The organism is Jejubacter calystegiae (assembly GCF_005671395.1).
Taxonomy (GTDB): domain Bacteria; phylum Pseudomonadota; class Gammaproteobacteria; order Enterobacterales; family Enterobacteriaceae; genus Jejubacter; species Jejubacter calystegiae.
On the sequence record NZ_CP040428.1, the window covers coordinates 2232401 to 2347123 of the forward strand.

The following is a 114723-nucleotide window of genomic DNA, read 5'->3' on the forward strand; positions in this document are numbered from 1 at the left end:
TATAACGGTCCTAAGGTAGCGAAATTCCTTGTCGGGTAAGTTCCGACCTGCACGAATGGCGTAATGATGGCCAGGCTGTCTCCACCCGGGACTCAGTGAAATTGAACTCGCTGTGAAGATGCAGTGTACCCGCGGCAAGACGGAAAGACCCCGTGAACCTTTACTATAGCTTGACACTGAACATTGAGCCTTGATGTGTAGGATAGGTGGGAGGCTTTGAAGCGTGGACGCAAGTCTGCGTGGAGCCAACCTTGAAATACCACCCTTTAATGTTTGATGTTCTAACCTGGCGCCATTATCTGGCGTGGGGACAGTGTCTGGTGGGTAGTTTGACTGGGGCGGTCTCCTCCCAAAGAGTAACGGAGGAGCACGAAGGTTGGCTAATCCTGGTCGGACATCAGGAGGTTAGTGCAATGGCATAAGCCAGCTTGACTGCGAGCGTGACGGCGCGAGCAGGTGCGAAAGCAGGTCATAGTGATCCGGTGGTTCTGAATGGAAGGGCCATCGCTCAACGGATAAAAGGTACTCCGGGGATAACAGGCTGATACCGCCCAAGAGTTCATATCGACGGCGGTGTTTGGCACCTCGATGTCGGCTCATCACATCCTGGGGCTGAAGTAGGTCCCAAGGGTATGGCTGTTCGCCATTTAAAGTGGTACGCGAGCTGGGTTTAGAACGTCGTGAGACAGTTCGGTCCCTATCTGCCGTGGGCGCTGGAAGACTGAGGGGGGCTGCTCCTAGTACGAGAGGACCGGAGTGGACGCACCACTGGTGTTCGGGTTGTGATGCCAATTGCATTGCCCGGTAGCTAAGTGCGGAAAAGATAAGTGCTGAAAGCATCTAAGCACGAAACTTGCCCCGAGATGAGTCTTCCCTGAGACCCTGAGTCTCCTGAAGGGACGTTGAAGACGACGACGTTGATAGGCCGGGTGTGTAAGCGCAGCGATGCGTTGAGCTAACCGGTACTAATGACCCGAGAGGCTTAACCTTACAACGCCAAAGATGTTTTGGTGTGATGTTGAGAGACAGAATCAAATCAGCTTGTGACGGATAAACGTTTATGGCCGTGTGTGGCGGTAAGCGGAACAGAATTTGCCTGGCGGCGAGAGCGCGGTGGTCCCACCTGACCCCATGCCGAACTCAGAAGTGAAACGCCGTAGCGCCGATGGTAGTGTGGGGTCTCCCCATGCGAGAGTAGGGAACTGCCAGGCATCAAATTAAGAAGTACCGGGTGATATCCGGTGGCAGTATGGCCCGCCCCATGCGGGACCAGGGAACTGCCAGGCATCAAATTAGAAAGTACCGGGGTAATGCCCGGTGGCAGTAGAAAGTAGAAAAATTCGGTGGAGCGGTAGTTCAGTTGGTTAGAATACCTGCCTGTCACGCAGGGGGTCGCGGGTTCGAGTCCCGTCCGTTCCGCCACTTATAGATAGGCCCTGAGCATTTGCTCAGGGCTTTTTCTTATGCGTAATCGCCACACTGTTCCAAAAAGCCGGGATCGCCAGGGCGATTTTGTCGTCATTTAGCGTGGCGTCGGCTGAGGCTGAGTCGTATGTTCGCTTAGAAAATCGATAAAGGCCCGGATACGGCTACTGACGGCTTGATCGCTGTAATAAACCGCGCTGAAGGGCATTTCGACCGGTAGCACGGCGTCCCGCAGTAGCTCTACCAGCTGTCCATCAGCTATCTCATTATCCACCATAAAGTCGGACAGGCAGGCGATACCATTGCCCTGCAGACATAGCTGTTTGATGGTTTCCCCACTGCTGGATAACAGGGTGGGCGTCACTTCATAGAGTTGTCCGTCATCCTGGGACAGCGGCCAGTGGTTTAACATGGCAGGACTGCTAAAGCCGATACAGACATGATCGGCCAGCTCCTGCACGCTCTGGGGCGTTCCGTGCTGCGCCAGATACTCCGGCGAAGCCAGAACCCGTCGGTAGCTGGTAAACAGTGGCCGGGCACGCAGGCTGGAGTCGCTCAGCACTCCGGCGCGTATGGCGACATCGACCTTGCGCTCAATCAGATTGATAAAAGTTTCCGACGACTCCAGACTCAGGGTGACTTCGGGATAACGTTCACGAAAGGGCTTCACCAGCGGCGCCAGCAGGTGCAGAACCACAGGGGTGGCGGCATCCACCCGCAGCAGCCCCCTGGGGCGCAGGCGCGATTCCAGAAGTTCGTTTTCGGCCGCCGCCATCTCCTGCAAAATATGCTGAGCGCGCCGGAAGTAGCGGCTTCCCTCTTCGGTCAGGCTGAGGTGACGCGTGGTGCGGTTCAGCAGACTCACACCCAGCTTGGCTTCCAGCTTTTTAACCGAGCGGCTGACGGCGGAGTTGGCCTGGCCTAATTGTTGTGCCGCGCGGCTGAAGCTACCGCTCTCCACCACGGAAACAAAAGTGCACAGCTCTTCAGAGGTCGTTTTCATTATCACTTTCCGGACAGGTGGTTACGGAGGAAAATACCAGTCACGGTATTTAATCACGGTGAATTCATACTGTCATCCCACGGGCTTTGTGTTTCGCTTTCGCCCTTAGAGCGATTGAAAGTGGCCGCTAAAACCCCTATAACAGAAGAAATACCCGTTGTTAAAGCGGGGTAAAGGTTACAGAGGTTATCAACATAACGTGCGAAGAAAAACCTACGCCATGCGCTATGTCGCCGGTCAGCCTGCGGAACGTATTCTGCCGCCGGGCTCCTTCGCGAGCATAGGTCAGGCGCTTCCTCCCGGCGAGCCGCTTCCCGGCGGCGAACGCTTTCGCGTGCTGGTATGGAATATCTACAAACAGCAGCGGGCCGACTGGCTCTCCGTGCTGCAGAACTTCGGTAAAGAGGCGCAACTGGTGTTGTTGCAGGAGGCCCAGACCACGCCTGAACTGGTGCGTTTCGCTACCAGCAACTATCTGGCCGCGGACCAGGTCCCCGCCTTTGTATTACCTCAGCATCCCTCTGGTGTGATGACGCTGTCAGCGGCTCACCCGGTCTACTGCTGTCCGCTGCGCGAGCGAGAGCCGATTCTGCGGCTGGCGAAATCGGCGCTGGTTACGGTCTATCCGCTACCTGATGGGCGTCTGCTGATGGTCGTCAATATTCATGCCGTTAACTTCAGCCTGGGGGTGGATGTCTACAGCAAACAGCTGGGACCCATTGGCGACCAGATTGCTCATCATCAGGGACCCGTGATTATGGGCGGCGATTTTAATGCCTGGAGTCGTCCACGCATGGCGGCCCTGTATCGCTTTGCTCGTGAAATGATGCTGCGAGAAGTACGTTTTACTGATGACCAGCGGCGCCGGGCTTTCGGACGCCCGCTCGACTTCGTCTTTTACCGCGGTCTGAATGTCCATGAAGCCTCTGTGCTGGTAACTCGCGCATCCGATCACAATCCGCTACTCGTCGAATTCACACCCGGCAAACCTGAAAAGCGTTAAGGTTGGTCAGGTCTGCCATGGGGGCAGACCAGTGCTGTCCCGTTTTTTACTTAACGATAAGGACAACAATATGACAACCGACACTCATCACGATCGTGTGGATCAGCAGTTTGGTTCACAGGCCAGCGCCTACCTGAACAGCAGCGTACATGCCAGCGGGGGAGATCTCGAACGGTTGGGGAACGTGCTGGCTCGCTTTTCTGATGCCCGCCTGCTGGATATGGGCTGTGGTGCTGGCCATGCCAGCTTCGTGGCTGCACAGCATGTCCGGGAGACGGTCGCTTATGACCTGTCGGCACAGATGCTGGAAGTGGTTGCCAGTGCGGCTAGCGAACGCCAACTGGATAGTCTGACCACATGCCAGGGATACGCTGAACGGCTCCCTTTCGATGATGCCAGCTTTGATATTGTGATTAGCCGCTATTCGGCGCATCACTGGCACGATGTGGGTCAGGCGTTAAGAGAGGTGCGCCGGGTTCTGAAACCGGGTGGCAGGGTGATTATTATGGATGTGGCAGCGCCGGGCCATCCGGTGCTGGATATCTGGCTGCAAACGGTTGAGGCGCTGCGAGATACTTCCCACGTGCGTGACTATCCTGCCGCTGAGTGGCTGGGCTTTGTCGGCGAAGCGGGGTTGAACGTCGTCAATCTGTCCGCTGATAAACTGGTGCTGGAGTTTTCCTCCTGGATTGCCCGTATGCGTACACCGGCCCCGCTGGCGGAGGCGATTCGGCTGTATCAGCGGAGTGCCTCTACTGATGTTCAGCGCTACTTCAGGTTGCAGGACGATGGCAGCTTTACCAGTGATATCATCTGGATAGAAGCATTGAAGGCCGAATAACAAGTATAAAAAAGCACCCTGAGACGGGTGCTTTTTTGTCTGGCCGGATATCAGGTATCCGGCGTATCGTCGTTCTTAACAAACAGCGTCAGTTGATCGCCGGGCCGCAGGTTATCGGTATCGTCATTCCAGCGCTCCAGATCTTTGATCTGCACGCCGTGACGCTTCGCGATACTGGAGAGGGAATCTCCTTTGCGTACGCGATAGGTAACACCACTGTTACTACTGCGGTTGCTGGCCAGCTGCGAAGCGTCGCTGGCGTCACCCAGGCTCAGTTTCTGACCCGGGCGAATCTGCGCACCGCGCAGGTTGTTCCAGCGCTGCAGATCGCGGGTGCTGACGTTCATCCGCGATGCGATGGTAGAAAGCGTATCGCCTTTACGCACCGTGTAGCTGTCGCCAGCGTTCCCTTGCGCGCCGCTGCTGCGATTTTCCGCCAGCAGACCAGACTGTACTGATTCGAAGTCACTGGCCGCCAGCGACGTTCTCAACTGGCCTGCATGCTTGCGCGGTACCATGACGTACTGCGGGCCACTGCTGCCCAGTCGGGCATTTTTATAGCCCGCGTTGTAAGTCTTCATCTGGCTAACGGAGATCCCGGCCATATCGGCCACTTTGCTCAGCGTCATCGGATTATTGACCTCAACGCGTGCCAGTGCGCGGCTTTCGTCTGCCGACGGCAAACTTACCCCGTACTGTTTGCTGTTTTTGAAAATTTCACTCAAAGCCAGCATTTTGGGGATATACAGCCTGGTTTCCTGCGGCAGTGGCAGTGACCAGAAGTCAGTCGGCTTACCGCGACGCTTGTTCGCCTTCATTGCATTCAGCACCCGACCTTCACCGCTGTTGTAGGCGGCGACGGTCAGCAGCCAGTCACCGTCAAACATGCGGTTCAGGCGCTGCATCATGTTCAGCGCGGCGGTGGTAGAGGCCACCACGTCACGACGACCGTCGTAGGCGCTGGTCTGCTTCAGACCGTAATTACGCCCCGTGCTCGGTATAATCTGCCAGAGGCCTGCGGCGCTTCGGGAAGACGTTGCATGGGGATCAAAAGCACTCTCCACTATGGGCAGTAGTACCAGCTCCATGGGCATATTTCGTTCTTTAATCTGCCCGGCTATCCAGTACATATAGGGCTCGGCCCTGAATGTTACATCGTGGAGATAGCTCTTATTTTTTAAGTATTTTTGTTTCTGCGCGCGAATCCGGCTGTTCTCCGGAATCCCCATCTTTAGCTCGTTACTTATAAAGGCCCACAGATCTTGATCCTGCGCGAGGAAAGACTGTTCGTCAGCCCATCGCGCGGAGGTCGCTCGACCTGTCAACTTCCCTGCTTCACCTTGACCAGCTGCAGAAAGGCTCTGAGCATGCTGTTGAACGTTGCCGTCGTGCTTTGTACCCTGGCAACCCACCAGCAGAACAGAGGCGAGTAGTATCGCTTTTGCCTTCATGTGTGTGTGTGTCAACTGTTGCTTAAAAGACGAGCAATCATACAGTCGATAGTAGGGTAGTGCAACCAGGAATAGTCAGAAGTTGTCTTTAGCAGCCCTTAACCATGCAAAAAGTTGCTTTGGTTGTTGCAAGTTTGTTTTATTTTTGATTTGTTTAATAAAATCAGAATCTTCTGTTCTAAGGAAAATATTAATTCTGCGCTCAGTTTTCAGAGTTGAGGGGAGTGTTTTTTGCTTTGTTACACGTAACTCTTTAACTTTTCTGTAATAGCTGTTCAAATCCACATCTTCAGGAAGGACACTCAACGCGAAGGCCAGATTGCTCTCAGTGTACTCGTGAGCGCAACAAATTAACGTTTGTTCTGGCAACTGATTAATGCGTTGAAAAGACAGGAACATCTGTTCGGGCGTGCCTTCAAAAAGGCGTCCGCAACCGCCGGAGAATAGGGTGTCGCCACAGAAAAGCCAGGGGGCTGCATACCAGCAGATGTGACCCAGAGTGTGGCCTGGTGTCGCGAAAACGGAAAATTCGAGGCCCAAAATAGCAACGCGATCGCCGTCGGCGACTATCCTGTTAGCCCCTTTATCCTGGGTTTCCTGTGGTCCCCAGACTGGCAGGTCCGGATAATTTTCCAGCAGTTTTTTTACGCCGCCAACGTGGTCCTGGTGGTGATGGGTCAGCAAAATCCCTTCGGGATGCCAGTCGTTTTCCTCGATCGCTTTCTGTACCGGCGCGGCATCACCGGGATCCACAATCAGACATTTTCCCGTTTCGTCGTGAAGAACCCAGATGTAGTTGTCCTGGAAAGCGGGAATACTGGTAAGATTCATAAAATACCTCTCACTGCGTTACGGAAGGTTGTGATGAAACCGGCAAGGATACCTGACACGATCGCTGCGCCTGACCGCTGGGCTGAGCTCCCCTGGGGGGAATATTATCGCGATGCACTGGAGCAGCGCCTTCAGCCATGGCTGGCGAAGATGTTTGGCTTTCATCTTATTAAGGTAGGCAATTTGAGCACTGAGATTGCCACCGATGCCTGCGCCATTTCACACCAGGTTAACCTGGCGTTACAAGGGGAAAACTTGCAGGTGGTGGCCGATCCGTTACATCTGCCGTTTGCGTCGGATTCGGTCGATGCCTGCCTGCTGGCCCATACCCTGTCGTGGTGCCAGGATCCGCACCGGCTGCTGCGGGAGGTGGATCGAATTCTGATCGATGACGGCTGGCTTATCCTTAGCAGCTTTAATCCCATCAGTCTGGTGGGGCTGCGTAAGCTGGTGCCCTTCCAGCGCCGCCGCGTGGCTCCCTGGAACAGCCGAATGTTTCCACTGGCGCGTCAGCTCGACTGGTTGTCGCTGTTAAACTTCGAGGTGTTGCACCAGGGCTGTTTTCAGGTTCTTCCCTGGTCGCGTCAGGGAGGGAAAATGCTCAGTACCCACCTGCCGGCCTTGGGTTGCTTGCAGCTGATCGTGGCGCGTAAGCGCACCATTCCACTGACGTTTAACCCCATGAAACAACGGCGGGAGAAGACCCAGCTCCGTCCGGCCGTTGGCGCCACCCGACAGTGCCGGGTAACGGTCAGCTCCCGGAACTCTCAGCAAGATAGCCGCCATCCTCGCTCGCGGGATTAGTGGCCGCGTTGCGTGCCAGTTCGTCGCAGCGTTCGTTTTCCGGATGCCCTGCATGGCCTTTTACCCACTCCCAGCGCACCTGATGCGGTTTGAGTGCCAGATCCAGCCGTTGCCAGAGATCGACATTTTTCACCGGCTGCTTACTGGCGGTCTTCCAGCCGCGCTTCTTCCAGTTGTGGATCCATGAAGTGATGCCCTGTCGTACGTACTGGCTGTCGGTGCTTAGCACCACTTCGCAGGGTTCACGCAGCGCCTCCAGTGCCACAATGGCCGCCATCAACTCCATACGGTTGTTGGTGGTCAGGTGATAACCCGCGCTAAAGGTTTTTTCATGCTGCTTATAGCGTAGAATGGCGCCATAACCGCCGGGGCCGGGGTTGCCCAGGCAGGAGCCGTCGGTGAAAATTTCTACCTGTTTACCCATCTCTGGTAGACTTCCTGTGTTGAAAACGCCAAGTCTGACATAAATGAGCGCCATGAGCACGAATACCGGTATAGCAAGACAGATCGTACTCGATACCGAAACCACGGGTATGAACCAGATCGGTGCCCATTATGAGGGGCACTGCATTATTGAGATCGGGGCCGTTGAGGTTATCAACCGCCGCCTGACGGGCAATAATTTCCACGTTTACATTAAGCCGGACCGGCTGGTGGATCCTGAAGCCTTTATGGTTCACGGTATCGCTGATGAGTTTCTGATGAGCCAGCCGACTTTTGCCGAGGTGGCGGACGACTTTATCGACTATATTCGTGGCGCCGAGCTTATCATCCATAACGCATCGTTTGATATCGGCTTTATGGACTACGAGTTTGGGAAGCTCAAGCGCGGAATCCCTAAAACCAATACCTTCTGCGAGGTGACCGACAGCCTGGCGCTGGCGCGTAAGATGTTTCCCGGCAAGCGTAATAGCCTGGATGCGCTCTGTTCCCGCTACGAAATAGATAACACCAAACGTACCCTGCACGGGGCATTGCTCGACTCCCAAATTCTGGCCGATGTCTGGCTGGCGATGACCGGTGGGCAAACGTCAATGACCTTCGCTATGGAAGGGGAGTCTCAACAGGAACAGGGGAGCGAAACTGTTCAGCGTGTTGTACGACGCGCTCAGGCTCTACGAGTGATTGCCGCCAGCGATGAGGAGCTGATGAACCACGAATCGCGTCTCGATCTGGTGGAAAAGAAGGGCGGAAGCTGCCTCTGGCGCGCCTGATTTTGCACGAAAAAAAGGCGCTCAGGCGATTTTTGCGCCAACCGATTCAAAAGTTGAAAAAAAGCCGTTGACGCCCCCAGCCGCAATCCGTAATATTCGCCTCGCTCCCCGGTGAGGGAGCAATGCGGAGCGGTAGTTCAGTTGGTTAGAATACCTGCCTGTCACGCAGGGGGTCGCGGGTTCGAGTCCCGTCCGTTCCGCCACGAATTCGAATGCCCTGAATCAGCAATGATTCAGGGTTTTTTCGTTTTGGCTATTCAGCCGGAAAATGGGCTGTGCCGTCTTTGCTGTAGCGGGAGGGGCAACCTCCCGCATAGCGATTCGCGCTAAATTGAAGCGCAGTCAGGAAATGGTCTGTTGTTCTGGCGCAGAGACTTTTTCTTTCAGTAGCCGGTTCGCCAGCACGCCAGAGATCATCGAACCATTCACGTTTAGCGCGGTTCTCGCCATATCGACCACGGGTTCAATTGCGATAAATACGCCCACCAGCGCCACGGGAAAATTCAGGGTCGACAGCACGATCAGCGCGGCAAAGGTACCACCACCTCCCACGCCTGCCACGCCGATTGAGCCCAGCGCAATCGCCGGGAGCAATGCAGCCAGAAAGTGCAAAGAGAGTGGGTCGATACCGATGGTAGGCGCGATCATGGCGACCATCACTGCCGGATAAATTCCCGCACAGCCGTTCTGTCCCATACTGGAGCCAAACGAGGCGCTGATATTCGCGATAGCGCCCGGTATGCCTAACTTTTCCTGAACGCTAATCGCCAGAGGAATAGAGGCAGCGCTACTACGGGATACAAAGGCAAACGTCAGGGCGGGCCAGACGGTTTTAAAATAGTGGACCGGATTATTGCCCGTCAAGGCTACAATCAACGCATGGATCACAAACATCATCAGCACGGCCAGATAACAGGCGCCGATAAATCCTAACAGACTGGTAAACTGCTCTATGCGGTAAGTCGAAAAGACTTTGGCCATTAGCGCCATCACGCCATAAGGCGTTAGCGCAATGACTATTCTGACCATTTTCATCACCCAGACCTGAAGCGCATTAATACCAGCGCTCAGTTTCACTCCTTCTTCCGGCGCTTCTTTTTTAACGGCTAATAGCGCAACTCCTGCCAGAAGCGTAAAAATAACGATCCCAATGACCGAAACATTTCTTGCGCCGCTAAGATCGAGAAACAGGTTAGTTGGAATCAGAGACGTGATAAGTTCGGGTAGTGAAATTGCAGTGGTTTTTGCCACATCGTTTTGGGTAAGTGAAGTCTGAATATCGTTAAAGGATTCGGCGTTAAGACCCAGAGTATGGGCGGTAAGCAGACCTGTTAAACCGGCGACCATCACCAAAAGCAGCATGCAGCCAACGATTGTTAACGAGATGCGCCCGAGCCCGATGCCGCTTTCCAGTTTATTAATTGCCGAGAGGACTGAAATGAAAATTAATGGAACAGCGACTAATTTTAACAGATTAATGTAGCCATTCCCGACCACCGAATACCATTCAATGACCGTTTTACTGGTATCTCCGGCGATAAAGTGAAGTGATAAACCGATAAGCGAGCCGAGAAATAGTGCGATAAAAACGCTTTTTGATAATGATGTGCTTTTTCTGTCTACTTTAAAAATAACAACGCAGAAAATAAAGAAAACAATTAAATAAAGGAATGCTAACATACTTAAAACCTCTTGCCTCATTCAGCACCTGAAATGCCGGAAAGAGTGTCTGTAAACAAAGCTATCCTGAAATATGCCGATAGCGCCGCGGCGATTATATACCTCAAATAAAAGACTGGCTAAGAGTGTGGTTGTTTTTTTCGTCTTCAGATAACGCGATATGATGTCGAATATCATATTCTGATAAAGCTGGCCATGCCGACGCCCGCCTGATCCATTAGTCCAACCGGAAATCATCGGCGTCCCGCCATGCCGGAAACGCCTCCCGGTAATTATCCAGCGCTTCCAGAGATAGTCGGGCTTCCAGGCAACAGGCCTGATGGGGGTCGGCGCTGGCCAGAAGTTCGCCCTGGGGGTCGATAATGCGGCTGTCGCCCCGGTAGTGCAGGCCGTTACCGTCGGTGCCGACCCGATTGCAGCCCGCCACATAGGCCTGGTTTTCAATAGCGCGGGCCGTCAGCAGCGCCTGCCAGTGGTGCGAGCGCGGCGCCGGCCAGTTAGCGACAAACAGCGCCAGATCATAATCATTGCGATTGCGCGACCAGACCGGGAAACGCAGGTCGTAGCAAATCTGAGGCAGAATTCTCCAACCGCGCCACTCGACAACCTTACGTTCGCTACCTGACTGATAGTGATGGTGCTCCTGCGCCATGCGAAACAGATGGCGCTTATCGTAACGGTGGACGATACCGTCAGGCTGCACCAGCAGAAAGCGGTTTACGGCGCCTGCCTCGCTGCGGATAGCGGCGCTGCCTGCGACCAGCGCGTTGCACTGGCGGGCTTTGTCTTGCAACCACGCAATAACCTCTTCTTCCGGCATCGATTGCTGCGCCGCTTCCATGGCGAACCCCGTGGTAAACATTTCGGGTAACAGGATCAAGTCACTGTCCGTTATCTGCTCCAGCAGTGGATCGAAATGGCGCAGATTGGCAGCACCATCCATCCAGGCCAGAGGCTGCTGTAACAGAGAAATTTTCAAAAAAGACACGGTCGGACTCTCCAGAAACGGTTTACGTTCACTGTAGCATGGGCGTAATAAAATAAGACAACATCATTATTGGGGTTACTGTGTTAGCGGCAGGGCACGGGAAATTTGCATTACCGCCCCCTCTGGACCACCATTAAACCCGCAGCGGCAGTGACGCCGCGTTCTGACAGGGGGAATAGCATTCCCGGGAGAAAAGCATGTTAAAGAAAACACTCGCAGTAGCACTCTTTCTGGCAACGGGTAGCGCCATGGCGGCTGAAAGCGACCTGACGGTGAGTCAACTTGCCACTTCTCAGAGCACCAAAGCCGAATTTTCAAAGATGGTGGAAGGGCATACGTTGCCGGCATGGGTCACGAAAGGGGGAACCAGTACCGGAACCAAAGAGGTTCAACTGGGGGATAATCGTTACCTGGTGCTGGAATCCTGTAAACCACACGACTGCGGCAGCGAGCGCATTGCCGTGCTCTATTCGCCAAAGCTTAAGCGTATGATGGGGCTCTATTCCAGCGTTGATGAGGCGAAGGCGAGCGAACAGCTGGCGTGGCTGAATGTGGGCGATGCTGAATCCATTGACGGTAAAACCGTGCTTTATGCCGCGCTGACCGGCAGTCTGGAAAATCACCCCGACGCTTTTAACTTTAAATAATCAAAAAAGCGGAGCCCGGCTCCGCTTTTTTGACCTGCGCCTTCTTCAGGCCGCTTCTGAACTACGGTCGCTCCCTTCCCGGGCGGGAGGCTGCGTTGCCAGCGCCTCTGGCTCAAATTCATCCACGTTAATAGTACGCAGACGGCAGGCTTCGGCATGACGTAGCGTGGTGGCCTCATCCTGATTGATCCAGCCCTGACTCAGCGCCTGTTCTGCCAGTTTATCCAGCGCGGTAAAAGAGAGATGCTTACCCTGAGTTTTGCATAACCGCTGGTGGATTGGCTCTGCGGCCATGACTGCCTGCAGGGCTTCTTCCAACTGGCCGGCAGGATGATGTTCGCTGGGGGTCAGGTACTGGCCGCGGCCAATGCGCGAGCGGGTGGCGGACGGCGTCTGGAGGATCTGCGCCAGTTTGCTATCCAACGCATCCGACGGCGCGTGACAGCGGCGGCCCAGCGGCAGGGTGAGCAGCCGCAGCGAGGCTCCCACCAGGCGCTGTGGGAAGTTGCGCAACAGGGAATCAATAGCCTGTTCGGCCTGGAACAGCGCATCCTGTACGCCCCAGTGTACCAGCGGCAGATCGGCCTGCTGGCGTCCTTCGTCGTCGTAGCGTTTCAGTATCGCGCTGGCAAAATAGAGCTGGCTTAGCACGTCGCCCAGGCGGGCGGAGATCCGCTCGCGCCGTTTCAGGCTGCCGCCCAGCAGCGCCATGGATACGTCCGACAGCAGCGCCAGTGCGGCGCTCAGTCGGTTGATCTGCTGGTAGTAGCGACGAGTGGCGTCCCGGGTTGGGGTGGCGCTGGTGCGGCCATTGGTCAACCCCAGCCAGAAGCTGCGCACCTTATTGCTGCCTACGTGGCCGATATGACGGAACAGCAGGCGATCGAAAGTATTTACATCATTACTTTCGGCCGCCGCCATCTCTTCCAGCAGGAAGGGGTGACAGCGGATAGCGCCCTGGCCGAAGATCATCATGCTGCGGGTCAGAATATTGGCGCCCTCGACGGTAATGGCGATGGGCGCTCCCTGATAGCCCCGGGCCACAAAGTTGCTCTCGCCCAGCATAATGCCCTTGCCGCCGGTGATATCCATGGCGTCAATAATGGCGCGCTGTCCGCGATGGGTGCAGTGATACTTGACGATGGCCGAGAGAACGGCGGGTTTTTCGCCCAGCATAATGCCGCAGGTCACCAGCGAGGCGGCGGCGTCCATTGCGTAAGCGTTACCGGCAATGCGCGCCAGCGGCTCCTCGATCCCCTCCATTTTGCCAATGGCAATTTTAAACTGGCGCCGGATATGGGCATAGGCGCCGGTGGCCAGCGCCACATTCTTCACACCACCGGTGGAGTTGGAAGGCAGGGTAATACCGCGTCCGACCGACAGACATTCCACCAGCATACGCCACCCCTGGCCCGCCATCTTAGGTCCGCCGATGATGTAGTCGATGGGCACAAAAATATCCTGGCCGCGGGTTGGACCGTTCTGGAACGGGACGTTCAGCGGAAAGTGACGCTTACCGATCTCCACGCCCGGCGTGCTGGTGGGGATCAGCGCGCAGGTGATCCCCAGTTCATCGCGATCGCCCAGCAGATGTTCGGGATCGTCAAGCTTAAAGGCCAGACCCAACACCGTGGCGATGGGCGCCAGGGTAATGTAGCGCTTATTCCAGGTCAGGCGCATCCCCAGCACCTGTTCACCCTGCCAGTCGCCCATACAGACTATGCCGCGATCCGGAATGGCGCCAGCGTCCGATCCCGCTTCCGGGCTGGTCAGGGCGAAGCAGGGGATCTCTTCACCCCGCGCCAGGCGTGGCAGATAGTGATCCTTCTGCTCATCGGTGCCATAGTGCTGTAACAGTTCTCCCGGCCCCAGGGAGTTGGGCACGCCGACGGTGATGGCCAGAATGCCGGAAACCCCGGCCAGTTTTTGCAGCACCCGGGACTGGGCGTAAGCGGAAAACGCCAGTCCGCCGTACTCCTTCTGAATGATCATCGCGAAAAAGCGATGCTTTTTCAGGTATGCCCACAGCTCTGGCGGCAGATCGGCCATTTCATGGGTGATCTGGAAGTCATTAGCCATACGACAGGCTTCCTCCACCGGGCCATCCAGAAATGCCTGTTCTTCTTCGGTCAGTCGCGGCTGCGGATAGTTATGTAGCCGGTTCCAGTCCGGGCGGCCGCGAAACAGTTCGCCTTCCCACCAGGTCGTTCCGGCATCGATAGCCTCTTTTTCGGTACGCGACATCGGAGGCATGACCTTGCGAAAGGCTCGCAGTACCGATGCTGAGATTAGCCTCTGGCGCATGGGCGCCAGATTAAAGGGCAGCAGAATAATCGCCAGCGGCACCAGCAGCCACGGCGTCCAGATGCCAACGGCGCCGAGCAAAGCCGTCCATGCCAGAAGTATGATGCTACTCAGCGCCAGATTAATGCGGTGATAAAAGAGTGCGCTGAGCAGTACGAGGGTTGCAACGATACTCAACATCATCATAGAAGAGGCTCCCGTCTTTTTAAGAGGTCAGACCAGTCATTACTATGGTTGTAGTCGAGGTGGTTGCTTTTATCAATTTATTCACAAAACAATTACAACGATGCTCACAGAATGACCGCACAGAACCACAAAACATTGGGCTGAACCTCGCGGTTACGCTTCTCGCTTCTGATGCTATCCGGTACACTTCACTATGTGATTAGATCAGGCTGAAGGATATCCTCATGTACCAGGACATGATTCGTAGTGAACTGAACGAGGCCGCGGAAACGCTGGCTAACTTCCTGAAAGATGATGCAAATATTCACGCTATCCAGCGGGCGGCGGTAATGCTGGCGGACAGCTTTAAAGCGGGCGGTAAGGTGCTGTCCTGCGGTAACGGTGGTTCCCACTGTGATGCCATGCACTTCGCTGAAGAACTGACCGGGCGCTACCGTGAAAACCGCCCGGGATATCCGGCCATTGCGATTTCGGACGTCAGCCATCTCTCCTGCGTCAGTAACGACTTTGGCTACGACTATGTTTTTTCCCGCTACGTTGAGGCTGTCGGTCGCGAAGGCGATGTGCTGCTGGGGCTGTCCACTTCCGGTAATTCGGCCAATATCATCAAGGCCATTGAAGCCGCGCGCGCTAAAGGAATGAAAGTGATCGCGCTGACCGGTAAAGACGGCGGTAAGATTGCAGGTACCGCGGATATTGAAATTCGCGTGCCGCATTTTGGCTATGCCGATCGTATTCAGGAGATCCATATTAAAGTGATCCATATCCTGATGATGTTGATCGAAAAAGAGATGGTGAAGGCGTAAGTCTGTGGCGCCCCCGACGGGAGCGCGGGGGCTGGCAGGGGAGGTTGTCATGTGTGAACTGCTCGGGATGAGCGCGAACGTACCGACCGATATCTGCTTTAGCTTTACCGGTCTGGTGCAGCGCGGTGGTGGTACCGGGCCTCATAAAGACGGCTGGGGTATCACCTTTTATGAAGGCAAAGGGTGTCGCACCTTTAAAGACCCGCAGCCTGGTTATAACTCGCCCGTCGCAAAGCTGGTGAAGGAATACCCGATCAAATCCTGCTCGGTGATAGCCCATATTCGTCAGGCCAACCGCGGCAAAGTAGCGCTGGAAAATACCCATCCCTTTACCCGTGAACTCTGGGGCCGTAACTGGACCTATGCCCATAATGGGCAGCTCAAGGGGTGGCGGGAACTGGAGACAGGGAATTTCCGCCCTGTGGGTGAAACCGACAGCGAGCACGCATTCTGCTGGCTGCTCAATCAGATGGCGCAGCGCTATCCACGAACGCCTGGCAACATGCCTGCAGTGTTCCGCTTCATTGCCGGACTGGCGGCTGAACTACGTGAGAAAGGGGTCTTCAATATGCTGCTCAGCGATGGGCGCTACGTGATGGCCTGGTGTTCCTCCAACCTGTTCTGGATCACCCGGCGCGCGCCGTTTGGCGTAGCGACGCTGTTGGATCAGGATGTGGAGATCGACTTTCAGCGGGAAACCACACCGGATGATGTGGTGACGGTGATTGCGACCCAGCCCCTGACCGGTAATGAAACCTGGAGCCGGATCGCACCGGGAGAGTGGATCCTATTTTGCCTCGGCGAGCGCGTTGTTTGAGGCAAACAGCGACTGAGAAGTCGTCGCGCTCGGCGGCTGCTCATTCACCACATACCGGCCGTTGTTGACGGAAACCACCGGTGGCATATGGTATTTATTGAAGTAGTCATAGCCCGGTTTTAGCTGTTTCCAGAAACCCGCGTAGTAGGAGTGCTTATGGCGCTCCATATTTGCGTCGGTCATGCGGAACGGATAGATACTGACCTGGACCCGCGACTGACCGAACAGCAGGGCGCCGGTCACAAACTGGAAGATCTCATCGATTCCGGTATCCGTCATGGCGTAACAGCCTACAGAAACACAGGCGCCATGGATCATCAGGTATTTCCCGTCATAGCCGTTCTGACGATCGAATTCATTGGGGAAGCCGATATTGATGGCCTTATAGAAGCGGCTGTCTGGCTTAAGCTGGCTGCGATCGACGCTGTAAAATCCCTCCGGGCTCTTAAAGTCGCCCATACGGCGCTTCGGCCCTAAACCGCCGGAGTAGTTGCAGATGTTATAACTGCTGAGAAGCTGGTACTTTTCCCCGTTTTTGACATAGAGCTCAAGGATGCGCTCCTGCTTGAAGATCTGAATATAGACCGGGGAGCCCATATATTGCTGTTTGCCGGGAAGAGGGGTGCTCCCCTGACCGCTGAGCAGGCCAGCGAATGACAGGCACGGCATTAAAAGTATCGCAATGAAGAGTGCGATTTTACGCATACTGCTGGTTCCTTGATAAACCTGATGAAGCAAACAGGCCCGGGAGGCCTTAAAGCGGTAATAAAGACGGAAAACCCGATTTTATGCGCTCACATTATCACCGCCGGGGAATTTAGCAAGCGCTTGCTTACCGCTTTTACAATTTCGCGATTCCCGGTACGCTAACGCAGATTAAACCGGTTTCTGAAAGTTTGCGTGTCTGTTCGCAAATACGACCCTATAACCTCAGTAGTTCTGCTGGTTGTAGAGTAATTAATGCTAAAATCGGCCGCGATGATGATGTGCGGAATAGAACGGACGCTTTTCCAGTGTTCATGCTCGGTGAACCTCTGTGGTCATGATGCCACCTTCCTTCTTTTCCGTATGGCGGACACGATTAATTTATTCGCTCGGGCGCCTCCCTGATTGCGGCGGCGCGATAACGATCAACCATACGTGATGACTTTATGATCAAAATTAAAAAAGGGCTTGATTTGCCAATCGCTGGCCAGCCGGAACAGCGAATTGACGAAGGGCCAATGCCTGACCGCGTGGCCGTGTTCGGAGAGGAATATGTGGGCATGCGTCCCTCTATGCTGATCCGCGAAGGGGATCGGGTACGTAAAGGGCAAGCGCTCTTTGAAGATAAAAAGAACCCTGGGGTTATGTTTACCGCGCCGGCCAGCGGTACCATTGAAGCCATTAACCGCGGTGAACGCCGGATATTGCAGTCGGTGGTGATTGCCGTTGAGGGCGATGAGCGGGTTACTTTTGATAAGTATGAACCGGCACAGCTGGCGTCGCTGTCCCGCGAAACCGTGACTCAGCAACTGCTGGTTTCCGGGCTATGGGCCGCGTTGCGTACCCGCCCGTTTAGCAAGTCACCGGTGCCGGGTAGCGTTCCGGCAGCTATTTTCGTGACCGCCATGGATACCAACCCGCTGGCCGCCGACCCTCAGCCGATTATCCAGGCGCAGCGCGCCATGTTTGACGCTGGCCTCAGCGTGCTGACAAGCCTGACGGACGGTAAAGTTCACGTCTGCCAGGCAGGCGGCGGCAAACTGGGGGGGCATCCTGCCGCGCAGGTCACCTTCAATGAATTTGCCGGTCCGCATCCCGCCGGGCTGCCGGGCACCCATATTCACTTCCTGGAGCCGGTGAGCCTGCAGAAATGCGTCTGGCACCTGAACTATCAGGACGCGATCGCCATCGGCAAGCTGTTCGTCGAAGGCGAACTGTGGACCGAGCGGGTGGTTGCACTGGGGGGGCCGCAGGTGGCGCGTCCGCGCCTGTTGCGCACTCAGCTCGGCGCGTCTCTGGAGCAGCTTACCGCGAATGAACTGCTGGAAGGGGAGAACCGGATTATCTCCGGCTCGGTGCTGAGTGGTCGTCAGGCCAGCGGTCCCCACGCTTTTTTGGGGCGTTTCCACCTGCAGGTAACGGCGCTGAAAGAAGGGCGTGAAAAAGAGTTGTTCGGCTGGGTTGCGCCGGGGAGCGACAAGTTTTCCATCACCCGCACCACAGTAGGCCATTTCCTTAAGCATAAATTGTTTAACTTCTCCACCGATACCAACGGCGGCGAGCGTTCCATGGTGCCCATCGGCAACTATGAACGGGTGATGCCGCTCGATATCCTGCCCACCATGTTGCTGCGCGATCTGCTGGCTGGGGATGGCGATAGCGCCCAGTCGCTGGGCTGTCTGGAGCTGGACGAAGAGGATCTGGCGCTCTGTACCTATGTCTGCCCGGGAAAATATGAGTACGGCCCGGTGCTGCGCGAGGTCTTAACCCGCATCGAGCAGGAAGGATAACGATGGGCTTAAAGCATCTGATTGAAAAACTGGAACCGCACTTTACCGGCAGCGGCAAACTGGTTAAGTATTATCCGCTCTACGAAGCGGCGGCCACCATCTTCTATACGCCAGGCACGGCGACGCGCGGGGCATCCCACGTGCGTGACGCTATCGACCTGAAGCGCATGATGATTCTGGTCTGGTTCTCGGTCTTCCCGGCTATGTTCTGGGGCATGTACAACGTTGGGCATCAGACCCTCCAGGCGCTGGGCAAGCTTCATGGGTCGGAGCAGCTACAGCAGGTTATCGCAGGAGACTGGCACTATCAGCTGGCGCATTTCCTGGGCGCCAGTTTTGCCCCGGATGCCGGCTGGATAAGCATGATGGTCATCGGCGCCGCCTTCTTCCTGCCCATCTACATGACGGTATTTGTGGTCGGGGGCTTCTGGGAGGTGCTGTTCTCTATCATCCGCAAGCATGAAATTAACGAAGGCTTCTTCGTTACCTCGATTCTGTTTGCGCTGATCGTTCCGCCGACGCTGCCGCTGTGGCAGGCGGCGCTGGGCATCTCCTTCGGTGTGGTGATTGGTAAAGAGATCTTCGGCGGCACCGGGCGTAACTTCCTGAACCCGGCGCTGGCGGGGCGCGCTTTCCTGTTCTTTGCCTATCCGGCGCAGATCTCCGGCGACCTGGTCTGGACCGCGGCGGATGGTTTTTCCGGCGCTACGCCGCTTTCCCAGTGGGCTAGCGGCGGCGGTGAGGCGCTGGTCAACGTTGCGACCGGTCAACCAGTTAGCTGGATGGACGCCTTCCTGGGCAACATTCCGGGCTCTATTGGCGAAGTCTCTACGCTGATGATTCTGATTGGCGGCGCGATCATTCTGTTCGCCCGTATCGCCTCCTGGCGTATCGTCGCTGGCGTGATGCTGGGGATGATCGCGACTGCCGCGCTGTTTAACGCGATTGGCTCCGACACCAACCCGCTGTTCGCCATGCCGTGGTACTGGCATCTGGTGTTGGGCGGTTTCGCCTTCGGCATGATGTTTATGGCGACAGACCCGGTCTCCGCCTCCTTTACCGATAGAGGCAAGTGGAGTTACGGCATTCTGATCGGCGTGATGTGCGTGCTGATTAGGGTGGTCAACCCGGCCTATCCTGAAGGAATGATGCTGGCGATTCTGTTCGCCAACCTGTTCGCGCCGCTGTTTGACTATCTGGTGGTGCAGGCCAACATCAAGCGGAGGAAGTCGCGTGGCTAATAAAGGAAACGATACCATTGGTAAAACCCTGCTGGTGGTGCTGGTTCTCTGCCTGGTCTGTTCGGTGGTGGTGGCTGGCTCCGCGGTAGGACTTAAGTCGCGTCAGCAGGAGCAGAAACAGCTCGATAAGCAGCGCAACATTCTGGACGTGGCGGGCTTAATGCAGCCGGGCATGACCGGCGATGATGTGAAAAGCGTCTATAGCGAGCGTATTTCTCCGCGCCTGCTCGATTTGGCCAGCGGTGAGCTGCTGGATAAAGACCCAACCAGCTTTGATCCCGCGAAGGCGCTGCGCGATCCGCAGCAGAGCATGACCCTGAGCGCCAGCCAGGATCCGGCAGGCATCAAGCGCCGTAGCAATATCGTCGAAATCTATCTGGTGCGCGACGAGCAGAAAAACGTGCAAGAGCTGGTGCTACCGATTTACGGCAACGGACTATGGTCGATGATGTACGCCTTTGTGGCGCTGGATACCGACGGCCGCACCGTGAAAGGCATTACTTACTACGATCAGGGGGAAACCCCGGGCCTGGGTGGGGAAGTGGAAAACCCGAGCTGGCGCAGTCAGTGGATTGGCAAAAAGGTGCTGGATGACCAGGGCAAGCCTGCGATTCGCGTGATGAAAGGCAGCGCTCGTCCGGGAGACGAGTACGCGGTGGACGGTCTGTCCGGCGCGACGCTGACCTCTAACGGCGTACAGCACAGTTTTGATTTCTGGATGGGGGAAAACGGCTTTGGTCCCTTCCTGAAACAGGTTCGTGAAGGAGTGCTCAACAATGGCTGAAATGGGCGATATGAAAGAGGTTAAGCGGGTTCTTGTCAGCCCGCTGGTGGAAAATAACCCCATCACCCTGCAGATTCTTGGGATCTGCTCGGCGCTGGCGGTAACCACCAAACTGGAGACCGCCTTCGTGATGGCGATTGCCGTGACCCTGGTCACGGCTTTCTCCAGTATGTTTATTTCGATGATCCGTAAGCAGATCCCCAGTAGCGTACGTATTATCGTGCAGATGGCGATCATCGCTTCGCTGGTTATCGTGGTGGATCAGATTCTGCGGGCCTTTGCGTATGAGATCTCCAAGCAGCTGTCGGTGTTCGTTGGCCTGATTATTACCAACTGCATCGTAATGGGCCGCGCCGAGGCTTATGCCATGAAGTCGCCGCCGCTGGCGAGCTTTATGGATGGTATCGGTAATGGCCTGGGTTACGGGGCGATTCTGCTGGTCGTCGGCTTTGTGCGTGAGCTGTTTGGCAGCGGTAAGCTGTTCGGCGTCACCGTGCTGGATACGGTACAGAACGGCGGCTGGTATCTGCCGAACGGCCTGTTCCTGCTGGCCCCCAGCGCCTTCTTCCTGATCGGTCTGCTGATCTGGGCGCTACGAACCCTGAAGCCGCAACAGCAGGAGAAGGAGTAAGTGATGGCTCACTATATTAGTCTGTTCGTACGTGCGGTGTTCGTCGAGAACATGGCGCTGGCCTTCTTCCTGGGGATGTGTACCTTCCTGGCGGTATCGAAGAAGGTCTCTACTGCCTTTGGTCTGGGCGTGGCGGTGACCGTGGTTCTGGCGATTTCGGTGCCGGTCAACAACCTGATCTATAACCTGGTGCTGCGCGACGGCGCGCTGGTGGAAGGGGTGGATCTCAGCTTCCTGAACTTCATCACCTTTATCGGCGTTATCGCAGCCCTGGTGCAGATTCTGGAGATGATCCTCGATCGCTTCTTCCCGTCGCTCTATAACGCGCTGGGGATCTTCCTGCCGTTGATTGCGGTGAACTGCGCCATCTTTGGCGGCGTCTCCTTTATGGTTCAGCGCGATTACAACTTCCCGGAATCCATCGTCTACGGTCTGGGCTCCGGCATTGGCTGGATGCTGGCTATCGTCGCGCTGGCGGGTATTCGCGAAAAGATGAAATACTCCAGCGTGCCGGCAGGGCTGCGCGGGCTTGGGATCACCTTTATTACCACCGGATTGATGGCGCTGGGCTTTATGTCATTCTCCGGTGTGCAGCTATAAGGGGCGTAACTGATGGAAATTATTCTTGGCGTAGTCATGTTTACGCTGATCGTACTGGCGCTGGCGCTGCTGATTATCTTTGCCCGCTCAAAGCTGGTGAACTCCGGCGACGTGCTGATTGAGATCAACAATGAAGCGGACAAGCAGTTCCATTCGCCGGCTGGCGGTAAGCTGCTTAACACGCTGGCCGATCAGGGGATCTTTATCTCCTCAGCCTGTGGCGGCGGCGGCTCCTGCGGTCAGTGCCGGGTCACAATCAAAGAAGGCGGTGGCGATATCCTGCCGACCGAGCTTTCGCATATCACTAAACGCGAAGCCAAAGAGGGCTGTCGTCTGGCCTGTCAGGTCGCGGTAAAACACGATATGAAGCTCGAACTGCCGGAAGAGATCTTCGGGGTGAAGAAGTGGGAGTGCGAAGTTATCTCTAACGATAACAAAGCTACCTTCATCAAAGAGCTGAAACTGAAGATCCCGGAAGGGGAAGTGGTGCCATTCCGTGCCGGAGGGTACATTCAGATCGAATGCCCGCCCCATAAAGTCGCCTATGCCGACTTCGATGTGCCGGATGAATATCGTGAAGACTGGGACAAGTTCAACCTGTTCCGCTACGTATCTGAAAGCAATGAGCAGGTGGTGCGTGCCTACTCCATGGCGAACTACCCGGAAGAGAAGGGCATTATTATGCTCAACGTGCGTATCGCCACGCCGCCGCCGCGCCTGCCTGATGTCACGCCGGGGATTATGTCTTCCTATATCTGGTCGCTGAAACCGGGCGATAAGGTGACGATTTCCGGGCCGTTTGGCGAATTCTTCGCGAAAGAGACCGAAGCCGAGATGGTCTTTATCGGCGGTGGCGCCGGTATGGCGCCAATGCGCTCCCATATCTTCGACCAGCTTAAGCGTCTGAGTAGCAAGCGTAAGATCAGCTTCTGGTACGGCGCCCGTTCGCTGCGCGAAATGTTTTATCAGGACGAGTTCGAACAGCTGGCGCGTGAAAATCCGAACTTCACCTTCCACGTTGCGCTCTCTGAGCCGCTGGAAGAGGATAACTGGACGGGTCATACCGGCTTCATCCACAATGTTCTGTATGAGAACTATCTGCGCGATCATCCGGCACCGGAAGATTGTGAGTTCTATATGTGTGGGCCGCCGGTAATGAACGCGGCGGTGATTAAGATGCTGAAGGATCTCGGCGTGGAGGATGAAAACATCATGCTCGACGACTTCGGCGGCTGATGGAGGCCGAAATGCTAACGGTATTTCTGGCGAGCTTCGCCATCTTCGCTCTGGTGATTCTGGGTATGTCGCTGGGCTACATCGTGAAACGCAAGTCGTTGCAGGGTAGCTGTGGCGGTATCGGTTCACTGGGCCTGGAAAAGGTGTGCGACTGTCCGGAGCCCTGTGATGCCCGTAAAGCGCGCACCGCAGCGGCGGAGCGACGGCAGAAGCTGGAGCAGGATCGGATTCTGTAACCCGATATCTGAAGGCCCGGAACATTTCCGGGCCTTGTTATTTTTTTGCCTTCTTCCTCCCTGTCACTCGATCTAATCTTCTGACTTTTTACCTCTTTTTCCCTCCATGCACTGGAGAAGGCGCATTTTTGCCACCGATAGTGGCGGGAAAGCGTTGCAGTCCGGCGTATCTTTTTCTATCCTGTATGCATATACAGTTGTGGTGGTGAACTATGCGCAAGATCATTCATGTCGATATGGACTGCTTTTTTGCGGCCGTCGAGATGCGGGATAACCCGGCGCTGCGTGATATTCCGCTGGCCATTGGCGGTAGCCGGGAGCGGCGCGGTGTTATCAGCACTGCCAACTATCCGGCGCGTAAATATGGTGTACGTAGCGCCATGCCCACCGCCATGGCGCTTAAGCTCTGCCCACACCTGACCCTGTTGCCGGGGCGTTTCGACGCTTATAAAGAGGCTTCTGCCCATATTCGGGAAATCTTTAGCCGTTATACCGCGCGTATTGAACCGCTGTCGCTGGATGAAGCCTATCTGGATGTCACTGACAGTACGCACTGCCACGGCTCCGCCACGTTAATGGCCCGGGAAATTCGCGCCACCATCGCCCGGGAGCTGAATCTGACCGCCTCGGCCGGTATTGCACCCATTAAGTTTCTTGCCAAAATCGCTTCCGATCTCAATAAGCCGGACGGCCAGTATGTGATTACGCCGGAATCGATGGGGGATTTTCTGGCGGACCTGAAACTTGCCAAAATTCCCGGGGTGGGAAAGGTCACGGCGGCGCGCCTGGAGGAGATGGGATTGCGCACCTGCGCCGACGTACAGCGCAGTGACCTTGCGCTATTGCTTAAGCGCTTTGGTAAATTTGGTCGGGTGCTGTGGGAGCGCAGCCACGGTATTGATCAACGCGAAGTGAATACTGACCGACTGCGTAAGTCGGTTGGCGTGGAGCGCACACTGGCTCAGGATATTCACGAATGGCACGAGTGTGTCGCGATCATTGAACGGCTCTACCCTGAACTGGAGCGGCGTCTGGCGAAGGTGAAACCCGATCTACTCATCGCTCGTCAGGGCATTAAGCTAAAATTCGACGACTTCCAGTTAACCACCCAGGAGCATGTCTGGCCGCGGCTGAATAAAGAGGATCTGCTGGCGACGGCGCGTAAAACCTGGGATGAACGGCGCGGCGGACGCGGTGTCCGGCTGGTGGGGCTGCACGTGACGCTTCTGGCTCCAGAACTGGAGCGCCAGTTGGTGCTGGGATTATAGGGAAGACCGGCTCCCGGGGGAGCCGGTTGGTAACGACTTACTTCGCTGGAATGGACTTCAACAGTTCAGTCAGCAACTGCCAGTACAGGCCCACGCTTTCGATGTGTACCTGCTCGTCCGGCGAGTGCGGACCGGTAATGGTCGGACCGATAGAAACCATATCCATCTCCGGATAAGGTTTCTTAAACAGACCACACTCCAGACCGGCGTGGATGACCATAATGTTCGGCGTCTTGTTAAACAGACGCTGATAGGTTTCACGCACCAGCTGCATGACTGGCGACTTGTCGTCCGGCTGCCAGCCAGGATAGCTGCCTTTCGCCTCAAGTGTGGCGCCCGCCAGGACATTGAGGGAAGAGAGCATGCTCACCACATACTCTTTACCGCTGTCGATCAGCGAACGGATCAGGCAGATAATCTGAGCCTGATCGCCTTCAGTGGTCACTACGCCCACGTTCAGAGAGGTTTCCACTACGCCTTTCACCACGTCGGAGTTACGAATTACGCCGTTCGGCGTGGCGTTTAGCAGATTCAGGAAAGCGTCGCGGCTGCGAGCGTCCAGCGGTTGACTCTCTGCCTGAACCGGTTCGAGCAGCAGGGTCAGGTTTTTCTCAACCTGAGAAAGCTCATTTTGCAGCACCGCCAGATAAGCCTCAACTCGCTGTTTCAGCTCGCCCGCCTGGGTTTTACTGACTGCCAGGGTGGCAAAGGCTTCACGCGGAATGGCGTTGCGCAGCGTACCGCCGGTGAAATCGATAAGACGCAAATCCAACTGCGGCGCCTGCTCGTTCAGGAAGCGGGCCAGCAGTTTATTGGCATTGCCCAGTCCCAGATGGATTTCGGCGCCGGAGTGGCCGCCTTTCAGCCCCTTCAGGGTCAGTTTAACGGTCTCGAAACCATCGGGCAGCGCTTCGCGGGTCAGGGGCAGGGTTGAGATGGCGTCGACGCCGCCTGCGCAACCCATGTAGATTTCGCCCTCTTCTTCGGAATCGGTATTGATCAAAATATCCGCCTGCAGCCAGTTGGGCTGTAGCGCAAAGGCGCCGTCCATACCCGCTTCTTCGGTCATGGTCAGCAGCACTTCCAGCGGACCGTGCTCAACGCGATCATCTGCCAGTACCGCCAGCGCGGACGCCATACCGATACCGTTATCAGCTCCCAGCGTCGTGCCGCGTGCTTTGACCCACTCGCCGTCGATGTACGGGCGGATGGGATCTTTAGCGAAGTCATGTTCGGTATCGTTATTTTTCTGGGGAACCATATCCAGGTGCGCCTGGAGCGCGACCGGCTTGCGGTTTTCCATGCCCGGCGTCGCCGCTTTGCGGATCAGGATATTGCCAGCCCGATCGCGTTCCGCGTGCAGGCTCTTCTCTTTCGCCCAGTCGAGAATATGCTGCGCCAGTTGCTCTTCGTGGTAAGAGGGGTGAGGAATGGAACAGATTTTGGCGAAAATATCCCACAGCGGCTGCGGGGAGAGTTGAGACAGTTCAGACACAATGCGTCTCCTTGACGTTGACCGGCGATAAAAGTAGTGCCAGGTCGCGGGGTTACCGGATAAAAATGTACCGCGGGCCTCATCCCGCGCGATTACCTGAGGATACCACTTTCTCTGGCTTTCCGGGGGAGTGAAAGCCTAAAAACCGCGCCGTTGCGCAACTGAGGCTGGTGTTTGGTGTCTCAGGTCACTATAATTTCGCGCAACCTGATTCCATTAGAATACTTTTTGAGCCGTTATTGATAGGCCGGGATACATCACATGAGCGAAAAATACGTCGTCACCTGGGACATGTTGCAGATTCACGCCCGCAAGCTGGCCAGCCGTCTGCTGCCAGCTGAGCAGTGGACAGGCATTATCGCGGTCAGCCGCGGTGGCCTGGTACCGGCTGCGCTGCTGGCGCGCGAACTGGGTATTCGCCATGTCGATACCGTATGTATCTCCAGCTACGACCACGATAACCAGCGCGAAATGAAAGTCCTGAAGCGTGCCGAAGGCGACGGTGAAGGCTTTATCGTTATCGACGATCTGGTGGATACCGGCGGTACCGCAGTCGCAATTCGTGAAATGTATCCGAAGGCGCATTTTGTCACCATCTTCGCTAAGCCAGCCGGTAAGCCGCTGGTGGATGATTACGAAATCGATATTCCGCAGAACACCTGGATTGAGCAGCCCTGGGATATGGGCGTTGCATTCGTGCCGCCGCTGGCTGGCCGTTAATCCCTAAAATAAATGTGCAACAGACGCCCGGCTTTACCGGGCGTCTGTTTTTTAACACGGCGACAGCGAGTACAATAGGCCTGCTTATCCGTTTTAGGGAGAAAGGGTCGCCATGTCGAAGCGCAACCTCAGCGAAGATCTCTTCAAACCCCGCTTTAAACACCCGGAAACCTCGACTCTGGTGCGACGCGCTCGCCATCACAAGAGAGAGGAGGTTCAGTCGCCGCTGGACGGCCGTACCGAACCCCACTGGTATCGCCTGATTAACCGCCTGCTTTGGATCTGGCGCGGCGTGGATCCGCTGGAGATCATGGACGTTCAGAGCCGCATTGCCACAAGCCAGGCCGAACATACCAATGACGACTATTACGATACCGTCGTTGGTTATCGCAGCGGCAACTGGATCTACGAGTGGTCGAAACAGGCCATGCTATGGCAGCAGCGCGCGGGTCAGCAGCAGGATCCCGAATTGTGCGGCAAGCAGTGGCTGATGGCCGCTAATCTCTACAGCATTGCCGCCTATCCCCACCTGAAAGGTGACGACCTGGCCGAGCAGGCCCAGGTGCTGGCCAACAACGCGTATGAAGAGGCGGCGCCACGTCTGTCCGGCGGGCTGCGGGAGCTGACCTTTTCGATGCCCGGCGGTAGCGATATCACGGGCTTCCTGCATATGCCGAAAGGGCAGGAGGGGCCGTTTCCGACCGTGCTGCTGTGCGGCGGTCTGGATGCTCTGCAGAGCGACTACTATCGCCTGTTTGAACACTATCTGGCGCCTGCGGGCATTGCCATGCTGACTATCGACATGCCCTCGGTGGGCTTCTCTTCCAAATGGAAACTGACTCAGGATTCCAGCCTGTTGCATCAGCAGGTGCTGCGTGCGCTACCGGAGGTGCCCTGGGTTGATCACACCCGGGTGGCGGCTTTCGGCTTCCGCTTTGGCGCCAACGTGGCGGTACGTCTGGGCTATCTGGAATCGCCACGCCTGCGTGCGGTGGCCTGTCTGGGGCCGGTGGTGCACTCTCTGCTAAGCGAATTTGAACGCCAGCAGCGGGTGCCGGAAATGTATATTGACGTACTGGCCAGCCGCCTGGGCATGATCGATGCTTCTGATGAAGCGCTACGGGTGGAGCTGAATCGCTACTCGCTGAAGACCCAGGGACTGCTGGGGCGCCGTTGCCCTACGCCGATGCTGTCCGGTTTCTGGGAGCGCGATCCCTTCAGCCCGGAACAGGATTCTCGGTTAATCGCTTCGTCCTCGGCCGACGGTAAGGTGCTTAACATTCCGTTCAGTCCACTTTTTCTGAATTTTGATAAAGCGCTGAGTGAGATTACCGACTGGCTGGCGAAGCGCCTGAAGTAGCGTTCTGGCGCGGTTTTTAGCGATTTTCATACTGGTTGTGTGGGGATTGGAAATGTGCCGAATTGTGGGTCCCGTTGTTGCGAAATTTCTTATGTTTGATAAAACTGGGGGTTCACAAAAGGAGATCGCAATGACGTTACCGAGTGGATACCCGAAGAGTCGACTGATCAAAAAATTCACCGCGCTTGGCCCCTATATCCGGGAGGAGAAGTGCGAAGATAACCGCTTTTTCTTCGACTGCCTTGCTGTCTGCGTTAACGTAAAACCCGCCCCCGAGCTGCGTGAATTCTGGGGATGGTGGATGGAGCTGACCGCTGTCGACAAACAGTTCCACTACACCTGGAAGTTTGGCCTGTTCGATAAAGAGGGAGTCTGGGTACCGGTCACCATCAAAGATAAAGAGGTCGAGCAGAAGGTCGCGCAGGCGTTGCGCAGTTTTCACGGGCGCCTGGAGGCGCTACTGACCGAGCTTTCATTCGAACTGGTTCCGGCGCAGGGCTTTATTGAAGAGCCGGTAAAGATCCGCGCCTGACCGCGTAAAACGCCAGCACTGACTGGCGTTTTTCATATCTTTCAATCTGATAGTTACAGGAGGCCTGTCATCTTATATTGCGACGTAAGCCGCTACTCCCGCGTATTCACTTCCTTTTCTCCCCCCGCCTGTTGGCAAGGTGCGCGACACCTGATAAAACAACATGCACAGCTCTTCCCTTTTTCCCTGATCAAAATGGCAAAACACTATGAGCGATAGCCAGACTCTGGTAGTTAAGCTTGGCACAAGCGTACTCACCGGCGGCTCACGCCGTCTGAATCGTGCCCATATTGTGGAGCTGGTGCGCCAGTGCGCCCATCTGCACGCAGCAGGACACCGCATCATTATCGTCACCTCCGGGGGCGTTGCCGCCGGCCGTGAGCACCTGGGATTCCCTGAGTTGCCACAGACTATCGCCTCCCGCCAGTTGCTGGCGGCGGTGGGTCAGATCCGCCTGATCCAGCTTTGGGAACAGTTCTTTTCCATCTACGGTATTCACGTTGGTCAGATGTTGTTGACCCGTGCCGATATGGACGATCGCGAACGCTTCCTGAACGCGCGCGATATGCTGCGCTCCCTGCTGGATAACAATATCGTCCCGATTATTAATGAAAACGACGCAGTGGCGACGGCAGAGAGCAAGGTAGGTGACAACGATAACCTTTCCGCGCTGGCAGCCATTCTGGGCGGCGCCGACCGATTGCTGTTGCTGACCGACCAGCAGGGGTTGTTCACTGCCGATCCGCGTACCGATCCCACCGCTGAACTGATTAAAGAGGTGCAGGGTGTGGATGACGCGCTGCGCGCTATTGCCGGAGACAGCGTTTCCGGGCTGGGTACCGGCGGTATGGGTACCAAACTGCAGGCGGCGGATGTGGCCTGCCGCGCCGGTATCGAGGTGGTTATTGCTTCCGGCAGCCTGCCGGACGTGATTGAGGACGTTGCGAAAGGCGTATCGGTCGGTACCCGCTTCCTGGCTGAGGAATCGCCGCTGGAAAGCCGCAAGCGCTGGCTGTTTGGCGCGCCAGCGGTGGGGGATATCACCATCGATGACGGCGCCCTGAACGCCATTCTTAGCCGCGGCAGTTCGCTACTGCCTTCCGGTATTCGCACCATCGACGGCGATTTTTCCCGCGGTGAGGTTATTCGTATTCTCAGTCTTGACGGACGCGATATCGCTCATGGCGTTACCCGCTATAACAGCGACGCTCTGCGCCGCATCGCCGGCCACCATTCCCAGGAGATCGACGCGATTCTGGGCTATGAATATGGCCCGGTTGCCATGCACCGGGACGATATGATCGTTATTTAAGGAGAGGCTAATGCTGGAACAAATGGGTAAAGCGGCAAAAGAGGCCTCTTATCAACTGGCTCAGCTATCGGGCCCGGAAAAAAATCGCGTGCTGGTGCGTATTGCTGACCAGCTGGAAGCCCAGGCCGATGAGATTCTGGCGGCTAATGAGCAGGATCTGGCTCTGGCGCGTGAGAACGGCCTGAGTGAGGCGATGCTCGATCGCCTGGCGTTAACGCCGCAGCGGCTGAAGGGGATAGCCGACGACGTGCGTAAGGTCTGCCAGTTGGCCGATCCGGTGGGGCAGCTTATCGACGGCGGTCCGCTGGACAGCGGCCTGCGTCTGGAACGGCGCCGGGTGCCGCTTGGCGTGGTGGGAGTTATCTACGAGGCGCGTCCTAACGTCACCATCGATGTCGCCTCTCTGTGCCTGAAGACCGGTAATGCCGTGATTCTGCGCGGCGGTAAAGAGACTTACCGCACCAATGCCGCCACTGTAAAAGTGATTCAGAGCGCGCTGGAAGCCTGTGGCCTGCCTGCCGGTGCGGTGCAGGCGATCGAAAGCCCGGATCGCGCGCTGGTGGCCGAAATGCTGAAGATGGACCGCTATATCGACATGCTGATCCCACGCGGCGGTGCCGGGCTGCACAAGCTGTGCCGCGAACAGTCCACTATCCCGGTGATTACCGGCGGTATTGGCGTCTGTCATATCTTTATGGATCGGAGCATGGAGTTTGAACCGGCGCTGGATATCATCACCAATGCCAAGACCCAGCGTCCGAGCACCTGCAACACTGTAGAGACCCTGCTGGTGCACCGCGCGATTGCCAAAGAATTTCTGCCAGCTTTAAGCCAGCGTATGGCGGAAAAGGGCGTGACCCTGCATGCCGACCGCGCAGCGCTGGCGGAACTGGAAGAGGGACCGGCGCAGGTGGTGCCCCAGAAACCGGAAGAACTGGATGACGAGTTCCTGTCTCTGGACCTTAATGTCTGCCTGGTGGATGACCTGGACGGCGCTATTGACCATATCCGTCTGCACGGTACCCAGCATTCGGATGCGATTCTGACCCGCGATATGCGCAGTGCTGAACGTTTCGTTAACGCGGTAGACTCTTCGGCGGTCTATGTGAACGCCTCTACCCGCTTTACCGACGGCGGCCAGTTTGGCCTGGGAGCGGAAGTCGCGGTCAGCACCCAGAAGCTGCACGCGCGTGGCCCCATGGGGTTGGAAGCGCTGACCACCTATAAGTGGATTGGCTACGGCGACGACACCATCCGCGGTTAATATCCCTGTTCAGTCAGGCACAGGCGTCCTTCGGGACGCCTTTTTTATCGCGGCGCGATATCCAGTAGCGTTGGAATCTGCGACAGCAGCCAGAGGATCAACCCAATGGCGCCCCCCACCAGGGTACCGTTTATGCGGATAAATTGCAGATCCTTACCGACATTCAGCTCGATCTGCTCGGACATTTCGCGGGCATCCCAACTGCGGACCGTATCACTAATGTGGCGGGTCAGGAAGGTCGCGAAGTCGGGGGCGACTTGAGCGGCGGCCTGCTCCAGATGCTCATTCAGTGAGGCACGCAGCGCGTTATCCTCGATCAGCGCTTCCCCGAACCACTGCCCGGCCCTGGCAATACGCTGACCGGTTACCGGGTCATCCGACTGCATATCCCGCTTTAGCCAGCCGCGCAGATCGCCCCACAGCTCGCCGATATAGCGGTTAAAGGCGGCGTCTTCTTTCAGCCAGGTCTTGATGTTATCGGCCCTGGTAGCCATTTCAGGGTCATGCTTCAGTTTATCGATAAGCTTTTGAGTGGCGCTGTCGAAGGCGTGGCGAATCTGATGCCCGCTGTCGTGGCTGATGTCGTCCAGCAGCGCATTGGCGATACTGGCTGCCAACTCGGCGCTGTGTTCCCCCAGCCATTCGGTGGGCAGCACCCGGGCCTTACGTGGGTGTTCGGTTTCCAGCCAGCGCACGATCTGGCGCGCCAGGAATTCCCGGGTGCCATCGCGATTCACCAGGTTAATTAACTGGCCTATCAGGGCATCGAGCAGCGCCTGATGGCGGTTATCCTTCGTCATACTTTCCAGCACCATCGCGCTGGATTGAGTCAGATCCACATTATCGATGGCGCGATGCACGGCGCGCCGCAGCAGGCGCTGAATACGGGCATCGTCGGCCAGATCGAGAAAGCCGCCCATCACCTGTAGCAGATGGCCGCCCAGCCGCCGTGCATTGGCCGGTCGGCTCAGCCAGCTACCAATGGCTCGTATCGGATCGTAGTGGCGAATCAGTTGCACCAGCGACCGGGTATCCAGAAACTTTTCGCGAATAAACTGTCCCAGATTATCGCCGATGCGATCCTTCTTGCGGGGGATAATAGCGGTATGGCGGGAGATAAAGGGAATCGGCACCCGGCGGAACAGCGCCACTACGGCAAACCAGTCGGCCAGCGCCCCTACCATGGCGGCTTCCGCCGTGGCCTTCACGGCGCTGACCCAGCGTGCCGGTGGCAAAAACAGCGTGGTGACAAACACGGCCACGGCAATCAACAGCAGGGCCAGCGCCAGGCGACGAGCCCGCTTCAGTTCAGTTAGCTTTTCCATACCCAAAGCATAACCCGATGCGCGGCGTAGCGGTAGCAGGGCAGGGGGAAAGCGCAAACTCAGAATTCAGCGGAGGATGCTGTAAAAAGCAGCAGCCGACACGGCTGACAGTTGACGCCTTCCTCGCTTTTCCTTACTCTTTAGCCCGTGCTCAGGTTCCTGCGCACGTTTCCCAGGCCGGTATAGCTCAGTTGGTAGAGCAGCGCATTCGTAATGCGAAGGTCGTAGGTTCGACTCCTATTACCGGCACCATCTCAACTTCCCCAAACGTCTGTATTTATCCATAAATACCCTGATTTATAACGATTTTACCGCTTTTTAGTCCATCATCGTCCGCAGCCATCCAGTAGAATCCGATAAGAAATGTGTATAGGATTGTGTATATGTTTCTGTTCGGTCCTGGATTCCTATACACATGCCTTTAAACGATATGCAGATTCGCCGCGCTAAGCCTGAAGATAAACCCTATACGCTTGGGGATGGGCAAGGCTTGTCATTGCTTATTGAACCTAATGGAAGCAAGAGCTGGCGGTTCCGCTATCGCTATGCTGGTAAACCCAAGATGATCTCGCTTGGTGTTTACCCAACGATAACCCTTGCCGATGCTCGTTCCCGTCGTGATGAAGCTCGAAAACTTGTGGCAGAAGGAAAGAATCCTAGTGAGGTTCGAAAAGAGCAAAAGCTGGCTCTGCAAACAGAGTCAGAGAACGCCTTCGAAAAGATAGCCAGAGAGTGGCATCAACTTAAGTCTGCTAAATGGTCGGCGGGATATGCATCAGACATCATGGAAGCGTTTAAGAACGACATTTTTCCTTATGTCGGAACAAGGCCAGTGGGAGAGATTAAACCGTTAGAGCTGCTGAACGTACTGCGTAAAATTGAGAAACGTGGTGCGTTGGAGAAAATGCGCAAAGTGCGGCAGCGATGTTCAGAGGTTTTTCGCTATGCAATTGCTACAGGAAGGGCTGAGTTTAACCCAGCAGCGGATCTCTCAAGCGCCCTCGAAGTACATCAATCCAATCACTTCCCGTTCCTAAAAGCTGATGAGATACCGGATTTTCTACGTGCCTTAGACAGTTACACAGGTAGTCGGCTTGTCCAGATTGCTACGAAATGACTCATGATTACGGGTGTTAGAACTATCGAACTACGTGCGGCCTTATGGTCAGAATTTGATCTGGATAACGCTATTTGGGAAATTCCCGCAGAAAGGATGAAAATGCGTAGGTCACATCTTGTGCCATTGTCTACTCAGGCGTTAGATTTACTCAATGAACTCAAGATCATGTCAGGGAATTATCGTTATGTTTTTCCGGGGCGGAATGATCCTAACAAGCCTATGAGTGAGGCGAGTATTAACCAAGTTATCAAGCGTATTGGTTATGGTGGAAAACTTACTGGCCATGGATTTCGACATTCCTTATCTACTATCCTCCACGAAAAAGGATATGATTCGGCTTGGATAGAAATACAGCTTGCTCATATAGATAAGAATAATATTAGAGGTACGTATAATCATGCTCAATATATTTATAAACGCCGTGATATGATGCAGTGGTATTCAGATTATATTTTGATTAAGGAGATTGTGAATGAGTAACGAATTTGATAGTAGTAAACTAGAAAATTGCTTTGAGCTTGCATTGGAAAATATTATAAAGCACGGCGATACAGATATCTTCCCTTACCCATTTGAAAGTCGGTTATTTGAAGATGATAAGGAGAAAGTAAAAACTGCATTAATGCAAACATTTAATGATTTTGAAAATAAAAGGATCGAGATTCCACCAAACATAATTAATAGCTTTTCAAGTATTGGTTATTATGGTTACAGGTGGGCAACCCAAATTGATCCATTCTGGAATGCTTTTTTCCTTGGATTAGTTTTAAAAATCGCTGATGATATTGAAAGGAATAGATCTACTAAAACGCAGGTTTATTCATATCGCTTTAAACCAAACCTTGCTGAGGGTTCTCTTTTTGATAAAGATATCTCTTGGAGAAAATATCAAGAAGACAGTATCTCTGAATGTTCTAACGATGAAATAAAGTATGTACTTACATGCGATATAGCAGATTTCTATCCGCGTATTTATCACCACCGTTTAGAAAATGCGTTAGATAGAGTAGACCCCAATAAAGATTACTCTGGAAAAATCAAGAAATTACTACAGACATTTAGTGAAACAAAATCATATGGAGTACCAGTTGGATGTCCTGCCTCTAGAATATTAGCAGAACTAGCTCTAGATTCTATTGATAAATTATTGTCTATGAATAGAATTAACTATAAGCGTTATGTCGACGACTTTGTTATTTTTTGTAACTCTAGAGAGGATGCTCATAAGATTTTAACTTTGCTCAGTAAAAAACTGATGGAAAATGAAGGGCTAACTTTACAGAAACAAAAAACCAATATTGTTACTAAAGAAGAGTTCCTTTCAGTAACTAAAGCTAAATTGCATGGTAATGATGAAGATGAAGAATCTCCTATGAAGGCTAAATTTATGAGTCTTCCTATAAGATTCGATCCTTACTCAGCAAATGCGATAGAGGAATATGAAGAGATAAAGGAATCTTTAAAAGATTTTGACTTGTTAGCTATGCTGAGTAGTGAGTTACAAAAATCAAAAATTAACCAATCTTTTAGCAAGCATTTGATAAAGGCATTCTCAGCAACATCAGATGAAATAATAAGTAGTGCTTTCAAAGTAATGTTTAATAACGTGCATGAGTTATATCCAATATTTACAACTATAATTCAAGTGGCTAACTCCAACTGGCAAAAATTAAGCGCAGAAACCAAAGATATTATTCTTGATAAAATAACTACACTAATTAAACGAGATTCATATATTTTGAGTACTGAGCTCAACTTAGCCTATGTAGCCCGAATGCTCTCAAAAGAAAATTCAGAAAAATCCACCCTAATCCTTAGTGAAATATACAATAACAATCCAGAAAGCATCTTAGTCAAGAACATAGTTACACAGTCAATGGCAAAAATTAATTCTTACGCATGGCTTTCTGATATCAAAAAAAATTTCTCTGCAATGCATCCGTTACAGAGAAGACTATTGATCGTTTCCAGTTACATCTTAGGTGATGAAGGACGGCACTGGAGAGAGCATAATAAGAAAACATTCAACTTTGTAGAGGTGATTTACAGGGATTGGGCAAGTAAAAGGCATACTGCAAGAAATCTTGAGGATGCGCTATGATATCTGAATTAACGTTTTCTCGAAAATTCACTTCATTTTGGAATCAATTGCTTCCAAATGCTAATAATTTCATACGCATCATTAACGGCAGTCTCATCGAGGACGTTTATCCTCCTCTAGATGACAGCGCTAATAGGTCAAATAACGTCTTTGTCAATGAGTGCGCATTTAATTTATATACGGCAATACAGAATGATTCGTTAGACAGAAATATTCTTTCAGCACATGATATCTTTCATCATGCTGATTTTCAGGCTGTTTTTGAAAAAACAAAAGAATATCTACAGCGGTTCGCTTACGGTTCTAACTTCAAGCTACCCTTAAGCATGATTGAGTACAATACCATAAGGGAAATAGCAAGAAACATTTTGTCTCGATATGGAATGGAAAACCAAATTGAAGTGTCTCCACAATTCGATGGATGCGGAGTAATAAATAATTCATATGGCGATATTTATTATTCAAATGTTCTTGTGGAAATAAAATCAGGAGATAGGAAGTTTAGTGTTTACGATCTTAGACAGGTGCTAATATATTTCACCTTAAACTTTTACTCAAAAAACAAAAGAAACATCAAGAGGTTTGAGCTTTTTAATCCTCGGATGGGTATCACTTATAGTGATACCATTGTCAACCTTTGCAAAGAGTTGGCGTTTATTCAACCTGAAGAATTGTACTTTGAGATAATGAATTCTATTACAGAGGAAAATTTCATAGTAACTGAAATGCAACGCTAGATATCATGCAGACCGCTACAATCCATTGTAGTGGTCTGTTTCTAAATGTTCCTTCTGACGAATAAAGCCAAAATACCAAATAGAATTAAAGAAAATTATAATATCAGCCTTAGCGCGCAATGCTCTCCCCGCCACGCCTGCCCGCTTAATGGGCCGCTTTTAATGCAGGTGCAAAGGTAGATTCAGGCCGCGCCACGACTGGCGCTGGTCTGGCATGCCGGAGCGAGAAAACGCATGCAAAACCATGCACCTTATGGATGCATGGCTTATTTCGTTAAAAATAGCGGGATTTACGGGGATTTTTTGACAGGCTACTGCGCGGCCAGTTCGGCGCGTCGACAGGTGTAAATCATGTTCTGTACAGGGGTGAATTTTTCACGATTATCATCCCGCGAAGGCGCGTCAGGCCTGTATCCGATGGCCGTTAAAATATCTTTATCCTGTGCAGAATAATTAATGTCATTTCCAGCGGTCAGCCAGACGGAAAGAGCTTCTCTCAGGAAAGAGACTGAACGGCCAAGCGCGCGATTTTTTATCATCGCGGGCTGGTTTTTAATCCCCATCAGCTCCGGTGCCAGTGCGGCGGTCAGCTCTGCGCCGTTCTGCTGCATAAAATCATGTAGTCGGTTACGGATGCTGATGCGCTGCACCTCCTCATGCGAGAAGATGTAGCGACCGGCGGCGTGATTGACCTCCCATTTTTTGACGTCAATCAGGTCAAGCAGCGTCTGTAATCTGCGGGAGCCTGATGCGTTGTCATCCAGCAATAATTCCTGATATTCCTGCTCTGCGGCGGCCAGTTCGGTTTTACGGTTCAGCCACGCGGTTTTGTTCGTCTGACAGGCTTCATAGGCCTGCTTTAAGGTCAGGGTGGTCACGGGTTGTCTCTCCTGATTAATGGCGGAACGGCGAGCTGTAGCAGCTTTTTACCCGACGGGGTGCCACGGGGGCTGTCGGCACCGGCGCGGGTTTCTCATCGACGACCGGCGAACGTATCACTTCAAAGATGGACTCATGCGTTTTAAATGTCGCCGAGCAGTGCACATTCTGGCACTGCAGGTAACTCTCTTTGACGCTGTCAGACATATAGCGGCTGGTGCGAACGTGGGCCGCAGTGCGGCAGAAAGGACAGCGCATCATGACAGTAACCCCCGTGCTTTCAGGTCAGCTTCACGTTCCCGCATTTTTTCCTGCCAGACTTTCCGCTGACCGGGCGTGGTCGCAACGTCATGTTCCATATGCGGCAGAGTGGAAGCCGACAGCCCTGTTTTAAACAGCACCGGTTCATCGGTCAGACGGATATTGCAGCCCTTTACGGCCTGTTCAAGCCACGCTTTCACCTGCTGCATTACAACTTTTTCCGGTTCGATATATCCCTGATGCCCGGTCGTATTAGCAAGCGGATTATTCAGAACCAGTATGTTGAGTTTCATTGCTCTGATGAGGGCACCGCAGCTTTCACGCAGGGCAGCATCGAGTTCATGCTCTGCATACTGACTGAGGACGCCGTGATGTGCCTGACGGTATGCTCTGGCCGTGCGGTCACAGGCTCCTTTGAGCCTGTCCAGCTCGAAAGACAGAACCTCAGCCATATTGTCACATTCCTGCGCCAGCTCCCGCCGTGCTACGCGCGCCAGATGGCGTTGTTTCAGCTCGTCGGTAATGACAGCACCACCGGCACGAAAGGCGGCGCGCCATGCGCCGGAACCATTGCCGTTTTCCTGCTCCAGTTCATTTTTTTGCGTTTGCACCTGGCTGATGGCCGTCGTGGTTTCATCCATACGGCTGGCATTGGCGAGATGCGCCGAGCGGGCAGTCTCAAGGCGTTCCATTGCAGGTTTAAGGTAGTCGGGAATAACAGCAGTCTGAGTCATGTCGGGTCTCCTCTTCGTTTCAATCTGAGGAGATTCTGCCGCGCCAGACACAACAACACGATTCATTGCCGTTGTGGCAAAAATGGCACAAACAGACCTTAAAACCCGGCTGGCCAGAGAAAGGTCTCAGGAAAACCTTACTCACTGTTTGTTTTTTTACTTATAACTATTCACTACTGTTCACTGAAAAGAAAAAGATAAGTAATACAGCAAGATAAAGGGTGAACAGTTGAGGGTCTGACTGTTCACCGTCTGTTCACCACTGTTCACCCTTCACCGTATATTCACCCTGTATCACCATGAAATTATTGATAAAAAACCAGAGGTGAACAGTGTGAACAGTAAAACCTAAAAAAACTTTTTTATCATCCTCTACAGCCTGCTCACTGTCATATAATTCTGTACCGTGTTCACGGTATTCTGTTGAAAGTAATTTTTAAAATATTAAGGGCGGTCAAATCGTCCGCATTCAATGAGGTTAACAATGGCGCAGGATGCTTGGATTGTGCAATTGCAGATGCTATTAGCTCATATACCTGTTAAGGATATTATGATTAATGCAGTCGGAAGTTTTGTTGGTGGTGTAGCACTCATTTGGCTTGCAATGAGTAAGCATGGCGTTCGTTTTTTAAGGGCAAAGTTAGCAAGACCTAATGTTCGTATCGAACGACGTAGAACACCTGAAAATATATTCACAGGTATAGAGCTTGGTGCTCCATCTCGCTGGGTTGAACAGCAATTAGGTGTTCCTAACCGCATAGGCGATAAATGGTGGGGATATAGGTTTTCAGACTCACTGGTTTCTCTGACATTCGACTCAAATGATTCTATCGAAACCATCGCAGTGGCATTGATTGACCATGATACAACTTTCGAATTTCCTTCTTGGCACCTTTGCTGCCCACCGTTGGGAAAATTAACCCTAAAAGATCTTATGGAAGAGGAACACTTAACTTTGGAGTATAGGGAATCCTTAAGGCATCAAGAACTTGTCGTTTCGGGAAGAGAAGGACCGCCAGGAGCATGGAGTTATGTTGCCTTTGGGGCATTGTCGCCTCATGCCCCTGGGCAGTTGTTACCGAGTGATTTCGAATGGGATAGTGATCGTGAAACTCTTCTGAGCAGCTCACAAGATGTAAAAATCAACTGGGCTGCAGTTTCAAGCACCTCATACATCAATGTTTTTCCATGGGATTTAGGTTTAACGCTTCGACCTTGATAGCATCGATTTGGCGTAACAGCTTATGTTGATAAGTGGGGTTGATCATTGTGGAAGTGAGTAGAACTCGTGTCCAGATTTTGGCCTGAAGAGGGTGTATGAAAAACGAACGCATTCGCCAATGTGTATAGGTGTGTGTATAGGTTTATTCTTCGATATTAATTTATTCAATAAAATCAATTTATTGATCTTGTTTGTCGGCTCCTGTTACCGCCCTATCTGGCACTCTCGATAGTATTCTGACGTCCACTGATATTTCCCAAAATACGCGCATGATTGGGGGAATATCCTGAAGTATCGCTTTCCGATGCCAGAGCAAGGCGGGACGAAGCTAAACGGGGTATCGCTGGGGGGAGCGACCCAGGTAAAGCGAAGCAGGAAGAAAAGCTGGCGCAGGAAGCTCAGGTAAAATTTCTTCGTTTATATCATGCTTTTTTCGTGTAACTGCATGTGTAAGTCGTTTTCGTCAACATATATCTACAATAGCGATATTACTCATATCCGTTTTTCAGTACGAAATGAAAGATTGATATGGTTCACTGAATCAAAAAAGCCAGCCCCGCAGCAAAGAGGATGGAAAGCAGTACCGATGCCAGGCCAGGCAGTAAGAAAGGATGGTCGATAATATGTCTGCCCAGTTTGGTTGACCCTGTATCATCCAGATCTACCGCCGCCAGTAGCGTCGGATAGTTTGGCAGAATAAAAAGAGAGGCCGTTGCCGGGAAGCAGGCGACTAAAACCCCGGGAGCAATACCCATACTCAGCGCGACAGGGAACAGAATTTTCGTTGAGGCCGCCTGGGAATACAGGAAGCACGAGACTGTCATAATGATGAGGGCTAACACAACGGGCGAATCCAGTAAGTGTGAAGAGACTGTACTTTGCAACCACTGATGATTGCTGTCCATAAACGTCGAGCCCAGCCAGGCTACGCCGAGAATACAAATACAGGATGTCATCCCGGTTTTAAATACCGAGCCGGATGGGATTTTTTGTACGTTAACCCGGCAGTACACCAGAATCAGCAGCGCAACGCCCATCATTACTCCTACTCGCGCCTGTCCGCTGCTCATGACCGGATTGGCTATCAGCCCTAATTTGGGACTGGTGACAATCGCATAGACCAGAACCATAACCAGCCCAACGATAAAGATCAGCACAGAACGACCGGCATAAGGCGGTATTGTCCGCTCACTCCTTGTCTTAACCTGAACAGGATTGTCATATAGCCGATCCTGCTGGCGGATTCTGTCCCAGAACAGGTAAAAAAGAGACGTGACCAGCAGCGCAAGGAAGGTGGATGGTATTGATACTGCGATTAGCTCAATATAACTCCAGCCATAATGACCTTTTTCCAGTATCCCCGAGAAAAAAATCACCGCCGCAGAAATGGGCGACGCAACAATACCAAGCAAAGATGCGCTAACGGAGAGAGCAAGAGCCCGGGTGGGTTTTATATTGTTCTCTTTCGCGACACCAACAATAACTGGCATACAGGCAAATGAGACTTGCCCAGTGCTGGCCATCATGGTTAATAGCCACGTGGAAAGCGGCGCGGTTATTACTAACAATCGCGGATAGCGACGCAGCAGGCGCTCTGTGAGATCAACAAGATACTCAATACCGCCGGCCTCCTGCATAGCAGCAATCGCCACGATCACGACCATGATAAACACTATAACCAGCATCGGCATATCACCCGGCGTGGCGCCGAGCACGCTGAGGACAATCACGCCAGCTCCGCCGGCAAACCCCACACCGATACCCCCAACCCGCATGCCGATGTACAGAAACAGCAGCACCACCAGAAACTGAACCAATACCATAAATCGCCTCCACGGCTCCCTGTCCGGTATTAACCCTATAAATGATTAACTGGCCTGCAAGTCCTGGCCGCCGGGCAAACGCGCTTTCACAATGTCTCTGGATATAAACAGCCTGTGAACGACAACTTATCGCGATACAGCGGCATCACTGTACACGGTGTTAATCAGGCATCCGATTTGCTCAATCTCGACTTCAACCCTATCCCCGGGGCGCATAAAAAGCGGCGGCGTACGTTTTTTCCCGATGCCACCGGGGGTGCCGGTCAGGATCACATCTCCCGGAGAGAGCGCGCTGAACGTGCTGATATACGCAATTAGCTCTGCAATTGAGTGCACCATACAGTTCGTATTATCCTGCTGCACCGTTTGGCCATTAAGCCGGGTGGTGATATTTAAATTTTGCGGATCGGGGATGTCATCCGCAGTCACCAGCCAGGGGCCGAAACCACCGGTTGCTGGCCAGTTTTTCCCGCCGGTAAAGCAGGCATGCTGCCAGTCGCGCACGGAGCCATCCATATAGCAGCTATAGCCGGCAACATACTGTAGCGCCTCCTGCTGAGGGATATTGCGTCCCCGACGGCCTATCACCAGAGCCATTTCGCCTTCATAGTCAAACTCATTGCTGCACTCCGGCTTGAGTAACGGCGCCAGATGCCCGGTCTGTGAATCAGCAAAACGGATGAATAGCACAGGATTAGAGGGCCTCTCATTACACGTAACGTCTTTATCGCGATAATTCACGCCAGCGCAGATTATTTTTTTCGGGTCAGTAATGACTGGCAGGAAAACTATCTCGTCGAAGGAATAATTCGCTTTTTTAGCAGACGGCGGCAGAGTATCAAGAAGATAAAGGTGCGGTATAAATTCAAGCAGGCTGTCATATTGAGGGAACAGCGTCTGCAGGTCAGTGACGCCGTCAGTGGTCACCAGTCCATATTTATTTTTATTATTAACGCGAAAGCTCAATAGTTTCATAAATCACCTTGGGAATATACAGAGGTGAAAGCCCCAGCGTTAAGATGAAGAGTATTAAAAGATACCGGGGCGAGGTATATATTATCCGCAATGCAGTAACACATATTTCTGTATTGCGGATTAACAGCAGAATCAGACTAAATTAACGGACACGACCCAGCTCAGCGGCGCGCATTGCGTCGTGGATCTCTTTCTCAGCCCCGTTTTCGAGCGGCAGAAGAGGAGAGCGAACGGTAGCATGTTCAAGGATCCCGCGCGCAACCAGGGCATGTTTAAGGGCAACGGTACCTTCCATGTGAGAACCGCGATGATACACGCTTCTGGTAACCGGCAGCAGACGATCGTGCAGCTGACGCGCTTTAACGTAGTCGCCCGCTTTACCCGCCTTAATCATTTCAATTAACGGTTCAGGCGCGATATTACCGTAGCCGACCAGGAAGCCATCAACATCAAAGGCGGTATGCAGTAGATATTCATCGTGGCAGCTTAAGATTTGCAGATCCGGACGCTCGCGACGAATAACCGGAATTTCAGTATCCCAGCGGCGCATATTACGCACGCCATTCTTCATGGCAAATACGCCCGGCTGCGCGGAGATATCCAGCAGCGTTTGCAGATTGTAGGTGGCTTTAGTGACATCCGGATACTGGAAAAGAATCAGCGGTAGGCCACTTTCTTCATAAACAACGCGGTAGCGATCCTGAGGAGCGCCATCCTGATAGCCAAAACGCAGCCAACCGTGTGAAGGATAGAGTAAACCGGCGGAGGCACCAGCGGCAACAGCACGCTTAGCCTCCAGCGCAGCGACTTCCGTCCCTTCACCGGTGATACCGGCGATAATAGGAAGCTTATCATCCACGGACTTCACAAATGCGCGGATCACATTCGCTTGCTCTTCCTGGGTAAGAAAAGTCCCTTCCCCTGCGTGTCCCAGAACCACCAGACCTTTCACACCGTCGATGCTGCCGAGCCAGTTGCCGAGGCGCTGAATGGCATCATAGTCTACGCGACCATCGAGAGTGAATGGTGTTACTGGAGCCGGAGTTAAACCTCTCAGATCGATGTTAATCATAGTTATCCCCTTGATGAGTAAGCATATATTTTGCAGTTGAACGATTTTTTGAAACGAAAATGAAATCGTTTCTGCAATCGTTTTCACGTCATATTGACATTGAACCTCAAAAATAAATCCGTCAACGCCACGTTGGTTAAAAATGCAACTCAGGTCACAAACTAAACAGCAATTTGCATCCGGGATGAGATCCGCCGTACAAAATTCACCCCCTCCCTGCTTTCCGGGAAAAGCCAGGGAGGGTCTCAGGCGGATTATTTACGCGGAGACGAGGTGGATTTACGGGGAATAAGGGAAGGCGTGGTAATCCGCATATTATTATTTATCTCAGGATTCAATAACATATCAACCGCATTGCTGGCGATATGCTCCAGCGGCGTTCTGACCGAAGTTAGCGCCACGGGCAGTCTGCTCACCAGGGGAATATCATTGTATCCCACCAGGGAGAGATCTTCGCCAATCACCAGCCCCTGCTGGTGCGCGGCTGCAAGGACGCCAATCGCCAGCTCGTCATTAACGGCAAACAGCGCGCTCGGGCGATGAGGCTGACTGAGCATTTTTATTCCCTGCTGCTCTCCCGATGCGATATTAAAATCAGAATGACAGCACCATTCCGCTTCGATCCTGAGCCCGGCTTCCTGCATCGCCCGCTCAAAGCCCTTACGCCGGTTACGCGCGTTGGAGGCAAAATCAGGACCGCCAATCAGGCCAATATCACGGTGGCCTAAATCAATCAGGTGTCGGGTTGCCAGATAGCCGCCAAGCTCATCGTCCCCGACCGATGAGGGGCTAAAACCGTCGGTACGCAGCGCCAGAACGTGGGGAACATCCCGTTCACGCAGGGTTTGCGGTAAAGGATCGTCCAGCCGACAGGTGGACATGATTAACCCATCCACGCGGCGATCCAGCAGCGATTCAACGGCGTTTTTCTCCTGCTCCTTGCTATCACCGCAGGTGGCTACAATCGCGAAATATCCTCTTCTGGCCGCAGCCCTGGCTATCTCTTCGAAAAGCATCGCCGTGACGGCATCGGTCAGTCTCGGCACCAGGACGCCAAGCGTTCCGGTATCGCCACGACGCAGGCTGGAAGCAACATAGTCCCGACGGTAGCCCAGCTCTCGGGCCACCTGGCGAATTTTATCCGCCGAGGCGCTGCGCGAGGTAGGTAATCTTTCGTCGAGTACCCGCGAAACGGTCGAGACGCTAACGCCCACCGCGCGAGCAACATCCCGCATTGTCGCCGGCTTTTTTTCCGGCAAATCGTTCTGTTCACTTTCTTGATCCATCTGCTGCTCCAACTCATCAATGCGGGTAAAAATCCGTGTTGCCCGTTCAACGGATACCATCGTGCAAACCGTGGGATTAAAAGATCTTACGTCAAACCTCGTCCGGACAAAAGGAATGGTGCTTTACTTTGCCCGGGAACGCTCGTCCGATCATTAATTCACTCTTTTTATTTACTTTACTCTGCGTTTACAGCTTAGCCTTTTTACTCGTTAGTTTTTTCAGATTGTGAACTGTTCGACATTTATACAACTGGCGTAATTGACTTAGCGGCGAATCCAGCAAAGGATTAACTGAAAATGAAATCGATTGCAATAACGTTATCACAAGCGAATTCAGACAGCATTCTATGCAGCACGTCTTTGGATAAGGGATCGTGCCCTGTGGTTATTCAGAAATTTACGTGTATGCCCCAGACAACGTTTAACAGGGTAATACTATGTCAACTCAGGTTATTGATTCAGATTACGTAGTTGCCAGCGGAACTGAGACAACCCCAGACGCGCTGCTGGCAAGGCTGGAACGTCTTCCTGTCACCCGACGGCTGAAGGCGATCCGCGTTATCGTCGGCTTATCGACTTTTTTCGATGCCTATACCATTATTGCTATCGCCTTTGCTCTCCCTCAGCTCACCCAGGAGTGGGGGCTTACGCCGACATTTGTCGGTCTTATTATTGCGGCCAGCTACGTGGGCCAACTGTGCGGCGCACTATTTTTTGGCTCGCTGGCGGAAAAAATAGGCCGTATCGGCGTATTACGTATCACCATCATCATGTTCGTTCTGATGGATGCAGCCTGCCTTTTTGCCTGGAACGGCTGGTCAATTCTTATCATTCGCTTTTTGCAGGGAGTGGGTATCGGTGCGGAGGTTCCCGTTGCCAGCGCCTATATCAATGAATTTGTCGGAGCCAAAAAGCGCGGGCGTTTCTTTTTGTTGTATGAAGTGATTTTCCCAATCGGAATGATGTTTGCCGGGTTGGTGGGATATTTTCTTGTGCCCATCTATGGATGGAAAGTTATGTTTTTAATTGGCTTAGTTCCCTCCGCACTGACCGTTCCTCTGCGATGGCTAATGCCAGAATCACCGCGCTGGCTGGCCTCAAAGGGGAGATTGAAGGAAGCGGAGAGCGTCGTATCAACGCTGGAATCGGAGGTCATCAGGCGTGGGATGACGTTACCCGAACCTGAAATTAAAGCCTCCACGGTTCAAAAAGCGGCACCTGAAGGGGTAAAAGCCCTCTTTAGCGGTATCTATAAATCCCGAACCTTTATGCTGTGGGGGCTGTGGCTGACGGTTTACAGCGTCAACAACGGAATGATCACCTGGTTTCCGACTCTCTACAAAACCTGGTTTAACCTCTCCCTCGATACCAGTCTGGCCTACGGCTGGATTACCTCCTCCTGTGGCGTCGTTGCGTCGGTGATCTGTGCCCTGATGATCGACCGGGTCGGGCGCAAGCGCTGGTACACATGGGCCTTTTTACTGGCCATCTTTCCTCTGATTACCCTTTCTGTTCTGGGGGCAAAATCTGCCGTTGAAATTCTGGTTCTTGGAAGCCTGACTTACGCCATTCTTCAGACCATCGCCTTCTCGCTTTATCTGTATGCGGCTGAGCTTTATCCCACCCGACTGCGCGCCATTGGCACCGCGTATTCCAGCGCATGGCTACGTGCGGGTTCATCCATTGGCCCACTGATGGTGGGTTTTATCGTAAGCGGCTTCGGGATTCGCTTTGTGTTTGTCACTTTTGCCGTCATTGCGCTGATTGGCGGCTTAATTACCTGGCTTGTTGCCATTGAAACCAAAGGAAAATCGTTAGAAGAGTTGTCGCCATAGACGGCTTATGGCTCCGGGAATCATGGAGCCATATCTGACAGGAGGTCGGCGTACCCGGCTGATTCAACTACATCTTACCGGGAATAATTCATAGACCTGGACCATAAACAGGCGGTGAAAAACATGAAAAAACTCATCAAAAGCGGCACGATGCTGCTGGTTTTACTACATCCTTTGCTGGCAATGGCCAACGATACGCTTTTTTCTCCAACAGCAAAAAATATGACCGGAGAGTGGGGAGGTGTACGTACGGATCTACGTCATCATGGCTATGATTTTACGCTGGAATATAACTTTATGACAGCTACGAATTTTTCCGGCGGTTACGATCGCGATAAAACCCTACGCTATAGCGACCAATATATTCTTGGCGTAGATATGGATCTGGAAAAGATTTTTGGCATTCATAACAGTGAATTTAAAGCGTCGGTGAATAATCGTAATGGCAGAGATTTGACCCAGGATCGTCTTCAGGACCCGCGCGCGCCGGTAATGGGCTCTGGTGTACAGAGTAACTACGGCCGGGGAGAAACATGGCATGCGACGCAGTTTTGGTTCAAAAAAAACTGGTGGGATAAAAAGCTGGATCTCAAGGTGGGCCTGATGCCACCAGGGGAAGATTTTGATAACAACGGCTGCTTTTTTCAAAACCTGTCGCTGTGTGGTTCTTTAGCCGGACACGGCAGCGGCGTCTGGTATAACACCCCCATAGGCCAGTGGGGCGGTCGCATTAAATACAGTCCAACCCCGATGCTTTATCTCCAGGCGGGTGCGTTTCAGTACAATCCTAACTACGCCACCCGCCATGGAAGCTTCGAGCTGGATGGAACCGGGCATCTGGGATACATGTACCTTTTTGAAGTGGGATACTTACCCGTTTTCGGCGCAGCAAAACTTCCTGGCGTATGGAAAATCGGGGGATGGTATAACACGGCAGATGCGAATGATGTCCTGGATGACGGCAATGGCGATCCCTATGTTCTTACTCACCAGGCCGCCCGACGACACGGAGGTCGCTACGGCGGTTATCTCTATGTCGTCCAGCAGATGACCCACTCGATCCGTCATCGACAAAATGGCCTGAGCCTTTTCGGGCATCTGGCAATGAATGATAAAGAGACGGCGACAATGGACTATCAAATACAGGTCGGTGCCATTTATAAAGGGCCTTTCGCCAGCCGTCCGCAGGACTTTATCAGCTTTGGCGTCAGTAAAATGCATGCCAACGACAGAGTTGCCCGTCGGGCGCAGCTCCTGAACCAGATGTGGGGAATCGATGATTATGATAATCCCCTGTATGTCCCGGTTCGCAAAGCCGAATATGTCGCAGAGTTGCATTATAGTTTTCGCCTTACTCCCTGGATGACTGTGCGCCCTAATCTTCAATTACTCGCTCATCCGGGAGGAAGTGAGGAGATTAAAGACGCGTGGGTTTTCGGAAATCAGGTGGTTGTCAAATTCTAATAAAGCAGGCCGCCACCGTCTGGCCGCCCGTATAGCGTCTAAAAAAACAGGGAGCCAGATGAGAAATCCTCTGACTTCTTTTTCTTTAAATGCAATTGGGGTCAGGTAAGAATTTGCTTTCCAGCTCTCTTCATCTTGCTGTCAGCGACTTCGGATAGTGCCGTGCGATGATGGCCTTCAGCTTATCGACTGGATCAGGCTGCCGGGAAGAGATATGAGCGGTTCCCTTCTGAAAGTATTTGAGCGTAAACATCGCGTCCTCGTAACGATTGCTGTACCGGTTGCTGAAGCAGGGCAGAACCGTTTACCACTGGCAGAGTCGGCGTGACGATCGGGCGATAACCTGGCGTATCCGGGAGATAGCGGAAACCCGGATACGCTACGGCTGTCTGCGTATTCATATTCAGCTATGACGGGAAGGTTGGCTAATTAACATACTCAAAACATTTTGGTACTATGCCGCCTTTATGGTGGTGATTGAAATGAATAATGAACCTGTTTAACACAATAAAAAGATCCTTCATGCTTTCTCTAAACTACAGTGAGCAAGATTCAAAGTGGGATTATTTTGTTCTGCTGGTCTTTCAAATTCTGTGGTTTGCCATCTATTTCTTCTGGCTGTCAGGGGATTCGTTTTCTTTTCTGCTGTTGATTTTTTTTATCCTGCCGATTGTTTCGGCCAGTCTGCGCTGTCTTAATTACCTGAACAGAACCAAAGCTATTGGGCTTTTGTGGCTGATATCCCCTTATTTGATGGTGATATTGCCTTTGCTGTTAACGAAGAAGCATCAGGAATAGCCTGGCCAGGCTATTCATTTCCCCACTGTCTCTTATTGCCATATTTAATTTTATCCTTGCCTGTCTCGCCACTATCCTGTCATGGGGCGTTATCATTAAGTTTGCGGGGAGGCGTAATGGTCACAAAACGGTTATCCATAGGATTAGGGGGGGTCATTGCGCTCTTTGCTTCAATGACCGCTATGGCTGAAGGTGGTGCGGCGGAGCGCCTGTTGTGGGAAGCGGCGCAGCAGGGGAGCGCCGCTCAGGTGCGCAAAGCGCTTGAGCATGGCGCCGATGTGGAAGCCAGGGATAATACCGGCGCCACGCCGCTGTTGATCGCCACCCGTCACAATCATGTGAATGCGGCGAAGGTACTGATCGACGCGGGGGCCGACGTGAATGCAAAGGACAGGATTCATGATAGCCCTTACCTCTATGCCGGGGCCCGGGGCTATAACGCGATCCTGCGAATGACGCTGGCACACGGCGCCGATCTGACCAGTACCAATCGCTATGGCGGCACGGCGTTGATTCCTGCCGCGGAGCGGGGTCATGTGGAAACCGTTAATCTGCTGATTGCGGCCGGTGTCGATGTTAACCACGTGAATAATCTGCACTGGACCGCGCTGCTTGAGGCCATTCTGTTAGGAAACGACGGCGTCAGTCACACTGCTATTGTTCGGGCATTGATTCAGGGAGGTGCGGATGTGAACCTGGCGGATGGCGATGGCGTTACGCCGCTTAGTCATGCCCGGCAGCGTGGCTATAAGGATATCGAGGCGCTACTGGTGCGCGCCGGTGCCCGGGAGTGAGTCGCGGTTACCTGATAAAGTGATAGCGCCAGATCCTGGCGCCATAATCGTTCACGCATTTTTGAACGTAGAGTTTTCTGGCTTTACGATCGATTTGGTCTTTCTCCGCGCACAGCTCTACATAGCGCTGAAGGTCACGATCGTAGTAGCCGATTCCGACGGGACAGTTTCCTGCTTTACCTTTGGATGGCCCAGGATAAAAGAGAGTGAATTCCACCCGGTCATTGATTTCCCGGCTCGCTGTCAGATATATCCAGACCTGGGGCACCGGCCATAGCGTCAGATTACACAGGAGAAAGGTCCAAAAAAAGGTTTTGAACAGCGCCATGCTGCTCTCTGTAAATCCCGGTCCTCGTAAGAAATGCAGCGAGGTGAGCCCCAGCGCCAGCAGGCTGGAGAACGTCAGGATATATAACCACAGCCATGAATTTTTCTTCAGGAAGACCTCATTGCTGATGCTGTTCGATGAGACGAACCATGCAGACCAGAAAGCAATAACAATAAAAAGTAGCAGGTTATATGTTTTATAGTGCTGGTATCGGTTGAATTTCATCCATTCTGCCAGAGAGTTATCTCATTTGTTACAGGTTATATCGAAGATAGCTTATGGTATCAATCCCGGGAAAGAGGCAGTGTTGAAGCCGTTTCGCTGCCCGGTTTTCCTTGCTGCGTCACGAACCGATAATGCAAAAATAATACTTTCCCCTTTCAACACTCTGTGGTAATTAAATGAATGTTGGTTTTTTCTTAATTATTGCCTGCCTGGTTTTTGAAAAGAATTACCTCTGTAAATAACAAAAATATTTCATTTTTAACCAAAAATTAAAATATCGGCAGGAAAATAATTATTTTACTGACATTTTTTTTCGGAACCGTTTCTGGTGCCGGTAGTATTTATTTCCCTTTGCTGAAGGGGCTTAATTGGTGAAGTTCAGACATGACAACCCAAATTGACGTTGCAACCCCCCCTGATACTCGCGCTTCGTGGACGTTAAAAGACGCTATCTGGATTCTTGGACTGTACGGCACCACGGTAGGCGCCGGTACGCTTTTTCTGCCGGTAGAGGTCGGCACCCGGGGGCCGCTGGTCCTTATTCTGATGCTGGTGCTGGGGTTACCACTGGCCCTGATTCCCCACGTGCTGTTGTGCCGGGTCTATATGCGTGAATCGCAGGTGGATAACGGCACCCTGCCGATCTTCGGTTCCTTCTTTAGTGGCCGCGGCGAACGGGCCATTATGCTGTTTTACTGCGTGACCTTTTTCCCGGTGACGCTGGTGTATGGTATTTCGCTGGTGAATGCCCTGAACGATTATTTCAGCACCCACTTGCACCTTGGCATGATGAATCGCGGCCTGCTGTCGTTTATTGTTATCGCCGGACTGTATGCGGTACTGAATAAAGGCCGCGACAGGGTCGTGGGTACCATGAGTGCGCTGGCGCTGCCCTTTGCTTGCGCGATTCTGTTTATCGCATTGATTCAGATTCCGTTATGGGACTTCAGCCATCTGACCCGCGCTTTTCATCGCAGCAATGATATGCCGCTGGCAGAGTCTTTTAAAAATATCTGGTTAACGTTGCCCTTAATCACCTTTTCGTTCTGCTGCGCGCCGCTGATCTCGCCGCTGGCGTCTTATTACCGGGAAAAGCAGAACGGCGGTGAACAGAAGGCCGTACGGATGATTCGCCTGGCCTATGTGGCGATCTTCTTCAGCATTATTTTCTTTGTACTGAGCTGCGTATTAAGCATCTCCCACGAAACCTTCGTCAGCGCTAAGGCGCACAACCTTAACGTGCTGTCGGTGATTGGCGGCGATGGCGGCTACCGGGCGGTTTACTTTGTCGCGCCCTTTATCGCCATTATCGGGATGATGAAATCTTTCCTGGGCGTCAGCCTTTCAGTGGCTGAAACCTTTACCCGGCTGCTGACCCCGCGCGCTGACACACCTGCGGCGAAGAAGCGCGGCAAACTGCTCGCCTTCCTGGTGATGTTCGGTATCACCTTCGGTGTGGTTTACGCCGACCTGGATGCGATCACTCTGATCGAGACCATCTGCGGGCCGCTGATTGCCATCTTACTGTTCCTGATCCCGACCTGGCTGATATACACCCGCCAGGAGTTGCGTGCGCTGCGTGGTTTTACCGCTGCGATCGTCGTCTTTAGCGGGCTGGCAACGCTCTCGGCGCTGTTTTACGCCATGGTTTAAGCGTGCCGCGCCACTGGACGCTATCTCTGGATGGCGCACGGGTGAGTATCGGCAACCACGTTTTTATCGCCCCTAATGTGGGTATCCACACCGCGGGCCATCCGCTGGACGCCGAACGGCGTAATGCCGGCCTGGAGTATGCGCTGCCGGTGACTATTGGTGATAACGTCTGGATTGGCGCCGGGGTTACGCTGGTTCCCGGTGTCTGCGTAGGAAATAACAGCGTGATTGGCGCTGGTAGCGTGGTCACCCGGGATATTCCTCCTGACGTGGTGGCGGCGGGGAATCCGTGCCGGGTGATAAGAGAGATTACGGTTGAGGATGCTGCCCGTACCCGGTTCTGAGTCTTTATAAAAAAAGCCCCTCAGCGGAGGGGCAAAAGCATCCGGAGGGACGGAGGCATAACGGCAGTGGCGACATAAAGTTTATCCGCTATGGTGTTTGCGATAACTTTCCGGCGTGGTGCCGGAAATTTTGTTAAACATCCAGATAAACGCCGAAGAGGTGCTGTAGCCCAGGGTCAGAGCGATATCCTGGATACTGGTATCGGTTTTCAACAGATTGACGGCGCGAATAAAGCGCAGGCGCATCCGCCAGTCGCGAAATGACATGCCCATCTCTTTCTGAAAACGGCGGGTCAGGGAGCGATCCGAAATATAGACGGTTTCGGCCCACTCCTTCAGCGTTCGGTTATCGCCGGGATTGTCCTGTAGCTCGTTGATGATCGGCAGCAGATATTTATCGCCGCTGGCGGGGATAAAATTATCCAGCGGGGGCTGACGGGACAGTAACTCTACCAACACCTCTGCCATTTTGTAGTCCAGTTCGCTCTCAAAACCTGACAGATTACGCTGAATAAAATCTTTGATGATGGCCTGAGCAACCTCGGTTAATTCGATAATGCAGGCGCGTTCCGGTAACTTGTGGGCTTCCTGTGCCGGAACGGCGATCGAGCAGTAGTTAATGGCGGGTTTGTTATAGCTGGCGTGGTGGACATGGGCCGGAAGCCAGATGGAATACTGCCACGGTGAAATCAGCTTATTCTGACGGTGAACTTCAATTTCCATCGTTTCGGCCTGATTCCCGGTAAGTTCGACTTCCATAACGCCTTTGTCGATGAAATTTAGCTGTCCCCAGGCGTGTTCATGAGGGGCGATTTCAGTATGGGCGTTAATCTTCTGACTCTGGAAATGCAATCGGCTGGGGGGCGTGGTCCAGTCGCTTAGCAGTGAGTCGCTATAGTGCTCAATTTTCTTCATGTTGCTACCTGATGTCCCGCTGCACTGAAAGTAAGATTCGCCAGGCGCTGAGCGCCACCGGGTAACTTTCAGGGCTGCTGTTTTTAATGCCCGCCATCGCGTGCAAATAGTGTATATGCTCGTTTGCGCTAATGGAGAAATCGCCACGTTTAATCATTCCGCTAAGCAGTACGGAAAGCGGTGCCAGGCCTGCCGACTGTTGCTGGTGGCGGCTGACGTGAAAACACAGCAGATAGAGCGACGCCAGGTTCATCAGCACCCGGAACTCACGCCCGTCGCTGTACAAGGTGCTGCTGCGCGCTTTGCTGGCCCGATCGTGAAATAACATCATTTTGCGCAGCATATTAGGATTTCCTTTACCAATCGTGGCATGGATGTCTTTTAGCATGGCGATCGTCAGCTCACGAAAGTGGTTACCGTGCTTTTCGGGCAGAACCAGACACAGCGTCAGACCCGCGATCAGAACCCCTGCGAGAGCGCCCAGTGAGTTATCCATAAATCGCGCATAAAGAAATTGTGGGCTGTTTTCCGGCGGCACCACAAAGTAGAAGGTGGTCAGTAAGGTAATACCACGCATTATCCGCACGGGCTTACTGAGCATCAGGCCGCCGTAAATCAGTAGCGGTAGCTGCGCCACGAAATAGAGCCATGACCAGAGCCCTGCGGCAGTGGAACTGAATATCAGACTGTCGTACAGATAGCCCAGCACAATGCCCTGGGTCGTGCCGTTTAGCGCCTCAATAGAAACCGGCAGCGGCGTAGGGATGGCGCTACACAGAATCAGGTAGACCACGCCTAACGTCAGCATGGTGGCGCCGCCCTGCCAGCCGCTGTAGTACCAGAACAGCAGCATGAGCGAGCAACCAGCCAGAGTGCGAATTCCGCGGCGTAGCGCCGGATAGAAAAAAGCGTGTTCCCGGAATCGCCAGGTACGCTGCGCGGTGGGGGCGGGGGCAGATAGCCCATGACGGCGAAAGAGCAGCAGTTCGTTGAACAGCGTTCGGTAATCGTGGGCGAAGCGGGACATATCCGACGTGACGAAGCGTGCGGCGTTAGCGTAGAAAGTCATCAGCAGCGTTTTCGCCAGGAAGCTGTCCAGCCGGTGCGCCTGAACGGCATTCAGCGCCGCTTCATCTTTGATGTAATTACGGTTGCTTATCAGCAGCGACAGGGCGTCGAACAGGCCTTTGATTTTACTGTCATCGACGCTAACAGCCTGTTCAAAATGGTGCATCAGGGTACGGGCGCGTTTATAAATCCGCCCCACCCGGTAATCGAGGTTCAGGGCTCCGTAATTCGGGTAGATGACTGACGAACTCACCAGCATGATCGCCAGACCCATAGTGACATTGGTCGCCCGATACAGCAGCGTGTGCCAGGCCTCGTCCGGCGCTTCGAGTATCGCGAAGCCGACGAACGCGAAGGTATAGCCCGCCAGTTGATAAAGGTACATCCGATCCGAATGGACCAGGCTTGCCAGCATGGTGGTTAGCACAAACCACAACAGGGTGCCTGTCAGAAAGGTATAGGGCGCTTCCGGGAACAGTACCGCCAGTACCAGACCGAAGGCGACGCCTGCGGCTGTGCCAAAAATACGGTTACGCGCTTTTAAATAGAGGCCGCCGATAAACGACTGTGAGACGACAATTGCGCTCATAATAGCGGTAGAGGCGCCGTCCATTTCGAACAGAAACGAAATATACTGAATCAGCAGAATGGTAATAGATAGCTGTACTACCCGGGCGATTCTTATTTTCCATTCATTATCCATAGCGACTTCCGAACGTTAATGCGGGTGACTGGGGTTATATCGAGAGGTCGATTGTGCATGTCATTCCTGACACCAGGACCACGCCATGCGTGGATGATTTATCCAGCCGGATCCTGACGGGTATTCGCATGGGCAGTCGCACCCATTCAAAGGTCGGATTCACGTTGTGTAGTTTGCCTTCACCACCGCTATTGCTGTAGTCGTTAATTCCCCTGGCGATACTTTCCACCTGGCCGCGAATGCTAATGTTGCTGTCCAGCAATTTAATCACAGCTCGATCGCCACTCTTAATATGGTTTATCTGATCTTCCTGAAAATAGCCGTAGACATAGAAACTGTCGCTATCGACCAGTGTCAGCACCGGATCGCCGGTTTTTATATAGTCGCCTTGCTGGATGGTCTGATTGGTGACATAACCGTCCACGGGCGATCGCACCTGGGTTCTGGCGAGTTGAATGCGCGCCATACGTAACTGTGAAGCGATACGTTCGTAGTCGGCCTGGGCCTGGCGATAGCTCTGGCGGCTGTTGCTGACCTCCTCGCCGCTAACCAGCGATGGGCCAAGGCGGGCGCGACGTTTCGCCATTTCGCTCATCTGATCCATTTTTGCCCCGGCCGAGCGCAGTGCGGCCTCCTTTTCCGCCACCGTTACCGCATAGTCGCTGGGGTCGATTTCAAACAGCAGATCGCCTTTGTGGACATACTGGTTATCTTTAACGTTAAGGTGCAACAGACGGCCATTGACCTCTCCCGAGAGCACCACCACATCGGCGCGGATCCGACCATCACGGGTCCATTTTTGTCCGGTTTCATGCTGCCACGCCAGAAAGATGACCAGCACGGCAAGGGCGCAAAAAATCAGCGTAAAGAGGATTTTCTTAAAGTTATTCATAATGTTATAGAGGTTATGCGATGATTATTTCCGCTGTCAGGTAAATAGCGGTGGTGACCAGACTATAAAGCGCGAAACAAAATAGAGGACGGTGCCATATTGCCTGCCAGAGTGGTGTTATCGCCAGCAGGCAAATAATTATTCGGTATGCGGTGTAACCGAAAATAATGACGAAAAAAATCAAAGGGAATGACATGCCAAACAGGATGTAATCACGCATTTTTACTGACCACAGGTAATAAGGTTCAGGTTTATTATCGCCAGGTAAAGCATCGTCTGACTGATGTGAAGCAGTATGCCACGGCCGTATCTGGCGATATAACGAAGTAGCGACAACCCATACCGAAAAGCAGACAAGATGTTCGTATGGATGAAAGCGCAGCGGTTTTTCCTCTGGCGTACTCTCAATCCTGACGCATGTTCTAAGCTTAATGGCGCTACGGCTGTTTTCCTGAAACCTGACACTGGAGGCTTATGTGTCTTCTGGGCGCCTGTATTTATCGCTGGCTATCTGGTGCGCGCTCTATTTTGCCACCGGCTATCTTTCCCTCTATCTGGATGACCCGATCAGTCGGGTGTCACTGGTCTGGTTCCCGGCTGGTATTGCGGTCAGCGCATTTTTAATCGTTGGGCGCCCATACTGGCTGGTGCTATTTGTCTTGTTATTTATTGTGCGCACACTGCTGGATGTGACGATGCGCCATACCCTGGAAACTTCACTTATCCACTCAGCCATTTCGCTGACCAACGATATCGCTATCGCCTGGTGCGTTCGGCGGCTGGCCCGGCCCAACGATCGACTGCATGCAGTGCTTATCTGGCTGCTGGCAACCCTGTTGGTCAGCGCCATCGCTGCGCTGCTGGGCTGTAGCTGGCTGGCGATGCGTCATGAGATCGACTTCCGTCAGACCGTATGGATTTGGTGGGCCGCCAATGTGGTTGGCACTATTTTGATCACCACTATTGTGATGGGGCTGTGCTGGAAGCCGGAACCTTTTACGCCGGGAAGGTGGCTGGTGGGCGGCCTGCTGTGGCTGCTGTTATGCGCCAGCGCCTGGTATGTCTTCCATCAGCCTATTGGCGGTCCGCGCGGTCAGGCTGAACTGTTTGGCCTGGCCTGCATTCCGGTGGTGCTGATGATTGCGATCCCTGTGTTGGGGGGAAACCGGATGGGAGCGTTTTCTCTACTCTGTTTTAGCGCCATCGTGATCTACTACTCCTGGCAATGGCTCGGGCCCTTTTTTATACCCGGACTGCGCCACGGAGAGCCGCTGCTACTGGCTCAGTGTTACCTTTCCGGTACCGCGTTGCTACTGAGCTTTGTCTATATACAGAAGCGTATAGTGGCGGACAGGCAGCAACAGCAACGACAGGGGCCAGGCCACGGACGGGCGGCTTACTATCTGGAGCCGGAAAGCGGGCACCTGGCCTGGGATGAAAATATTGATACGCCGCTCAGCCAGCAGCTTTCTGGGATCGATCGTGTGGATCAGTTGCTGGCGCTGCTCAGCGCGGAGGATCGTGAGGCAATACAGGCGCGCTGGCAGGCGGCCCGACACGGAGAACTACCCGACGATATCTTTCACTTCCATCTGACATTGACGCCGTCCCATCGGATACCGCTGCAGGAAAGTAAGCTGGTGGCGTTACGCGGACCAGAGGGAATGGCGCTGGTCGGCTACTGGGATGAAGTATCACACAGTAAGGTATCCATTCACCGACACCGGGAGGCCTGACGATGCTACAGCTTGCACTGTTACTGACCGGTGCCGGATTCGTCCGGCGCAATGCGCCGCTCCTGGGCATTCTGGGACTACTGTGGGGGGGATTGGGAGTCTCGATTTTCATTGATGGGTTACAGGGCGAGCGCCACTTTCCACTGCATATCTTTGGGATTCTGCTACTGCTGGAAAGCCTGGCGACGCTGATGCTGGCCCCGAGCGGCGTTGGGACTCAGAAGGCGGTTTTCTACTTTAAAGGCGGCATTTTCTGTTTTGTGGCGCTGCTTATTCTTTCCGGGCGCGAGAGTAGCAATGTGCTGCTGGCGATAGTCTTCGGCTTTGCCTTCTTTATTACCGGCCTGTTTGTGATGGCTTCCGCCTGGGTGGTGCGCTATCAGCACTGGCGGCAGGCTTTTTGCGGCGGCTTTGCCCAGTTACTGTTCGGGCTGTTTCTGTTCTTCCCTTATCCCACTCACCATCATGGCACCGTTTCACAGTTTATCGGGATGATTATGATCCTGGGCGGGATTCAGTGCCTGCGCCTGGCGCTACGGGCCTTTCGGCTGCGTGATGGGGTGTCGGTGTTTACGCTGCTGGCTCCCGGTGGGCTGCTGCCTGAACAGGAGGAAGCGGCACCTGAACCTGGAGAATCGACGCCTGCCAGCGATTCACTGATTGTGCATATCTGGACCCCGGCAGGATCGGCGGCCAGCCCGCCGGTGCCTCGTCCGGTGTTTAACCGCTATATTGCAGCGGTTGATGCCAGCGGGGTCATCTCCACCGGCCATGCCGCGCTGGAGATGCCGCCGGATCTCTATATCAGCCTCTATCCGGCGCAGGATATCGATCGCTCGCCGTCAGAATTCTTCAACACGCTGAAGGCGATTCAGGAAAATAATGTGGTTGGGCAGTTTCAGAAGAGTTACCCCAGCGAGGCGGCGGCGTGGTGCGAATCCGATCGCAAAATCATATTCCATGACTTTAACCCCGAAGCGCTGCGTCGTTATTGGGCGGGTTACCGCAAGGTGGAGATCTATAACCTGACCTGGCGTAACTGTTCGAGCAGCGTGGTGTACGGCCTGGAAGCCGCGCTGGATGGTGTACTGGCCCGGCGTTGCGGCTGGCTGGGCTTTCTGCGGTTGTTCCTGATCCCTGAACTGTGGATTGCCGCCCAGTTGCGCAAGCGAGCCATGACGATGGCATGGACCCCCGGGCTGGCGCTGGATTACGCTCGGGCGCTGCATGCTATTGTGCATCCGGTGCGGCTGTCGTGGTTTCGTCGCCGACGTCAGGATGAAACGCCCTGATGGCGCATAAAACAGGTTCTGAAGCCCCATGGCTGGTGGAGTATTCGCGCCTGGCAACGGTTCACTGGCTGGATAGCGACTGCTTTCAGGTCAGCGATATGCGTAACTTTCGCTATCGTGGGGTGGGGGATCCCCTGGCAGCCTGGGATGACCGCTGCTTTCGGCTTAGTGAGGTGACGCAGACCGATCTGGTGCTCTCCTACTGGGGTGGCAACGCCATCGCTCACGTTTTTCTGAGCTTTGGATTTAGCAACGGGGAGTGGCTGGCTGTCTCGATTGAAACCCGACGTCGACAGAATCAGCCATGGTCGGCCTTTGGCGGTTTTCTGCGTAACTATCCGGTCATTTATGTGGTGGCGGACGAGCGCGATCTGATCGGCGTGCGTAGCGATGTGCGCAGGGAGCGGGTCTGGCTCTATGGGCTGACGCTCACTCAAGAGCAGCGCCAGCGGTTACTGCGTGACTATCTGCTGCGTATTCAGCAAGTGAACGCTCATCCCGAGTGGTATAACACGCTGTTTAATAACTGCACCACTAATATTCTGCATCACGGCCGGGCGGTGTCACCGGCGGTGAAATATGACTGGCGGATACTGCTGAGCGGCTATGCCGATCGCTACTGCTACCGTATGGGGCTGCTGGATACCCGGCTACCCTTTGAGACACTTCGCCAGCGCAGTCGTCTGATTCGCCCGGAAGATGCCTGTATCGACGACGATTTCTCGCAGGATATCCGGCGTCAGCGGGCGTCATCTTTCTTACCTGAGATAAAGGAGTAAGCAATGCGAAAAATCACTGCCATGCTGTTGCCTGGTCTGATGCTGGTCTCCGTGTCGGGTGAGGGGGCTGACTTCTCTTTGGGGTTGCAGGGGGGCTCTTACGGTACGGCATATAAGACTCGTCATGCTGATTACTGGGTGCTGCCCTATATTGGTTATGACGGCGAAACCTGGTATATCGACGGCACTGAGGCGGGCTACAACATTGTTAAAAATGACAGCCATCTGCTGCGTGCCAAAGTCTATTACTACACCACCGAATACCGCTCCCGCGATGGCCGAAATCGGGCAATGAGAAGTTTGAGCAGTCGACACAGCACCATGATGGCAGGCCTTAGCTATCAGTACACCACGCCCTGGGGCGCTTTCTCGACGACGGTGGGGGGGGACACCCTGGATAACAGTAACGGTATGACGATCAATGCCGCCTGGATTGCGATGAAACAGTGGGGCGGTTTCACTCTGGTACCGGAGGTGGGAGTGGACTGGTCAAATGCGCAAAATACCCGTTACTACTACGGTATTTCCCACCAGGAATCGGCACGCAGTGGATTGAAGGCCTGGCGGCCCCATGACAGCTATGTTCCCTATCTTCAACTGGCGATGAACTATGCCTGGACACCACGCTGGAACACCTGGGGTGAGATAACCGGGCGCTTCTACCCATCCACTATCAGAAATAGTCCGATGGTGAATAAAAATGGCGTGGTGGAGCTGACGATTGGCGCAAGCTACACCTTTTAGATTGCCGCTTTCGGTACGGGCTTTCTTAACGAGAGCACGGCAAACAGCGCGCATAGCAGGGCGGTCATCCACGGCAGGCCGTGGGTGGTCGTTTCCATCGCCAGACCGCCCAGCAGCGGCCCCAGCAGGGCGCCAGCGCCCCATGCCACTGACATTGCGGCATAGATGCCCGCCAGTTGAGCACCGCGAAACTGTGAGCCTACCCAGGTGATCGCCACGGTATAGATGCCGACAAACACGCCACCCCAGATAAACAGCAGACAGTAGGCCAGCCAGGGTGTTGTTAACAGTAGCGGCCAGACCAGGGCCCCGAGGGTGGAGATCGCTGCCAGCACGGTTATCAGACGACGGCGATCCACTTTATCTGCCAGCCAGCCCAGCGGTAGCTGGAGTACGATGGCGCCGAACATCAGTACCGAGATCAGGAGCGTCGCCCGGGATTCGCTCCAGCCCAGATTCATGGCGTACAGCGACAGGAAGTTCATCCCCGCCACCTCGATGGCTGCGTTCAGGGCGGTGGCTACAATCGCCAGAAAGGCCAGTTGCAGGCTCTGGCGCAGGCCAGTGGGCGTCACGGCGTCGCCCGGCTGGCGGGTCATACCGGCCCGGGCGATACAGAGTACGGCGGCCAGAGCGATTAGCGCACCGACAACAAAGGGCCCCGCACTGTCGCTGCCCATTATCGTCAGAATCAGTGGACCGGAGGCAAAGCCCAGTGACAGCCCCGCCGTATATAGCGCCATGGTTTTGCCCCGGGCCTGCTCGACAGTGGAGTCACTCAGCCAGGTTTCGGTCAATACCATAATGATCTCGGTAAAGACGCCCAGTCCGAAGCGCAGTACGAACCAGACCGGTACTGGCGTCCAGGGGAACAGCAGAAACAGCAGGGCTATGGCCGACAGTGAGGTGCACATCAGCCCCAGCGGAGAGAAACGGCGGAACAGCCGCGGTAACAGGGGGGCAATCGCGAAAACCCCAAGGGCGTGCATGGCGGCATTTAGCCCGATACTGGTTTCGCCATAGGCCTTATCGGCCAGTTGTAGGGCGATAAGCGGGGCGCTAAGGCCGTAAGTCAGACTAAAGACTGATACGGAAAAGATCACGGCCAGAATATGTTTGTTCGCCTTGAGCATCAGTGCGTTGTCCTTTCTGCTGAGGGGCGAGTAAGGAAGTTACTGTAGTATAGAGCGCTTTTTAACGCGGCGCCGGGTAGAGCCCGACGCCACAGAGGGGGAGGGTATTACAGAGGGTAGGGGGTCAACCTTCCGACTTCATATTATTCATGGCATCCTGTTGCTTCATCTCTTCTTTCTTCATGTTATCCCCCTGCATCATCTGCTCTTTTTTCATCTCGCCTTTCTTCATCATGCCGTCATGATTCATCTCGGGCTTTTTCATGGCGTCGCTTTGGCGCATGTCTGACTTTTCCATTGGCTGTTTGGCCATATCATCGGCGGCCAGCGCGCTGGCGGCGCTCATCATCAGGGCGGTTACGGCGATGGGGACTATCAGCAGTTTTTTCATGGTTTAACTCCTGTGGTTGTCGTGGGGCCAGTATGGCGGGCGCGTGGTCGCCGAATCCTCACAGAGAGTTAAATAAAATGTGATAACTTGCGCTCCTGCCGCTGTGTAAACTGAAGGGGTAAGACAACCGGAGAGCTTCATGGACACCGCTAAAAAGATATTGATCGTGGAGGACGATGCCGATATCGCCCAACTTCTACAACTGCACCTGAAGACCGAAGGCTATCAGATTACCCATGCCGCCGACGGCACTCAGGGTATGGCGCTACTGGATGAAGGCGGCTGGGACGCGCTGATTCTGGATCTGATGCTGCCCGGCGCCGATGGACTGGATATCTGCCGCCATGCCCGTACTATGACGCGCTACACGCCGATTATTATTATCAGCGCCCGCTCCAGCGAGACCCACCGTGTCCTGGGGCTGGAGCTGGGGGCGGACGATTATCTGGCGAAGCCTTTCTCAATGCTGGAGCTGGTGGCGCGGGTTAAGGCGCTGTTCCGGCGCCAGCAGGCGATGGTGAACAACCTGCGTATGGATGCCGGGGTGTTGCACTTCGGCGGTCTGACTATTGATCCCCTTTCCCGGGAAGTGAGTCTGGCGGGAAGCCCGGTAGAGCTGACGCCGCGTGAATTTGATCTGCTCTATTTCTTTGCCCGCCATCCTAACCGGGTCTTTTCACGGCTGGATTTGTTGAATCAGGTATGGGGGTATCAGCATGAGGGCTACGAGCATACGGTGAATACCCATATCAATCGCCTGCGCATTAAGATTGAAGTGAATCCGGCTGAGCCGCTGCGGATCCTGACCGTCTGGGGTAAGGGGTATAAATTTCATGCGCCGGGGGCCTCATGAGTTTTCTGACCCGGCGCATGACGCTGATCGGGCGTCTGACCTGCGTCTTTACGCTGTTGCTGGTGTTGTTCGCTGCGGGGCTACTGGGGCTTCAGCGCTATTCAAACGAGCGCTATACCCGGGCAATGGTGCAGGAGCTGTCGGCGGGGCTGGCCGCCCATATTGCTGACAGCTACCCGCTGCTGAGCAGCCAGGGATTAAATCAGAATTCGGTGCGTTCTCTGTTTGACCATCTGATGGCGGTAAATCCGAGCGTAGAGGTGTACCTGCTGGATAAAACGGGGCGCATTATCGGCGATGCCGCGCCGCAGGGGCGTATTCAACGCAGACAGGTAGATATTGAACCCATTACCGAATTTCTGACCCGGCCCCACTATCCACTGTATGGCGACGATCCGCGCAGTCCGGGCGGTCATAAGGTGTTCAGCGTCGCACCGCTTCGTTATCAGGGACAGCTTCAGGGCTATCTGTATGTGATTTTATTAGGGGAAGACTACGCCCGATTGCGCAGCGGTGCTGAGCAGGGTTCGCTGCTGACACTGGCCAGTGGCGCGACCCTGCTGGCGGTTGTGCTATTAGGGGCGCTGGCGGTACTGGCCTTTAGCTGGGTGACCCGCCCGCTACGCCGTCTGTCCGCCCGGGTTCGTACCCTGGAAAACGGTGGACTGGCCGGTATGCAGTCCGTTGCCGCCCAGCGGCCGCCGGATGCGGGAAGCGCCGACGAGATTCAGCAACTGCAGCGCGGCGTTATCGCGATGGCGGAGCAGATTGCCGCCCAGTGGGAGAGTCTGGCGCGCCAGGAGCAGCAGCGGCGCGAATTTATCGCTAATGTCTCACACGATTTGCGCACGCCGCTGACCGCGCTGCATGGCTATCTGGAAACGCTGCTGGTAATGTCCGGCTCATTGAGCGAGCGGGAAAAACGCCATTATCTGGAAACTGCCCTGGCCCAGAGTCGTAAGGTTGGCGGGCTGGCTCAGTCACTATTCGAGCTGGCGCGTCTGGAATATGGGGTAGTGAAGCCTCTGAAGGAGCGTTTTTCACTGCCCGAACTGGTGCAGGATGTCTTTCAGAAGATGGAATTAATGGCCCGGGCGCGGGAGCAGCAGCTGGTGCTGGATATCGCCCCCGATTTGCCGATGATTGAGGCCGATCTTGGCATGATCGAGCGCGTTCTTACTAATCTTATCGATAATGCGCTGCGCCATACGCCGGAGCAGGGCGCCGTCAGCGTCCGGCTGTGGCAGGACGCGGGCAGGGTGATGGTTCGGGTAAGCGATACCGGGCCTGGCGTGCCGGAAGCGCTGAAGGCCACGCTGTTCCTGCGTCCGTCGCTGCTGAATCATCAGCGTCTGACTTCCGGAGGTTTGGGGCTGATGATTGTGCGTCAGATGCTGCAATTGCACGACAGCGATATCCGGCTCAGGGAAGGTCCTGGCGCCAGTTTTGAATTTGGTTTTCAGGTTTAAGTTTGTTCTTTGAACCCCTGATGCGGCGTTTTTTTTACGCTATTTTTTTCACCAGTATGTTGTTTTTTATACCTTTGACGGTGAGTTTATTGTATTGGCTGTGTAAATATTACGATATAGCTTGTGTTGCTTTGATATGTGTGCGTTAATGGCTGCGTCGGTTTGATACTCAGATAATATCTCAAGTCGTTTATAAAGCAGTCCTCATTTCTATAGAGTACCCATCAGGTATCCTTCTTTTTGAGTCCCTCTTTAAGCACTGAACCCTGTCTGTCATTCAGACCATTTATGCCGGAAGGCTCATTAATAAGGTAACAACATGTCTGATAAAATTACTGGTATCGTTAAATGGTTTAACCCGGACAAAGGGTTTGGTTTTATTACCCCGGATAACGGTAGCAAGGACGTATTCGTCCATTTCTCTGCTATTCAGAGCAACGAATTCCGTACTCTGAATGAAGGCCAGCAGGTTGAGTTCTCTATCGAGAACGGCCAGAAAGGCCCGGCCGCTGCTAACGTGGTGCCGCGTTGATTCTGACTTTACGCTGCCCGTGCTGTCACGGCTCTCAGTTCAGGACATCGCACTTCGACGTCTCTGAAAGAAACCCGTATGGTGCTAAGTGTATATTTTGTAAATCGGTCATGATCGCGGGTATCCGGAACGATTTTCGGAATAATCCAGCCACGGTATGCCACGGGCATACCCGGTAATTTAGCGGTTATCACCATGAAAAAGCCTTCATAATTTTTATGAGGGCTTTTTGTTATGTGTGTTAAAAGTTCACAAAGATGAAAAATAATCGCGTCGGATTGATAAAAAAAACGCGTTTTTATGCTGACGACACTATCCTGTAAAGGTCTTTTACAAAAGACAGTGAAAAATAGCAGAGTAATCTTATGGGGCGGACAAATAATGAAGAAAATGTGGATTCGTGCCGATATATTATTTTTCCGATAGCGAACTCTCATTAATAAAGGCAGTCTGAATAGCGATAAGGCAATTTACTGCATTGCCTCACCCGTACTGTCCTGCAGTCGCAGAAGGTAGCTTATGAATCAAACCCAGCGATTTACCATGGCGTATCTCCACCCACGTTACTGGCTAACGTGGTTCGGGCTGTTTTGCCTTTGGTCCCTGGTGCAACTTCCCTATCCCGTTCTGACCCGAATTGGGGCCTGGGCGGGTCGTAACTCACGCCGATTTTTACGCCGCCGTGAGGATATTGCCAGACAAAATATCGCGCTGTGCTTTCCCGGGCTCGCTGCCTGCGAGCGCGACAAGCTGATTGCCGATAACTTTATTTCCCTCGGCATGGCGCTGGTGGAAACCGGCATGGCGTGGTTCTGGTCGGATCGCCGACTGCGTCGCTGGTTCGACGTTGAAGGACTTCACAATCTGATGGCGGCACAGCGTGAGAATCGCGGCGTGCTGGTGGTTGGCGTACACTTTATGTCTCTGGAGCTGGGCGGCCGCATGATGGGGCTGTGTAAGCCGATGAGCGCGGTATACCGTCGCCATAATAACGGACTGTTGGAGTGGGCCCAGACTCGTGGCAGGATGCGTTCCAATAAAAAGATGATCGACCGACGCCATCTGAAAGAGATCGTCAACGCGCTGAAACACGGCGAAGCGGTCTGGTTTGCGCCGGACCAGGACTACGGCGCGAAAGGCAGCAGCTTTGTGCCGTTCTTTGGCGTGCCCCGGGTCGCCACCACTAACGGTCCCTTTGTGATCTCCCGCCTGTCGAACGCCGCTATGCTAACCATTACGCTTATTCGCAAACCGAAAGGCGCTGGCTACCGGCTGATTATCGAACCGGAGCTGGAAGGTTTCCCGAAAGAGGATGGCGTAGAAGCTGCCTCCTGGATGAACCGGGTGATCGAGCGGGAGATTATGCGGGCGCCCGAGCAGTATCTTTGGATACATCGCCGCTTTAAAACCCGTCCGCCCGGCGCCGCCTCGCTGTACGTTTAGCCCTGCTACTGCGCTGCCCGTGCATCGAATGTGATTCGGTCACGGCCGGCGCGTTTTGCTTTATAGAGCTGATGGTCAGCCGCTTCCAGAAGATCCTCCAGCGCCATTGTCGGCTGTGCGCGAGCGATGCCCACACTTAGCGTGACCCAGGGGGAAACCTCTGAGCCCGCATGAGGGATCTGCGCCTGCGCCAGGTTCTGGCGAATGCGTTGCGCAATGGCCTGCGCTTCTTCCCACTTTTCACATAGCGCCACTACAACAAACTCCTCACCCCCGTAGCGAAATGCGGCATCTTCCGCTTTGCGCAATGACGTCTCAATACAGCGGGCCACCTTCACCAGGCACTCATCCCCCGCAACGTGGCCGTAAGTGTCGTTGTACTGTTTGAAGAAATCGATATCCATCACCAGCAGGAACAGCTGTCTGTTCTGGTCACGGCGCCGCTCATTCACGTAGTCCGCCAGGCTGCGGCGGTTATAGAGGCCCGTCAGGGCATCGAAGTGCGCCTGCCGGGTCAGTTTCTTAATCAGCAGACTTTTTTCATACTCGCTGCGCTGGGTACGTTGATACCACTCCAGTAGAATATAGCGGGCCGAGTAGACGACCAGCAGAATGATTGCCATACCGAGGTTTTGCAGCAGGTCGAAGCGGTGATCGGACCGGTATTCACCATAGATCAGCGAAAGTACCACCGGTGTGCAGAACAGCAGCAGAAGAGGAGTGGATAAATAGAAGGTAATCACCGCAGGTAACAAAATGATCACCGACAGGGTCAGGGTTAGTAGCGGGGTGGCGTAGTGTAACAGCAGGTTAAAGAACACCAGCGCCCAGCCGGTGCCGAAAAGCATCACGACAGCGGGCAGAACTTTTGGGTAGAGATTATCGCTGATACGCGGGTGGATTTTTAACACGGCCACCAGGTTTAGGACGGCAAACAGGGCGATGAACAGCGTCAGGGCATTAACCTCTGCGGGCTGTGTCATGGGCGTATCCCGTTTGAGGTCATGCAACAGCAGCCAGACGCTAAACAGAATGTTTAGCGCCAGAAACCAGATATAGCCCCGGGTAGCTGTAATAAGAGGATTGTTATTGCCTTGCCAGCTTGCCATTTCGCGCCTCTGCGATCGTTCCCATCATTTCCAGATTTACTCATTGTAACCGCAGTGGTCCTAAGTGTGACTTATGACGTGTTATCGAAAAATCTTCCGTCCGGCAGGCGTTCCGGTCCTGAGATGGCGGTTTCTCATCGTCCATGACTTTACGCAAAGCTGTCTGAATAAAAAGTGAACATTCATCACAAAAATGAATACTTATTTCTTGTTTGTATGCGAATTTCAAAAATGTAGATATTTTGAAGATATGGCCACATAAGAACATCGCCATTGATTCACTACCCTACACGAGGAAGAAGCAAATGAACGCACTGACAGCCCTGAGCAACCATCAACCGGCTTCATCCCATACCGGCAGCGGATTTTCTCTGTTGCCGTCGGCGCAGTCGCCGCGTCTGCTGACGCTGAATTTTACCGACCAAACGACGCGTGATTTTCTGGCAAAGGTGGCGCAATGGCCGATTCAGGCGCTGGAGTATAAGTCGTTCCTGCGTTTTAAGGTGGCGGGCATCCTTAATGATCTCTGCGGTGGGGAACTCCAGCCGCTGCTGCTGAACTGCCTGCTTAACCGGGAGAAAGGCGCGCTGTTGATTGGCGCGCAGGGGCTGGATAACGTCAGCCAGGCCGATGAAATGGTGAAGTTAGCCACTGCCGTGGCCCACCTGGTTGGCCGTTCCAATTTTGACGCCATGAGCGGCCAGTACTATGCGCGCTTTGTGGTGAAAAACGATGACAACTCCGACAGCTATCTGCGCCAGCCCCACCGGGTGATGGAGCTGCATAATGACGGCACCTATGTGGATGAGGTCACCGACTATGTGCTGATGATGAAAATCGACGAGCAGAATATGCAGGGGGGAAATTCTCTGCTGCTGCATCTGGATGACTGGGAACATCTGGATCGCTTTTTTCGCCATCCGCTGGCGCGCCGTGCGATGCGTTGGGCTGCTCCCCCCAGTAAGAATGTAAAACGGGATGTCTGGCATCCGGTTTTTGATATCGATAGTCAGGGGCGGCCTGTGATGCGCTATATCGATCAGTTTGTGCAGCCGAAAGACTTTGAAGAGGGGAACTGGTTAAGCGATCTCTCTGAGGCTCTGGAAAACAGCCGTCATATTCTGTCGGTACCGGTTCCCACCGGCCAGTTTTTGCTTATCAACAACCTGTTCTGGCTGCATGGCCGTGACCGCTTTACGCCGCACCCGAATCTGCGTCGCGAACTGATGCGCCAGCGCGGCTATATCAGCTTTAGCGCCACGCACTATCAGTCCGGCCAGTAACCCGAGGAGCGCCTGGATGTATGATTTTGTCATTATCGGCGGTGGGATTCTGGGCATGTCCACCGCCATGCAACTGATTGCCCGCTATCCGCAGGCGCGGATAGCGCTGCTGGAAAAAGAGGCGGGCGTAGCACAGCACCAGACCGGCCATAACAGCGGCGTCATTCATGCCGGCGTCTATTACACCCCGGGCAGCATGAAAGCGCGTTTCTGTCTGGCCGGTAACCGGGCCACCAAAGCTTTTTGCGATCGCCATGCGATTCGCTATGACAGCTGTGGCAAGCTGCTGGTGGCGACATCGGAACTGGAGATGGAACGGATGCGGGCGCTGTGGGAACGTACCGCCGCCAACGGTCTGGAGCGTAGCTGGCTGAGTGCCGGTGAACTCCAGGAGAGGGAGCCAAATATCACCGGTTCTGGCGCTATTCTGGTGCCGTCAAGCGGCATCGTTGATTATCGGGAGGTGACCGCCGCCATGGCGCGTCAGTTCTGCGAAGCCGGTGGTGAAATTCGCTACCAGGCAGAGGTAACCCAGCTGGAAGAGCGCGACGCGAGCGTACGGATCACCACTCGTGAAGGCGAGACTCTTGAAGGGGCTGCTCTGGTCACCTGTTCGGGCCTGATGGCCGATCGCCTGGTGCGGATGCTGGGACGCGATCCCGGCTTTATCATCTGCCCGTTTCGCGGCGAATACTTCCGGTTGGCGCCGCAGCATAACCGGATCGTCAACCATCTGATCTATCCGATTCCCGATCCCTCCATGCCCTTTTTGGGTGTGCATCTGACCCGAATGATCGACGGTAGCGTTACCGTGGGGCCCAATGCGGTACTGGCGTTTAAACGTGAAGGCTACCGTAAATGGGATCTCTCGGTGGCGGATATGCTGGAGATGCTGGGCTCGTCCGGTATCCGGCGAGTGCTGCGCCAGCATCTGCGCCCCGGCATGCAGGAGATAAAAAACTCACTCTGTAAGGGCGGTTACCTGCAACAGGTACGCAAATACTGTCCGCGGCTGACCCGTCAGGATTTAACGCCTTATCCATCCGGGGTTCGCGCTCAGGCGGTATCCCCCGATGGCAAGCTTATCGATGATTTTCTGTTTGTCACGACGCGCCGCACGCTCCATGTCTGCAATGCTCCTTCGCCAGCGGCAACCTCCGCCATTCCCATCGGCCAGCATATCGTCGGCAAGATCGATGCGCTGGTGGCGGCATTGCCCGGAGCGGGTCGGGGCTGGACCAGAGCGGCGCATCCGGAAAGTGACGTTGGGGAGGCGATAAAGTAATCGAATAACGCGTGCCCTGATGCGGTAACTTCTGGGCGCACCCGAACAAATAATAACTGACTGAAAAGGGTGAAACATTATGGGGCAAACGAGGCAAAAACATGCGCTGGGGGGCGGTTTAACCACCCGCCATGTCACTATGCTATCCATCGCCGGCGTGATTGGCGCCAGCCTGTTTGTCGGCTCTGGCGTCGCCATAGCTCAGGCCGGTCCGGCGGTGCTGCTTTCTTATCTGTTCGCCGGTCTGCTGGTGGTCTTTATTATGCGAATGCTGGCGGAGATGGCGGTGGCTTCGCCGGATAGCGGATCTTTCTCTACCTATGCCGAGCAGGCCATCGGTAAGTGGGCGGGTTACACCATTGGCTGGCTTTACTGGTGGTTTTGGGTACTGGTGATTCCGCTAGAGGCCAATATCGCGGCAATTATCCTGAATACCTGGATCCCGACGGTGCCGATTTGGCTATTTTCGCTGGCGATCGCGCTCGCATTAACCGGCAGTAATTTGCTAAGCGTCAGGAACTATGGCGAGTTCGAGTTCTGGCTGGCGTTAAGCAAAGTCATTGCCATTCTGGCGTTTATTGTCATCGGCGCACTGGCCATTGCCGGGTTATTTCCCCATGTAGAGGTCAGCGGCGTATCGCGACTCTGGGATCACGGCGGCTTTATGCCGAATGGCTTTACCGCAGTGTTAAGTGCCATGCTGATCACCATGTTCTCTTTTATGGGGGCGGAGATCGTCACCATTGCCGCCGCGGAATCGGCGACGCCGGAAAAACACATTATGCGCGCTACCCGATCGGTGATCTGGCGGATCTCCATTTTCTATCTGTGTTCGATCTTCGTCGTGGTGGCGCTGATCCCCTGGGATACGCCAGGACTGAAGAGTGTGGGATCTTACCGGGCGGTACTGGAGCTGCTTCAGGTGCCTTATGCCAAAGCGATTATGGATTTTGTGATCCTGCTGTCGGTGACCAGCTGCCTCAATTCTGCGCTCTATACCGCTTCGCGTATGCTCTATTCTCTGAGCCATCGCGGAGATGCGCCGGCCATCATGGGCATCACTAACCGCAAACGCACGCCCTGGGTAGCGGTGTTGCTTTCGACCGGTGCCGCGTTTCTGACGGTGATCGTCAATATTTATGCTCCCGCCAGGGTCTTTAACTTCCTGATTGCCAGCTCCGGTGCCATTGCGCTACTGGTCTATCTGGTGATAGCCGTATCCCAGCTGCGGATGCGTAAACGGCTGGAGCTCAGGGAAGGGGGGCTACGGTTCAAAATGTGGTTGTACCCCTGGCTAACCTGTATAGTGATTGCGTTTATTTGCACCGTGCTGGTGGTGATGCTGTTCCGCCCGGCTCAGCGTGTGGAGGTGATCTCCACGGTGGTTCTGAGTCTGGGGATTATCTGCACCGTGCCCGTGATGTCGCGCTGGAAGCGGCTGGTGGCATGGCGAAAGGTCTGGTTGCAGACTTCCCGCCAGGTGCGGTGACCAGCGCGAGGTATTGGGCAGAAGGCAGTCGCGCGGAAGGAGTGTAATGAATGACGTCACAAGGGCAGCCGCCTGCGATGGATGGCTATCAGCGGCTTAAGAAGGACATTATTCGCGGCCAGTATCAGCCCGACGAGAAACTGCCGATGGGGATGCTGACCACCCGCTACGGCTTGGGGGTTGGGCCGCTGCGCGAAGCGCTGGCGCAACTGGTGGCCGAACGGCTGGTGACGGTGGTCAATCAGAAAGGCTACCGGGTGATGCCCATGTCGCAGTCGGAGCTGCTGGATATTTTTGATGCCCGCGCCAATATGGAGTCGATGTTGGTGCAGCTGGCGATAGCCCGCGGGGACGACGATTGGGAAGCGGAGATCCTGGCACGTGCGCATCTGCTCAATAAGATCGAAGCCAGTCAGGCCGGCGAGCAGGTGTTGGACGAGTGGGACAAACGTCATCAGGCGTTTCACAGCGCCATCGTTGCCGGCTGCGGCTCATGCTCTTTGCTGCTGATGCGCGGACACCTGTTCGATCTGGCGGCGCGTTACCGGTTTATCTGGCTGCGGAAAACGGTGCTTTCCGTCGATATGCTGGCAGAAAAGCAGGGCCAGCATCAGGCTCTGCTGGCGGCGATCCTTGAACGTGATGCCACCCGTGCCGGGGAGCTTATGCGTCAGCATTTGCTGTCGCCCATTCCCATTATTCAGAAAGCTATGGCGGAAAAGGCAGGGCCTGCATAACAGGCCCTGCTGTGCTGCTCTGAGAATCAGAAGGAGCGATGGAAGTTGGCAATCGGCAGTACCGGTACGGCAGCGTTGGTCGCCACGTTGATAATACCAATCTGCAGACCTTCCAGGTGTTTGGTGGCGTTGATCAGACCAAACTGGAAGCTGGTGGTATCGGCGTAGTTGATCACACCGATATCGCTGGTGCTGTCACCGGAAGAGACGTTAATCCCCCCCAGGTTCAGACCTTCAACGTTATGAGAAACGTTGATGCCGCCCAGGTTCAGGCCGGTAACATCGCCGCCGTTAAAGTTGACGGCACCCATGTTCATACCCTGAACGTTGTTCGCCACGTTGAAGCCACCCATGTTGAAGCCGACCATGTCATTGGTGCGGTTGATGGCGCCAAAGTTGAAACCGGTGGTATTTTCAGACCAGTTGATAGCGGTGATGTTGGCGCCAACGGTATCGCCAGACTTGTTGATCGGCGCAATGTTCAGGCCGGTCAGGTTACCAGAGACGTTAACTGCTGCCACGTTCATCCCGGTGATGTCGCCTTCGCTCCAGTTTGCGATGACGCCGGTGTTCAGGCCTTCTACGTTACCGGTGTGGTTAAAGACGCTGATATTGGTGCCGTAAGTGTCCTGTTCAGTCCAGTTGAAGGGGCTGACGTTCACGCCATAGACCGAGCCGGTGCTGTAGTTAGCGATACCGCCGATATTCACGCCGTTCACATCGCCGTTGGTGGTTACCGCGGCCAGGTTAACGCCGTTGACGGTCTGCGCGCCGCTATAGATGCCCAGGCTGGCGCCGGACAGGTAGCCCAACTGGTTAGCGATACCGATGTTCAGGCCGTTATCTTCACCGCCGTGCCAGTTGAACAGGCCAATAGCCGCGCCGTTCATTCCGTTACGGATGTGGGAACCCGCTGCTGCGCCAATCTGCAGACCGTTAAGCTTATCCATTTCGGTATAGCCCAGAATTGGCAGGTCGAAGCCGTTTACCGTACCGGTCTGGCCATAGAACAGCGCGCCATGAAAGCCGTTGACCTCAGTATCATCGGGGAGGTTATTGAAGGATGATAATTGTACCGGCGTGGCATAGCTCGCAGCGGAAAACATCGCGCATGACAGTAATAAACCTAATGTAGAACGTTTCATTTTTTATCCCGACTTGCTTCTGATTCAGTAAATTATCCGGTCGGCAGGTCTCGTGGAACGCCGGATAATATCGGTCCGGCACCCGTCATAAATTAGCAATTAATGCTGATTCATGGTCGGTCACAAAATAAGCCGAATCTTATGTTGGTGATTTGATGTTTATTAACTTACTGTTTTTCATGTGTTTATCTTTGCAAAAAATGCTTCTAAATAGAGGTTTACTGGAACGAATTTATTTTTTACATGTCGTTAAAATGCAATTTTTATATTTATTTAATTTAATCTTTTTATTTTTGTGTTATTTTATTAATGATTGTTATATTTTTATTGGTTATTCCGTGAGGCTGATTTTAATCACAGGTAAAGCATCTGGCGGTTATTATCTATTGACTGTAACTCCGGGTAGGAAATAGTCATTGTCTGTCCCAAAAAAATTCCTGTGCAAAAAAAGCAAGAAAACGACTGGCATAAATGCGCAGAGGAGAGAGACACATCGAGCTGTCTATCTATCCATCTGATTTATGGCAGGAAAGCTAAGCGTGATACGTCTTCCTATCATGCCGGAAAACGGCCATCGCATATTGTTCTGCAGGTGGCGTAAGCGTTTGGGGTTTGTTCTGATATATCAGTAGGCCGTGGTTGGAAAAAACAGAGAATAGTCTTAATTCAGATTGTTTGACGCCATTATCAGAGTGAACGCATTTACCTTTATGTTGATAACAAGGCGGTAAACAAAGTATCACGCTGACCCGATGCCGACATTCTGCGATCAAAAACGTCGGACCAGGATACTGAAGCGGGAAAATTATTCACCGGGATTTATACGGGCGCTCCAGCCGTAAATCAGAAGCGGCTGGAAAAAGGGCCGTTTTGCTGAAACCGGCATCTGTGGTAAGTCGGGCTGCCTGCTCCGGTGTTGGCAGTAACAGATGCCCGATGAGCCGGGCTTTGACTTCGGCGATGGTGCGTTTCTGCTGGCTGACCAACGCCTGCATGGCGGTCCTGACCGCCAGTCGGTTATCAAAATCAACAGTCTGGGCATCGGCGGTCATTCCGGCACAGACCCGCTGACCATTGGGGTTCAGTCGTACGGCGCTCTGCGAGTGAACGTCTGAATTTTTGCTGAAGGGAACCCCGCTTTTGGATTGCATGATTAATTTCGGGCAGTAAAAGAAAGTGGCTTTTTATCCCCCTGTCACTGCGCCTTTAATCCATTAGCACCTCTTTAGTGTTACCTGAACGTGCGTATTCGCCCCCTGAGTGGCGAAAAAAATTAACATTCCCGCCCCATTGATAGCACGAAAAAGGAATAATTTTGAAAATAAAAATCTACAATAGATTTACATTTCTTTGACTTGTAACATACCCGGTAAACAGGCGTCGGTATTCTGCCCGCCTGAGTTTGTTTCACACGATTTGGAGTTCCCGATGAGCGCAACAAGGCCATCTTCTCTTTTTTGGCTGCGACTTGCAGCAATAGCGAGTCTGATACTCGGCCTGGCTTCGGCCTTCGGCGGTATCTGGCTGCTGAGCCTGGGCGGCTCGGCTTACTTTTTAATTGCTGGCTTGATGGTTATTGCCACCGGCGTGCTGCTACTGAAAGGTAAGCGTAGCGCCCTGTGGCTGTATGCATTAATGCTGTTTGGCAGCACCCTGTGGGCGCTGTATGAAGTGCGTCTGGACTGGTGGCAGTTGCTGCCGCGTCTGGATATCTGGTTTGCTCTGGGTCTGCTGATTGCACTGCCTGTGGTGAGCCGTCATTTGGGGGCTGCCGACCAGCGCGGCGCTGGCGTGAAGACCCTGTGGGGATCGCTTGCTATTGCGCTGGCGGTTGGCGTTGCCAGCCTGTTCGTTGATCCTTACAGCATCAACGGCAACCTGGAACGTCAGGCCGCTCTGGCCGAAAACGCGGCACCGGCACAGCCTGACGGTGACTGGCAGCAGTGGGGCGGCGACCATTTTGGTCAGCGTTACTCCCCGCTGAAGCAGATTACTGCGGATAACGTTAGCAACCTGGAAGTGGCCTGGACTTATCGTACAGGCGATATGCCGACCGATATCGATCCGGCTGAGATTACCGACGAGAACACTCCACTGAAAGTGGGCAACATGCTTTATCTGTGCACTCCGCACAGCAAAGTTATCGCGGTGAATGCCACCACCGGTAAAGAGATCTGGAAGTTCGACCCGAAAATTAAGGGCGACAACGGTAGCTTTAAAGGCTGGGAGCACATGACCTGCCGCGGCGTCTCTTACTACAACCTGAACGATAACGCCGCCACCACGCAGAATGCCGACGCGCAGCCGAAGATGTGCCAGCGTCGCCTGTATCTGCCGACCGCTGATGGTCGTCTGATCGCGCTGAACGCCGACGACGGTAAAGTATGCCGCGATTTCGGTAATCAGGGTGAAGTGAACCTGCTGACTGCGAACCTGGGCGGCACTAACCCGCCGGGCGGTTACTACTCCACCTCTCCGGCCACTGTTGTTGACGGCCTGGTAATTATTGGTGGTCACGTCAGCGATAACGTTTCAGTTAACGAACCTTCTGGCGTAGTGCGTGCATTTGATGCCCGCGATGGCCATCTGGTCTGGAACTGGGATGCCGGTAACCCAACGGAAACCCGTCCGCTGCCGGAAGGCCAGCACTACACGCCGAACTCTCCTAACATGTGGTCGGTGATGAGTGTGGATCCCAAACTGGGTCTGATCTACCTGCCGCTGGGCAACCAGATGCCTGACCAGTGGGGCGGTAAGCGTTCTCCTGAGACTGAAAAATACAGTGCAGGCGTTGTTGCTCTGAATGTGAAGACCGGTCAGCCGGTGTGGAACTATCAGTTCACCCACCATGACCTGTGGGATATGGACGTGGGCGGCCAGCCGACCCTGACCGATATCAAAACTAAAGACGGTGTGAAACCGGCGCTGGTAGCTTCGACCAAGCAGGGCAGTATTTATGTCCTCGACCGTCGTAACGGCTCTCCGATCGTGCCGATTACCGAAGTACCGCGCCCGGCCAGTAATGTGGAAGGGGAGACGGCATCGCCGACTCAGCCGCTTTCGGCACTGAACTTTACGCCGGATCCGCTGAAAGAATCCTCGATGTGGGGGACCAACCCCTTCGATATGCTGTACTGCCGCATTAAGTTTAAGTCTCTGCGCTATGAAGGCACCTTTACGCCGCCGTCGACTCAGGGCTCCATCGTTTACCCGGGTAACTTCGGGGTATTTGACTGGGGTGGCGTTTCCGTCGATCCCGAGCGTCAGATTGCCTTTGTTAACCCGAGCTACATGGCTTTCTATGACACCCTGATTCCGGCCTCTGAAATCAACGCGGAAGACAAAGCGGAAAGCGAAACCTCAGGCGTTCACAAGAACACCGGCGCGCCTTATGGCGTAACCATGTCGCCGCTGCTGACTCCGTGGGGCATTCCCTGCCAGTCTCCGCCGTGGGGCTATGTGGCGGCTGTAGATCTGACTACCCATAAGGTTATCTGGAAGCATAAGAACGGTACCGTTCGCGACTCCGCGCCGCTGCCGATTCCGATGCCGCTGGGCGTGCCTTCTCTGGGCGGTCCGATTGTTACCGCCGGGGGCGTTGGTTTCCTGAGCGGAACCCTGGACTACTATATCCGCGCTTACGATATGCGTAACGGTAAAGAGCTGTGGAAAGCCCGTCTGCCGGCAGGCGGTCAGGCAACGCCGATGAGCTATAAAGGTGAAGATGGTCGTCAGTACATCGTGGTTGCCGCGGGCGGCCATGGTTCACTGGGCACTAAGCTGGGTGACTATGTCGTAGCCTATGCGCTGCCTGAGAAAAAATAAGATCTGACGATGCCGTAAGGCATTAACTAAAGGCCAGAATGGGTAACATCCAGGCTTTAGTCAGGTGAAGAAGGCTTTGGCCGGACGGCGTTTCACCCACGCTTAACGGCCAATAAAAAAACCGACGGCAACGTCGGTTTTTTTTATGTCCGAAACTTATACCCTTTAAGGCTGGTTGCGGGCGGCTTTGACCTTCTGTTCAATACGGTCGCCGATATTCTTATCGATATTGCGCCAGTATTCGAAGGCGCGCGACAGCACCGGCTCTTCCACGCCGTTCAACAGATGGCCGCTGACGTTGTTGACCAGGCGTTCGCGGGCGGCATCGTCCATGACCTTGTTAACCAGAATATTGGCCTGACCGAAGTCATCGTCATCCTTACGCAGCGTATAGGCCTGACGCACCATCTGTCCCTGGGATTCCCATACCGCAACTTCCGGATAGCGCTGGCCGTCTGCCGCCGGGCCCCCCTTCGAATTCGGCGCATAGACCGGGTCGGAAACCGGATTCATGCGCATGGGGCCATCTTTGCTGTAGCTGTTGACCGGCGCTTTCGGGGTGTTGACCGGAATCTGCTTATAGTTGACTCCCAGGCGGTGACGGTGCGCGTCGGCATAGGAGAAAACGCGACCCAGTAGCATCTTATCGGGACTCAGACCGATGCCCGGTACCAGGTTGTTAGGCTCAAAGGCCGCCTGCTCAATCTGGGAGTGGTTATCGGTGGGGTTTTTGTCCAGCACCAGTTTGCCGACCTTAATCAGCGGGTAATCGCCGTGGGGCCAGACTTTGGTCAGATCGAACGGGTTATAGCGGTAGGTTTCCGCCTCCTGGAACGGCATAATCTGCATATACAGCGTCCAGCTCGGGAAGTCGCCTTTCTTGATAGCGTCGTACAGATCCCGGGTATGGTAATCGCCATCCTGACCGGCCAGCAGATCGGCGTTATCCTGGGTCAGGAACTCCACCCCCTGATCGGTTTTGAAGTGGTATTTCACCCAGAACTTCTCGCCGCTGGCGTTCACCCACATATAGGTATGGCTGGAGTAGCCGTTCATATGGCGCCAGCTTTTCGGAATACCGCGATCTCCCATCAGCCAGGTGACCTGGTGGGCTGATTCCGGCGACAGGGTCCAGAAATCCCACTGCATATCGTGGTCGCGCAGGTTATTGTCGGCGCGGCGTTTTTGGGAGCGTATAAAGTGCTGAAACTTCATGGGATCGCGGATAAAGAACACCGGAGTGTTATTTCCGACCATGTCGTAATTGCCTTCGCTGGTGTAAAACTTAATGGCAAAACCGCGCGGATCGCGCCAGGTGTCCGGGCTACCGCGCTCGCCGGCAACGGTTGAGAAACGAATAACCAGGTCTGTTTTGGTACCTGGCTGGAACAGAGCCGCTTTGGTATAACGGCTAACGTCTTCGGTCACTTCAAAGTAGCCAAATGCGCCACTACCTTTAGCGTGGGGCTGGCGCTCCGGAATGCGTTCCCGGTTAAAGTTGGCCATCTGTTCAATCAGATAGTGATCGTGCAACAGCAGGGGGCCATCCGGGCCGACGGACAGCGAATGCTCGTCACTGGCGACGGGAATGCCAGCATCGGTCGTCGTGGGTTTGCGGTTATCATTGCTCATTGCATTCTTCTCCGACTTTTTTCTGATATGTGCAGGAAATAAGCGTAGCGTATAAATTCCTTATTGGTTGTGTGGCATGGGATAAATGGGCGAATCGATCAATCGCCTTATCGACAGGGGGGCAGGTTGCGACGAAGCGGATGGATCAAATGGGGCAGGCGCCTGCTGTTGCTCTGTCTGGGGCTGCTGGTGGGAGCCATTATCGGGCGCATCTACGATACCGAGCGTGGGCCTGCGCTACAGCCCTGGCACAGGCTGGTACCGCAGGAGATGACGGCCGATGATATTGACCGGGCCGACTGGCAGGAGTATGTGGCGACGGAAGAGCGGCTGTTCCGGGAGGTCAGTCGTCAGGTAAGCAAAAAGCTCACGGCGGAGAGCCGCACGATGCTCAATCGCTATTATCCGGGCAGTCTGGTCTGGCCGGAGCGTTTTTCCCACGACTGGAATCGTTCCTGGATAATGAAGCCGGAAGGGAAGGTGCGCGGTGCCGTAGTGCTGCTGCACGGCATGACGGACTCCCCCTACAGTCTGCGCCATATCGGGGAGCGCTATCAGGAACTAGGCTATGTGGCGGTAGGGATCCGACTTCCGGCCCACGGTACCGTGCCGGGGGCGTTAACCGATGTGAAGTGGCAGACGTGGATGGCTGCGGCGCGTCTTGCGGTACGTGAAGCCACGGCACAGAGCGGCCCCGGTCTGCCGCTGCATATCGTGGGCTATTCCAACGGTGGGGCGCTGGCCATGAAATATGCGCTGGATGCACTGCAGGACAAACGGCTGCGCATGCCTCAGCAGATCGTGCTGATTTCACCGATGATTGGCATTACCCGCTTTGCCCGCTTTTCCGGGCTGGCGGGCTGGCCCGCTATTTTCCCGGCCTTCGCCAAAACCGCCTGGCTCGATATCCTGCCGGAATATAACCCCTTCAAATACAACTCGTTTCCGGTTAACGGCGCCCGTCAGTCCTGGAATCTGACCCAGGCGCTACAGCAGGAACTGCAGCAGGCGGTGCACGACAACCGCTTGGCGGGGTTACCGCCGGTGCTGACCTTCCAGTCCGTGGTTGATTCCACAGTGCGTAGCCGCGCGGTGGTAAACGATCTCTACCGTTATTTACCGGCCAACGGCAGCGAGCTGGTATTCTTCGATCTCAATCAGTCGGCGCTGTTTCGCCCGTTACTGAACGAAGCCTCGGCTTCAGCGCTTTCCCGGCTGCTGCCTGCGGCGCCGCGCCGTTACGCCACCGCTATAGTAACCGGCGCCCGTGAAGGGGAGCGCCATGCAGGGCTGATTGAAGTGGCAGCCGGGAGTCGCCGTGAACAGCACTCGACGCTGGACGCCGTCTGGCCGTCCGACAGTTTTTCGCTGTCGCATATCGCTTTGCCATTTCCGGTTACGGATTCGCTCTACGGTAGCCATCCCGCGCCTGCCGATGAATATGGTATCAGTCTGGGAACCGTCAGCCTGCGCGGTGAAACCCAGGTGTTGATTGTTGATATGGGCGCGCTGATGCGGATTACCTCAAACCCGTTCTTTCCCTGGATGATGGAAAGAATCGAACGCCGCATTGCGCAGGGGCCGGATGGATAACATTGTCTTTCACCCAGGCGATTCGCTACTATCAAAGCTGTTCTGAGAACCGTGGCAATGGAACCGGAAATGGATATAAAGAAAAACCGTTTCGATACGGATATGGATGCAGACCATGAGCATCGCTTCCACCGTGAAGAGTATCCCTTCTTCTGGATTGTGAATGTTCACGCCCGCTATAGCCAGTTGCTGGAGATTGAGCTGAAAAAGGTGGGGCTGGATGTTTCGCGCTTTCGGGTGTTGACCCTGGCCTGGAAGTATCGCACCGCCACGGTCAGCCAACTGGCGGAGTATGCCGTGATAAAAATGCCAACGGTGACCAAAATTCTGGCGCGCCTGCGTCAGGATGGCCTGGTCATAACTCGCGCCAGCGAGGCGGATGGCCGGGTGACCGAAGTTCTGCCGACGCCGGAAGGCATTGCCAGAGCAGAGCAGGCCAATGAACTGGCCAGCAGGATTTTTAATCGTTCGTTTAAGGGGATACGCCCGGCACAGGTGAATAAAATGAACCAGGCGCTGGCGCTGATCCTGTCCAATCTCAGTGAATAACGTCACGCTCCCTCCCTTCCGGGTAACGCGATTCTTACCGATTTTATGCAAGAAAATCGCGATTTCTTATCCCTGAAATATTTATAAATACCGCTTTATTTGTCTGGTTTATATTTTTCAATGCATTGATTTATATGATTATTGTTGGCTATTATCGTGCAATTGTGACTTGCGCGGCATATTGAATTTATATGATACAAATCACTTGAATTTTCAATTAATGTGCTCAAAAATGAATCTGACTAAAAAGTGACGGCTATGACCGCACAAACAGGACAGACAATATGAGCAAACTCAATCGCATACCCTGTACACCACAGGGCTACATCGCTACCTGCGCTATCGGCGACGGCAGCCTCACCTTTGCGGTGAAGGATACGCTGGACGTCGCTGGCTACCCTACCCGGGCAGGCAGCCTGGCGCTGGAAAATGCGCCGCCCGCAGCTCGTCACGCCCGGGTTATTGCCCAACTGCTGGCAGCCGGTTGTCGGCTAACCGGCAAGACCACGCTGCATGAGCTGGCCTTTGGCGTTACCGGCATTAACCCCGGCGCGGGAACGCCTGTCAATTCCCTCTATCCCCACCTGATTCCAGGGGGCTCCTCCAGCGGCTCCGCCACTGTGGTCGCCAGCGGCAGCGTCGACTTCGCTATTGGCACCGATACCGGCGGCTCTGTGCGTATGCCTGCGGCCTGCTGCGGCGTGGTGGGGCTGAAGCCGGGCTTTGGCCGTGTCTCCCGCGCAGGCGTACTGCCCGCCGCCAGTTCGCTCGATTGCGTCGGTTTCTTTACCCGCGATCTTGCCACGTCTGGCGAAGTGCTGGCTCGTCTGGGACTGGATGATGCCGCGCCGCAAAATCCGGCGTTGACCCCAGCTTTTCTTAGCGGCCTGGCGCTACCGGAGATCGATTCTCTGCTGCTTAAACGGCTGGGAGACGACGTGGAAACGGCGGTGCTACCGGGACTGGAGGCGGCGCACGAAGCCGGACTGTATCTGATCGGCCATGAAAACTGGCAGGCGTTTTCCGGACTGTGCGATCACCCGGCGCTGTTGCCGGATGTGCGTCAGCGCATTGCCCGGGGTGCGGAAATAACGCCGCAAATGCTGGCACAGGCTGAAGCGGTGCGTGCGGATTTTAGCCGCGAGGTCGATACGCTACTGGAACGTCATGGCTTGCTGCTATTGCCTGCTCTGCCTGCGCTACCGCCGACTCTTGAAGAAGCCCGGGATCCGCTGGCCGCAGTGACGCTAACCCGGCTGTTGCGACCGTTCAACCTGAGCGGCCATCCGGCGCTGACTATTCCGGCGGGCGAGATCGACGGGCGCCCGGTAGCGCTGCAAATTGTTGCGGCTAAAGGTCAGGAAGCGGCGCTGGTACGCGCAGCCGGGCGGTGGTTCCACCACCGTTAATCACCGCTTTTCGTTAATCGATTGATTCGGGCAATAAGCCTGAAGGGGGATCCTATGCCCGAAATAGTTCCACAGCAGCTTCTGGACAGGCTGGCACGCCTTGAAGCGGAGCAGGCCGTACGCCGGACCATCAGTGAATATATGCACCTGTGCGATGCGCTGGACAGCCCGCAGACCGTAGCCTGTATCGCCGCACTGTTCAGCGAAGACGCGCTCTGGGAAGGCGTGGGGGATCCCTACGCCGAACGGCTGGGGCGCCACCAGGGGCGGGAGGCTATCGCCGCCATGATGGCCGGATACGTACGCCAGCCTGCGCACTTCACCACCAATGTTCACTTCCTCTGTTCAGAGCAGATCCTGGTTGACCAGGATGCACGCCGCGCCCAGGGACGCTGGAAGATGCTGCAAACCTCCACCTTTCATAGTGGCGCATCGCACCTGAACTGCGCCGAATTACTGATTCACTTTCGCCGTTGCGCGGACGATGAGTGGCGTATCTGCCACTTCACGACCCGCAATCTGTTTAGCCGACCGGTGGATTACTGGCATGCCGATCGGGCATTTCCCGTACCGCACTGTCCGCCGCCGTCCCTGTCAGGAGAAAACGATGGAAACGATACCCGTAAAGAATATTGAACCCGGCCTGAGTCACGAAGCGATCGCCGGGCTGGTGCGACCCGATCGGGTGCATACCTCGCTTTATACCTCTCCGACGCTGTTTGAACTGGAGATGCAACGCATCTTTTCCCGTACCTGGGTGTGGGTGGCCCATGAAAGCGAAGTTCCGGATCCCGGCAGTTTTAAGTCTTCATTCGTGGGAACTCAACCGGTGATTGTGGTGCGCGATCGCAAGCGCAATATCAACGTGCTGCTTAACCGCTGCCGTCACCGCGCCGCGACGGTCTGCGAACACCGTCACGGCAAGACCAACAACTTTGTCTGCCCCTATCACGGTTGGGGCTACGGGCTGGACGGCAGCCTGCGCGGCGTGCCGCATCCCGAAAGCTACGGTGACACACTGGATAAAGCTGAACTGGGTATGGTGCGACTGCGCACCGAAAGCTATGGCGGCATGATCTTCGCGACTTTTCAGGAGGATATTGTGCCGTTAAGCGAATTCCTGGGACCGGCGAAGAAGTGGATCGATCTGTTTATGAAGCAGGGGGCGGGTTATCCCATTCAGGCCACGGAAGCGCACCGTTTCCGCTTTCCCGGGAACTGGAAGATCCAACTGGAAAACACCACCGACGGCTATCACTTCCCCATCGTTCATAAGTCGTTCCTGAGCTCGGTGGATAAACAAACCGAAGAGATGCTCAATTTTGTAGACGGTAGTGGCTATGTCGAAGATCTCGGCAATGGTCACAGCGTGATGGTGATGATTCCGGATCTGGTGGATCTGGAAGAGAACCTGGAGGCCGATATTCCGGAACGCTTCCTGGAGCTGGCTCAGGCGCTGCGCGACGAAGGTTATGAAGAGATGCAGGTGCGGCGTATTGTTCGCGCCGTGGGCGGTAGCGGCTTTAACCTCAATCTGTTTCCTAATGCGGCCTGTTCGATGGCCTTCTTTCGGATACTCCAGCCCATCTCGGTACAGGAGACCGAAATCCACCATGTGGCTATCGAGATGAAAGGGGGACCGACCATCGCCAACCAGGCCCGACTGCGGCTGCATGAACACTTCCAGGGACCCATGGGTTTTGGCACTCCGGATGATGCCGAAGCCTGGGAACGGGTGCAGCGCGGCGGTGGAGCCGGTGAGGATCTGTGGATCATGCTCAACCGCGGCCTGCCCGGCGAACGCCCTGGCGCCGATGGCCCGCGCAGCGATGTCAGCGCCGAAACCGGCATGCGTGCCGCCTATCAACAGTGGAAAACTTACATGACCGAAGGAGGACAGGGCGTATGAGCTCGCAGCGTATTAACGAGGTGGTGAACTTCCTGAATCTGGAAGCCGACATGCTGGATCAGGGCGAGTTCGATAACTGGCTGACGCTCTGGCATCCCGATGGGCGCTACATCGTGCCGATCGACCCCCACACCGATGATTTCGAAAACACCCTGAACTTCGCCTTTGATGATGACGCTATGCGTTGCAGGCGGGTACAGCGTCTCTACAGCGGCGAGTCGATCTCCACCACGCCCAGGGCGCGCACCATCCGAATGCTGGCGCGCCATCGAATTCTGGTGGATACCCCATCGCGGCTGGAAGTGCGCTGCGCTCAGTCGCTCTGGGAGTACCGCAAGGGAAAGTCCCAACACTACGTGGCCGATCTCCACTATCGACTGTTGCCGCAGGCGACGGGATTTCTGATCGAAAGCAAAGTTGTGCGGATGCTGAACAGCGACGGCTACCTCAGCAGCATTGGCTACATCCTGTAAGGCGTGGAGGCAACCATGAGTGATGCGGTACTGGTAACCGGCGCGGCCGCGGGGCTGGGGCAGACGATTGCCGGACATCTACTGACCCAGGGATTCCGGGTGGTATTCGCCGACCTGAACGGCGAACAGGCTCAGGCGGCGCTGGAAGCGGCGGGTGGGCATCGGGATAACGCGCTGGCGCTGGCGCTGGATATCCGCGATCCCGAACGCTTTCAGCAGGCCATCGACCAGGCTCATCGTCATTTCGGTGCGCTGCACGGGCTGGTCAATAACGCCGCCCTGACCCTGACGACGCCTGTGATGGAGATTTCAGTCGATGAGTTCGATCAGGTGATGACCACCAATCTGCGCGGCACCTTTGTCGGCTGCCAGACAGCCGGTCGCTACTTCAGCGAGCAGGGCTACGGGCGAATCATCAATCTGGCTTCGCTGGCGGGCCAGAACGGCGGGACCGCCTCCGGGGCGCACTACGCCGCCTCCAAAGGGGGCATTCTGACGCTGACCCGGGTGTTCGCCCGAGCGCTGGGCGGTGCAGGTGTCACGGTCAACGCCATTGCGCCAGGCCCGATGGATCTGCCGTCGGTCCATGCGGCGGTGCCGCCAGAACGGATGACGGATCTGCTGGCGATGATTCCGGTGGGGCAGTTGGGAGAGCCGGGGTTTGTCGCCAGGGCGGTGGCGCTGCTGGCGTCGCGCGACGCCAGCTTTGTGACGGGCGCGACCTGGGACATCAACGGCGGCATCTATATGCGCTAACGGAGGATTTATGACGGATCTCATCACAGTACGGGTAACGGCACGGGAAGAACAGGGGGACGGTGTTGTGCTACTGACCCTGGCTTCAATGACCGGCGTTGAACTGCCTTCCTTTAGCGCCGGAGCACACCTCGATCTGCATCTGACTGACGGGCTGGTGCGCCAGTATTCGCTGTGCGGCGATCCGCAGGATCGTCAGTATTACCGGTTGGGGATCCTGCATTCGCCGGTATCGCGCGGCGGATCGACGGCGGCCTGTGCACTGAAACCCGGCGATAAGGTTCAGGTGAGCGCGCCGCGTAATCTGTTCCCGCTGGTAGAAGAAGGTGAAAACGCGCTGCTGGTGGGGGGCGGGATCGGTATTACGCCGCTACTGGCGATGGCTCACGCGTTGCACCTGGCCGATCGTCCGTTTGCGCTGCACTACTGCGGCCGCAGTCGCCAGAGCATGGCGTTTCTGGCGGAGCTGGCGGCGGTGCCCTGGGCTGGACGGGTGGTGTTGCATATCAGCGATGAGGGCAGTCGGCTCGATCCAAAGGCGTTATTCGACGGTGCGCCCGATGACAGACATCTCTACGCCTGCGGCCCGGAAGGGCTGATGCAGGCGCTGACCGATGCCGCTGAACGCGCGGGGCTGGCGGCGGATTGCCTCCACCAGGAAAGCTTTACTCCTGCGGCTCCCTGCGGCGGCGAGGCGTTTGAGGTATCGATACCGGCGCTGGATGTCACCGTTCAGGTGGGGGAATCCCAGAGCATCGTACAGGCGCTGGCGCAGGCTGGCGTGCGGGTCAAGGTCTCTTGCGAACAGGGTATTTGCGGCACCTGTCTGGCTAACGTGCTGGAAGGAACGCCGGACCATCGCGACCAGTATCTGACGGAAGAAGAAAAGGCGGACAACGACCAGGTCATTCTCTGCTGCTCGCGGGCCCGCAGCGCCAGGTTAGTTATCGAAGTCTTCGAAGTGGAATAGACGCTCGGGTGCGAGGAGCGCGCCATTTCAGTTGCTGTTTTCCAATTTTTGCGGGCAGGCGCCCGCGTCACGAATAAAGGGGCAGAACGATATGAAGACGCAAAATTTACCGCCGGGCGCTAATGCTGGCCCCGGTCAGATGCGCAGGCTGGTGATCAGTTCACTGTTGGGTAACTCGCTGGAATGGTATGACTTTTTCCTTTACGGCACGGCGGCGGCGCTGGTGTTTGGCGATCTGTTTTTTCCCGGTCAGGGGAGCGGCCTGGAAGGTGCAATGCTGGCGTTTTCCGGCTTTGCGGTGGGCTTTCTGGCCCGACCGTTGGGCGGCGTTATCTTTGGCCATATGGGGGACCGGTATGGTCGTAAACGGGCGCTGGTGATTACCCTGGCATTAATGGGGGGCAGTACCTTTATTATCGGATTGCTGCCGGGGTATCAGAGCATCGGGATACTGGCGCCGGTGGCCTTGATCTCGCTGCGTTTTTTACAGGGGATGGCGTCTGGCGGCGAGTGGGGCGGCGGGGTGCTGATGCTGAGTGAAAACGCGGACCCGGCGCGTAAAGGTTTCTATACCGCCTGGAGCCAGATGGGGGTTGCTGGCGGCTTCGTACTCTCTTCACTGGCCTACTGGCTGGCCCAAAAACTCCCGGAAGCGGTCTTTATGGACTGGGGATGGCGTCTGCCGTTTCTGGCCAGCGCGGTGCTGTTTCTGGTGGCGATGTACATCCGTAAGAATATCGAAGAGAGCAGCGCCTTCCTGGAAGAGCGCGACAGGATGCCACAGCATCAGGAGCAGCAGACACCCTTGAGCCAGGTGTGCCGGGAACACTGGCGGGAGCTGTTGCAGGCCATTGCGCTGCGGCTGCCGGAAAACGGAGCCGTCTATTTGTTTTTCACCTTTTCCATTGTCTACTGCAAGCACGTGGGGATTTCGACCGAACATATCATTGCCTGCATCACCCTGGCGATGATTGTGGAATTCTTCTCGATTCTGTTCTGGGGGGCGCTGGCCGATCGCATCGGTTTCCGGCGAGTTTATCTGACAGGCGTTCTGGGGGTGCTCCTGGTGGCCTTCCCTTTCTTCTGGCTTATCGAAAGCGCCAGCTTCGGCAATGTGCTGCTGGCGATGATGCTGGGGCTGCCGGTGTGTCATGGCGCGATGACGGGTTCACAGCCGCCGATGATGGCGGAACTGTTTCCGGCACGGGTGCGCTACACCGGACTATCGCTGGGCCATGAAATTGGCTCGATCCTGGCGGGCGGTATTGGGCCGATGCTGGCGGTGGCGCTACTTATGGTTTTCGATTCCGCCTGGCCGGTATCCCTGATGTTGGTGGCCTGGTCGCTCTGTGCGCTGGTGGCGCTATGGACGCTGGGGCGAGGTGGCGCACGCCGCGTGGCCGTGGCCTGAGGCTGATTATTTCACGAGGAAACGGCTATGAAACCACTGTTATCGCAGATATCCCCTGAATCCCTGCTGGCGGATATTCGCCGCCGTTCCGGGGAAGGCGAGTTCGACAGGTTACGTCATATCCCGCAGGAAATCGTAGAAGGATTTCGCCAGATGGGAATCTACCGCGCTCTGGTGCCGCGCCGCCTGGGGGGCGATGAGTGCAGCGCCGCCGAATTTTGTCGGCGTATCGAACAGATATCCCAGGCCGATGGCTCCGCAGGCTGGGTGGCCAGTTTTGGCATGGGCATTGTCTATCTGGCGGCGCTACCGCTGGAGACGCTCAGAACGCTTTACCGTTCCGGGCCGGATCTGATTTTTGCGGGTGGCATTTTCCCGCCTCAGCCTGCGCCAGTGGTGGAAGGAGGCATGCGGGTGAGCGGTCGCTGGAAGTTTTCCAGCGGCTGTCTGGGGGCGGATATTGTTGGCGTGGGGATAACGCCGGTGGAAGGCGACAGCCGCGGCCTGCCGCGGATGGCGGTAATGGCGCGCGAACGGGCGCGGATTGAAGAGACCTGGGACAGCGTTGGGCTGACTGGCACCGGTAGTCACGATCTGGTGGTGGACGATGTGGTGGTGCCAGAGGAGTGGACTTTTGTACGCGGCAGTGCCGCGAATCTCGATGAGCCAATCTTCCGCTATCCCTCGCTGGCCTTTGCCACTCAGGTACTGTCGGTGGTGGGGCTGGGGGTTGCCAGGCGGGTTCTGGATGATATTCGCGCCCAGGCGGAGCAGTCGCGATCGGTCACCGGTGCACCGCCGCTCGGCCAGCGTCCCGCGGCGCTGATGGAAATTGCCCGGGCGGAAGCGCAGCTACGCGCTGCCCGCGCCTTTTTCTATGACGCTATTGACGAAGCCTGGAGCACGCTACTGAGCGGCGATGAAGTGTCGCTCGCTCAGGGCAATATGCTGCGTCTTTCCTCTACTCATGCAGTGAGAGTTGCCGCCGATGTTTGCCGCCGAATCCAGCTCCTTTCCGGTATGGGCGGCATTATGCGCAACAGCCCGCTGGCGCGCTGTGTAAACGACGCCCAGGCCATTACGCAACATGCCTTTATGGGCGAACACACCTGGCAGAGCGCGGGAGCGCTGCTGTGCGGCCAGACGCCGCTACCGGGTTATCTGTAATCTGAATACGGGGAAAACCACCGATGAGTGATAAAAAACCTTTACGGGTGCTGTTCTGCATCGCCATTAATCAGAACTTTTTCGATGCGCCCGCAGCGGAAGCGAAAGCGGTATGGGCGGCATTTGGTGAAATGTGGCGCGGTATTGAAGCGCTGCCGGGCGTGCGGGTGCTGGGCAATATGGACGACGATCAGGCGATGGTCGGCGCATCGAACGGCTGGCCCTGGACCACCTATCTGCTGGCGGACGTGCCGGATCTGGAAAGGGTACACGCCGCCTGCAATCTGTTTCGCACCACGCCCGTGGGCGACGGCACGCATCGGCTGTGGCGCTACTGCCGGGTAGAAGCGCGTACCGGTCGGGAACTGATTATTCAGGCATAGGGTGACGAAATGAATAATGCAATCGACAAAGAGGCCTTTCGGGACGGAATGGCGATGCTGGGCGGCGCCGTTGCCATTATTACCAGCGCTGGCGCATCAGGAAGAGTAGGGATGACGGCCTCCGCCGTCTGTAGCGTCACCGATGCTCCGCCGACCCTGCTGGTCTGTATTAATCGCAACGCCTGGACCCACGGGCAGTTTGTGGATAACGGCGTGCTGTGCGTTAACGTGCTGGGCGCCGATCAGGCCGCGCTTTCCGGGCGTTTCGCCAACCGGGAAATAACCATGCCGCAGCGCTTTCTTTCCCACGGCTGGAGCGAACTGGCGACCGGTGCGCCAGCGTTGGACGGTGCGCTGGTGAATTTCGACTGCCGTATCGTGACCAGCCACGACGTGGGGAGCCATACGGTGTTTTACGGTGAAGTGCTGGCGATTCGCCATGGAGAAAAGCGCGGTGGACTGGTCTGGTTTAACCGCGACTATCATCAACTGGCGCCGGTTATCCCGCTACAACCATAACCACCGTGACCAGCGCCAGCAGCAGCGGATAGATACGGGCATGCACGGCGTCGGGCAGACGGCCGATAAAATGCGATGTCAGACTAATGCCCACCCATGCGCCAGCGGCCAGCAGAAGTGCGGCCCGCAGGTTGATGGCGCCAATAAACCCCGGGCCGCCGGTGCCGGGCAGGCGGTGTGCCATTCCCAGCCAGACCAGGGTGCCAATGGCCACCACGGGCAGTGATAGCGGGTTGGCCATGGCGCCAGCGCGCCTGCCAGCGCAGCCGGTCGTGATATTATGACTATTGCGCTGTATTTAGGATATGAAAGCCCCGCAGTTTTTTCGGTGATGTTTCGCCGTTGTATAGGAATGGCACTTTCTTTTTTCTGAATTATGAAAAAAAGAAAATTGATATTTAATAATTAGTGGATGTATCAATTGCCAGTGGAGTATTATTGACAGGATTCAGCGCTGAATTTAAATTGAAGCGACAATACTCCTCCCTTTATGTGGTCAGGCGGCGTAATGGGTTTTTAGGAATGAACTCGCTGTTATCTGATGTTTTTGCGGGTTTTTATACATGCTATTGAAACGCCTGGGTTTTGTTGTTTTGGTTTTTTTATCAGAAATTTCCACCGACGAATTAGGAATATTCAGTGGTTCGCCATGCGTGGGAAAGGAAACTCCGAAAGGAATAATAAAAATGATGCGTGTGGGAATAAGATTTCTTAGCGTAATAGCGTTTTCTATATTACTTAGCGGCTGCATGCTCTCATCTGCACCCCATCTTCCCACCGGTGGTAAAAAGCAGGTTGCGGTTGCCGATGCCGATTTTGATATTAATGCTATGGCAGAGATATACCCGATAACGCCTTCGGTAATTGCTTCGCTGCGTCAGCCGGAAACGGTGGCACGTAGCTCTCCGCAGCTGGATGAGGAGATCCGTGATTATGAATACCGAATTGGTGTGGGTGATGTTCTGATGGTGACGGTCTGGGATCATCCTGAACTGACGACGCCAGCGGGAACCTACCGCAGCGCCAGTGATACAGGAAACTGGGTCAATGCAGATGGTTCGATTTTTTACCCTTATATCGGCAAGGTGCAGGTGGCAGGGAAGACCATCAACCAGGTGCGCGATGAAATAATGCGGCGCCTGGCGCGCTATATCGAATCGCCTCAGGTGGACGTAAGCGTGGCGGCGTTTCGCTCCCAGAAAGTGTATGTCACAGGGGAGGTGGAGAAGTCCGGCAAGCAGCCGATTACTAACGTGCCGCTAACTCTGATGGACGCTATTAATCAGGCAGGTGGCCTGACGGCAACGGCGGACTGGCGTAACGTGATTTTAACCCGGGACGGTAAAGCGCTGCGCCTTTCATTGCAGGCGCTGATGCAGAAGGGCGATCTTACCCAGAACCGACTCCTGAGGGCCGGTGATATTCTGTACGTGCCGCGCAATGACAACCTGAAAGTATTTGTTATGGGCGAAGTTAACAAACAGAGCACGCTGGTCATGGATCGCAGTGGGATGACGCTGACGGAAGCGCTGGGAAGAGCGGAAGGGGTATCGTTGACTGATGCAAACGCCTCAGGAATCTTCGTGATTCGCTCTCATCATGCATCCGCCGCGCAGCAGAAGGACGGCGCTCCGGCGAATAAACTCGTCGATATCTATCAGCTCGATCTGTCCGATGCCACGGCGCTGGTGCTGGGTGCCAGCTTTTTCCTTGAACCCTATGATGTGGTGTATGTCACTACGGCGCCGATTTCCCGTTGGAATCGTGTGATCAATCAGCTGCTGCCTACGGTGGTCGGCATCAATAGTCTGACCGAAAGCGCGCACTGGGCCAGAACATGGGGGGAATAACTCTGCGCCATATTCTGGTGGTGTGCACCGGTAATATCTGTCGCTCCCCTGCGGCGGCCGGATTACTGGCCGCCCAGTTGGAAGGAAACGTGGCATCCGCGGGGATTCACGCCCTTAGCGGACACCGCGCAGATGCCCGGGCTATGCGCCTGGCTGAACGGCGCGGCGTCTCGCTCTACGGGCATCAGGCCCGGCAGTTAACCCGACAGATGTGTCGCCATAGCGATCTTATCCTGGCTATGGAAAGAGGCCATATTGGCTATATCGCCAATATGGCGCCGGAGGCGCTCGGTAAGACATTACTGCTGGGGCACTGGCTGGATAGCCCGGAAATCGCCGATCCCTGGCAGGAAAGCGATGCCCGTTTTGAACAGATTTTTAGCCATATTGAGCGCGCCGTTGGTCGGTGGGTTTCGGTACTCAATGCGTCATATCAACATCAGGGGCAGAGGTAAAAAAGCATCGTGGAAGAGATACGCGGGCAGGGTGTTAAAAGCGAAGAGGTGGATCTCATCCAGATTCTCTTTTCATTGCTGGATCATAAAGGAACGATCCTTGGGATCATGTTGGCCACCTTCCTGGTCGGTATGCTATGGGTCGTAGCGCAGGTGCCGGTGTGGCAGGCTGACGCGATGGTTCAGGTGGATAAAACCAGCAGCGTTAACCTGCTGGCGAGTTTCTCAGAGCTGATGCCCGATAGCGGGCCTCAGTCCAGTACTGAAGCGGAGATCATTCGTTCGCGTATGGTATTGGGTAAAACGGTGGCGGAGATGGGGCTGGATACGAGCGTGACGCCAAATACCTTTCCGCTGGTGGGCACCGTTGCCTCACGCCTGTTTCAGAGGCCGCCGGAGCGGCTGACGCTGACCTGGAAAGCCCCCGCTAATTTGCTGGAAGCGCGGGTTGCGACGCTGGAAGTGCTTGATGGCGAACGCTATCGTCTGACACCCCTGGAAGGCGCGCCTCTGGAAGGCGTGCGTGGAAAGCCGCTGCATTTTTCCGATATGCAGCTGACGGTTGACGCGATCGATGCGCCTGCTGGCGCAACCTTCACCCTGCAGAAACTGCCGCAGCAGACGGCGATTGAGCGAATTCTTCAGGATTTTAGCGTACAGGAGCAGGGCAAGGGTACAGGCGTATTGAAGTTGACTTATCGGGGGACCGACCCGGTTTATATCCGAAAGATTTTGAATAATCTGGTACATAACTATCAGAATCAGCATATCGCCTGGCGTTCAGAGGAGGTGGGGAGAAGCCTGCAATTTGTGGATGAACAGTTGCCAAAGGTTCAGGAAAAACTGAACCAGGCGGAAGAGAATCTGAATCACTTCCGTAGCCAGAATGATTCAGTGGATCTCTCTCTGGAAGCGAAAAGCATGCTGGACAGTATGGTTACTGTTGAAGCCGGGTTAAACGAACTGGCGTTTAAAGAGGCGGAGCTGTCCAAGCTATATACCCATGAACACCCGGCCTATCGGGCGCTGGTCGAGAAACGGCGGACGTTAATGGAAGAGCGCCGTAAGCTGAATCAGAAAGTCTCATCGATGCCGGGCACCCAGCAGGAAGTGCTGCGCCTGACCCGGGATATGGAGTCGGCACAGCTTATCTATACCCAGTTGCTCCATAAACAGCAGGAGCTGCGCATCAGTAAAGCCGGTATCGTGGGTTATGTGCGGATTATCGATCTGGCTGCGACGGAAAGCCGCCCGGTAGCGCCCAGAAAAGCGCTGATTTTAGCGCTGTTTCTGATTCTGGGGGGAGTGCTGGGCTGCGGCGTGGCGTTACTCAAAAGCGCGTTTCGTCGTGGAGTGCGTAGCGTGCGCGAGCTGGAGTCGATGGATCTGCTGGTCTACGCCAGTATTCCCTGGTGCGAAAAACTGGCCAGGCCCTTTAGTTTTCTGAGATGGAACCGGTACTTGCCCGCCGTCGCCGGGCCGCTGGTGCTAAGCCAGCCAAATGACCTGGCGGTGGAGTCTTTCCGGGGGCTGCGGACCAGCCTGCACTTCGCGCTGATGGAAGCGCGCAATAATGTCCTGATGGTGGTGGGACCGACGCCAGGGCTGGGAAAAACCTTTGTGAGCACCAATCTGGCCACGCTGTTTGCCCAAGGGGGAATGCGTGTTCTGCTGATCGATTGTGACCTGCGGCGCGGTGATGTGCATCAGATACTGGGATGCGGTAACGTGCCCGGTCTTGGGGAAGTATTACGGGGTGAGATGTCGATAAATCAGACTGTTGTGCAGAGTCTGATACCGGGGCTTTTCGTGTTGCCCAGCGGCAAAGGCGAAAGCGACGTGCAGGAATGGCTGATGAGCGAACGTCTTTCGACACTGCTGGCGGAAGCATCGGCGCAGTACGATCTGGTGATTCTGGATACGCCACCGATACTGGCCGTTTACGATGCGCTGATTATTGGTCGCCATGTAGGCAGTACGCTAATGGTGGCCAGATTTGAGACCACAACCCGGGAGGAGCTGGAAACCAGTCTGCGGCGCCTCAGGCAGAATAATATCGCGGTGAATGGCGCTATTCTGAACGCCACGCGGCGGCGCAGGGGCGAATTCTACGAGTATGGTTTGTACCATCACTACGCGTACGATAGCGACAGCAAGCCGTGACTGTTTCCCCCATGCCCGCCTGGGCATGGGGGAAAGCCTACAGTACCTTCTGTTCGGCCAGATCGAGGGCGAAGTAGCTCATGATCAGGTCGGCGCCGGCGCGCTTAATAGCGCCCAGGCTTTCCAGTACCACGTTACGTTCGTCGATGGCGCCCGCCTGAGCGGCGAATTTAATCATCGCATATTCGCCACTCACCTGATAAGCCGCCAGCGGCAGGTCGGTGCGCTCGCGGATATCACGCAAAATATCCAGGTAAGGGCCCGCCGGTTTCACCATCAGACAGTCTGCGCCCTGGGCTTCATCCAGCAGCGACTCGCGAATCGCCTCGCGGCGGTTCATCGGATTCATCTGATAGGTCTTACGATCGCCTTTCAGCGCTGAGCCAGCGGCTTCGCGGAACGGACCGTAGAACGATGAGGCGAACTTGGTGGAATAAGACATGATCGCCGTGTCGGTGAAACCTTCGGCATCCAGCGCGGCGCGGATCGCCTGCACCTGCCCATCCATGGCCGCCGAAGGAGCAATGAAATCGGCACCGGCCCGGGCGGCGGTGACCGCCTGACGGCCCAGGTTTGCCAGGGTCGTGTCGTTATCTACGCCGCGATCGCACAGCACGCCGCAGTGGCCGTGGGTAGTGTATTCGCAGAAGCAGGTATCGGACATCACGATCATTTCCGGGGCCGCGTCTTTGGCAATGCGTGACATGCGCGCCACCAGACCGTTTTCATTCCAGGTATCGCTACCGGTTTCGTCAGTATGGTGAGAGATACCGAAGGTCATGATGGAGCGAATGCCCGCTTTGGCAAAGCGTTCAACTTCAAACGCCAGGCGTTTTTCCGGAATACGTACCACGCCCGGCATCGCTTCGATGGGGGTGTAGTCATCGGCGCCTTCTTCGACGAAGATTGGCAGCACCAGGTCGTTCAGGGAAAGGGTTGTCTCTTCGAACAGCGCACGCATCGCCGGGGTCTGACGCAGGCGACGCGGACGATTGATTAATGAAAAACTGGACATAGCACCAACTCTGTTCTGGGTGAATTTATCTGGACATTGGTTCTATGTTACCCGATTTTTTTCACCAGGGTTTTGCGATTATCGCCCTTCAGATAAAACGGTTCAGCGATTTCCAACGCGTATTGCAAAATATCGTTTTGAGTCCTACTTTGTGGGTAGAGTATTTCACTGATAAAAGGAATCAAAATGAAAGCTGCCGTGGTAACCAAAGATCATAGCGTTGAGGTAGTGGACAAAACATTGCGCCCTCTTGAGCATGGTGAAGCGTTGCTGAAGATGGAATGCTGCGGTGTTTGTCATACCGACCTGCATGTTAAAAATGGTGATTTCGGTGATAAGACAGGGGTTATCCTGGGCCATGAAGGGGTTGGGGTTGTCGAGAAAGTCGGGCCAGGCGTCACTTCCCTGAAGCCTGGCGATCGGGCGAGCGTGGCCTGGTTTTACGAGGGCTGCGGTCACTGCGAATACTGTAACACCGGTAACGAAACCCTGTGTCGTTCAGTCAAAAACGCGGGCTACACCGTGGATGGCGGTATGGCCGAAGAGTGCATCGTGAAGGCCGACTATGCCGTGAAAGTGCCGGATGGTCTGGATCCCGCCGCGGCCAGCAGCATTACCTGTGCCGGGGTAACGACCTATAAAGCCGTGAAAATCTCCCATATTCATCCCGGCCAGTGGATTGCCATTTATGGTCTGGGAGGTCTGGGTAACCTGGCGCTGCAGTACGCTAAAAATGTCTTTAATGCGAAGGTGATTGCCATCGATGTGAATGACGCCCAGCTGGCTTTCGCTAAAGAGATGGGGGCGGATATCACCATCAACTCCCGCAATGAAGATGCGGCGAAGATCATTCAGGAAAAAGTGGGGGGCGCCCATGCAGCGGTAGTGACCGCGGTGGCCAGAGCGGCCTTCAACTCAGCGGTTGATGCAGTACGCGCTGGTGGCCGCGTAGTGGCCGTTGGCCTACCGCCGGAATCAATGGATCTGAACATTCCGCGTCTGGTACTGGATGGCATTCAGGTGGTAGGTTCGCTGGTCGGTACCCGTAAAGACCTGGAAGAGGCATTCCAGTTCGCTGCGGAAGGTAAGGTGGTACCGAAAGTCACTAAACGCCCGGTTGCGGATATTAACGCCATTTTTGAAGAAATGGAGCAGGGGAAAATCAAAGGCCGTATGGTAATTGATTTCGCTACGCACTAATCCCGTCCTCCGAACCATGCCGCTCCGAATCCGGGGCGGCCCGTTCATCTGGTCGTATAGCCCGGAACGGGCCGAAGCCCGTCTGCCGTGATCACTTATCAGTCATACAATTGATGGCAGGCCTTGCATAGCGCTTCGCCTTCCAGTCCATTAAACAAATGGTTTCTCCTGGCACGGCACTGGGACGGCGTACAGGTCAGCACATGCTTAAAGGTACGGGTATAGGACTGCTGCGAGCTGAAACTGTACTTTTCGGCAATTTCGATAATGCTGCAGTCGCCAAATTTCAGATCGCGAATGGAGCGGTGCAGCTTATCATGCCGAATATAGCTGGCTGCGGTGACCGACATCTGATCGTAGAACATTCTTTGCAAGTGCCACTTGGAATAGCCGGCAATGCGCGACAGATCCTCAAGCGTAATTTTTTCGTGAATATGATCATCAATCCAGTGAAGTATTTGATTGATGACGCCTGCAGAAAAATGATCTCTTCTCATCCCTGACATCCTCCTTGTTAAGACTTTTCCTATTATGCCCAACGCAGTTTATGAAAATGTGTGCATTTCGCAAATTTAGTTTTTTTTTTTCAAGTTTTGCAAAGAGGACAGCACTTTTTGATTATTTATTAATCATTCTGACGATCAGTTGGGAAAAAATTTCCTGTTGTTTTGGTGTTAATTTGTTTAGAAACTCCTCATCCACCATTGCGCCCTTCGGTTGGGACTGCTGAAGCAATTTTTCGCCTTCTTCCGTCAGCCAGATAAAACGGCGCCTTTTATCCCCTGGATCGCTTTCCCTGCGCACCAGGCCCCGGGCCTCCATACGGCTCAGCATCTCTGCCAGGGTTGCCTTTGTGCTGACGGCGACGTCAATCAACGCCACCTGTTCAATACCGGGATTTTCGGCAACGGAGCGCATAACGGCGTACTGTGGCTTGGTGATTTCCGGAAGCACCTGCTGCCAGCGTGCGGTATGACGCTGGAAAAGCTGGCGCAAAAGGTGGAAGGCTTCGTCTCTTAACTGCTGCATGTTGTGGGCTCCATGACGGTTTGTCTGCCTGCTCATCATAACTGTACTGGGGAAAAAACTTAATTGATGAATGCCGTAAGCCTGGGTTCGGGGGAGGGGTGGTTTTCCGTTGATATTGTCATTGAGTTTTTGCTTAAGGTTGTCTGGTGGCGATTGGGTATTTGTTCTGTTATTTAATGCCTTTTCTGGTGAACCTGATGTTCGAAATCCTGTTTTTTCATTTGATTATCCTGTTGTCATAGAGGTTGAAAAAAATAATAGAGTCAGTCATCCAGGGGAAATTACGGTTCGACTTGTCTGATTTTCTGGAAATCCTTCTCAGGCGATTAGTTGTTTTCCATCTACGCCCTCTCGGTAAGGTTGTCCTGCTGCGTTGATGTTTTGTGCGCATTTTTCCTGGGGGTATTGCCTGACATCACTCATCGTGGCACTGTAAATAAAACGTTCGCATGCGAACAAAATGATCAGGAGAGGCTATGAGATTGATTGTCGGTATGACGGGGGCTACGGGGGCCCCGCTGGGTGTGGCGCTGTTGCAGGCGCTGAAAGCGCTACCGCAGGTAGAAACGCACCTGGTCATGTCGAAGTGGGCAAAAACCACGATTGAACTGGAGACGCCCTGGCAGGCCCATGACATCGCCGCCTTAGCCGATGTGACCCATAGCCCTGCCGATCAGGCCGCCACTATCTCATCCGGCTCCTTCCGCACCGATGGCATGATCATTATTCCCTGCAGTATGAAGACGCTGGCCGGTATCCGCGCCGGATATGCAGAAGGGCTGGTCGGGCGGGCGGCTGACGTGGTGTTGAAAGAGGGGCGCAAGTTGGTTCTGGTGCCCCGGGAGACGCCGCTCAGCACCATCCATCTGGAGAATATGCTGGCGCTTTCCCGTATGGGCGTGGCAATGGTTCCCCCCATGCCGGCTTATTACAACCATCCACAGACTATCGATGACGTAACCCGCCATATTGTGACCCGGGTATTGGACCAGTTTGGCCTTGAATACCCACAGGCCCGGCGTTGGCAGGGATTACGCCACGCGCAACAGCAGGCGCAATCTGCTTATGAGGAGGAATAGCATGGCTTTTGATGATTTACGTGGCTTTTTGCAGGCGCTGGATGAGCAGGGGCAACTTCTGCGCATCGACGAGCAGGTGAAAGCGGAACCAGATATCGCCGCCGCCGCCAACGCCACCGGGCGTATTGGCGAAGGGGCGCCCGCCCTGTGGTTCGACAATATTGAAGGGTTTACCGATGCCCGGGTAGTAATGAACACCATTGGCTCCTGGCAGAATCACGCTATCTCTATCGGTCTGCCTCCCGGTACCCCGGTAAAAGAGCAGATCGATACTTTTATCAAACGCTGGGATGACTTCCCGGTAGCACCGGAACGTCGCGACAACCCACCCTGGGCAGAAAACAGCGTGGATGGTGATGCGATCAACCTGTTCGATATTCTGCCGCTGTTCCGCCTGAATGACGGCGATGGCGGTTTCTATCTGGATAAATCCTGCGTAGTTTCCCGGGATCCGTGCGATCCGGATAACTTTGGTAAGCAGAATGTCGGGATCTACCGCATGGAGGTCAAGGGCAAGCGTAAGCTTGGCCTGCAGCCGGTGCCGATGCACGATATCGCTCTCCATCTGCATAAGGCGGAAGAGCGTGGCGAAGATCTACCGGTGGCGATCACCCTGGGGAACGATCCCATTATCACCCTGATGGGCGCCACGCCGCTGCGTTACGACCAGTCGGAATATGAGATGGCCGGCGCGCTGCGTGGCAGTAGCTATCCGATCTCCACTGCGCCGCTGACGGGCTTTGATGTGCCCTGGGGATCGGAGGTGATCCTGGAAGGGGTGATCGAAGGGCGCAAGCGCGAGATCGAAGGGCCTTTTGGCGAGTTTACCGGCCACTACTCCGGCGGCCGTAATATGACCGTGGTACGTATCGATAAAGTCAGTTACCGGACCAAACCGATCTTTGAATCCCTTTACCTGGGCATGCCCTGGACCGAGATCGATTACCTGATGGGACCGGCGACCTGCGTACCGCTGTATCAGCAGTTGAAGGCGGAGTTCCCTGAGGTTCAGGCGGTGAACGCGATGTATACCCACGGGCTGCTGGCGATTATTTCCACGAAGAAACGCTACGGCGGTTTCGCCCGGGCCGTTGGTCTGCGCGCCATGACCACGCCGCATGGTCTGGGCTATGTGAAGATGGTGATTATGGTGGATGAGGATGTCGATCCCTTTAACCTGCCGCAGGTGATGTGGGCGCTGTCGTCCAAGGTGAATCCGGCAGGCGATCTGGTGCAGTTGCCGAATATGTCGGTGCTGGAGCTGGATCCCGGTTCAAGTCCGGCGGGGATCACCGACAAGTTGATCATCGACGCCACTACGCCGGTTGCGCCGGATACTCGCGGCCACTACAGCCAGCCGGTAAAAGATCTGCCGGAAACGGGGATCTGGGTAGAAAAACTGACCGCCATGCTGGCGGAGCGTCGCTAAACAAACTGAAGGAGGTAACCGATGATTTGTCCACGCTGTGCCGATGAGCACATTGAGGTAATGGCGCTTTCCCCGGTGAAGGGCGTCTGGACGGTGTATCAGTGTCAGCACTGCCTGTACACCTGGCGTAATACCGAACCGCTGCGTCGTACCAGCCGGGAACACTATCCGGAGGCGTTCCGGATGACCCAGGAAGATATTGATAACGCCCCCCAGGTTCCCACTATTCCGCCGCTGCTATAGCGTTAAATCCCCTCTCCCCAATCGGGTGAGGGGAAAAAGGCGTTACTTCTGGGCTTCGCCGCCCAGTCCTTCCACCAGACTTTCAACCAGCGCTGTCAGCTCGCCGGTCATCAGGGTAAAGTCAGCATCGAAACGCAGCGCCACATCTTCTCTGTCGATATCGTCATTCTGATCGCGCAGCTCGTCGCAGAACTTCAGGCGCTTGAGGGAGCCATCATCACAGATAACAAACTGGATCCGCTGCTGCCAGTCGAGCGCCAGTTTAGTCACGACCTTGCCCGCTTCGATATGTACCGCGATCTCGTCACTCACCAGATCCTGCTTTTTGGCGCGAATCACGCCGCCGTCTTCCAGTAGCGCTTTGAGTTCCGCTTCATCCAGTAGCTGGAAGCCCTGAGGAACGCTGCCGCTGCGTACCCATTCGGTCAGGGTCAGTTCAATGGGGTTTTCCATCGATACTGGAACCACCGGCAGAGAGCCCAGGCTTTTACGCAGCAGGGCCAGCGTATCTTCCGCTTTTTTGGCGCTGGCGCAGTCCACATAAATCAGCCCGTTAACGCTGTCGATCCACATCATGGTCTGACTGAAGCGGCTAAAGGCACGGGGCAGCAGATCGTGCAGCACCTCATCTTTTAAAGAATCTTTTTCAGTCTTCTTTAGTTTGCGGCCCTGATCCGCTTCCAGTTTGCGAATCTTTGAATCCAGCGCCTGTTTGACCACCGGCGACGGTAGGATCTTCTCTTCTTTACGGGCGCAAACCATAATCTGCCCGTTAACGGCATGGGTTAGCGCATCGCTCTGTGGCCCCATCGGTGGCACCCAGCCGGTTTTTGCCATATCCTGGCTCCCGCAGGGGGTGAAGCTGAAGAGCGCCAGCTGTTTTTCCATCTCTTCGGGTTGCAGACTGATGTCGCGGCTGAGACGGTAAACCATTACATTTTTGAACCACAGCATGATCGATAACCTTGATAAGCCAAACGCAGCGGGCATGATAGCGAATTGACGCGCGGGTTTCATTGTCTTTCCGGAGGCGCCGCTCTATTCTATTGATTATCCTGATATATAACGATTTAAGGAGACCCGCCGTGCGTATCGGTATCGATCTCGGGGGAACCAAAACAGAGGTCATCGCGCTGGCCGATGACGGGCGTCAGCTCTATCGTCACCGTCTGCCTACGCCACGTGACGACTATTCCCAAACCATTGAGACCATCGCCACCCTGGTGGCGATGGCGGAAGAGCAAACCGGCGAGCGCGGCAGCGTTGGTGTCGGTATTCCCGGCGCGATTTCGCCAGCCACCGGTGTGGTGAAAAACGCCAACTCCACCTGGCTTATCGGGCAGCCTTTCGATAAGGATCTGGCCCGGCGTCTGGGGCGCGAAGTCAGAGTCGCCAACGATGCGAACTGTCTGGCAGTCTCCGAAGCGGTGGACGGTGCGGCCGCAGGGGCAGCGTGCGTTTTTGCGGTGATTATCGGCACCGGCTGCGGTGCGGGGCTGGCCCTGAACGGGCGCTGTCATGATGGTCGCAATGCGGTGGCCGGGGAGTGGGGCCATAATCCGCTACCGTGGATGGATAATGATGAACTGCGTTACCGCGATGAGGTCCCGTGCTACTGCGGGAAAGGGGGCTGCATCGAAACCTTTATCTCCGGCACCGGGTTTGCCAGAGACTATCAGCGCCTGAGTGGCAGCGCGCTGCGCGGTGCCGAAGTGATGACCCTGGCGGAGCAGGGGGACGCCACGGCTTCTCTTGCGATTCAGCGCTATGAACAGCGGCTGGCAAAGTCGCTGGCGCATGTGGTGAACATTCTCGACCCGGACGTCATTGTTCTGGGCGGCGGCATGAGCAACGTGGCACGTTTGTATCGCACGGTGCCGCAGTTGATGAAATCCTGGGTGTTTGGCGGCGAGTGCGAAACCCCGGTGCTGCAGGCGCAGCACGGCGACTCCAGCGGTGTACGCGGCGCCGCCTGGCTGTGGCCGCTTAACGGTTGAGCATGCGGCGGCGCCTGCGGGCGCCGCTAATTCACGGCAAACTGACTCTCCAGACGGCTGATGCCCAGCCCGTTAATCTTTCTGACTCTAACCTGCACCGGAATACGCTCTTTCATGGCTTCGACGTGGCTGATAACCCCAATGGTTTTGCCGCTGGCGTTCAGGGCATCCAGCGCGTCGAGGGCGATATCGAGGGTGCGGGCATCCAGGGTACCGAACCCTTCGTCAAGGAACAGCGAATCGATACGGGTGCGGTGACTGACCAGGTCGGAGAGCGCCAGGGCCAGCGCCAGGCTTACCAGAAAGCTTTCCCCGCCCGATAGCGTGCGGGTATCGCGTACCGCTTCGCCCTGCCAGGTGTCCACTACCTCCAGCTCCAGCGAATCGCTCTCTTTGCGCTGGAGCAGGTAGCGGCCATAAAGGCGGGTTAACTGGCGATTCGCCAGCCAGACCAGATTATCCAGCGTTAGTCCCTGGGCAAAGCGGCGGAATTTATCCCCTTCACGGGAACCCACCAGATGATTCAGGTGGCTCCACTCTTCCAGCGTCTGCTGAGCCGCAGCGATCTGTGCCGTCAGGCTCTGGCGCCGCTGGCGGTTTTCGTCATCGTAACGCAGTTGCTGGCGCAGTTCGCCCTGGCGGGCAGCGTTAGCGTGTAACTGGCCAGCCAGCGCCTCCAGCCGTTGGGCGAGCAGCGCCGGGTTATCCTCATCGCTGGCCTGTTCCGGGCGCTGTTCATGGCTGTCGCGCAGCGCGCGTTCGGCTTCATCCAGCAGCGTTTGCTGTTGATGATTCTCCCGCTCCAGCGCGATTTTACGCTGTTCCAGCGCCTGCAGGCTCTCGTCGTCCAGTCGAGCGGCGAGGAACGCGGCTTCGTCGGCAAAATCGCTGGCCTCAAGCCGCTGGTTGAAGTCGCGGCTGGCGGTTTCCAGGCGCTGACGCTCCTCTGCTTCCTGCCGGGCCAGGCTCTGGCTTCTGCCTGCCAGCGACAGGCAATCGTCGTGGATTTTATGCCAGTCGTCCGGCACCTGAGCGGGGTCATCCCCGGTGGCGTCATCCTCCTGGGGCAGGGTAGTGAGTACCTGCTCCATGCGTTGTAGCTGGGTCTGAAGCTGAGGAAGCTGCTCCTGATGCTGTTGCCACTGGCGGTTTTCCGCCTCACGCGCTTCCAGCCAGGCGGCCTCCTGGTCGATGTCGGGCCAGCTAAGGTTCAGCGCCGCCAGGCTCTGTTGAATTGACTGCTGCTGGCGCTCCTGCTCCTGAATCAGCGACTGACGTTGGGCCTGAGCCGTCTTATGCTGGGTTTCCAGTTCAATGCGTTGCAGCAGCGAACGCAGCCGCTGTTCCTCCTGCTCCTGTTGTTCCAGCCAGCCGCTAATGGGCTGACCTGGCGCAAAGTCGGTGCCGAGTTCGCTATTGAGCTGACGCCACGCCTTCTCTTGCTCGTTCTGCTCTTCCGCCAGCCGTTTGCCGTCGGCTTCCAGTTGGGTGCGGCGCTGCTGCCAGGCTTCCAGTTGGCCGCGCAGAGCTGCGCCCTGTTCCGCCAGGGCGTTTTTTTCGCGCTCCAGTTGCGCCAGACGCTGCTGATTTTCTCCGGGCTCCAGGGACTGATAGCGTTCCACTGCGGGATGTTGGGTGGAGCCGCACAGCGGGCAGGGCTGTTCCGGCTGTAGCCGGGCGCGCTCGTCCTGAAGTCTGACGATAGTTTGTTCCAGGGCGCAGATCTTCTGCACCTCTTCCACCAGCTGTTTTTTGTGGCGGAAATCGGTGCGCCGTTGTTCCAGCGTCTTTTCCTGTTCGGTGAGGCGGGCTATCAGAGTCTGGAGTTCCTGCTGTTGCTCCTGCTGGCGCTGAGCCAGCGGCGCAAAGCGTGAGTGGAGCAGCGCCAGACGGTTACGCAGCGGGCGTTCCACCGCCATTTTTTGTAAACGCTCACTAACCTGAGCATGGCTATCGTCTGCGCCCGCCGTGGGAAGCTGGCTCAGGCGCGCATCGAGTTCGCTCAGGGTGTGGGCGAGGGCGGTTAGCTGCTGCTGCTCCCTCCGCCTCTGACTAAAAGCAGCGCGCCAGCCTGCCAGTTCATCGCGCCATCGGGAAAAATGTGAGTGCTCGCTTAGCCAGTTTTCCAGCGTTCTGTGGCGCAGGCGGATATCCTCAGCCTGGCGTTGGGCGCCGCTGCGAATCTGACGACGACGTGTCAGTTGCGCCTGAAGCTGCGCCGTTATCTGCTGCTGTTGCTGTTGGGTGGTCGCCAGCATTTGCGTCTGCTGCTGGCGCTGCTGCCACAAGGGCTGAAGGCGGGCGGCGGGCTGCGCTCGTGCCAGGCGGGCCAGATCGGGGCCAGCCTGTTCCAGCGCCTGGCGGGCCTGGTTCAGGGCCTGTTGCGCCTGTTCCCGGCGCTGGCGACGCTGATGCAACTGCTGTAGCCACTGATGATGGCGCTGGCACTGCTGCTGCTCGCCGGTCAGTTTTTTTTCCTCGTCAGTGAGCGCCTGCAAACCCTGATTCAACTGCTGCCGTTGGGCTTCATCGAGCAGAGTGACGCCGCCCGCCTGGGCTTCCAGTTGTTCCAGTTCGCTCTTTGCCTGGCGATGTTGCTCAAAGACCCGGGCCGACAGGCGGCCATAGATTTCGGTGCCGGTCAGCTCTTCAAGCAGCGCCGCGCGGGTATTGGCATCGGCATTCAGGAAGGCGGCGAACTGCCCCTGGGAAAGCAGCATTGATTTAGTGAAGCGGTCATAGTCCAGCCCGGAAAGCTGCTCCTGGAGATCCAGTTTGTCTTTGACTTTATCCGCCAGAATTTCGCCGCTGTCGCAGCGCGCCAGCTCCACTCTGGGGGCCTGGAGCTTGCCATCTGCCAGACCCCGGGCGCGGTTCTGGCTCCAGAAGGCGCGATACGCCACGCCCCGTACTTCAAATTCCACCTCTGCCAGACAGTCGGCGCAGTCCCGGGTCATCAGCTCATTCTGGGTCTGGGAGATACTGCTCAGGCGCGGCGTTTTGTGATACAGCGCCAGGCAGATAGCATCCAGCAGGGTGGTCTTCCCGGCGCCGGTGGGGCCGGTAATGGCAAACAGGCCGTTGCTGACGAAGGGCTCGGCGCTGAAATCAATTTTCCATTCGCCGCGCAGTGAGTTCAGATTGCGCAGGCGCAGGGTTAAAATTTTCATGCTTCATCCTCCTGATGCAGGGCTTCCTGGATTTGACCAAACAACAGGCGCAGCCGTGCTTCCCGTTCAGGCTCCAGCCCTTCCTGCGCCAGGCGGCGACTAAAGACATCGTCCACGCTCAGTTCGCTCAGGGTTTCTTTATGCTGGTTATCGATAGCCCGCTGGCGCTGTTCGCGGCTGCGGCGAATCAGTATCACCTCCAGCGGCAGATCTTCCGTCAACTGGCGGATGTGGCGCTGCATATCGTGCAGGTATTCGTCGGTGGTGACTTCAATATCCAGCCAGGTGACCGGTTGTTCAGGAGCGTCGCGCCAGATGCTGAGCTGCTGTTCAATCTCTGCCAGCGAGCCCTTGATTAGCGCCAGCGGTTGGGTGACGGGCACCGGTAGTGCTTTGATTTCGGTAAGAGCGGCGTCTTCAAAGCTGACCAGACTGACGCTCTTCTCTTTGCCGGTTTCGTCAAAGCTCAGGGCAATGGGAGATCCGCTGTAACGCACGTGTGCCATGCCGCCCACGCTCTGGGGGCGGTGGATATGGCCCAGGGCGATGTAGTCGGCAGGCGGAAAATTCTGGGCAGGAAAGGCGTCCAGGCTGCCGATATAGATATCGCGTACCGAATCGCTGGTGGTGACGCCGACGGCGGTCAGATGGCCGGTGGCGATAATGGGCAAATCGCGCTGGCCGCGTAGCGCCAGTGCCTTCTCGTGAACATGTTGATAGTGCTGGCTGATAGCCTCCAGCAACGAGAGCTGTTTGTCGCGGCCATCCTGCCCCGCCTGGCTCTGCAGCAGATCCCGCGGTCGCAAAAAAGGGATGGGACACAGAATGGCGCCGGGCGTGCCGTCGCGGCTTATGATCTCCAGCGGTTCATCGGTGGGGGTCGCCACCACGCAGGTGTTCAGACAGGCCAACAGTTCCCGGGACTCGTTCAGGGTGGCTACCGAATCATGGTTGCCCGCCAGAATATAGAGCGCGCAGCCGGTCTGCTGCAATCTGACCACAAAGCGGTTATACAGCTCGCGGGCGTAGCTGGGCGGCGAACCGGTATCGAAAATATCCCCCGCCACAATAATGGCGTCCGCCTGGTGATGTTCGGCCTGTGCCAGCAGCCAGTCGAGAAAGGCCTGATGTTCGGCAGCCCGGCTTTTGGTATAGAAATTCTGGCCGAGGTGCCAGTCAGAGGTGTGAATGATCCGCATAATCCCGGTTCCGGTGGCAAAAAAGCGTGAGGGGGATTATAAACAACCTGGAAGCCAGTGCGCCTCTTCTGTGACGGTATCCGTCATTAAAGGGTCATGTTTTTCATAAATCTGTCATAAAAGTGACGCATAATGGCGCGCATTACAAAATGGCAACCCGCACCCTCGCGACGAGGGCAAGAAAAAATCAGACAGGGCGAATGATGGCGCGACGTATTCTGGTGGTAGAAGATGAGGCTCCAATCCGTGAAATGGTCTGTTTCGTACTTGAGCAGAATGGTTTCCTGCCGCTTGAAGCGGAAGATTACGATGCCGCTGTGGCACGGCTTAACGAACCCTGGCCTGACTTGATCCTGCTGGACTGGATGCTGCCTGGCGGTTCCGGGCTTCAGTTGATTAAGCACCTGAAGCGCCAGCCGATGACCCGGGATATTCCGGTAGTGATGCTCACCGCCCGGGGCGAAGAAGAAGACCGGGTGCGCGGACTGGAAACCGGCGCCGATGACTACATCACCAAACCCTTCTCTCCAAAAGAGCTGGTGGCGCGAATTAAGGCCGTGATGCGACGCATTTCGCCCATGGCGGTAGAGGAGCCTATCGAAATTGAAGGGCTAAGCCTCGATCCCACTTCTCACCGGGTGATGAACGGCGAGCGTCCGCTCGATATGGGGCCTACCGAATTTAAGCTTCTGCACTTCTTTATGACGCACCCCGAGCGGGTCTACAGCCGCGAGCAGCTTCTGAATCAGGTCTGGGGCACCAATGTGTACGTCGAGGATAGAACGGTGGATGTGCATATTCGTCGCCTGCGTAAGGTGCTGGAAAACAGCGGCCACGATCGCATGGTTCAGACGGTACGCGGCACTGGTTACCGTTTTTCTACCCGTTATTAATCTGTGATTCAGGAGTAAGCCCTTTGCTGGAACGGCTGTCGTGGAAAAGACTGGCCTTTGAGCTGGTCCTGTGTTGTCTGCCAGCGCTGCTGCTTGGCGCGCTGGTGGGGCACCTGCCGTGGTTTTTACTGGCTGCCGTGACGGGGCTTTTGATTTGGCACTTCCATAATTTGCTGCGGCTCTCCTGGTGGCTATGGGTGGATCGCAGCATGACGCCGCCGCCAGGGCGCGGTAGCTGGGAACCGCTGCTTTATGGACTGCATCAGATGCAGATGCGTAACAGGAAGAGGCGCAATGAGCTGGGAAGCCTGATCAAGCGCTTTCGCAGCGGCGCCGAATCACTGCCGGATGCGGTGGTGTTGACCACTGAAGAGGGGGCGATCTTCTGGTGTAATGGCCTGGCGCAGCAGTTGCTTAACCTGCGCTGGCCCGACGATAACGGCCAGAATATCCTGAACTTGCTGCGCTATCCCGAATTTAGCGACTACCTGAAGTTACGCGACTTTTCCCGCCCATTGAATCTGGTGCTGAACAGCGGCCGACATCTTGAATTCCGCGTGATGTCCTATAGCGATCGTCAGTGGCTGATAGTGGCCAGAGATGTGACCCAGATGCATCAACTGGAAGGGGCGAGGCGTAACTTTTTCGCCAACGTCAGCCATGAACTGCGCACGCCTCTGACGGTGCTCCAGGGCTATCTGGAGATGCTGCGTGAAGGCGAAGCGGATGGCGCGTTGCGTGATAAAGCGCTGTTAACCATGGAAGAGCAGACGCAGCGGATGGGCAGCCTGGTACAACAGTTGCTGACGCTGTCGCGGATTGAAGCTTCGCCCACCCTGGATCTGAGTGAAAGCGTGGATATTCCGGATATGCTGCGTCAGGTGGAGCAGGCCGCCCGCTCGTTGGGGCCGGATCATCAGTTCACTTTCGAGGTGGAGCCCGCCCTGAAGATTCGTGGCAATAGTGAACAGTTGCGCAGCGCCGTCTCGAATCTGGTCTATAACGCCATTAACCATACTCCCGCCGGATCGCATATCGCAGTGTGCTGGCAGCGGACGCCGCAAGGCGCGCGCTTTAGCGTGAGTGACGACGGTCCGGGAATTGCGGCCCACCATCTGCCGCGTCTGACGGAGCGTTTCTATCGGGTGGATAAAGCCCGTTCGCGCCAGAGCGGCGGTAGCGGCCTGGGGCTGGCTATCGTTAAACACGCCCTGAGCCACCATGATACCCGGCTGGAAGTGGAAAGCGTTCCCGGGCTGGGCAGCTGCTTTTCGTTCCAGATACCCGTCCGGTTGATTGATAATCGCACGGAGGGTTAACTCTCCCTTCGCCGCAGGGAATTAATGCCTGCGGCTGTTCGCTTTTTATTCGAATGATAAACCGGACTAAAGTTGAAGAATTGGTGCATCTGTCTGGATGTAATTATATGTTTAGTATATTACTCTGGTTTCAGGATCGCTTCTTGCCTTCAAACGCTATAAGCGTTTTAATTGGCCCCCATTATCGTCAGACTGACCAGAATTGCGTGGTATATCGATAAACAATTCTTCGCCACGCTTGTTGAGAAGCGTTTCTCACTGTCATTTTCTGATTAGACCGCTTTTTCACCACCCCGACGTGGCGAAAAATTTGCTAAAATCAACACCACATCCACAGGCAACTCGAATTTATGACCCATCGTTTAACTTCGCGTGACATCATCGCTCTGGGCTTTATGACCTTTGCGTTGTTCGTTGGCGCGGGCAACATTATCTTCCCGCCCATGGTTGGCTTACAGGCCGGCGAGCACGTCTGGTGGGCCTCTTTTGGCTTTCTGATTACCGCTGTTGGTCTGCCGGTGATGACCGTTGTAGCGCTGGCCCGGGTCGGCGGTGGAGTGGATAGCCTGAGCTCCCCCATTGGCCGCCGTGCCGGCATTCTGCTGGCAACCGTCTGCTATCTGGCCGTGGGACCGCTGTTTGCCACACCGCGTACCGCAACCGTCTCCTTTGAAGTGGGTATCGCGCCGCTGACCGGCAGTGGCGCCATGCCGCTGCTGATCTACAGCCTGATTTACTTCGCGCTGGTGATTGTTGTTTCGCTCTATCCGGGCAAGCTGTTGGACACCGTGGGCCACTTCCTGGCGCCGCTGAAAATTCTGGCGCTGATTGTGCTGGCGGTGGCAGCGATAATCTGGCCGGCCGGTGGTATCAGCACCGCGACCGAGGCTTACCAGAACGCCCCGTTCTCGAACGGCTTTGTGAACGGCTATCTGACCATGGACACCCTGGGCGCCATGGTGTTCGGTATCGTTATTGTCAACGCCGCCCGTTCGCGCGGCGTGACTGAGGCGAAACTGCTAACCCGCTACACCATCTGGGCGGGTCTGATTGCCGGTATCGGCCTGACGCTGCTCTATCTGGCGCTGTTCCGTCTGGGTTCTGACAGTATGGCGCTGGTGGATCAGTCCGCTAACGGCGCGGCCATTCTGCATGCCTATGTTCAGCACACCTTCGGTGGCTTCGGTAGCTTCCTGCTGGCGATTCTGATTTTCCTTGCCTGCCTGGTTACCGCGGTCGGTCTGACCTGCGCCTGCGCTGAGTTCTTTGCCCAGTATCTGCCGTTCTCATATCGCACGCTGGTCTTTATCCTGGGCCTGTTCTCGATGGTGATTTCGAACCTTGGGCTGAGCCACCTGATTCAGATCTCCATCCCCGTGTTGACCTTGATTTACCCCCCCTGTATCGTTCTGGTTGTGCTGAGCTTTACCCGCTCGCTGTGGCACAGTTCCACCCGGGTGATAGCGCCAGCCATGCTGGTGAGCCTGGTGTTTGGAATAATGGATGGGCTAAAAGCCTCTACGCTTGCCTGGCAGCCTGAATGGGTTGCACATCTGCCGCTGGCCGACCAGGGACTGGCGTGGCTGCTGCCGACAGTGGCAGTACTGGTTATTTGTGCTATTTGGGACCGTGTGGCAGGACGCCCGACGACGTCAGCTGTGCAGTAACCAGAAAGATTTGTTGTTAACCACGGGCTTAGCCCCGTGGTTTTTTTATTTTAGTGGATTGGTTCAATGGAAAAAAATAAGCTCAAACGTGGCCTGAGCACCCGGCACATACGCTTTATGGCGTTAGGGTCGGCGATCGGCACCGGATTGTTCTACGGCTCGGCCGATGCCATTCGAATGGCGGGGCCAAGCGTGCTGCTGGCCTATCTTATCGGTGGCGTGGTGGCCTACATCATCATGCGCGCGCTGGGCGAGATGTCGGTTCATAACCCGTCGGCCAGCTCCTTTTCCCGCTATGCCCAGGAGAACCTGGGGCCGCTTGCCGGTTACATCACCGGCTGGACCTACTGCTTTGAGATCCTGATAGTGGCGATAGCCGACGTAACGGCATTCGGTATCTATATGGGGGTTTGGTTCCCGACGGTACCGCACTGGATTTGGGTACTGAGCGTGGTGCTGCTGATTTGCGCCATCAACCTGATGAGCGTGAAGGTGTTCGGCGAGTTGGAGTTCTGGTTCTCGTTTTTCAAAGTCGCCACCATTATCATCATGATTGTCGCCGGTTTCGGCATCATCATCTGGGGCATCGGCAACAGCGGTCAGCCGACCGGTATTCATAACCTGTGGAGTAATGGCGGCTTCTTCGCCAATGGCTGGCTGGGGATGGTCATGTCGCTGCAAATGGTGATGTTCGCCTATGGCGGGATCGAGATTATCGGTATTACCGCCGGTGAAGCTAAGGACCCGTCGAAGTCTATTCCCCGCGCGATTAACTCAGTACCGATGCGTATTCTGGTGTTCTATGTCGGTACGCTGTTTGTGATCATGTCTATCTATCCCTGGAACCAGGTGGGCACTAATGGTAGTCCCTTCGTTCTGACCTTCCAGCATCTGGGTATTGCCTTTGCCGCCAGCATCCTGAACTTTGTGGTGCTGACGGCCTCGCTATCGGCGATTAACAGCGATGTGTTCGGCGTAGGCCGTATGCTGCACGGCATGGCGGAGCAGGGCAGCGCACCGAAGATTTTCGCCAAAACTTCGCGTAACGGTATTCCCTGGGTTACGGTGATGGTGATGACGGTGGCGCTGCTGATAGCCGCCTGGCTCAACTACATTATGCCGGAAAACGTGTTCCTGGTTATCGCCTCGCTGGCGACTTTCGCTACCGTCTGGGTGTGGATTATGATTCTGCTGTCGCAGATAGCCTTCCGCCGTCGTCTGTCTACGGATGAGGTTAAGGCCCTGAAATTTAAAGTGCCTGGCGGGACTCCGACTACGGTGGTGGGGCTGATTTTCCTGGCCTTTATTATCGCGCTGATTGGCTACCATCCGGAAACCCGCATCTCGCTGTATGTGGGGTTTGCCTGGATAGCGTTGCTGCTCATTGGCTGGTGGGTTAAGCGTCGCCGCAGTCAATAATCCCCTGTCTGGCCGCCGCAAGTTGGGCGGCCAGTCTCCTCCCCCCGTCTCCTCCCCCAAATCTCTTTGTGATGATGAGCAATCGCCCTGGTCCTTATGGCAAGGTGAGGCCAGTTTCTGACACAGGGGATTCACCATGTTACAGGCCTGGCACCTGCCGGTAGCGCCGTTTGTGGCTATCCGGGGACAGAAGATGACCATTACGCTGTGGCTGGCGGGAGATGCGCTGCCGCAGCGGCTGATGCTGCGTACTGAAATCGATAACGAAGAGACGCCGATCGAGATGACCCGGCAGGCGCAGGCACCGCACCCGGGGATTACCGCGTGGCGCGCCAGCATCGATCTCAGTAGCGGACAGTCGCGCCGCCGCTACTGCTTTAAGCTGCTATGGGCCGACAGGCAACAGTGGTTCGCGCCGCTGGGCTTTAGCGATTTTCCACCGCCCCGCCTTGAGCAGTTTGCCGTGGATGCGCCGGATGTCGGGCCTGACTGGGTGGCGGATCAGATTTTCTACCAGATTTTCCCGGATCGCTTTGCCCGTAGCACCCGGCGTTCCTTCGAGCAGGAAAGCGTTTACCGGCACCATGCGGCAAACCGCGATATCCGGCGGTGCGAATGGCATGAGCCCTTAACGCCAGAGGCCGGGGGCTCGACCTTTTACGGCGGCGACCTGGACGGTATTAACGAAAAGCTGCCCTGGCTGAAACGCCTGGGGGTGACCGCGCTGTATCTGAACCCGGTGTTTGTAGCGCCGAGCGTGCATAAATACGATACCGAAGACTATCGTCGCGTCGATCCCGCCTTCGGGGGGGATGAAGCGCTGCTGCGCCTGCGTCACCATACCCGGCAGCAGGGAATGCGACTGGTGCTCGACGGGGTGTTTAACCATACCGGCGACAGCCACCGCTGGTTCGATCGCCACACGGACTCGACGACCGGCGCCTGCCATAACCCCGCGTCGTCGTGGCGCGACTGGTATAGCTTTTCCGAAGATGGCAAGGCGCTGGACTGGCTGGGCTATCCCAGCCTGCCGAAGCTCGACTACCGCGCCAGCGGCGTGGTAGATGAGATCTACCGGGGCGAGAACAGCATTGTGCGCCACTGGCTGCGCGAGCCGTGGAGTATGGACGGCTGGCGGCTCGATGTGGTGCATATGCTCGGCGAAGGTGGTGGGGCGGGTAACAACCTGCGCCACGTGGCCGGGATTCGTCAGGCGGCGAAAGAGACCCGGTCGGATGCTTTCGTATTTGGTGAACATTTCGGTGATGCGCGCCAGTGGTTACAGGCCGATGCCGAAGACGCTTCTATGAACTATCGCGGCTTTACCTTTCCGGTCTGGGCATTTCTGGCGAATACCGATATTTCGTACGATCCTCAGCGGATTGATGCCAAAACCTGCGCGGCCTGGATGGAGCAGTATCGCGCCGGGCTGTCGCATCAGCAGCAGCTTCGCATGTTTAACCAGTTGAACAGCCACGATACGCCGCGCTTTATCTCTCTGCTGGGTAAGGATCGGGCGCGTCTACCGCTGGGGGTAGCCTGGATGTTCTGCTGGCCCGGCGTGCCCGGTATCTATTACGGCGACGAAGTCGGCGTGGAAGGGGATATGGATCCGATGTGCCGTCGGCCCTTTCCGTGGGATCAAGCACAGCAGGATGGTGAGTTACTGGCGTTTTATCAGCAACTGGCGAAGCTGCGTCGTCAGAGCACGGCGCTACGGCGCGGCGGCTGTCAGGTGGTGTACGCCGAAGGTGATATCCTGGCCTTTGTGCGGCTCTGGCAGCGTGAGCGGGTGCTGGTGGTCATTAACCGCGGTACGGCTTCTGAGATTACGCTGGCGCCATCGCCGCTGCTGGCGAACGGTGACTGGCAGCGTCAGTTGGGAGAAGGGAGCATGGAAGGCGAGCGCCTGACGCTGGGGGCGGTATCTGTGACGGTCTGGCGTAGCCGTTAGCGTTACAACCGGCGTTCCCGGGCAAGCTTCATCATGCGCGGATAAAACTGCCAGAACAGCTGTTCAAGCTGGTCGTAATGGTCGTCCAGGTCCTGCCAGGAGTCGCGCAGCGCCGCCAGCTTTGGGCGGCGGTTAGCCATCCCGTTCAGGACCCGGGCAATAAACGCCATATCGGCATAGCGTTCCAGCCAGCGCTCGGGCCACAGATAGTGATTCAGATTGACAAAAGGTTCCGGCGCCTGGGGGAGGATGGGGGCGATAGCCGCCTCGGCATGGGCGACGAACTGCGGCAGCGGCTGGTCGGGGCAGATGCGCGACCAGTGGCGCGACAGGAAGTGATCCCAGACCACATCCAGGGTAATGGGGGAAACCCTGCGGGTTTGCGGGCGGAACCACTCCCTGGCGGTGCGCACTTCCGGCAGATCGTCGGTCATGGCATCGATGCGACGGTGCATCCAGATACCAGCGGCTACCTCCGGCGACCACTGTTCATCCGGATTTCCACGCACAAAGTCGGCCAGCAGGTTTCCCGCAAGGGAACTGTGCGCCAGAGTGGCGAGATGCAGGTGGGCAAGAAAGTTCATAGGTTCCTTAGTGATTTCGTAGTGTCAGATGGCTTGCGTCTTAAATAATTCAAGTTGCAGGGAGGGGCCCCCGGCACTAGACTAGGCCGCCTGTTTTTAAGCCTGAGTTTCCTGTCATGCGTCTTGCCGATTTCTCTTTTGAACTCCCTGAATCCCTGATTGCCCATTATCCACAGCCTAATCGCAGCGCCTGTCGCTTATTGTCGCTCGACGGGCCAACCGGGCAGCTTACGCATGGCACTTTCACCGATCTGCTCGATAAGCTCAACCCCGGAGACCTGCTGGTCTTTAATAATACCCGGGTGATTCCGGCG

The 114723-nt window shown here is 55.1% G+C and carries 104 protein-coding genes, 3 tRNA genes, 2 rRNA genes and 5 pseudogenes (2 of these 114 only partly in view); 77 read left to right on the forward strand and 37 right to left on the reverse strand.

Features of this window, described 5'->3' with window-relative positions; all coding sequences use genetic code 11:
- The 3 genes from FEM41_RS10255 to FEM41_RS10265 all read left to right on the forward strand — a co-directional run.
- Nucleotides 1-990: ribosomal RNA gene (locus tag FEM41_RS10255) — 23S ribosomal RNA — on the forward strand; it begins 2004 nt to the left of the window's first position.
- Between the two features lie 105 nt (nt 991-1095).
- Nucleotides 1096-1211 (forward strand): 5S ribosomal RNA (rrf, locus tag FEM41_RS10260).
- Nucleotides 1212-1345: 134 nt separating this feature from the next.
- Nucleotides 1346-1422: transfer RNA gene (locus FEM41_RS10265), tRNA-Asp, on the forward strand.
- A 100-nt stretch (nt 1423-1522) separates the two neighbouring features.
- On the opposite strand, the gene yafC is transcribed toward FEM41_RS10265, so the two are convergent.
- A complete protein-coding gene (yafC, locus tag FEM41_RS10270; RefSeq protein ID WP_138095885.1) occupies nt 1523-2428 on the reverse strand; it encodes a DNA-binding transcriptional regulator YafC in 906 nt (301 codons plus the stop codon).
- A 199-nt stretch (nt 2429-2627) separates the two neighbouring features.
- Here yafC and FEM41_RS10275 point away from each other — a divergent pair, with 199 nt between their 5' ends.
- Together FEM41_RS10275 and FEM41_RS10280 are read left to right on the forward strand one after the other, a co-directional pair.
- Nucleotides 2628-3431 carry an endonuclease/exonuclease/phosphatase family protein gene (locus FEM41_RS10275; RefSeq protein WP_138095886.1) on the forward strand — a complete coding sequence of 268 codons (804 nt, stop codon included), beginning with the start codon at nt 2628-2630 and terminating at the stop codon, nt 3429-3431.
- A 70-nt stretch (nt 3432-3501) separates the two neighbouring features.
- Nucleotides 3502-4272: a class I SAM-dependent methyltransferase gene (locus FEM41_RS10280; RefSeq protein ID WP_138095887.1), complete on the forward strand. Its 771-nt coding sequence runs from the start codon at nt 3502-3504 to the stop codon at nt 4270-4272.
- Nucleotides 4273-4322: 50 nt separating this feature from the next.
- On the opposite strand, the gene mltD is transcribed toward FEM41_RS10280, so the two are convergent.
- Together mltD and gloB are read right to left on the reverse strand one after the other, a co-directional pair.
- Nucleotides 4323-5723 carry a murein transglycosylase D gene (mltD, locus tag FEM41_RS10285; RefSeq protein WP_138095888.1) on the reverse strand — a complete coding sequence of 467 codons (1401 nt, stop codon included), beginning with the start codon at nt 5721-5723 and terminating at the stop codon, nt 4323-4325.
- A gap of 75 nt (nt 5724-5798) precedes the next feature.
- Nucleotides 5799-6554 carry a hydroxyacylglutathione hydrolase gene (gloB, locus tag FEM41_RS10290; RefSeq protein ID WP_138095889.1) on the reverse strand — a complete coding sequence of 252 codons (756 nt, stop codon included), beginning with the start codon at nt 6552-6554 and terminating at the stop codon, nt 5799-5801.
- A 33-nt stretch (nt 6555-6587) separates the two neighbouring features.
- Here gloB and FEM41_RS10295 point away from each other — a divergent pair, with 33 nt between their 5' ends.
- The gene (locus FEM41_RS10295; protein WP_138095890.1) at nt 6588-7358 is read left to right on the forward strand and encodes a class I SAM-dependent methyltransferase; all 771 of its coding nucleotides are present in this window, start codon (nt 6588-6590) and stop codon (nt 7356-7358) included.
- Here the strand turns inward: FEM41_RS10295 and rnhA are convergent.
- Entirely contained in the window at nt 7306-7887 is a 582-nt protein-coding gene (gene rnhA, locus FEM41_RS10300) for a ribonuclease HI (protein ID WP_168198779.1), read from the reverse strand. The two genes, FEM41_RS10295 and rnhA, sit on opposite strands and share 53 nt — an antisense overlap.
- On the opposite strand from rnhA, the gene dnaQ reads away from it, so the two are divergent.
- Both dnaQ and FEM41_RS10310 read left to right on the forward strand, forming a co-directional pair.
- Nucleotides 7835-8572 carry a DNA polymerase III subunit epsilon gene (dnaQ, locus tag FEM41_RS10305; RefSeq protein WP_196240480.1) on the forward strand — a complete coding sequence of 246 codons (738 nt, stop codon included), beginning with the start codon at nt 7835-7837 and terminating at the stop codon, nt 8570-8572. The two genes, rnhA and dnaQ, sit on opposite strands and share 53 nt — an antisense overlap.
- 126 nt (nt 8573-8698) lie before the next feature.
- Nucleotides 8699-8775 (forward strand) — tRNA-Asp (locus FEM41_RS10310).
- A 139-nt stretch (nt 8776-8914) separates the two neighbouring features.
- Here the strand turns inward: FEM41_RS10310 and FEM41_RS10315 are convergent.
- Nucleotides 8915-10273: a cation:dicarboxylate symporter family transporter gene (locus FEM41_RS10315; protein ID WP_421805291.1), complete on the reverse strand. Its 1359-nt coding sequence runs from the start codon at nt 10271-10273 to the stop codon at nt 8915-8917.
- Between the two features lie 196 nt (nt 10274-10469).
- On the reverse strand, nt 10470-11240 hold the full coding sequence (locus FEM41_RS10320; protein WP_138095893.1) for an amidohydrolase: 771 nt from the start codon (nt 11238-11240) through the stop codon (nt 10470-10472).
- A gap of 197 nt (nt 11241-11437) precedes the next feature.
- Here FEM41_RS10320 and ivy point away from each other — a divergent pair, with 197 nt between their 5' ends.
- Entirely contained in the window at nt 11438-11887 is a 450-nt protein-coding gene (ivy, locus tag FEM41_RS10325) for an Ivy family C-type lysozyme inhibitor (RefSeq protein WP_138095894.1), read from the forward strand.
- A 45-nt stretch (nt 11888-11932) separates the two neighbouring features.
- Here the strand turns inward: ivy and fadE are convergent, their stop codons facing one another.
- The gene (gene fadE, locus FEM41_RS10330; RefSeq protein ID WP_138095895.1) at nt 11933-14377 is read right to left on the reverse strand and encodes an acyl-CoA dehydrogenase FadE; all 2445 of its coding nucleotides are present in this window, start codon (nt 14375-14377) and stop codon (nt 11933-11935) included.
- Nucleotides 14378-14601: 224 nt separating this feature from the next.
- On the opposite strand from fadE, the gene lpcA reads away from it, so the two are divergent.
- Together lpcA and FEM41_RS10340 are read left to right on the forward strand one after the other, a co-directional pair.
- Complete coding sequence (gene lpcA, locus FEM41_RS10335) at nt 14602-15183, forward strand: D-sedoheptulose 7-phosphate isomerase (protein ID WP_138095896.1); 582 nt, start codon at nt 14602-14604, stop codon at nt 15181-15183.
- Nucleotides 15184-15232: 49 nt separating this feature from the next.
- Nucleotides 15233-16000 carry a class II glutamine amidotransferase gene (locus tag FEM41_RS10340; RefSeq protein ID WP_138095897.1) on the forward strand — a complete coding sequence of 256 codons (768 nt, stop codon included), beginning with the start codon at nt 15233-15235 and terminating at the stop codon, nt 15998-16000.
- Here the strand turns inward: FEM41_RS10340 and dpaA are convergent.
- A complete protein-coding gene (dpaA, locus tag FEM41_RS10345) occupies nt 15971-16705 on the reverse strand; it encodes a peptidoglycan meso-diaminopimelic acid protein amidase (RefSeq protein ID WP_138095898.1) in 735 nt (244 codons plus the stop codon). The genes FEM41_RS10340 and dpaA overlap by 30 nt on opposite strands.
- A 446-nt stretch (nt 16706-17151) precedes the next feature.
- On the opposite strand from dpaA, the gene FEM41_RS10350 reads away from it, so the two are divergent.
- From FEM41_RS10350 to dinB, 8 genes are all read left to right on the forward strand, one after another.
- Nucleotides 17152-18495 carry a Na(+)-translocating NADH-quinone reductase subunit A gene (locus tag FEM41_RS10350; RefSeq protein ID WP_138095899.1) on the forward strand — a complete coding sequence of 448 codons (1344 nt, stop codon included), beginning with the start codon at nt 17152-17154 and terminating at the stop codon, nt 18493-18495.
- A 2-nt stretch (nt 18496-18497) separates the two neighbouring features.
- On the forward strand, nt 18498-19736 hold the full coding sequence (locus FEM41_RS10355) for an NADH:ubiquinone reductase (Na(+)-transporting) subunit B (RefSeq protein ID WP_138095900.1): 1239 nt from the start codon (nt 18498-18500) through the stop codon (nt 19734-19736).
- Entirely contained in the window at nt 19729-20520 is a 792-nt protein-coding gene (locus FEM41_RS10360; RefSeq protein WP_138095901.1) for a Na(+)-translocating NADH-quinone reductase subunit C, read from the forward strand. Before FEM41_RS10355 ends, FEM41_RS10360 begins: the two co-directional genes overlap by 8 nt.
- Nucleotides 20513-21151 carry an NADH:ubiquinone reductase (Na(+)-transporting) subunit D gene (locus FEM41_RS10365; RefSeq protein WP_168198780.1) on the forward strand — a complete coding sequence of 213 codons (639 nt, stop codon included), beginning with the start codon at nt 20513-20515 and terminating at the stop codon, nt 21149-21151. The genes FEM41_RS10360 and FEM41_RS10365 overlap by 8 nt, the downstream gene beginning before the upstream one ends.
- A gap of 3 nt (nt 21152-21154) precedes the next feature.
- Nucleotides 21155-21751, forward strand: coding sequence for an NADH:ubiquinone reductase (Na(+)-transporting) subunit E (nqrE, locus tag FEM41_RS10370; protein WP_138095902.1), 597 nt, complete (start codon nt 21155-21157; stop codon nt 21749-21751).
- A gap of 12 nt (nt 21752-21763) precedes the next feature.
- On the forward strand, nt 21764-22987 hold the full coding sequence (nqrF, locus tag FEM41_RS10375; protein WP_138095903.1) for an NADH:ubiquinone reductase (Na(+)-transporting) subunit F: 1224 nt from the start codon (nt 21764-21766) through the stop codon (nt 22985-22987).
- A gap of 11 nt (nt 22988-22998) precedes the next feature.
- Nucleotides 22999-23223, forward strand: a complete 225-nt coding sequence (gene nqrM / locus FEM41_RS10380; RefSeq protein WP_138095904.1) for a (Na+)-NQR maturation NqrM — start codon at nt 22999-23001, stop codon at nt 23221-23223.
- A gap of 212 nt (nt 23224-23435) precedes the next feature.
- A complete protein-coding gene (gene dinB / locus FEM41_RS10385) occupies nt 23436-24491 on the forward strand; it encodes a DNA polymerase IV (protein ID WP_138095905.1) in 1056 nt (351 codons plus the stop codon).
- A 37-nt stretch (nt 24492-24528) separates the two neighbouring features.
- On the opposite strand, the gene pepD is transcribed toward dinB, so the two are convergent.
- Entirely contained in the window at nt 24529-25986 is a 1458-nt protein-coding gene (gene pepD / locus FEM41_RS10390) for a beta-Ala-His dipeptidase (RefSeq protein ID WP_138095906.1), read from the reverse strand.
- A 261-nt stretch (nt 25987-26247) separates the two neighbouring features.
- Here pepD and gpt point away from each other — a divergent pair, with 261 nt between their 5' ends.
- The 5 genes from gpt to proA all read left to right on the forward strand — a co-directional run bounded on the left by gpt (nt 26248) and on the right by proA (nt 31174).
- Nucleotides 26248-26706 carry a xanthine phosphoribosyltransferase gene (gene gpt / locus FEM41_RS10395; protein WP_138095907.1) on the forward strand — a complete coding sequence of 153 codons (459 nt, stop codon included), beginning with the start codon at nt 26248-26250 and terminating at the stop codon, nt 26704-26706.
- A gap of 112 nt (nt 26707-26818) precedes the next feature.
- Nucleotides 26819-28066, forward strand: a complete 1248-nt coding sequence (gene frsA, locus FEM41_RS10400; protein ID WP_138095908.1) for an esterase FrsA — start codon at nt 26819-26821, stop codon at nt 28064-28066.
- Between the two features lie 130 nt (nt 28067-28196).
- A complete protein-coding gene (gene crl, locus FEM41_RS10405) occupies nt 28197-28598 on the forward strand; it encodes a sigma factor-binding protein Crl (RefSeq protein ID WP_138095909.1) in 402 nt (133 codons plus the stop codon).
- A 208-nt stretch (nt 28599-28806) separates the two neighbouring features.
- Nucleotides 28807-29910, forward strand: a complete 1104-nt coding sequence (gene proB / locus FEM41_RS10410) for a glutamate 5-kinase (RefSeq protein WP_138095910.1) — start codon at nt 28807-28809, stop codon at nt 29908-29910.
- 10 nt (nt 29911-29920) lie between these two features.
- The gene (gene proA, locus FEM41_RS10415) at nt 29921-31174 is read left to right on the forward strand and encodes a glutamate-5-semialdehyde dehydrogenase (RefSeq protein WP_138095911.1); all 1254 of its coding nucleotides are present in this window, start codon (nt 29921-29923) and stop codon (nt 31172-31174) included.
- A 44-nt stretch (nt 31175-31218) separates the two neighbouring features.
- On the opposite strand, the gene FEM41_RS10420 is transcribed toward proA, so the two are convergent.
- On the reverse strand, nt 31219-32499 hold the full coding sequence (locus tag FEM41_RS10420) for a DUF445 domain-containing protein (RefSeq protein ID WP_138095912.1): 1281 nt from the start codon (nt 32497-32499) through the stop codon (nt 31219-31221).
- 176 nt (nt 32500-32675) lie between these two features.
- Here FEM41_RS10420 and FEM41_RS10425 point away from each other — a divergent pair.
- The 4 genes and pseudogenes from FEM41_RS10425 to FEM41_RS10440 all read left to right on the forward strand — a co-directional run bounded on the left by FEM41_RS10425 (nt 32676) and on the right by FEM41_RS10440 (nt 36457).
- Nucleotides 32676-32751, forward strand: a tRNA-Thr gene (locus tag FEM41_RS10425).
- Nucleotides 32752-32914: 163 nt separating this feature from the next.
- A pseudogene (locus tag FEM41_RS10430) lies at nt 32915-34099 on the forward strand (tyrosine-type recombinase/integrase).
- Nucleotides 34092-35720, forward strand: coding sequence for an RNA-directed DNA polymerase (locus FEM41_RS10435; protein ID WP_138095913.1), 1629 nt, complete (start codon nt 34092-34094; stop codon nt 35718-35720). The pseudogene FEM41_RS10430 and the gene FEM41_RS10435 overlap by 8 nt, the downstream one beginning before the upstream one ends.
- A complete protein-coding gene (locus FEM41_RS10440; RefSeq protein ID WP_138095914.1) occupies nt 35717-36457 on the forward strand; it encodes a hypothetical protein in 741 nt (246 codons plus the stop codon). The genes FEM41_RS10435 and FEM41_RS10440 overlap by 4 nt, the downstream gene beginning before the upstream one ends.
- Nucleotides 36458-36768: 311 nt before the next feature.
- Here the strand turns inward: FEM41_RS10440 and FEM41_RS10445 are convergent, their stop codons facing one another.
- From FEM41_RS10445 to FEM41_RS10455, 3 genes are read right to left on the reverse strand one after another with little or no spacing between them, the layout of a single operon-like run.
- Nucleotides 36769-37335 carry a phage polarity suppression protein gene (locus FEM41_RS10445; RefSeq protein ID WP_138095915.1) on the reverse strand — a complete coding sequence of 189 codons (567 nt, stop codon included), beginning with the start codon at nt 37333-37335 and terminating at the stop codon, nt 36769-36771.
- 16 nt (nt 37336-37351) lie between these two features.
- On the reverse strand, nt 37352-37597 hold the full coding sequence (locus FEM41_RS10450; RefSeq protein ID WP_138095916.1) for an ogr/Delta-like zinc finger family protein: 246 nt from the start codon (nt 37595-37597) through the stop codon (nt 37352-37354).
- A complete protein-coding gene (locus FEM41_RS10455) occupies nt 37594-38331 on the reverse strand; it encodes a glycoprotein 3 (RefSeq protein WP_138095917.1) in 738 nt (245 codons plus the stop codon). The genes FEM41_RS10450 and FEM41_RS10455 overlap by 4 nt, the downstream gene beginning before the upstream one ends.
- Nucleotides 38332-38815: 484 nt before the next feature.
- On the opposite strand from FEM41_RS10455, the gene FEM41_RS10460 reads away from it, so the two are divergent.
- Together FEM41_RS10460 and FEM41_RS10465 are read left to right on the forward strand one after the other, a co-directional pair.
- Nucleotides 38816-39550, forward strand: coding sequence for a hypothetical protein (locus FEM41_RS10460; RefSeq protein WP_044258838.1), 735 nt, complete (start codon nt 38816-38818; stop codon nt 39548-39550).
- 276 nt (nt 39551-39826) lie between these two features.
- Nucleotides 39827-39958, forward strand: a pseudogene (locus FEM41_RS10465) (Arm DNA-binding domain-containing protein); the annotation flags it as partial.
- A gap of 128 nt (nt 39959-40086) precedes the next feature.
- On the opposite strand, the gene FEM41_RS10470 reads toward FEM41_RS10465, so the two are convergent.
- The 4 genes from FEM41_RS10470 to FEM41_RS10485 form a co-directional block, all read right to left on the reverse strand.
- Nucleotides 40087-41376 carry an anaerobic C4-dicarboxylate transporter family protein gene (locus FEM41_RS10470; RefSeq protein ID WP_138095919.1) on the reverse strand — a complete coding sequence of 430 codons (1290 nt, stop codon included), beginning with the start codon at nt 41374-41376 and terminating at the stop codon, nt 40087-40089.
- A 126-nt stretch (nt 41377-41502) separates the two neighbouring features.
- Nucleotides 41503-42351: a fumarylacetoacetate hydrolase family protein gene (locus FEM41_RS10475; protein ID WP_138095920.1), complete on the reverse strand. Its 849-nt coding sequence runs from the start codon at nt 42349-42351 to the stop codon at nt 41503-41505.
- A 142-nt stretch (nt 42352-42493) separates the two neighbouring features.
- Nucleotides 42494-43423: a dihydrodipicolinate synthase family protein gene (locus tag FEM41_RS10480; RefSeq protein WP_206665551.1), complete on the reverse strand. Its 930-nt coding sequence runs from the start codon at nt 43421-43423 to the stop codon at nt 42494-42496.
- A gap of 254 nt (nt 43424-43677) precedes the next feature.
- Entirely contained in the window at nt 43678-44709 is a 1032-nt protein-coding gene (locus tag FEM41_RS10485; RefSeq protein WP_138095921.1) for a LacI family DNA-binding transcriptional regulator, read from the reverse strand.
- A gap of 437 nt (nt 44710-45146) precedes the next feature.
- On the opposite strand from FEM41_RS10485, the gene FEM41_RS10490 reads away from it, so the two are divergent.
- Entirely contained in the window at nt 45147-46544 is a 1398-nt protein-coding gene (locus FEM41_RS10490; protein WP_138095922.1) for an MFS transporter, read from the forward strand.
- 123 nt (nt 46545-46667) lie between these two features.
- On the forward strand, nt 46668-48008 hold the full coding sequence (locus tag FEM41_RS10495; RefSeq protein ID WP_138095923.1) for a carbohydrate porin: 1341 nt from the start codon (nt 46668-46670) through the stop codon (nt 48006-48008).
- A gap of 130 nt (nt 48009-48138) precedes the next feature.
- Here the strand turns inward: FEM41_RS10495 and FEM41_RS10500 are convergent.
- Nucleotides 48139-48291, reverse strand: a pseudogene (locus FEM41_RS10500) (DUF4942 domain-containing protein); the annotation flags it as partial.
- Here FEM41_RS10500 and FEM41_RS10505 point away from each other — a divergent pair.
- The 3 genes and pseudogenes from FEM41_RS10505 to FEM41_RS10515 form a co-directional block, all read left to right on the forward strand.
- Nucleotides 48287-48418: pseudogene (locus FEM41_RS10505) on the forward strand (IS3 family transposase); the annotation flags it as partial. The pseudogenes FEM41_RS10500 and FEM41_RS10505 overlap by 5 nt on opposite strands.
- Nucleotides 48419-48530: 112 nt before the next feature.
- Entirely contained in the window at nt 48531-48806 is a 276-nt protein-coding gene (locus tag FEM41_RS10510) for a hypothetical protein (protein ID WP_241666587.1), read from the forward strand.
- A 182-nt stretch (nt 48807-48988) separates the two neighbouring features.
- Nucleotides 48989-49600 carry an ankyrin repeat domain-containing protein gene (locus FEM41_RS10515; RefSeq protein WP_241666588.1) on the forward strand — a complete coding sequence of 204 codons (612 nt, stop codon included), beginning with the start codon at nt 48989-48991 and terminating at the stop codon, nt 49598-49600.
- Nucleotides 49601-49607: 7 nt separating this feature from the next.
- Here the strand turns inward: FEM41_RS10515 and FEM41_RS10520 are convergent, their stop codons facing one another.
- Complete coding sequence (locus FEM41_RS10520; RefSeq protein WP_138095927.1) at nt 49608-50153, reverse strand: hypothetical protein; 546 nt, start codon at nt 50151-50153, stop codon at nt 49608-49610.
- Between the two features lie 384 nt (nt 50154-50537).
- On the opposite strand from FEM41_RS10520, the gene FEM41_RS10525 reads away from it, so the two are divergent.
- Together FEM41_RS10525 and FEM41_RS10530 are read left to right on the forward strand one after the other, a co-directional pair.
- Nucleotides 50538-51806 carry an amino acid permease gene (locus FEM41_RS10525; protein ID WP_175339337.1) on the forward strand — a complete coding sequence of 423 codons (1269 nt, stop codon included), beginning with the start codon at nt 50538-50540 and terminating at the stop codon, nt 51804-51806.
- 26 nt (nt 51807-51832) lie between these two features.
- Nucleotides 51833-52150: pseudogene (locus tag FEM41_RS10530) on the forward strand (DapH/DapD/GlmU-related protein); the annotation flags it as partial.
- A gap of 81 nt (nt 52151-52231) precedes the next feature.
- Here the strand turns inward: FEM41_RS10530 and FEM41_RS10535 are convergent.
- From FEM41_RS10535 to FEM41_RS25155, 4 genes are read right to left on the reverse strand one after another with little or no spacing between them, the layout of a single operon-like run.
- Complete coding sequence (locus FEM41_RS10535) at nt 52232-53065, reverse strand: helix-turn-helix transcriptional regulator (RefSeq protein WP_138095929.1); 834 nt, start codon at nt 53063-53065, stop codon at nt 52232-52234.
- Nucleotides 53066-53069: 4 nt separating this feature from the next.
- Nucleotides 53070-54836, reverse strand: coding sequence for an FUSC family protein (locus FEM41_RS10540; protein ID WP_138095930.1), 1767 nt, complete (start codon nt 54834-54836; stop codon nt 53070-53072).
- A gap of 34 nt (nt 54837-54870) precedes the next feature.
- Nucleotides 54871-55728, reverse strand: a complete 858-nt coding sequence (locus FEM41_RS10545) for an efflux RND transporter periplasmic adaptor subunit (protein ID WP_138095931.1) — start codon at nt 55726-55728, stop codon at nt 54871-54873.
- A gap of 13 nt (nt 55729-55741) precedes the next feature.
- Nucleotides 55742-55948 carry a DUF1656 domain-containing protein gene (locus tag FEM41_RS25155; RefSeq protein WP_138095932.1) on the reverse strand — a complete coding sequence of 69 codons (207 nt, stop codon included), beginning with the start codon at nt 55946-55948 and terminating at the stop codon, nt 55742-55744.
- A 256-nt stretch (nt 55949-56204) separates the two neighbouring features.
- On the opposite strand from FEM41_RS25155, the gene FEM41_RS10555 reads away from it, so the two are divergent.
- From FEM41_RS10555 to FEM41_RS10570, 4 genes are read left to right on the forward strand one after another with little or no spacing between them, the layout of a single operon-like run.
- On the forward strand, nt 56205-57464 hold the full coding sequence (locus FEM41_RS10555; RefSeq protein WP_138095933.1) for an MASE1 domain-containing protein: 1260 nt from the start codon (nt 56205-56207) through the stop codon (nt 57462-57464).
- 2 nt (nt 57465-57466) lie between these two features.
- Nucleotides 57467-58756, forward strand: coding sequence for an MFS transporter (locus FEM41_RS10560; protein ID WP_138095934.1), 1290 nt, complete (start codon nt 57467-57469; stop codon nt 58754-58756).
- The gene (locus tag FEM41_RS10565; RefSeq protein WP_138095935.1) at nt 58756-59535 is read left to right on the forward strand and encodes an Lnb N-terminal periplasmic domain-containing protein; all 780 of its coding nucleotides are present in this window, start codon (nt 58756-58758) and stop codon (nt 59533-59535) included. The genes FEM41_RS10560 and FEM41_RS10565 overlap by 1 nt, the downstream gene beginning before the upstream one ends.
- A 3-nt stretch (nt 59536-59538) precedes the next feature.
- Nucleotides 59539-60279, forward strand: a complete 741-nt coding sequence (locus FEM41_RS10570) for a MipA/OmpV family protein (protein WP_138095936.1) — start codon at nt 59539-59541, stop codon at nt 60277-60279.
- Here FEM41_RS10570 and FEM41_RS10575 read toward each other — a convergent pair.
- Both FEM41_RS10575 and FEM41_RS10580 read right to left on the reverse strand, forming a co-directional pair.
- A complete protein-coding gene (locus FEM41_RS10575) occupies nt 60276-61412 on the reverse strand; it encodes an MFS transporter (RefSeq protein ID WP_138095937.1) in 1137 nt (378 codons plus the stop codon). The genes FEM41_RS10570 and FEM41_RS10575 overlap by 4 nt on opposite strands.
- A 124-nt stretch (nt 61413-61536) precedes the next feature.
- A complete protein-coding gene (locus tag FEM41_RS10580) occupies nt 61537-61803 on the reverse strand; it encodes a pentapeptide MXKDX repeat protein (protein WP_138095938.1) in 267 nt (88 codons plus the stop codon).
- A gap of 139 nt (nt 61804-61942) precedes the next feature.
- On the opposite strand from FEM41_RS10580, the gene FEM41_RS10585 reads away from it, so the two are divergent.
- From FEM41_RS10585 to lpxP, 5 genes are all read left to right on the forward strand, one after another.
- Nucleotides 61943-62656 (forward strand): response regulator transcription factor, encoded by a 714-nt coding sequence (locus FEM41_RS10585; RefSeq protein WP_138095939.1) that lies wholly within the window; start codon nt 61943-61945, stop codon nt 62654-62656.
- Nucleotides 62653-64125, forward strand: a complete 1473-nt coding sequence (locus tag FEM41_RS10590; RefSeq protein ID WP_138095940.1) for a sensor histidine kinase — start codon at nt 62653-62655, stop codon at nt 64123-64125. Before FEM41_RS10585 ends, FEM41_RS10590 begins: the two co-directional genes overlap by 4 nt.
- Nucleotides 64126-64444: 319 nt before the next feature.
- On the forward strand, nt 64445-64657 hold the full coding sequence (gene cspG, locus FEM41_RS10595; RefSeq protein WP_138095941.1) for a cold shock protein CspG: 213 nt from the start codon (nt 64445-64447) through the stop codon (nt 64655-64657).
- Entirely contained in the window at nt 64654-64836 is a 183-nt protein-coding gene (gene ymcF, locus FEM41_RS10600; RefSeq protein WP_138095942.1) for a cold shock small protein YmcF, read from the forward strand. Before cspG ends, ymcF begins: the two co-directional genes overlap by 4 nt.
- 340 nt (nt 64837-65176) lie before the next feature.
- Nucleotides 65177-66100: a kdo(2)-lipid IV(A) palmitoleoyltransferase gene (lpxP, locus tag FEM41_RS10605; protein ID WP_138095943.1), complete on the forward strand. Its 924-nt coding sequence runs from the start codon at nt 65177-65179 to the stop codon at nt 66098-66100.
- A gap of 5 nt (nt 66101-66105) precedes the next feature.
- On the opposite strand, the gene FEM41_RS10610 is transcribed toward lpxP, so the two are convergent.
- Nucleotides 66106-67209: a membrane-associated sensor domain-containing protein gene (locus FEM41_RS10610; RefSeq protein WP_138095944.1), complete on the reverse strand. Its 1104-nt coding sequence runs from the start codon at nt 67207-67209 to the stop codon at nt 66106-66108.
- Nucleotides 67210-67514: 305 nt separating this feature from the next.
- Between FEM41_RS10610 and glaH the strand changes: the two genes are divergently transcribed.
- The 4 genes from glaH to csiR all read left to right on the forward strand — a co-directional run bounded on the left by glaH (nt 67515) and on the right by csiR (nt 72003).
- Entirely contained in the window at nt 67515-68492 is a 978-nt protein-coding gene (gene glaH / locus FEM41_RS10615) for a glutarate dioxygenase GlaH (protein WP_138095945.1), read from the forward strand.
- 16 nt (nt 68493-68508) lie between these two features.
- Nucleotides 68509-69777: an L-2-hydroxyglutarate oxidase gene (gene lhgO / locus FEM41_RS10620; RefSeq protein ID WP_138095946.1), complete on the forward strand. Its 1269-nt coding sequence runs from the start codon at nt 68509-68511 to the stop codon at nt 69775-69777.
- Nucleotides 69778-69856: 79 nt separating this feature from the next.
- On the forward strand, nt 69857-71266 hold the full coding sequence (gabP, locus tag FEM41_RS10625; protein ID WP_138095947.1) for a GABA permease: 1410 nt from the start codon (nt 69857-69859) through the stop codon (nt 71264-71266).
- Nucleotides 71267-71316: 50 nt separating this feature from the next.
- Complete coding sequence (gene csiR, locus FEM41_RS10630) at nt 71317-72003, forward strand: DNA-binding transcriptional regulator CsiR (RefSeq protein ID WP_138095948.1); 687 nt, start codon at nt 71317-71319, stop codon at nt 72001-72003.
- 26 nt (nt 72004-72029) lie between these two features.
- Here the strand turns inward: csiR and FEM41_RS10635 are convergent, their stop codons facing one another.
- Nucleotides 72030-73148, reverse strand: a complete 1119-nt coding sequence (locus tag FEM41_RS10635) for an LA_2272 family surface repeat-containing protein (protein ID WP_138095949.1) — start codon at nt 73146-73148, stop codon at nt 72030-72032.
- Between the two features lie 809 nt (nt 73149-73957).
- Nucleotides 73958-74299: a hypothetical protein gene (locus tag FEM41_RS10640; RefSeq protein WP_138095950.1), complete on the reverse strand. Its 342-nt coding sequence runs from the start codon at nt 74297-74299 to the stop codon at nt 73958-73960.
- A 277-nt stretch (nt 74300-74576) separates the two neighbouring features.
- Here FEM41_RS10640 and FEM41_RS10645 point away from each other — a divergent pair, with 277 nt between their 5' ends.
- Nucleotides 74577-76973 (forward strand): glucose/quinate/shikimate family membrane-bound PQQ-dependent dehydrogenase, encoded by a 2397-nt coding sequence (locus FEM41_RS10645; protein ID WP_138095951.1) that lies wholly within the window; start codon nt 74577-74579, stop codon nt 76971-76973.
- 165 nt (nt 76974-77138) lie between these two features.
- Here FEM41_RS10645 and FEM41_RS10650 read toward each other — a convergent pair whose 3' ends face one another.
- Nucleotides 77139-78605, reverse strand: coding sequence for a catalase (locus tag FEM41_RS10650; protein WP_138095952.1), 1467 nt, complete (start codon nt 78603-78605; stop codon nt 77139-77141).
- A 126-nt stretch (nt 78606-78731) separates the two neighbouring features.
- Between FEM41_RS10650 and FEM41_RS10655 the strand changes: the two genes are divergently transcribed.
- The 12 genes from FEM41_RS10655 to FEM41_RS10710 all read left to right on the forward strand — a co-directional run bounded on the left by FEM41_RS10655 (nt 78732) and on the right by FEM41_RS10710 (nt 89744).
- Nucleotides 78732-80198, forward strand: a complete 1467-nt coding sequence (locus FEM41_RS10655; protein WP_138095953.1) for an alpha/beta hydrolase — start codon at nt 78732-78734, stop codon at nt 80196-80198.
- 69 nt (nt 80199-80267) lie between these two features.
- Nucleotides 80268-80747, forward strand: a complete 480-nt coding sequence (locus FEM41_RS10660; RefSeq protein WP_138095954.1) for a MarR family winged helix-turn-helix transcriptional regulator — start codon at nt 80268-80270, stop codon at nt 80745-80747.
- A 284-nt stretch (nt 80748-81031) separates the two neighbouring features.
- Nucleotides 81032-82156 (forward strand): amidase, encoded by a 1125-nt coding sequence (locus FEM41_RS10665; protein ID WP_138095955.1) that lies wholly within the window; start codon nt 81032-81034, stop codon nt 82154-82156.
- Nucleotides 82157-82210: 54 nt separating this feature from the next.
- Nucleotides 82211-82792, forward strand: a complete 582-nt coding sequence (locus tag FEM41_RS10670) for a nuclear transport factor 2 family protein (RefSeq protein WP_138095956.1) — start codon at nt 82211-82213, stop codon at nt 82790-82792.
- Nucleotides 82764-84065 carry an aromatic ring-hydroxylating oxygenase subunit alpha gene (locus FEM41_RS10675; protein WP_138095957.1) on the forward strand — a complete coding sequence of 434 codons (1302 nt, stop codon included), beginning with the start codon at nt 82764-82766 and terminating at the stop codon, nt 84063-84065. The genes FEM41_RS10670 and FEM41_RS10675 overlap by 29 nt, the downstream gene beginning before the upstream one ends.
- On the forward strand, nt 84062-84538 hold the full coding sequence (locus tag FEM41_RS10680; RefSeq protein ID WP_138095958.1) for an aromatic-ring-hydroxylating dioxygenase subunit beta: 477 nt from the start codon (nt 84062-84064) through the stop codon (nt 84536-84538). The genes FEM41_RS10675 and FEM41_RS10680 overlap by 4 nt, the downstream gene beginning before the upstream one ends.
- A 15-nt stretch (nt 84539-84553) precedes the next feature.
- Nucleotides 84554-85294, forward strand: coding sequence for an SDR family NAD(P)-dependent oxidoreductase (locus FEM41_RS10685; RefSeq protein WP_138095959.1), 741 nt, complete (start codon nt 84554-84556; stop codon nt 85292-85294).
- A 10-nt stretch (nt 85295-85304) separates the two neighbouring features.
- Entirely contained in the window at nt 85305-86264 is a 960-nt protein-coding gene (locus FEM41_RS10690) for a PDR/VanB family oxidoreductase (protein ID WP_138095960.1), read from the forward strand.
- Between the two features lie 91 nt (nt 86265-86355).
- The gene (locus FEM41_RS10695) at nt 86356-87675 is read left to right on the forward strand and encodes an MFS transporter (RefSeq protein WP_241666590.1); all 1320 of its coding nucleotides are present in this window, start codon (nt 86356-86358) and stop codon (nt 87673-87675) included.
- A 27-nt stretch (nt 87676-87702) separates the two neighbouring features.
- Nucleotides 87703-88842: an acyl-CoA dehydrogenase family protein gene (locus FEM41_RS10700; RefSeq protein WP_138095961.1), complete on the forward strand. Its 1140-nt coding sequence runs from the start codon at nt 87703-87705 to the stop codon at nt 88840-88842.
- A 23-nt stretch (nt 88843-88865) separates the two neighbouring features.
- Complete coding sequence (locus FEM41_RS10705) at nt 88866-89225, forward strand: IacB protein (protein ID WP_138095962.1); 360 nt, start codon at nt 88866-88868, stop codon at nt 89223-89225.
- Between the two features lie 9 nt (nt 89226-89234).
- Complete coding sequence (locus FEM41_RS10710) at nt 89235-89744, forward strand: flavin reductase (RefSeq protein ID WP_196240481.1); 510 nt, start codon at nt 89235-89237, stop codon at nt 89742-89744.
- Here the strand turns inward: FEM41_RS10710 and FEM41_RS10715 are convergent.
- Nucleotides 89725-89985 (reverse strand): hypothetical protein, encoded by a 261-nt coding sequence (locus FEM41_RS10715; RefSeq protein WP_138095963.1) that lies wholly within the window; start codon nt 89983-89985, stop codon nt 89725-89727. The two genes, FEM41_RS10710 and FEM41_RS10715, sit on opposite strands and share 20 nt — an antisense overlap.
- Before the next feature lie 445 nt (nt 89986-90430).
- Between FEM41_RS10715 and FEM41_RS10720 the strand changes: the two genes are divergently transcribed.
- From FEM41_RS10720 to FEM41_RS10730, 3 genes are read left to right on the forward strand one after another with little or no spacing between them, the layout of a single operon-like run.
- Nucleotides 90431-91594 (forward strand): polysaccharide export protein, encoded by a 1164-nt coding sequence (locus FEM41_RS10720; RefSeq protein WP_138095964.1) that lies wholly within the window; start codon nt 90431-90433, stop codon nt 91592-91594.
- Nucleotides 91582-92049 carry a low molecular weight protein-tyrosine-phosphatase gene (locus FEM41_RS10725; protein ID WP_138095965.1) on the forward strand — a complete coding sequence of 156 codons (468 nt, stop codon included), beginning with the start codon at nt 91582-91584 and terminating at the stop codon, nt 92047-92049. Before FEM41_RS10720 ends, FEM41_RS10725 begins: the two co-directional genes overlap by 13 nt.
- A gap of 9 nt (nt 92050-92058) precedes the next feature.
- A complete protein-coding gene (locus FEM41_RS10730; protein ID WP_241666592.1) occupies nt 92059-94212 on the forward strand; it encodes a polysaccharide biosynthesis tyrosine autokinase in 2154 nt (717 codons plus the stop codon).
- Between the two features lie 37 nt (nt 94213-94249).
- On the opposite strand, the gene hemB is transcribed toward FEM41_RS10730, so the two are convergent.
- Nucleotides 94250-95227 (reverse strand): porphobilinogen synthase, encoded by a 978-nt coding sequence (hemB, locus tag FEM41_RS10735; RefSeq protein WP_138095966.1) that lies wholly within the window; start codon nt 95225-95227, stop codon nt 94250-94252.
- Nucleotides 95228-95413: 186 nt separating this feature from the next.
- On the opposite strand from hemB, the gene adhP reads away from it, so the two are divergent.
- Nucleotides 95414-96427 (forward strand): alcohol dehydrogenase AdhP, encoded by a 1014-nt coding sequence (gene adhP / locus FEM41_RS10740; RefSeq protein WP_138095967.1) that lies wholly within the window; start codon nt 95414-95416, stop codon nt 96425-96427.
- A gap of 98 nt (nt 96428-96525) precedes the next feature.
- Here adhP and FEM41_RS10745 read toward each other — a convergent pair whose 3' ends face one another.
- Entirely contained in the window at nt 96526-96924 is a 399-nt protein-coding gene (locus FEM41_RS10745; RefSeq protein ID WP_138095968.1) for a helix-turn-helix domain-containing protein, read from the reverse strand.
- A 121-nt stretch (nt 96925-97045) separates the two neighbouring features.
- A complete protein-coding gene (locus FEM41_RS10750; protein WP_138095969.1) occupies nt 97046-97456 on the reverse strand; it encodes a MarR family winged helix-turn-helix transcriptional regulator in 411 nt (136 codons plus the stop codon).
- Between the two features lie 476 nt (nt 97457-97932).
- Here FEM41_RS10750 and FEM41_RS10755 point away from each other — a divergent pair, with 476 nt between their 5' ends.
- From FEM41_RS10755 to FEM41_RS10765, 3 genes are read left to right on the forward strand one after another with little or no spacing between them, the layout of a single operon-like run.
- The gene (locus FEM41_RS10755) at nt 97933-98535 is read left to right on the forward strand and encodes a non-oxidative hydroxyarylic acid decarboxylases subunit B (protein ID WP_138095970.1); all 603 of its coding nucleotides are present in this window, start codon (nt 97933-97935) and stop codon (nt 98533-98535) included.
- Nucleotide 98536: 1 nt separating this feature from the next.
- Entirely contained in the window at nt 98537-99964 is a 1428-nt protein-coding gene (locus FEM41_RS10760) for a non-oxidative hydroxyarylic acid decarboxylases subunit C (RefSeq protein WP_138095971.1), read from the forward strand.
- 21 nt (nt 99965-99985) lie between these two features.
- Nucleotides 99986-100207, forward strand: coding sequence for a non-oxidative hydroxyarylic acid decarboxylases subunit D (locus FEM41_RS10765; protein ID WP_138095972.1), 222 nt, complete (start codon nt 99986-99988; stop codon nt 100205-100207).
- A 42-nt stretch (nt 100208-100249) separates the two neighbouring features.
- On the opposite strand, the gene rdgC is transcribed toward FEM41_RS10765, so the two are convergent.
- Nucleotides 100250-101161 carry a recombination-associated protein RdgC gene (gene rdgC / locus FEM41_RS10770; RefSeq protein WP_138095973.1) on the reverse strand — a complete coding sequence of 304 codons (912 nt, stop codon included), beginning with the start codon at nt 101159-101161 and terminating at the stop codon, nt 100250-100252.
- A 131-nt stretch (nt 101162-101292) separates the two neighbouring features.
- On the opposite strand from rdgC, the gene mak reads away from it, so the two are divergent.
- On the forward strand, nt 101293-102204 hold the full coding sequence (gene mak, locus FEM41_RS10775; RefSeq protein WP_138095974.1) for a fructokinase: 912 nt from the start codon (nt 101293-101295) through the stop codon (nt 102202-102204).
- Nucleotides 102205-102230: 26 nt separating this feature from the next.
- Here the strand turns inward: mak and sbcC are convergent, their stop codons facing one another.
- Together sbcC and sbcD are read right to left on the reverse strand one after the other, a co-directional pair.
- The gene (gene sbcC / locus FEM41_RS10780) at nt 102231-105374 is read right to left on the reverse strand and encodes an exonuclease subunit SbcC (protein ID WP_138095975.1); all 3144 of its coding nucleotides are present in this window, start codon (nt 105372-105374) and stop codon (nt 102231-102233) included.
- Nucleotides 105371-106573 (reverse strand): exonuclease subunit SbcD, encoded by a 1203-nt coding sequence (gene sbcD, locus FEM41_RS10785; RefSeq protein ID WP_138095976.1) that lies wholly within the window; start codon nt 106571-106573, stop codon nt 105371-105373. The genes sbcC and sbcD overlap by 4 nt, the downstream gene beginning before the upstream one ends.
- Nucleotides 106574-106776: 203 nt before the next feature.
- Between sbcD and phoB the strand changes: the two genes are divergently transcribed.
- The 5 genes from phoB (at nt 106777) to malZ (ending at nt 113825) form a co-directional block, all read left to right on the forward strand.
- Nucleotides 106777-107466, forward strand: a complete 690-nt coding sequence (gene phoB, locus FEM41_RS10790) for a phosphate response regulator transcription factor PhoB (protein WP_138099163.1) — start codon at nt 106777-106779, stop codon at nt 107464-107466.
- Nucleotides 107467-107489: 23 nt separating this feature from the next.
- Nucleotides 107490-108785 (forward strand): phosphate regulon sensor histidine kinase PhoR, encoded by a 1296-nt coding sequence (gene phoR / locus FEM41_RS10795; protein WP_138095977.1) that lies wholly within the window; start codon nt 107490-107492, stop codon nt 108783-108785.
- 350 nt (nt 108786-109135) lie between these two features.
- Entirely contained in the window at nt 109136-110452 is a 1317-nt protein-coding gene (brnQ, locus tag FEM41_RS10800; protein WP_138095978.1) for a branched-chain amino acid transporter carrier protein BrnQ, read from the forward strand.
- Nucleotides 110453-110518: 66 nt separating this feature from the next.
- Nucleotides 110519-111871 (forward strand): proline-specific permease ProY, encoded by a 1353-nt coding sequence (gene proY, locus FEM41_RS10805; RefSeq protein WP_138095979.1) that lies wholly within the window; start codon nt 110519-110521, stop codon nt 111869-111871.
- Between the two features lie 136 nt (nt 111872-112007).
- On the forward strand, nt 112008-113825 hold the full coding sequence (gene malZ / locus FEM41_RS10810; protein ID WP_138095980.1) for a maltodextrin glucosidase: 1818 nt from the start codon (nt 112008-112010) through the stop codon (nt 113823-113825).
- A gap of 2 nt (nt 113826-113827) precedes the next feature.
- Here the strand turns inward: malZ and acpH are convergent, their stop codons facing one another.
- The gene (acpH, locus tag FEM41_RS10815) at nt 113828-114409 is read right to left on the reverse strand and encodes an ACP phosphodiesterase (RefSeq protein WP_138095981.1); all 582 of its coding nucleotides are present in this window, start codon (nt 114407-114409) and stop codon (nt 113828-113830) included.
- Nucleotides 114410-114525: 116 nt separating this feature from the next.
- Between acpH and queA the strand changes: the two genes are divergently transcribed.
- On the forward strand, nt 114526-114723 hold the beginning of the coding sequence (gene queA / locus FEM41_RS10820) for a tRNA preQ1(34) S-adenosylmethionine ribosyltransferase-isomerase QueA (protein ID WP_138095982.1). The gene runs 900 nt beyond the window's last position; only the first 198 of its 1098 coding nucleotides appear in the window; its start codon is at nt 114526-114528; its stop codon lies off the right edge, out of view.

Bases quoted from the DNA above. Each gene is read 5' to 3' on its own strand.
- FEM41_RS10635 (WP_138095949.1), bottom strand. From the start codon at position 73,148: ATGAAACGTTCTACATTAGGTTTATTACTGTCATGCGCGATGTTTTCC.
- FEM41_RS10435 (WP_138095913.1), top strand. From the start codon at position 34,092: ATGAGTAACGAATTTGATAGTAGTAAACTAGAAAATTGCTTTGAGCTT.
- nqrE (WP_138095902.1), top strand. From the start codon at position 21,155: ATGGCTCACTATATTAGTCTGTTCGTACGTGCGGTGTTCGTCGAGAAC.
- FEM41_RS10560 (WP_138095934.1), top strand. From the start codon at position 57,467: ATGCTACAGCTTGCACTGTTACTGACCGGTGCCGGATTCGTCCGGCGC.
- FEM41_RS10340 (WP_138095897.1), top strand. From the start codon at position 15,233: ATGTGTGAACTGCTCGGGATGAGCGCGAACGTACCGACCGATATCTGC.
- FEM41_RS10355 (WP_138095900.1), top strand. From the start codon at position 18,498: ATGGGCTTAAAGCATCTGATTGAAAAACTGGAACCGCACTTTACCGGC.
- FEM41_RS10315 (WP_421805291.1), bottom strand. From the start codon at position 10,273: ATGAGGCAAGAGGTTTTAAGTATGTTAGCATTCCTTTATTTAATTGTT.
- dpaA (WP_138095898.1), bottom strand. From the start codon at position 16,705: ATGCGTAAAATCGCACTCTTCATTGCGATACTTTTAATGCCGTGCCTG.
- FEM41_RS10675 (WP_138095957.1), top strand. From the start codon at position 82,764: ATGGAAACGATACCCGTAAAGAATATTGAACCCGGCCTGAGTCACGAA.
- nqrM (WP_138095904.1), top strand. From the start codon at position 22,999: ATGCTAACGGTATTTCTGGCGAGCTTCGCCATCTTCGCTCTGGTGATT.
- FEM41_RS10490 (WP_138095922.1), top strand. From the start codon at position 45,147: ATGTCAACTCAGGTTATTGATTCAGATTACGTAGTTGCCAGCGGAACT.
- FEM41_RS10640 (WP_138095950.1), bottom strand. From the start codon at position 74,299: ATGCAATCCAAAAGCGGGGTTCCCTTCAGCAAAAATTCAGACGTTCAC.
- FEM41_RS10705 (WP_138095962.1), top strand. From the start codon at position 88,866: ATGAGTGATAAAAAACCTTTACGGGTGCTGTTCTGCATCGCCATTAAT.
- FEM41_RS10470 (WP_138095919.1), bottom strand. From the start codon at position 41,376: ATGGTATTGGTTCAGTTTCTGGTGGTGCTGCTGTTTCTGTACATCGGC.
- FEM41_RS10585 (WP_138095939.1), top strand. From the start codon at position 61,943: ATGGACACCGCTAAAAAGATATTGATCGTGGAGGACGATGCCGATATC.
- csiR (WP_138095948.1), top strand. From the start codon at position 71,317: ATGACGTCACAAGGGCAGCCGCCTGCGATGGATGGCTATCAGCGGCTT.
- FEM41_RS10280 (WP_138095887.1), top strand. From the start codon at position 3,502: ATGACAACCGACACTCATCACGATCGTGTGGATCAGCAGTTTGGTTCA.
- FEM41_RS10590 (WP_138095940.1), top strand. From the start codon at position 62,653: ATGAGTTTTCTGACCCGGCGCATGACGCTGATCGGGCGTCTGACCTGC.
- FEM41_RS10525 (WP_175339337.1), top strand. From the start codon at position 50,538: ATGACAACCCAAATTGACGTTGCAACCCCCCCTGATACTCGCGCTTCG.
- FEM41_RS10680 (WP_138095958.1), top strand. From the start codon at position 84,062: ATGAGCTCGCAGCGTATTAACGAGGTGGTGAACTTCCTGAATCTGGAA.
- FEM41_RS10690 (WP_138095960.1), top strand. From the start codon at position 85,305: ATGACGGATCTCATCACAGTACGGGTAACGGCACGGGAAGAACAGGGG.
- frsA (WP_138095908.1), top strand. From the start codon at position 26,819: ATGTCGAAGCGCAACCTCAGCGAAGATCTCTTCAAACCCCGCTTTAAA.
- dnaQ (WP_196240480.1), top strand. From the start codon at position 7,835: ATGAGCACGAATACCGGTATAGCAAGACAGATCGTACTCGATACCGAA.
- mltD (WP_138095888.1), bottom strand. From the start codon at position 5,723: ATGAAGGCAAAAGCGATACTACTCGCCTCTGTTCTGCTGGTGGGTTGC.
- FEM41_RS10580 (WP_138095938.1), bottom strand. From the start codon at position 61,803: ATGAAAAAACTGCTGATAGTCCCCATCGCCGTAACCGCCCTGATGATG.
- sbcD (WP_138095976.1), bottom strand. From the start codon at position 106,573: ATGCGGATCATTCACACCTCTGACTGGCACCTCGGCCAGAATTTCTAT.
- FEM41_RS10520 (WP_138095927.1), bottom strand. From the start codon at position 50,153: ATGAAATTCAACCGATACCAGCACTATAAAACATATAACCTGCTACTT.
- FEM41_RS10575 (WP_138095937.1), bottom strand. From the start codon at position 61,412: ATGCTCAAGGCGAACAAACATATTCTGGCCGTGATCTTTTCCGTATCA.
- FEM41_RS10540 (WP_138095930.1), bottom strand. From the start codon at position 54,836: ATGGATAATGAATGGAAAATAAGAATCGCCCGGGTAGTACAGCTATCT.
- FEM41_RS10765 (WP_138095972.1), top strand. From the start codon at position 99,986: ATGATTTGTCCACGCTGTGCCGATGAGCACATTGAGGTAATGGCGCTT.
- proB (WP_138095910.1), top strand. From the start codon at position 28,807: ATGAGCGATAGCCAGACTCTGGTAGTTAAGCTTGGCACAAGCGTACTC.
- FEM41_RS10725 (WP_138095965.1), top strand. From the start codon at position 91,582: ATGGGGGGAATAACTCTGCGCCATATTCTGGTGGTGTGCACCGGTAAT.
- fadE (WP_138095895.1), bottom strand. From the start codon at position 14,377: ATGATGATGTTGAGTATCGTTGCAACCCTCGTACTGCTCAGCGCACTC.
- FEM41_RS10365 (WP_168198780.1), top strand. From the start codon at position 20,513: ATGGCTGAAATGGGCGATATGAAAGAGGTTAAGCGGGTTCTTGTCAGC.
- FEM41_RS10755 (WP_138095970.1), top strand. From the start codon at position 97,933: ATGAGATTGATTGTCGGTATGACGGGGGCTACGGGGGCCCCGCTGGGT.
- FEM41_RS10450 (WP_138095916.1), bottom strand. From the start codon at position 37,597: ATGATGCGCTGTCCTTTCTGCCGCACTGCGGCCCACGTTCGCACCAGC.
- malZ (WP_138095980.1), top strand. From the start codon at position 112,008: ATGTTACAGGCCTGGCACCTGCCGGTAGCGCCGTTTGTGGCTATCCGG.
- gloB (WP_138095889.1), bottom strand. From the start codon at position 6,554: ATGAATCTTACCAGTATTCCCGCTTTCCAGGACAACTACATCTGGGTT.
- FEM41_RS10745 (WP_138095968.1), bottom strand. From the start codon at position 96,924: ATGAGAAGAGATCATTTTTCTGCAGGCGTCATCAATCAAATACTTCAC.
- lpcA (WP_138095896.1), top strand. From the start codon at position 14,602: ATGTACCAGGACATGATTCGTAGTGAACTGAACGAGGCCGCGGAAACG.
- FEM41_RS10670 (WP_138095956.1), top strand. From the start codon at position 82,211: ATGCCCGAAATAGTTCCACAGCAGCTTCTGGACAGGCTGGCACGCCTT.
- FEM41_RS10645 (WP_138095951.1), top strand. From the start codon at position 74,577: ATGAGCGCAACAAGGCCATCTTCTCTTTTTTGGCTGCGACTTGCAGCA.
- FEM41_RS10545 (WP_138095931.1), bottom strand. From the start codon at position 55,728: ATGAATAACTTTAAGAAAATCCTCTTTACGCTGATTTTTTGCGCCCTT.
- FEM41_RS10715 (WP_138095963.1), bottom strand. From the start codon at position 89,985: ATGGCCAACCCGCTATCACTGCCCGTGGTGGCCATTGGCACCCTGGTC.
- FEM41_RS10455 (WP_138095917.1), bottom strand. From the start codon at position 38,331: ATGACTCAGACTGCTGTTATTCCCGACTACCTTAAACCTGCAATGGAA.
- phoB (WP_138099163.1), top strand. From the start codon at position 106,777: ATGGCGCGACGTATTCTGGTGGTAGAAGATGAGGCTCCAATCCGTGAA.
- FEM41_RS10460 (WP_044258838.1), top strand. From the start codon at position 38,816: ATGGCGCAGGATGCTTGGATTGTGCAATTGCAGATGCTATTAGCTCAT.
- hemB (WP_138095966.1), bottom strand. From the start codon at position 95,227: ATGTCCAGTTTTTCATTAATCAATCGTCCGCGTCGCCTGCGTCAGACC.
- FEM41_RS10475 (WP_138095920.1), bottom strand. From the start codon at position 42,351: ATGAAACTATTGAGCTTTCGCGTTAATAATAAAAATAAATATGGACTG.
- nqrF (WP_138095903.1), top strand. From the start codon at position 21,764: ATGGAAATTATTCTTGGCGTAGTCATGTTTACGCTGATCGTACTGGCG.
- dinB (WP_138095905.1), top strand. From the start codon at position 23,436: ATGCGCAAGATCATTCATGTCGATATGGACTGCTTTTTTGCGGCCGTC.
- FEM41_RS25155 (WP_138095932.1), bottom strand. From the start codon at position 55,948: ATGCGTGATTACATCCTGTTTGGCATGTCATTCCCTTTGATTTTTTTC.
- FEM41_RS10485 (WP_138095921.1), bottom strand. From the start codon at position 44,709: ATGGATCAAGAAAGTGAACAGAACGATTTGCCGGAAAAAAAGCCGGCG.
- FEM41_RS10420 (WP_138095912.1), bottom strand. From the start codon at position 32,499: ATGGAAAAGCTAACTGAACTGAAGCGGGCTCGTCGCCTGGCGCTGGCC.
- sbcC (WP_138095975.1), bottom strand. From the start codon at position 105,374: ATGAAAATTTTAACCCTGCGCCTGCGCAATCTGAACTCACTGCGCGGC.
- lpxP (WP_138095943.1), top strand. From the start codon at position 65,177: ATGAATCAAACCCAGCGATTTACCATGGCGTATCTCCACCCACGTTAC.
- FEM41_RS10710 (WP_196240481.1), top strand. From the start codon at position 89,235: ATGAATAATGCAATCGACAAAGAGGCCTTTCGGGACGGAATGGCGATG.
- FEM41_RS10695 (WP_241666590.1), top strand. From the start codon at position 86,356: ATGAAGACGCAAAATTTACCGCCGGGCGCTAATGCTGGCCCCGGTCAG.
- ivy (WP_138095894.1), top strand. From the start codon at position 11,438: ATGTTAAAGAAAACACTCGCAGTAGCACTCTTTCTGGCAACGGGTAGC.
- brnQ (WP_138095978.1), top strand. From the start codon at position 109,136: ATGACCCATCGTTTAACTTCGCGTGACATCATCGCTCTGGGCTTTATG.
- FEM41_RS10650 (WP_138095952.1), bottom strand. From the start codon at position 78,605: ATGAGCAATGATAACCGCAAACCCACGACGACCGATGCTGGCATTCCC.
- proY (WP_138095979.1), top strand. From the start codon at position 110,519: ATGGAAAAAAATAAGCTCAAACGTGGCCTGAGCACCCGGCACATACGC.
- FEM41_RS10350 (WP_138095899.1), top strand. From the start codon at position 17,152: ATGATCAAAATTAAAAAAGGGCTTGATTTGCCAATCGCTGGCCAGCCG.
- FEM41_RS10565 (WP_138095935.1), top strand. From the start codon at position 58,756: ATGGCGCATAAAACAGGTTCTGAAGCCCCATGGCTGGTGGAGTATTCG.
- FEM41_RS10660 (WP_138095954.1), top strand. From the start codon at position 80,268: ATGGATATAAAGAAAAACCGTTTCGATACGGATATGGATGCAGACCAT.
- FEM41_RS10440 (WP_138095914.1), top strand. From the start codon at position 35,717: ATGATATCTGAATTAACGTTTTCTCGAAAATTCACTTCATTTTGGAAT.
- FEM41_RS10610 (WP_138095944.1), bottom strand. From the start codon at position 67,209: ATGGCAAGCTGGCAAGGCAATAACAATCCTCTTATTACAGCTACCCGG.
- FEM41_RS10750 (WP_138095969.1), bottom strand. From the start codon at position 97,456: ATGCAGCAGTTAAGAGACGAAGCCTTCCACCTTTTGCGCCAGCTTTTC.
- gpt (WP_138095907.1), top strand. From the start codon at position 26,248: ATGAGCGAAAAATACGTCGTCACCTGGGACATGTTGCAGATTCACGCC.
- FEM41_RS10665 (WP_138095955.1), top strand. From the start codon at position 81,032: ATGAGCAAACTCAATCGCATACCCTGTACACCACAGGGCTACATCGCT.
- FEM41_RS10570 (WP_138095936.1), top strand. From the start codon at position 59,539: ATGCGAAAAATCACTGCCATGCTGTTGCCTGGTCTGATGCTGGTCTCC.
- yafC (WP_138095885.1), bottom strand. From the start codon at position 2,428: ATGAAAACGACCTCTGAAGAGCTGTGCACTTTTGTTTCCGTGGTGGAG.
- proA (WP_138095911.1), top strand. From the start codon at position 29,921: ATGCTGGAACAAATGGGTAAAGCGGCAAAAGAGGCCTCTTATCAACTG.
- FEM41_RS10515 (WP_241666588.1), top strand. From the start codon at position 48,989: ATGGCTGAAGGTGGTGCGGCGGAGCGCCTGTTGTGGGAAGCGGCGCAG.
- acpH (WP_138095981.1), bottom strand. From the start codon at position 114,409: ATGAACTTTCTTGCCCACCTGCATCTCGCCACTCTGGCGCACAGTTCC.
- rdgC (WP_138095973.1), bottom strand. From the start codon at position 101,161: ATGCTGTGGTTCAAAAATGTAATGGTTTACCGTCTCAGCCGCGACATC.
- lhgO (WP_138095946.1), top strand. From the start codon at position 68,509: ATGTATGATTTTGTCATTATCGGCGGTGGGATTCTGGGCATGTCCACC.
- FEM41_RS10535 (WP_138095929.1), bottom strand. From the start codon at position 53,065: ATGAAGAAAATTGAGCACTATAGCGACTCACTGCTAAGCGACTGGACC.
- crl (WP_138095909.1), top strand. From the start codon at position 28,197: ATGACGTTACCGAGTGGATACCCGAAGAGTCGACTGATCAAAAAATTC.
- FEM41_RS10510 (WP_241666587.1), top strand. From the start codon at position 48,531: ATGCTTTCTCTAAACTACAGTGAGCAAGATTCAAAGTGGGATTATTTT.
- FEM41_RS10760 (WP_138095971.1), top strand. From the start codon at position 98,537: ATGGCTTTTGATGATTTACGTGGCTTTTTGCAGGCGCTGGATGAGCAG.
- adhP (WP_138095967.1), top strand. From the start codon at position 95,414: ATGAAAGCTGCCGTGGTAACCAAAGATCATAGCGTTGAGGTAGTGGAC.
- FEM41_RS10295 (WP_138095890.1), top strand. From the start codon at position 6,588: ATGAAACCGGCAAGGATACCTGACACGATCGCTGCGCCTGACCGCTGG.
- cspG (WP_138095941.1), top strand. From the start codon at position 64,445: ATGTCTGATAAAATTACTGGTATCGTTAAATGGTTTAACCCGGACAAA.
- FEM41_RS10495 (WP_138095923.1), top strand. From the start codon at position 46,668: ATGAAAAAACTCATCAAAAGCGGCACGATGCTGCTGGTTTTACTACAT.
- gabP (WP_138095947.1), top strand. From the start codon at position 69,857: ATGGGGCAAACGAGGCAAAAACATGCGCTGGGGGGCGGTTTAACCACC.
- FEM41_RS10700 (WP_138095961.1), top strand. From the start codon at position 87,703: ATGAAACCACTGTTATCGCAGATATCCCCTGAATCCCTGCTGGCGGAT.
- FEM41_RS10480 (WP_206665551.1), bottom strand. From the start codon at position 43,423: ATGATTAACATCGATCTGAGAGGTTTAACTCCGGCTCCAGTAACACCA.
- glaH (WP_138095945.1), top strand. From the start codon at position 67,515: ATGAACGCACTGACAGCCCTGAGCAACCATCAACCGGCTTCATCCCAT.
- FEM41_RS10685 (WP_138095959.1), top strand. From the start codon at position 84,554: ATGAGTGATGCGGTACTGGTAACCGGCGCGGCCGCGGGGCTGGGGCAG.
- FEM41_RS10720 (WP_138095964.1), top strand. From the start codon at position 90,431: ATGATGCGTGTGGGAATAAGATTTCTTAGCGTAATAGCGTTTTCTATA.